A 115,343-nucleotide genomic window follows, 5' to 3' on the forward strand; every position below is an offset into this window, starting at 1 on the left:
GGCATCCTGATCAGCCTGGCCAGATTGACCTGCAGCGCCCTGAAATCATTTTTCTCTCGCTGGAAGAGTGTGAGGCCGAAGGTGCCCGCATGGCCGCCCGGATGACGGAAGCTGCGCGGGGGCAAAGCGATGTGCGCTATGAGCATCGGTGCATGGCGCTTCCGCAAGAAGAAGAATTCGAAACCGCTTTCGAGCAACTCGACCGAAGCGGGCGATGACCCCCGCAGCACGCATTCAGGCGTCGATCGAGGTTCTTGACCGCATCATCGAAGCAGCGCGCCATCAGGGGCCGCCAGCAGACCGGCTTATCGCGCAATGGTTCAAGGATCATCGCTTCGCCGGATCGAAGGACAAGCGCGCCATTCGCGAGCATGTCTACGACGCCATTCGCGCTTGCGGCCCCGTGCCGCAGAGCGGACGGGCTGCCATGCTGGGCCTGGCTGAAGACAATGCGGAGCTGAAGGCGCTTTTCGATGGCTCGAACTATGGCCCCGCCGCGATCCAGCCAGACGAAACCGTGGCGGACGATGGCATTGCGCCCGATTGGCTCGAGGATCGGCTGATCGCATCCGGCGTTTCGCAGGAAGAAGCCGAAAGCCTGCTCACCCGCGCACCGCTCGATACGCGTATTAACAGGCTCAAGGTCGATGGAGCATTAGGCGATTTGCCGGAGGCGGGAGGGCCGATCGAGGGCCTCGATGCGCTGCGCTTTCCCATGGGTACGCGGGTCGAAGACTGGGACGCTTACGCACTGGGCCTTATCGAAGTGCAGGACGCGGGCAGTCAGACTGCGTGCCTTGCCGTCGGCGCTGCTCCGGGCGACACCGTAGTGGATTTGTGTGCCGGGGGAGGTGGCAAGACGCTCGCTCTCGCCGCAGCGATGCAAAATTCCGGGACGCTGATCGCCGCCGATACGGACAAGCGTCGCCTCAGCCAGCTGGCTCCACGTGCAGAGCGGGCGGGGGCTGCGATTGCCGAGACAATCTTGCTCGATCCGGGCAAGGAGGGCGAGGCTCTCAGCGCTTGGAAAGGCAAGGCAGACCACGTGCTGATCGATGCGCCATGCTCGGGCACAGGCACGTGGCGCCGCAATCCCGAAGCGCGCTGGCGGCTGACGCCCGATAGTCTGGATCGCCTAACCCAATTGCAGGCGCGCCTGCTGCGGCTGGGCGCGTCTCTGGTCAAACCGGGCGGACATCTCACCTACGTCACCTGTTCGCTGCTCGATGAAGAAGGCAAGGCGCAGATCGCGCAGTTCCTCGACAGCGAAACAGGCTGGAATGCCGCCACGCCGGAGCTTCCCTTCGGCAGGCCACACGGGCACGGTATCCGGCTCGTGCCGCACCATGACGGGACGGACGGATTTTTCATCGCACGTATAGGTAAAGCGTGTTAGCTCTCTGACAAATGGCAGACACACAACCCGCCACATTCAAGGAGACCATAATGCGTTTCGCACCCGCCGCCGCCGCTCTTTCGCTATTTGTTGCCGTGAGCGCCAGTGTGGGCAGTGCAAGCGTTTATGACCCCGATCCGCGCGCAGAAGCGCTTGTTGCGGAAGGTGAGGCGCTGCTTGCCGCAGGCGATACGCAAGGCGCGATTGACGCCTATGAAGCCGCGCTCGCCGTCGATCCGGGCTACACCGAAGTCTATCTGGAGCTAGCCGAAGCCGCGCGGGCAGAGGGCCTGCAAGGCAAGGCTATCGGCTATTACCGCGAGGCGCAGGAGCGCGATCCGGAAAACCTAGCCGCAATTGCAGGCGAGGGGGAAGCATTGGTTGAAAAGGGCGCAATGTCCGCCGCCGCCGAAAATCTCGCCGAATTGCAGAGCCTGTGCGGCGATGGCTGCACCGAAACAATGCAACTTGCGGCATTCATTGATCGCGGCCCTCCGGTGATGACAGCAGAAGTGGTCGCTCCGGATGATGGTGTGGCGCAGAATTAAGATCACGTCATCCCAGCGAAAGCTGGGATCCGTTCGACCTCTAGGCGAAATTCCACCAGATCCCAGCTTTCGCTGGGATGACGGCGCTAGTCGATATGTGGCTTAAAATCCGCCACCACGGCCTCGTAAACATCGCGTTTAAACGGCACAATCAGCTCCGGTAGCAGGTCGGGATCGACCCATTTCCACTCGCAGAATTCGGGGTGCTTGTGCGCCTCAAGGTCGATGTCTGAATCATCGCCGGTAAAGCGCACCAGGAACCAAGCCTGCCGTTGGCCGACATATTTACCGCCCCACAGCTTGCCGTGTAGTTCGGGGGGCAGATCGTAATAGAGCTCGTCATCCATCTGGTGGACCACTTCGAGATGGCGCGGTTCGACGCCCGTTTCCTCGCCCAATTCGCGCAGCATGGCTTCGCGCAAGTCTTCGCCATCATCGACGCCGCCCTGCGGCATTTGCCACCAGTCGCCTTCCTTGTTGTCGATCCTCTTGCCGACGAAAGCTTCACCTTGTCCGTTGATCATCATCGTGCCGACGCACGGGCGGTATTGGCTGCGGTCTGGTTTGCTCATGCGGGCGATGTAGCGACAGCGGGGGACGGGTAAAAGGTGCCTATTGCGAAGCAGACAGAAAATCTTGATTGTTTCCGGCGCGCGCAGAACCTAGGTGCCAGCCCCAAGAGTTAAGGCGCCAGCATAAGGCGCGGCAGGAAGAATTTATATGGCAAGCCAAGCGACCGAGGTCCGGTCAGATCTATCGCAACAGGATGCAGTCGTCGTGCGCTTCGCTGGAGACAGCGGAGACGGGATGCAGCTGACGGGCGGGCAATTCACGCTCTCCACCGCGCTTGCCGGCAATGACCTTGCGACATTCCCCGATTTCCCCGCCGAAATCCGCGCGCCGCAGGGCACGCTGTTCGGCGTTTCGGCTTTCCAAATCAATTTCGGCGCGCGCGAAGTGAACACGGCGGGCGATGCGCCGGATGTACTGGTCGCGATGAACCCGGCGGCGCTGAAGGTGAACCTGCCTTCGCTGAAGCCCGGCGGTCTTGTGATCATCGACACGGGCGAATTCACCAAGCGCAATCTCGACAAAGCGAAATACGATGTAAATCCGCTGGAGGATGACACGCTCGCCAAGTTCGACACGCTGAAGCTCGACATCTCGGCGATGACGGTGGAGGCGGTCAAGCCGTTCGGCCTTGGCAATAAGGATGCACTGCGCTGCAAGAACATGTGGACGCTGGGCCTTGCGTTGTGGATGTTCGATCGTCCGCGTGAGCCGCTGCAGGAATGGCTCCGCAACAAGTTCAAGAACAAGCCCGACATTGCCGATGCCAACATCGCTGCACTCGATGCAGGCCATGCCTATGGCGAGACGGCTGAGCTGGCAGGGCCGCTGCGCCAGGTCCATCTCGACCCCGTCCCGACCGCGCCCGGCCTTTACCGGACCGTGACTGGCGCAGAAGCGGTTTCGCTTGGCCTTGTCGCTGGCGCTCGGCTGCTGCGCCTGCCGATGTTCTTCGGCGGCTATCCGATCACGCCTGCGTCGGCAATCCTGCATCACCTTGCGAAGCTCAAGGAATTCAACGTCACCACCTTCCAGGCGGAAGACGAGATTGCCGCGATCTGTGCTGCCATCGGGGCGAGCTATGCGGGTTCGCTTGGTGTCACCTCCTCCTCCGGCCCCGGCATCGCGCTAAAGGGTGAGGCGATGGGCCTCGGCATCATGACCGAGCTGCCGCTGGTGATCGTCAATTCACAGCGCGGTGGCCCTTCGACGGGCCTTCCGACCAAGACCGAGCAGAGCGACCTCTACCAGGCCGTCTATGGCCGCAACGGCGATGCGCCGATGCCGGTGATTGCTGCGCGCTCGCCTTCGGACGCGTTCGAATGCGCGATAGAGGCGTGCAAAATCGCGGTCGAATACATGACGCCTGTGATGCTGCTGACCGATGGCTACATCGCCAATGCCAGCGAGCCATGGCTGGTGCCCGATCCCGAAAGCTACGAGCGCACACCAGCCGAATTCCTCACCGAGAAGAACGGCCCGGACGACACGCTGCTTCCCTACAAGCGGGACAGCAAGGGGGCGCGACCGTGGATCAGGCCGGGCACGCCGGGCCTGATGCACCGCATCGGCGGGATCGAGAAGGCGGTCGACACCGGCCACATCGATTACGCTCCCGACAACCACCAGGCGATGACCGATGCGCGCATGAACAAGATCGCCAATATCGCCGTCGCCGATCAGGAGATCGAGCTGGGCGCAAAGGGTGGGAAGCTTGCGGTCGTCGGCTGGGGCTCGACCTACGGGCCGATCCATCAAGCGGTGCGCCGTGCGATTGCGAAGGGCCTCGATGTGAGCCACATCCACGTCCGCAATATCTGGCCGCTGCCCGCCAATCTGGGCGAGCTGCTGCACAGTTACGACCATGTGCTGGTTCCGGAAATGAACACCGGCCAGTTCAAGACAATCCTGCGCGACCAGTTCCTCGTCGATGCGGAATCGCTCAGCAAGACGAGCGGCCAGCCTTTCGCCATTTCCGAACTGGAAAGCGCCATCGCGCGCTGTATCGATGAGAAATGCGGCGGGCAGGTCGAAGTCAATGACGACCAGCTTCCCAGCCCCGTTGGAGACGAAGCATGAATGCTCCCGTAAAAATCGAAACGACGCTGAAGGACTGGGAAACCGACCAGGAAGTGCGCTGGTGCCCAGGTTGCGGGGACTATGCGATCCTGAAGGCTGTGCAGCGCACGCTGCCGCAGCTTGGCGCTGATCCGTCCAACACCTGCTTTATCAGCGGCATCGGCTGCTCGAGCCGTTTCCCCTATTATATCGAGAGCTATGGTTTTCACACCATCCACGGCCGCGCGCCGGCGGTGGCGACGGGTGTGAAACTGGCCAATCCCGATCTCGACGTGTGGCTGATCACCGGTGATGGTGACGGGCTTTCCATCGGCGGCAACCACATGATGCATGTGCTTCGCCGCAACGTGAACATGCAGATCATGCTGTTCAATAACGAGATTTATGGACTGACCAAGGGGCAGTACTCGCCCACCAGCCGCCCCGGCACGACGAGCCCTTCGACTCCCGGTGGTTCGATCGACCAGCCTGCAGAGCCTTGCGCCTTTGCGCTCGGTGCCGGTGCACGCTTTGTTGCGCGCGGTTTCGATGTCTCGAAGAAGCTGCCCGAAGTCCTCAAGGCAGCCCATGCGCATAAGGGCGCGGCCTTTATCGAGATTTTCCAGAACTGCATCGTTTACAACAAGGATGTGTTCAACGAATTCGCCGCTCCCAAGGGGGCGGAAGATAACCAGCTTTGGCTGGAGAATGGCCAGCCCATGTTGTTCGCCAAAGGCGAAAAAGGCCTGACGCTCAATCACGATACGCTGCGGCTCGAAGTGGTCGATGTCGTCGATGGTGATTGGGAAGCCGCGAAGGTGATCCGCCATGACGTCACCAACCGCGCCATCGCCCACATGCTGGTGGAACTGCCTTTCGGCCCGTTCCCCAAGGCGCTGGGCGTCATCTATGATGACCCGGCCCCCGCCTTCGAAGAGCAGGTTGTCGAAGAGAATAAGCGCCTGTCGGAAGGCAAGGAGCCCAATCTCGCAGCTCTGCTCGCCAAAGGACAAACCTGGACTGTCGAGGGATAGTTAACCTAGGGCAATGTCCTAAAAGACACGTCTTTTGAATAAAATGCCGCAAATGCGAAGGAGAGCGTCTTGCTCCTTTCGCATTTGACGCGTAAGTGGCTTGCTTCACTACTACACACTGTGTCGAGGACCGGGAGAGGCAGCGTCTCATGCTTATGGCAGCGCCAAATGAGCTGATCCAAGACGGGCGCAGTATTTTCCGCTCTTTCAGCCTGCAGGTCCTCTGCGCTGTCGGTATTGGCTGCTTACTGCCAGCCCTGCTGTATTATGGGCCCGAATTCCTGTTTTCACGCATGGGGAGCGTTCAGCACAGCGTTATCGCATCGGTGCTGGCCACGATCAGCGGCGTGTTTTTCGCGCGCAGGCTGCACATCTACCCCGGTGTGAAGCAATTCGGTGCTGTCATCCCGCCTTTCATAGCGACCTATGGGCTTGCGGCTATCGCCATCCTCGTCACCCGGCTTGAATATTCGATACCCTTTTTCGGGGTGAATTTCGCCCTATCGCTGACGATCTATCTGGCGATCATGGTCATCGCGACCCGCTTTGACCAAAACGTGTTTTACACCGTGCCGGGTGGGCGCGTGAAACGCCTGCGCAATGTCGGTCTCCATATGCGCGCAATGCCGTCGCCAATCCTGCCCAATCACCGCGGCGCCATTCTGGTTGCAGACCTGCACGCCGATCACGAAGATGCCTGGGTAAGATTGCTGGCAAACGCGGCGCTGGAAGGCATTCCCGTTTTTCACTTCAAGCAGGTGAGAGAAGCAGCGACGGGCAAAGTCCAGGTCGAGCATCTGTCCGAGAATAGCTTTGGCTCGCTCCTGCCGAATATGAGTTTCATGCGGGTAAAGCGGCTTGCCGATCTGCTTTTGTGCTTCATTTTTCTGCCTCTTGCCATCCTGCCTCTGATGCTGGTCGCGCTGCTGATCAAGCTCGATTCCCCGGGCCCTGTATTCTTCCGCCAAAGCCGCGTCGGCTATCGCGGCGTACCGTTCCGTGTGCTGAAATTCCGCACCATGCGCACCGAAAAGCTGGAAGAGGATGAAGCCGCGCGCCGGGCCAAGGCGATGACGGGTGACGATGATCCACGCATCACGAAGCTTGGCCGCTTCCTGCGCAAAACGCGCATTGATGAATTGCCGCAAATGTACAACATTATCTTCGGTCATATGAGCTGGATCGGCCCGCGACCCGAAGCTATCGAGCTGTCGCGCTGGTATCGCGAGGAAATCCCTTTTTACGATTATCGCCACATCGTGCGGCCCGGCATCACCGGTTGGGCGCAGGTCAATCAGGGCCATGTGACCGGTCTCGACGATATCGATGACAAGCTTCAGTATGATTTTTATTACATCAAGAATTTCTCATACTGGCTGGACTTCCTGATCCTTGTGCGCACGGCACTGGTCGTTTTCACCGGCCACGGCGCGAAATAGGATCAGCCGCGCGGCGCGAGTTTCGCCGCCAGAGCTTCCCATTGCGACAACACGGCGCGGCGATTGAAGCCTTGCTCTACCAATGCGCGCGCATTCTTGCCTTGCTGTGCGCGATAAACGGAATCGTCGGCGTATTGGATCAGGCGCTCCGCCAGACTTTCCGCGTCATTCACCGCTATGACTGCCCCCGAATTGCTCTCCGGAACGATGCCACCCAGCTCTCCCTCGGTGCTGCCGATGAATATCACTGGGCGCCCGCTCGCCGCCGCGCCATAGAACTTGCTCGGCACGATCAGTCCTTCAAGCTCCGGCAGCAAGGACACCCAATGCACGTCGGGCACGGTGAGCGAGTGCCCAAGCTGTTCCCGCGGTTGGTACGGCTTGAATGTGAAGTTGGACAGGGTGCGCGCTTCCACTTCGCGTTCCAGATGCTCACGCAGGAAGCCGCCACCAATCACGAGGAAGCGGATGTCGCTGCGGCCCTTTTCCTGTAAGGACTGCGCTGCCGACAGCAGGGTATCGACTTCATGCGCGCGGCCGAGATTGCCGGAATAGCCGACGACCAGATCGGTTTCGGCAAAGCCCCATTCCTTGCGCAGCGGATTGTCGGCCGCATGGATCGGGCGAATGCTCTCATCATCGGTCATATTTGGAATGACCGTGATGCGCTCCGTTTCCACACCGCGCTGTGCCAGCAATTCAGCCATTTTTTCGCCGATGGCTATATTCATGTCCGCTTTGCGCAGCGATCGATCGCGCAGCGCCCTTGTCAGGCGGGCCGGCACGCTGTTTATTCCGATAACCCCAAACGCCTCGGCGACTTCGGGATAGAGGTCCTGCAGCCAGTTCGCTTTGCGCGCGCCTTTCAGACCGGCGGCAATGCCTATGGGCCATGAAAGGACGGGCGGATCGGTCTTCGCCACCACGACATCTTTTGCGCCAGCGAGTGATAGTGTCTTGAAGAACGCGCTGACATAAAAGCCGAGATAATCAATCAGGCGACCGATAATATTGCCCCGGCCGAAACTCGGTGTTGCTACACGGTGGATGCGCACGCCGCGATGGGTCTCATCCGCCGGGTATGGACTCTCATCGCTTTCATAGGACAGCCTACTGGCGATGACTTCCACCGCATAGCCGTTTTCGGCCAAGTGAAAGGCGACATCGCTCAAGATCTGCGAAGTCGCGCTGCGATCCGGCCAAAAATAGCGATTGACGAAAATGATCGATCCGCGCGCGCTATCGCTCATGGCAGTTTTTCCAAGTCATTCATTCGGCTGTGGCGATCGGCGGCGGACCAAATCAGCCAGCGCCCCGCCAAGTGCGCGGCTCTATGCGCCTGCGAAAGGGAAATCAATTAGCCTGTGATGAGCGCCGATCACGCCTTTGGGCTTGTGTCAGGGCAGCGAAATCCGGCAAGGCGAAGTCATGGACAACCTTACCCATTCACTTGTCGGCGCGCTGATCGGGCAGGCGGGGCTCAAGAAGAAGACCGGGCTCGGCATGCCCGCTCTCATCGTTGGGGCCAACTTGCCCGATGTGGATGCGGCGTGTTTCTTTTGGCTCGAAGGGACAGAGCACCTTGGCTTTCGTCGGGGCATCACTCACGGACCGCCAGCGATGTTGCTGTTGCCGCTGATATTGGCAGGGCTGCTATGGGGATGGGACCGCTGGCAGACATCGCGCGGGAAGCGGCCTGAGGGACGGCTTCCTGTACATTTTGGATGGCTTTACGCATTGGCGCTGATCGGGTGTTTGTCGCATCCAGCGCTCGATTGGCTCAACGTTTATGGCATCCGCTTTCTTGAGCCGTTTTCCAGCCAGTGGTTCTATGGCGACACGCTGTTCATCATCGACCTGTTCCTCTGGTTGCTGATGGGTCTCGGTTTGTGGTTCTCCCTGCGCAAAGAGAAGCGCGGCGGGAATTGTCAGGGCTTGGCGCGCAATGTGCTGGGCATTGCCGGGCTGTACATCGTCCTGAATTTCGCGATCAGCCAGTACGACAAGGCGCAGAACACGTCTTACGTGGCGTCCATCAGCTCACCGCCGCCGGTGTTTTTCTGGCAGCGCGAGACCATCGGCATTGGCGGGGCGGGCAATTACTTCATCGACGGGGAACGCATAGGCAATGCCCCGCTTTCCGCCTGCGATCTCCACGCAGCGCGAGCCGCAAGCAGCCAGATCGAAGCGTTCATGTTCTGGAGCCGCGCGCCCGTCCTCGACCTGACAGAAGAAGGCACTTACGTGCTTGGCGATGCGCGCTTTTACGATCCACGCAGCCGTGATCGTTTCAGCATCGAAGTGCCGGCCGAGTTTTGCACGGAACCCGCGCCGCGCTGATGCGCTGATTGCCCGTAACAACGGGGAAATTGCGTGTCCGAACCACAAATCGTCTGGCTGCGGCGTGACCTGCGCCTCTGCGACCATCCTGCATTCACTGCGGCAGCGCAGGCGGGTCCCGTCATCGCAGTCTATATTCTTGATGATGAGACACCCGGCGATCACAAGCTTGGCGGGGCGAGCCGCTGGTGGCTGCATCACGCGCTCGAAGCGCTGGACAAAGATCTGGGCCGCCATCGATCCAAACTGATCTTGAGGCGCGGGAAAGTAACCGATGTGCTCCCCAAGCTCGTCGAAGAGACAGGCGCTGTTTGCGTCCACGCCATCCGCCATTACGAGCCGTGGTGGCGCAAGGCGCAGGGCGAGTTGAAAGACGAGATCCCGCTTGAATTGCACGATGGCAATTACCTGCTGCCGCCCGGTTCCGTGACGACCGGCTCGGGCGATCCCTACAAAATCTACACACCGTTCAAAAAATCGATGTTCCAAGCCATCGACGGGTTCGATATCCTGCCCGAGCCGAGTTTCGACAATCCCGATAGCTGGCCTGATAGCGACAATCTCTCTGATCTCGATTTGCTGCCGACGAAACCCGACTGGTCTGGCGGCATGCAGGATTTCTGGGGTTCGCAGCACGGCACTTCTGCGGCGATGGAAGCCTTTGAGGACTATCTCGACATCGTCTCGGAGTATGATGACAAGCGGAACCTGCCGAGCGAGCACGGCACCAGCCGCATGTCCCCGCATCTGCATCACGGCGAAGTTTCCCCGCGCATGCTGTGGGAAGCGATGAGCCGCTACACCTCCGATGGCGCGACGACCTATCGCGAAGAGCTGATCTGGCGCGACTATGCGCAGAACGTGATTTGCCAGTTTCCGGCCTACGGCAAAGAGCCTTATCGCGATGGCTATGACGAAAATTTCTGGCGCAACCCCAATCGCGGCCATGTGATCCAGGAGGAGCTGGAGAATTGGCAGCGCGGTGAGACGGGCTATCCCATCGTCGATGCAGGCATGCGCGAGCTTTGGGCAACCGGCTGGATGCATAATCGCGTGCGCATGATCACCGCCAGCTTCCTCATCAAGCATCTGCTGATCAACTGGACCCACGGCGAGGAATGGTTCTGGGATACGCTGTGCGATGCCGATTACGCCTCCAACGCCACCAATTGGCAGTGGGTGAGCGGGACCGGAGTCGATTCCAACATGTTCGTGCGCATCATGGCGCCGCTCAGCCAGTCGGAGAAATTCAACGCAGGCGATTACATTCGCCAATGGGTGCCCGAGCTGAGCCATATCGAAGGCGATGCCATCCACGATCCGGAAGAGCATGGCTGCAAGCCGGACGATTACCCCTCCAAGATTATCGGCCATAAGGGAGCTCGCGAGCGGGCGCTGGAAACCTACAGGGCGAATAAAGACTAGGCTGCGCTTGAATGCCGGGCGGGCGCTCGGCATAGGGTTCCCATGGCAAGCCGCAATGCTAGGGGAGGGGTGCTGCTCGAAAGCGGGCGGAGGTATGGCGCGAAGCCCGGCCTCCTCGCGCGACTGGCGGCACCTGCCGTTTCCAAAATTCTCGACCGAATTGATTTGGGGCTTGTTGCTGGCACGCTTTACGGCGTCTTACCCGATGGATCGCGCCGCACGCTTGGCGGACATGCGCCGGGGTTCGAGTGCCAGGTCACCCTGCACGATTGGCGAGGGCTCCTGCGCATTGCGACGGGCGGCTCTGTAGGTCTTTATCAGGCGTGGGAAGCAGGCGAATGGTCGAGCGATGATCCGGTCAGTTTCTTCGCCCTGTTCGTGGCCAATGCCGATACGCTGGGCGATGTCGCGCGGGCCAAGGGGCCGTGGCGCTGGGCGAGCCGGATGCTCCATGCGCTCAATCGCAATACCAAGCGTCAGGCTGAAAAGAACATCCACGCGCATTACGATCTCGGCAATGATTTCTACGCGGCGTGGCTCGATCCAACGATGAGCTATTCTTCGGCCTATCAGCTGGAAGACAATCTCGAGGACGGCCAGCAACACAAATGGCACCGCCTTGCAGAGCGGGTGGGAACGCCCGAAAGTGTGCTCGAAATCGGCTGCGGCTGGGGCGCGCTCTCTGCATATTTCGCCGAGAAGGGTGCGCGCGTCGATGCGATCAGCCTGTCCGAAGAGCAATTGGCGTGGGCGCGAGAGCACCATCCCGGCGTACAATTCCTGAAACAGGACTACCGCGACACCTCCGGCCAGTTCGATGCCATCGTCAGTGTGGAAATGGTCGAGGCGCTGGGCCGTGAATACTGGCCCACTTTCATGGACTGCATCGCTCGCAATCTGAAGCCCGGCGGGCGCGCCGCGATCCAGTATATTGCCATGCGCGATGAGCTGTTCGATGCCTATGCCAAGAGCGCCGATTTCATTCAGGCCTATGTGTTTCCCGGCGGAATGCTGATCCGCGCCAGCGAATTTCGCGCGCTTGCGGAGGAGCGTGGCCTCAGCTGGGAAAAACAGGAAGATTTCGGCCTCGATTACGCCGAGACGCTGCGCATCTGGCGCGAGCAATTTGACGCGGCGGCGAGGGCCGATAAGCTGCCGCCTGATTTCGACAAGCGTTTCCGCGACTTGTGGCGGTTTTACCTGATGTATTGCGAAGGTGGATTTCGCGGCGGAGGAATCACCGTCAGTCAGGTGACGCTAGTCAAATAGTATACTCACTGGGGAGAGAGACATGAAATCGCAGATTTTTACCGGGTGCATCGCGGCAGTCTTACTCTCGGGATGCGCGCACTCCGCCATGCCGGATGCAAGCGCTGAAACTGCCTCTGCTCCCGCGCCCCAGCCAACGACGGCGGTCGCTCAGGCTCCTGTCGCCACCCCCTCGCAACAGATGGCTATTCCGGCAGACCGCAACGTGCTGTTCTGGCCGCAGGATGTGCGCGCTGTTGCGTTTCGCATGATGGACCAGATGCCGCAGGTCGCGCAGTCCCGCGTGATCGACGCCGGCTCGCAAGTGATGCCTTTGCCAGAAGGCGAACCGCTCGATCTGGGCGAGTTCGATTTGGATGCTTTCATGCAGTCGCAAAGCTCGGCAGCAATTGTGGTCGTGCTCGACGGGGAAATCGTGCTGGAGCGGTATGGGCTCGGGATGACAGCGGCCGATCGCTGGACGAGCTTTTCGGTCGCCAAGAGCCTGACTTCCACGCTGGTCGGCGCCGCACTTCAGGATGGGCATATCGAAAGCCTCGATGATCCGGTGACGCGCTATGTCGAGGATCTGCAGGGCTCAGCCTATGACGATGTGTCGATCCGCCAATTGCTCACCATGAGTTCGGGCGTGCAGTGGAGCGAGAATTACGGCGATCCGAATTCGGATGTGGCGCGGTTCGTTGATCATCAGGCCGAAGACGGCCTCGATGTTACCGTCAGCTATATGCGCAACCTTCCGCGCGCGAATGAGCCGGGCACGAACTGGCGGTACAGCACAGGCGAAACCAACCTTGTCGGCGTGCTGGTGAGTGAAGCTGTCGGCATGCCGATCGCCGATTACCTCTCGCTCAAAGTGTGGCAGCCTTTCGGCATGGCTTACGATGCGACCTGGCTGCTGGGTGATACCGGGCATGAAATCGCCGGCTGCTGTGTTCAAGCTACGACGCGGGATATGGCGCGCTTCGGCATGTTCACGCTCACCGATGGGACGATCGAAGGGCAGAGGATCGTGCCCGAAGGCTGGTTTGCCGAGGCGACCGACCCTGCATTTCAGCTAACAGGGCGAGGCGATGGATATGCGTATCAATGGTGGACGCATCCGGGTGATACCTACGCCGCGCAAGGCATTTTCGGACAGGGCATTTTCATCGATCCCTCGCGCGACCTTGTGATCGCGACCAACGCCAACTGGCCCGACGCAACCGGCAACGGCGGCAAGGGGGCAGAGCGATTTGCATTCTACACCGCTGTGATGAATGCCATCGATGCGCGAACCGGAGACTAAGCGAAAATGCCGACCTTTCTCAAATGGTTGATCGGCATAATTGTCCTGCTGCTGGCGGCAGTCGGTATCTATGTCGCCACGCTGACGGACGACCAGCGCGCGGTGCTCGCCAATATGCCGACCGATACGGACGTATTGTTCTGGCCAGAGGAAACGCGCGAGGCCGCGTTCCGGGCGATGGACGCATTTCCGGCTCTGGCAGAGGCACGGGTGATCGAAGCGGGGGAGGCGACCTATCCGCTGCCTGCTGGCGATCCGATCGACCTCGGCACCTTCGACATGGACGTCTTTATGAACAACCAGAATTCCGCCGGGATCGTCGTTGTCCATGATGGCGAAGTCGTGCTGGAGCGCTACGGCCTCGATTTCTCCGCCGTTGGCAAGTGGACAAGTTTCTCGGCTGCCAAGAGCTTCACTTCCACGCTAGTCGGCGCAGCGATTGCCGATGGATATATCGACAGTCTCGATGATCCGCTGGTGCAGTATATTCCTGACATGGCGGGCTCGGCCTATGCCGATGTGACCATCCGCCAGCTCCTCACCATGTCGAGCGGCGTACGCTGGAGCGAGGATTACGCTGATCCCGAAAGCGACGTGGCGCGCTTCAACAATCACGTTTCCGAAGAGGAAGGCGTTGATTCGCTTGTCGATTACATGCGCCAGCTGCCACGCGAGGCGGAACCCGGCACGCGCTGGCTTTACAACACCGGCGAGACCAATCTGATCGGCGTGCTGGTGCGCGAGGCGACGGGCAAGGATCTCGCCGATTATCTTTCCGAGAAAGTCTGGGCGCCCTTCGGCATGGAGCAGGATGCAACCTGGCTCCTCTCCAATTCGGGCAGCGAAATTTCCGGATGCTGCATTCAGGCGAGTACGCGCGACATGGCGCGGTTTGGCCTATTCGCCATGGGTGGCGGCATGGCTGGCGGGGAGCGTGTCGTGCCCGAAGGCTGGTTCGAAGAAGCGACCACTGCAGCCTTCGAGACAGGGCGGTTCGACCGCGGCTATGCCTATCAGTGGTGGACCTATCCGGGTGGCGCGTACGCAGCGAGCGGTCTCTACGGGCAGGGCATTTTCATTGATCCTGCGCGCAATCTCGTCATCGCCACGCATTCCAACTGGCGGCAAGGCACGGGGAATGATGGAGCGGGGACAGAGCGCAATCAATTCTACGCCGCCGTGCAGGCAGCCATTGACGCAGAGCGCGGCGAAGAAGGCGTACGCGTCGGCGAACCCGCCGAGCCGATGGTTCGATAAGCCAATGGTGAACGCCGGGGTAGGACTATTTTTACGCGGGATCGCTAGGGCTTTCGCGTGGTTGACCTTGCACCAGACTCGATTTCCGGCGCGCATAGCGTGACGCCGGTCCTGCTCGTCTTCGGCACACGCCCGGAAGCGATCAAGATGTTGCCCGTGGTGCGCGCGCTGCGGCAGGTGCCCGAAGTCGATTTGAAAGTGATCACAACGGGCCAGCATCGCGAGATGCTCGATCAGGTTTTCGCTGTGTTCGACGAGCAGCCCGATATCGATCTCAATCTAATGACGCCGGGCCAGACGCTGTCGGACATCACCGCCCGCGTGATGCGCGAAATGGATGCGCTGATCGCCGAGCACAAGCCGGGCCTCGTCATGGTGCATGGCGATACAACCAGCGCGATGGCGGCGGGACTTTCAGCCTTCTACAACCGCGTTCCGGTCGGCCATGTCGAGGCGGGACTGCGCAGCCATGATATCCGTCATCCTTGGCCGGAAGAATACAACCGCGTTTCCATCGATGCCGTGGCAGACCTGCTCTGGGCACCGACCAGCACCGCAGCACAGAATCTGAAACGCGAACGCCCGGCTCAGCATGGCAATGCGCGCCATGTTGAAGTGACCGGCAATTCGGGGATCGACGCTTTGCTGCATGTCGCAGGCACTCTGCAGGGCGACGAGCTTGCGGGGCTGGGCCTGACACTCGATCCGGGTAAGAAGCTTGTCCTCGTCACCGGACACCGGCGTGAGAGCTTTGGCGATGGCTTCGGGCGGATTTGCGAGGCGTTGAAGACGTTGGCCGATCGCGGTGATGTCGAGGTGGTTTATCCGGTCCACCTCAATCCGCATGTGAAAGACGTGGTCGAGGCGCGGCTGGGTGATACGGATGCAGTCCACCTCATCCCGCCGGTCGATTACGTGCAGATGGTTGCGCTGATGCAAGCCGCGCATTTTGTGCTGACCGATAGCGGCGGCATTCAGGAAGAGGCGCCTGCGCTCGGCAAACCCGTCCTCGTGATGCGCGAAGTCACCGAACGGCCCGAAGCCGTCGCCACGGGCGTCGCCCAGATCGTCGGCACCAGTGTTGAGGGCATCATGGCCGCAGCCACGCGCCTGCTTGACGAACCCGATCACTACTGGCGCCGCGCGCGCAAGGTATTTCCCTATGGAGACGGCACGGCCGCGCAGAAAATCGCCGCCAGCGTCGCCCAGTTCATCAAGGCAAAAGCGCAATGAAAGTCTGCACCGTAGGGCTTGGCTACATCGGACTGCCGACCGCCGCCATGCTGGCGAGCCGTGGGCATGAGGTCATCGGCCTCGATGTGAATGAAAGCGTTGTGGAGGCGGTCAACGCTGGCCGTGCGCATTTCCAGGAGCCGGACCTGCAGATGCTGCTCTCCGCCGCTGTGGACACCAAGCGCCTGCGTGCGACGACGACGCCCGAACCCGCCGAATTCTACCTGATCGCCGTTCCTACACCGATGGTGGATGAAGGCCCGGACATGACCTTTGTCGAGGCCGCTGCGCGCACGATCGCGCCGGTGCTCGAAAAGGGCAATGTGGTGATCCTCGAATCGACCTCCCCCGTCGGCTCGACCGAGCGGCTGGGCGAAATCCTTGCAGAGGAACGCCCCGACCTCACTTTCCCGCGCTACCGCGACGAAGATAGCGAAGCGGACGTGGCACTGTGCCATTGCCCCGAGCGCATCCTCCCCGGCCAGATGCTGCGCGAACTTGTCTCGAACGATCGCATCATCGGCGGCCTGACGCAGGATTGCGCGAACAAGGCTGCGGCGCTCTACCAGACCTTTGTGATGGGAACGTGCTACATCACGGACAGCCGCGTGGCAGAACTCTGCAAGCTGTCCGAGAATGCTTATCGCGATGTGAATATCGCTTTTGCCAACGAGCTTTCGATCATCTGCGACAAGCTGGGCACCGATATATGGCAGGTGCGCGAGCTCGCCAACCAGCACCCGCGCGTCAATATCCTGATGCCGGGGGCAGGTGTGGGCGGCCACTGCATCGCGGTCGACCCGTGGTTCATCGTCTCCAGCGCTCCGGACGAGGCTCGCCTGATCCGCACCGCACGCGTGGTGAATGACGACAAGCCACATCGCGTCGTCGGCCAGATCCGCAAACTTGCGGACAAGTTCAAAGTGCCGACCATCGCCTGCTATGGCATTACCTATAAGCCCGACGTGGACGACGTGCGCGAAAGCCCCGCGCTCGAAATCGTCGAGGAAGTTGCCGGCATCGAAGGCGCGCAGGTGCTGGTAGTGGAACCAAACCTGTCCGAGCTGCCGAAGTCACTTGCAGGCCGCGACAATGTGAAACTCGTGACTTCGGACGAAGCCCGCGAGGCGGCAGATATCGTGACTTTCCTCGTCGGCCACCGCCAGTTCAAGCGGCTCGAAGGTGACAGCTATCTGCAGAAAGCCGTGGTCGACACGACCGGCATGTTCTCGACCCGCAAAGCGAAAGCGGTGGAGCGGGATTAGGGCCTACCCGACAAAAAAGAAAAGGGCCCCGCAATGCGGAGCCCTTTCCAAGTCAGCCACGCTGGGAGGTTCAGCCCTTGAACGATCCGTCGCCGCGATAGCGGGCGAGGATGTTGTCGTGGACGATCGGGCTGAGCAAATTGGTGAAGGCGCAGCCTGCCACACCATTCTCCCACCAGACGACTTCGGCCTGCAGGCTTTCGAGACCGGGCAGGGTCAGCCAGCAGATCGAACCAGGATGCATCCGGTTGAGAGCGGTTGCGGAAAAGCCGCTGAGAGACAGATCGTTCACCACGGTCTGGAAAGCGCGGCTACCCGATGCGCGCAGCTGGGCAGGGATCATGATGCGCGTGCGGGGTGCACTGCGATCTTCCTGTGCGGCGACCTCGTATCGGCCAATCGTGTTTTGCATACTCATGGTCAGACAATCCATTCAAAGCGTTGACGGTCCCCACCGTGTTGCTTTGCGCAAGATGTCCGGATTTGCTTACCAGGAGCTTACGAAACGTGGTTAAGAGGATATTTCCACTCGTTCGCGGTGCAAATTGGCGAATCCTTTTTCCGCCAGTTCGGCAATACGGTCTGCCACGGCCTCTGGCGGCTTCACCGTTTGCGGGTCTTCACCGGGATAAGCACGTGCGCGCATGGAGGTGCGAGTCGCGCCCGGATCAATGATCGCGACGCGGATTTCGGAGATTCGCTCGACTTCCTTGGCGTGGCTCTCCAGCAGGTTGTCGAACGCGGCTTTGGTCGCGCCATAGGCTCCCCAGAAGGGGCGCGGTTCTGCACCGACGGAGCTTGTAAGGCCGATGATCTTGCCCGCCTCGGCGCGCTTCAGTAGCGGATCGAAGGCGGCGATCAGGGCCTGAGTAGCGAGCACGTTGAGCGTCAGCGCTTCATTGAAAGGCTTCTGCTCGATCTGGGTGACGGGAGTGAGCGTAGGCAGTTGCGCCGCGCTGATGGCCAGCAGGTCCAGTTTCTCGAAGCGTTCGGCAATCGCCTGGGCAAGGCGACCGATAGAATCGGTTTCTGTCAAATCCATCGGCGCGATCGTGGCGGTGCCGCCCGCATCATGGATCGCGTCCTCCACCGCTTCGAGATCTTTCACCCGGCGGCCGGTGATCACGACATGCGCTCCCTTGGCGGCGAGCGCTCTGGCCGTTGCAGCGCCGATCCCGCGGCTGGATCCGGTGACAAGCGCGACCTGGCCGGAAAGCGGCCCTTTTGGAGTTTCGTCAGCCATTAGCTGTCCTTTGTGGTAGTGCCTTTGCCCACGTCGAGCGAAAGCTGTGCATCGCCGGTTTCGCGGCGCGCAAGATCGGTGAGGGGGGTGGGATATTCGCCCGTGAAACAGGCATCGCAATATTGCGGGCGGGCATTGTCGCGGCCCTCAAGCCCCACGGCGCGATAAAGCCCGTCGATCGATACGAAGGCGAGGCTGTCCGCCTGAATGAATTCGCGCATGGCAGCAAGGTCCATCCGGCCTGCCAGCAATTTGGAGCGCTCCGGCGTGTCGACACCGTAATAGCAACCATTGCCGGTGGGCGGGCTTGCAACACGGAAATGCACTTCGGCAGCGCCTGCATCGCGCATGATCTGGACGATCTTCATCGATGTCGTGCCGCGCACGATCGAATCGTCGATCAGGACGATGCGCTTGCCTTCCACGATGGCCCGGTTGGCGTTGTGCTTACGCTTCACGCCAGCGTGGCGCGCGCCGTCCGATGGCTGGATGAATGTACGCCCGACATAGTGCGAACGGATGATACCGAGCTCGAACGGAATGCCGCTTTCCTGCGCGTAGCCGATGGCGGCGGGTACACCGCTGTCGGGGACGGGGACCACGAGGTCCGCCTCGCACGGGCTTTCCTTGGCGAGCTCGATCCCGATGCTCTTGCGGCTGTCATAGACGGAGCGCTTGTTGAAGATTGAATCGGGACGGCTGAAATAGACGTGTTCGAAAATACACGGGCGCGCCGGCACATCGCCGAAGGGGCGGTGCGAGCGGATGGTGCCATCGAAATCGACTTCGATAAACTCGCCCGGCTCGACCTGCCGCTCGAAAGTCGCGCCAACTACGTCCAGCGCCACGGTTTCGCTGGCGAACACTGTCGCATCGCCCAGCTTGCCCATCACCAGCGGACGAATGCCCATCGGATCGCGGCAGGCAGCCATGCCGCGCGGGGTCATGACGATCAGCGCGTATGCGCCTTCGACCAGACGCAGCGCATCGACGAGCTTGTCCAGCATCGTCGGATACCGACTGGTCGCGACCAGATGGATGATGACTTCGGTGTCGGACGTCGACTGGAAGATCGCGCCCTTTTCCACCAATTCCTGACGCAGCGTTGCGGCGTTGGAGATATTGCCATTGTGCGCCACGGCGAAACCGCCGCTCGCAAGATCGGCATAAAGCGGCTGCACATTGCGAAGGCCTGCGCCCCCGGTGGTCGAATAACGCACGTGGCCGGCCGACATATGCCCGGGAAGCTCCGCCAGGGATTCTTCCGTGCCGAAATTTTCAGCCACATGGCCGATGGCGCGCCGCGTGACGATGTCAGACCCATCGAAGCTGGAAATGCCGACAGCTTCCTGCCCGCGATGTTGCAGCGCATGGAGGCCAAGGGCAGTGACGGCAGAAGCTTGATCGACGCCGATAATGCCGAACACGCCGCATTCTTCATGCAGCTTGTCGTCACCGTCTCCGTCGTGATGGGGATGGGCGAGTGTCATCGATTTCCGTTTGTGGCCAGCAGCGCTGCCGCAATGGCGATGTTGCGCTGTGATTGCAAGCATATCGGGGTTGGAAGACTGATGATGAGTTCCGGTGAGCGCGCGGCAGTCATCCTAAAGAACGCTCCTCACGGCGCAGGGGCATTTTTCCTGCTTTTGCGTTGTGCATGGTGAGCGCATGCTGTTAACAGCCGCGTCGATGATGGCACACGCGCCAAGAGCCCCCAGGAGAAGCAACGCTGTGAGCGAATTTCGGTCGAGAGGCCGGAAATGAGCGCTTCAGCGCGCTCACTCACCGGCCAGTTTGCCCTCTCGGGTCTCTCATCCGGCGTCGCATTGATTGCCAATGTGATTATCGGCGTCTTGCTGGCGCGCATCCTTGGGCCTGAGGATCGCGGGGCGTTTGCGCAGGTCGTTTTCTGGGCCACCTTCCTGGCGGGCATGTCCACCTTTTCGCTTGCCGATGCGATGATCGTGCAGCTCAGCAAGGAGCGGCATGCTGCGGCGGACAAAGACGAAAAGCAAAACGAGGCCGATGCGGACGAGGCTGTCGCTGGCCCCGAAGCCTACATCCCCACACTGATGATCTCCGCAATTGTCGTGCTGGTGATCGCGATTGGTGGTGCGGCCCTCGCGATATCGCTCGATCTATTACGTGTGGAGAGGGTGGAGCCGATTCATGTCAGCCTGTTTGTCGGCCTGTTCTTCGTTATCAACCATATAAACCTGGTTCTTGCCGCGGCAGAACGTGCGCAGATGCATTTCACTGTCATCTCCGTGGAGAGGATTATCCTGCCCGCGGCCTATCTGGGTGGGATCGTCATCCTGGCTATCAGCGGGCTCGTCTCGCTAGAGACGCTGATGGTCGTCTTCCTCGTCTCACGCGTGCCCATCCTTGCCCGGCGCCTTTGGCGCTATCGCGCGAGCCTGCTGGGGCATTTCAAGACCGCGATCGCCAAGGAGAACCTGTCGATCGGGCTGGGCCTGCATGGCTCCCATGTCCTGCGCTTCATGAGCGAGAATATCGACCGGCTGTTCGTCAACACGATCTGGGTGCTGGCCGAAATCGGATATTACGCCGTCGCATGGTCTGCGGCCGGTGTCGGTTATGGCTTTATCACGCAGGCGCTCAATCTGATCATGCTGCCCATGTCGGCTGCCAAAGCAAAGGCAGATCGCGCGAAACACTTGGCGGACAGTATGCGTATCACGCTGATCCTCAGCGTCGCATTTGCCGCAGGCATCGTAGTGGCTGCGCCGTTCCTGATCCCGCTGCTTTATGGCGCAGAGTTTGCCGAGGCGATCGTGATGACGCAAATTCTCGGCCTCGCTTTGCTGCCGCTTCCAATCATCACTTTGTTGAACGAATTCCTGCGCGGAATCGGTCATCTGAAGGATGCGGTCTATGGCCAGGGGGTCACTCTCGCCATGGTGGTCGCGGGATGGCTGATTACCGGTTATGACAATGTGATCGAGCTCGGCTGCGGGCTGGCGGCAGCGCGTCTCCCGGCGATTGCCGTGCTTTTGCTGCGCCTTCGCAAATATGGCTACGCATCGCGGTGGAGCGATTACTTCGTCCCGCGCGCAGAAGATTTCAGGATCATCATTCGGGAATTGGGCAGCCTGACGAAAAAGCTACCTCGACCACTTCGTTCGCGAGACTGATTGCTTCCACCGCAGCGCGACGAGCTTCAGCTTCGCGCTGTATCGCCCGACGAGATGCGAGCAGTGTCATTCATAGGCTGCTCAAATACGAAGCTGCCGATCATGCCTTCATAGGTGGCCATCATCAGAGCGTAGGCGAGACCTGCCTTGCCATCGAGAAAACCGCGCCTGACGAAATAGACATAAATGAAGCGGAAAGCCGGACGCAGGGCAGGCGGCAACTTGTTTGCGATCTGCTTCAAACGTCGCCGACCGCCCGTGGCTAAGCCCGCCTCATCCTGACGCTGCGCGTGCGACAATTCTTCCGCTTCATCCCGCGCATAGCGGACATGCTTTTCGAGCCATTTCTGCATGCCGTGTGAGAAGTTGTAGTGGTTGTAGGGCACGTTCAGCGTCCCGACGCGATCAGCGGGAAGATCCTCTCGCTGGCCGTGTCCGACTTGGACGAAACGCAAGCGTTCACGATGTCCAAGGCGCACCTGGTAACTGGGATACATGCCTGCATGCTTTAGCCATTGGCCCAACAGAATAGTCTTGGAAGGCACGTTCCAGGCATCCACCGCGTCTGAAGCGCTCAAGTCTTCGATTTGCTCTCTGAATACGGGGGTAGATTCCTCGTCCGCGTCGAGATGTAGAACATAGTCGTGCTTCCAGTCAGCCTCATCGAGACCGAAATTGCGCTGATTGGCGAAATTATCGAAGGGACGATGAAGGACTTTCACTCCGCCCTGCTTCAGCATTTCGAGCGTTCGGTCCGTGCTGCCGGAATCGATCGCCCAGATATCGTCACACCAATCGAGCGAAGCGAGGCAGCGCTCGATATTGATCTCTTCGTTGTAGGTCAGGAGCAGGACCGATACTTTCACGCTTCACCGTCTTTCAGGATGTAGCGATAGCGGTGCTCCTGCTGCCAATCCCAAGTATGTTTGATCATCGTTTCGATGTCTTCATATTGCGGCTTCCAGCCAAGGGTTTCGCGTGCGTGCGAAGCGTCGGCCACCAGGGTCGGCGGATCGCCGGGGCGCCGATCGCCAATGCGAGTGGGTATGTCTTTTCCGGTGACCCGCGCTGCTGCATCCACGGCTTCGCGCACACTCGTGCCATTGCCATTGCCGAGATTGAAGTGCCCGCTCTGCCCCTCGGCAGTGCGCTCGAGTGCAAGCAGATGCGCCGAACACAGGTCCTCGACATGAATGTAATCGCGAACACACGTGCCGTCGCGCGTATCGTAGTCATCGCCGAATATTGTGATCGCATCGCGTTGGCCGCTCGCCGCATGAAGGATGAGTGGCAAGAGATGCGTTTCAGGATCGTGCTCTTCGCCCAAAATGCCCGCGGGATCGCATCCCGCTGCGTTGAAATAGCGTAGTGCGGTGAAATTGATGCCGTAAGCACTGCGATAATCGCGCAGGATATGTTCGACTGCCAATTTCGACTGGCCGTAGGGATTGACCGGATGCTTGGCAGTATCTTCGCTGATCGGCATCCGGTCCGGCTCGCCGAAAATCGCACACGTGCTGGAAAATACGATATTTCGGACATCAGCGCCGCGCATGGCATCGAGCAGGGTTAGCGTATCAGCCGTGTTCGTTCGGTAATACTGACCCGGATGAGTAACGGACTCACCAACATAAGCCAGCGCCGCAAAATGCATCACCGCATCGGGCTTGTGGCGCGCGAGGACATCATCCAGCCGCTCCCTGTCGCCGATTGCGCCATGCTCGAACGGACCGAATTGCACTGCCCACCGGTGACCCGTGCGCAGATTGTCATAGGCGATCGGCTCATGCCCCGATTGGGCAAGCAATTTGCAGGCGTGAGAACCGATAAAGCCGGCGCCACCTGTCACCAGAATTTTCATGAAAAGACTTCCCTAAATGTCCGTCAGTTAAGGGCTGGGCTCGCATTGCCCGCTGCCGTAGCGGATTCTCTCCATGCCTCAAACATGCAAATTGCCCATAGCGATTGGGTCCAGTCGCGTGCGCCGGACAGGTGCTCTGCCCACCTTCGCCGGATGGGGACGGGGTAGAAGTTTTCGGCAAGCCTTTCCTCAGCAAGCAGGGCCTCCGCCCAATCGCGCAGCGGCCCGCGTAGATAGGTGCCGACCGGAATGCTGAAGCCAGCTTTCGGACGATCGAAATAGTCGCGCGGCACGTATTCATAAAGAATTTCGCGCAGCAGGTCCTTGCTCTGGCCTGCGCCTGCCTTCCATTCGCTAGGGAAGCGCCAAGCCAGTTCGACCAGCCGGTGATCGAGAAGCGGAGCACGTGTTTCCAGGCTTACTGCCATCGCGGCGCGATCGACTTTGACCATAATGTCATCAGGCAGGAACAGCCGCTGGTCGGCAAGCATCATCGACGTGACCGGATCGTCCAGATCGACGCCAGACCAATCGGTTCGCACATCATGCGGCAAGGGTGCAGCTGGTCCTTTTGCAGGCCAAATTCGCATCACTTGCTCGTAAAGATCATCGAGAGTGCGGGCCTCTGAAAGAATGGCGCCCAGCTTTTCCAGCCTGCCCCGTTGGCGCATGTCCATTTTTCCAAGGCCTGGTGCGTGCAATCCCATCGCCAGGACTTTGCCCAACGCTTTGCGCGCTGGCACAGGCAATTTGGTTAGCTTGGGCCAGAGCGCAGCTGCCTGGTCATAACGATCATAACCGCCGAACAGCTCGTCGCCCCCATCGCCGGACAGCGAGACAGTGACATTGCGCCGAGCCATCTTACAGACGAGGAACGTCGGGATTTGGGAACTGTCAGCGAACGGCTCGTCATAGATTGACGGCAAATCCGGGATGACGTCCTGCGCGTCCCGAGCTGTCACCATCATCTCATGATGTCGCGTTCCCAAATGCTGCGCCACGGCCCGAGCATATGGCGACTCGTCCAGTCGGGCTTCGTCAAATCCCAAGGTGAAAGTATCGATCGCGCCGGGCAGGCTTTCCTGGAGCAGGGCGCAGATCAGCGAGCTGTCGCACCCTCCGGAAAGAAATGCCCCGACCGGAACATCGGCCTGCGCCTGCAGCTGGACGGTGTCTCGCAATTGCGCATGCAAGAGCGCTTGAGCCTCCCGCTTGTCGGAGACGCTATTCCCGGCCCCGGCCCGCATCGCATCGCGGACATCCCAATAGCGCTGGATCGCAAAGTCAGGCTCGGACATCGGAGCGGAGGGGACCGCTGCCGGCGCTGCTTTAGTCGCCTCGAGGGAAAGGGTGAGCAGGCATCCGGCTTCAAGCTTATAGAGATCCTGCCAGATACAATTGGGAGCCGGCACAAACCCGTAACGCACGAAATGGCCGAGCCCTGCGCGATCGATCCGTCCATGAAACCCGGGGACAGTCGATATCGCCTTCAATTCGCTGGCAAAGGCAAAACCGCCATCCACCCAGCCGAAGTAAAGCGGCTTTTCGCCCATCCGGTCTCGGGTGAGGCTGAGGGTCTTCTCTTTCCTGTCGAACACCGCGACCGCAAACATCCCGACCAACCGGTCCAGCGCGCCGGAAATGCCGACGGCAGAAAACAGTGCAAGCAGCGTTTCGCTATCGCTCTCTCCGCGCCATTGCGGAGCATCGCCATCCGCCTCCAGTTCCTGCCTCAGGGCGCGATGATTGTAGATCTCGCCATTGAAGACCATCACGTAGCGGCCGCAATGCGATTGCATCGGCTGGTGACCTGCTGGACTCAGATCGAGAATGGCAAGGCGTCGATGCGCGAGGACGATCGCATTTTCGCGATCTGCCCATATTCCGCCGTCGTCCGGCCCGCGATGGACAATCGCTCTCGCCATTGCTTCGCCGATCTTGCCGTCCGCAGACGTGCCGCCGAAGAATCCTGCAAGGCCGCACATCTTACGCGTCGCTTACCGCTTTGGCGTGGCGAAGGGTGTCGGGGCACAGTTCGCTCGAAGAGACATGCCGCGCGGGGTTGCCGACCCAGACTTCGCCTTCGGGTATATCCTTGCTGGTGACGGCACCGGCTCCCAAAACTGCCCCCGCACCAAGCGTGACCCCAGGCCCCACGGTCGCCTTGGCCGCCACCCAGCTAAAAGGTTCCATGACAATCGGCGCGCCCACCAGGGTGAAGTTCTGATCGATTGTATGGGAAGCTGTACACAGATAGCCGTGCTGGCTGACAATCGCGCGCTCTTTCAAGGTGACGGACGCGACATTGTAGCATTCACTGTAGGGCCCAAGGCACGAATCCGCGTGCATCACCAGGTTCCAGGGAGCCCAAATTTTTGCAGTAGGGTAGGGATGGGCTGCAGGACCCACTTTCGCGCCAAAAAGCCGCAAGAGCATCCGCCGCCAAGCATACAGTGCCACCGGGCTCGGCCGATACAGGAAAAGCCACGCGATGCCCCATATCTTGCGCAAAATACGTTGGGACGTATCGGGCACCTTGAGGGGCTTCAATGTGTGCACAAAAATACCTTTGCAGCAGATCGATAGGAACGGTGATGCTGGATATCGCAAAAAATGACCCGGGTTCGCGTGCCACCGCGAAACACGGCTCGATTAACGCTTCACGCGGATGAGCGCAACGGCTCTGATTTGATTGCAATTTGCAAACGAGCCTTTGGAAAGTATGGGGGTTTTGCCCTTCTAGGGGTCATGCGACCGAATCGCTGCAAATACATGCGCCGATTTGTGAGACGGGACGGGCAAACAGGGAATTTCGATGAAGTACGAGAATACGCTGTGGTCCAAGGTGAAACGTCAGATGGGCTCTTTCAGTCGGCTCGGGACTGACCGGAAGCTTCGACAGATGTCGATTGAAGACCGCATCAAATTCGTCGGCCATCGCTATGTTGTCGGTGCCGTGAATACCTCCGCGTGGTTCGAAATCGGCAAATTGCAATTCGATTTCCTGCTCAGCAATGGATTGACGCCCGATAAGCGCTTTCTCGATGTCGCATGCGGCGCCCTGCGCTTGGGCCAGTTCATGATCCCGTATCTGGACAAGGGGCATTATCATGGCCTGGAAGGGGAAAAGGCGCTGGTCGATGGCGGATTGCGGGAAGAAGTACCCCACCCACTCATCGATCTGAAAGCGCCGCAGTTCTATTTCAATTATGAATTCGATGTGCCTGCGGAAGAGCGCTTCGATTTCATGATCGCACAATCGCTTTTCACTCACCTTGTACCGGACGATATCCGCAAATGCTTCGCCAAGCTGCGCAGAAATGCCTCTGATGATTGCAAATTCTTCTTCACCTATGGGCGCGGGGACAGCAACGGAAATCCCAACCAGCCGTCCGACCCCAATGTCGATTGGCGATACGCATTCGATGAAATGGCATCTTTCGCGGCCGACGGTGGGTGGAAAGCTCGTGACATTGGACACTGGTACCATCCGCGCGGCCAGCAAATTGCGGTGGCTGAACCTGTTTGACATGCCTGCCGAAAACGGTTTCGCAAATTTATAACTGAGATCAAATGCCCTATTTTCCCGCTCATGAAGCGCTATTCGTGCACATCCCGAAATGTGCCGGGAAGTCGATCGAGAACGCGTTCCTGCCGGACCACCTCGATGCGACTTCGGGAGCTCGGGGACCGGCCAATAGCGCAGCGCGATGGGCTCTGAAGAAGACCGCTTCTCCTGTACCTGAGACGTACCTGCTCGGAACGCTGGACGTTGCGCTCGCTGCGCAACATCTCACCTATGTCGAAATTGAGATGCTCGGCCTTCTTACGAAAGACCAGCTGGAGCGAGCCACAAAGTTTTGTGTTGTCCGCGATCCATTCACACGCGCAATTTCATCCGTGCTCCATTTCTCGCAGCGCTTTTCGCAGCACTACACCCTCAGCAATCGCCCCGATGCCGCGGAAATCGAGCGCGCGCTGTCGTTCTGGATCGACATTGAGCCGGATGACCATAACGTGAGAGCTCACCGTAGGACCCAATCGTCTTTTGTCCTGGACTCGCGCGGCGAAAACAGGATGGATCACATATTGCGGCTGGAAAACCTCAATGACGATTTTGCTCGACTGCGTGAAGCATTGAATGTCGGCGAAGCAGTCTTGCCATGGACAGGCAAAAGCCATGTGAGCAAGGATTACAGCTCGCTATACAATGCGAGCTCGCGCGATCTGGTGCGAAAAGCTTTCGCCGAAGATTTCGACCGCTTCGGTTATCAGGCAAGCGTCTGATGGCTGATCCCCGGGTCATACTCGTCCAAAGCGGCGCGCGGCGAGACTACGAACTCGCTCATATGCTTGAAAGAACGGGAAGTCTCGCGAGGCTCAACACCACCAGCGCATGGGTAGAAGGCCATGTGTCGCTTCTCGACCGTGTCCTGGCGCGCCTTGGCGGGCGTTTCGCCTCGGCTGCGGGGCGGCGCAGGATAGCCGGGATCCCTGCGAAAAAAATTCGCACTTCCGTTTCCGCCGACATTGCGCGACAGGCAGGCGACCGGTTTTTTCCCGACGTCCAAAGCGCACGTAAATTGCAGAATTACGTGCTTGGTCGATCAGTCACTCGTGACGGGCTCAATGCGGCCAATATCCTATTTTCGGTAGATGGGAATGGTGGCTTTGATCTTCTCCGCAAAGCGCGAGATGCCGGCCTGCTGGTCGTGAGCGATATCATCATCACACCTCTGTCGGAGCGTGTAGTGGCAGAAGAGCAGGCCCGCTGGCCTGATCTCGGCAGCGAGGCCGTGAGCGATCGGCAGGTGGCTTTGTTCGAGGAACACAACCGGCAGCTGATCGCGCTTAGCGATATCCTGATCTGTCCTTCGGCGACTGTGGAGGAGGGGGTCCTTACTCTCGCTCCGGATGCGGCTGATCGCATCGTCAGGATCCCTTACGGTCTTGGGGGATATGAAATTGGCCGTGGAACGCCGAGGCCCGGACGCGTGTTGTTCGCAGGCAGTGGAGCCATTCGCAAGGGCCTACCCTATCTCGGCCAGGCGGCGACTTTGCTGAAATCAATTGACCCGCAAGTGGAAGTGGTGGTCGCCGGAGATTTTGCGGACAGTATTCGCCACAATCCCCTTTTCAGCGATCTGACCTTCCTTGGAAGGTTGCCGCGCGACGCCATGATGAACGAATTTGCGAAGGCCGATCTCTTCTGCCTGCCCAGTCTAGCCGAGGGAAGCGCAGGCGTCTGCCTCGAAGCGCTCGCTACGGGCGTGCCCTTGGTCGTGACAAAGGAAGCAGGGGCACCGATTGAGCATGACAAAGCTGGACTGATCGTTCCGAAACGTGATGCTGACGCGCTTGCGCAAGCTATCGCTCGTATCGTCAATGATCGGCAAATGCGCGACCGAATGAGCGAAACCGCAATTCGTGGCGCTGCTGACCACAAGGTAGAGCGATTGGCGGAGAGACTTCACGTAGTCCTCTCCGAGAAGCTGGAGGCGATCGATATGGTGGATGCGGCCCGGCAAAGCGGCTAAGGCCTTGATCGATCATGTGGACCATTCACTTCTTCACCCTGTTTTGCAGCGCAATCCTGCTGATCTACCTTTTCAAGCGGGGTGGGTACGTCGAATTTCCCTTCCTGGCTGCGATGATGCTGCTCGGATGGTTCGTGCCCCAGCTCTATATTTTTGCATCGAACAGGACTTATGACAGCTTTCTAATCGATCCGCTGGTGATCTTCGCTGCGCTGTCCGTCGGTGCACTGCTTTTGGGATGGCAGTTCGGTCGGTCATGGGGACTGAAAGCCGCGAATAATGCCGAGACGGAGCGTTCTTTTGACTTTCGCACAGATATTTCATCCGACACCATCACGCTTTGGCCTCTGGCTTTGCTGACTGTGTTCGTGATTATCATTCAGGTGCTCGTGCTCAATATTCAGCAGTCGACGCTGGAAAGGGGCGGGCCGACGGGTGTGATCACGATCCTCGCGTTTTTGGCCGATTTGCGTTCAATCGGCCTGGCGTTCTCCCTCATCCTGTTTCTCAGCCGTCCGAGCATGCCGGTTCTGGTTCTCTTGCTAGGCAATTTGGCGTGTTTCTTTCCCTCCATTGTCTTGCAGGTAAAGCGGAATGACATTGTGGAGGTATGCTTTGTCGTCATCGCATCGTACTGGCTTGTGAAGCGCAAACTGGTTCCGCGCCTTCTCATTGCGGCGGGGTCGGCAGGGATCCTGGTGCTGGTGAGCTCAATTTCCCAGCTCCGCCGCATCACCGGCTTTGAAACCACGCAGTTCGGCGAACGGCAGGTCGCAATGCCATCGTTTTCAGACATCGCCGAAATCGACTTCATGCAGGGATTGAAGGACACCTTCACGAGCGCCTCTCTAGAGGTGCAAAACGCCGCTTACTTCATGAATTATATCAACGAAAATTCGATGTGGAGTTATGGCGGCCAATTCTGGAACAGATTGGTGAAGCTCTACGTCCCCGGACAGTTCGTGGGGCAGGACACGAAGGACTCGCTGTATCAGGGACTGTTCCTTTACGGCGAGGAATTCTCGCGCACATTCTACCAGCGTAGCGAGGGCTCGACGATCACCGGCTTCACGCAGGCTTTTGCCGATTTCTCCTATGCTGGCTGCCTAGTATTTCTCGTGACGGGCTTTTTCATTGGCCGCGCTTTTGGGTCTGCCCTTACAGGATCCCTGACGGCTGCTGTTTTCTACATCGGCACCACAGTTGTGGCGCTTCATGCGCTGACACACGATTCCTACTGGTATCTGGCTTTCGCTCCCTTCTACTTGGCCATCGCTTGGTTGCTCATTCGTTTTTCACGCCGAGACACGTATATGCGCACCGTGGTTCAGGCCCCTGCTGCAATCTAACTTGGTGATCTTTCATGCGTTATCTTAGCGCCGCTCGTGGTTTGCGCCGTTGGCTATCACGTCAACCTTCCTTGTTTTTCCCCGTGGCGCGCATGACGGGTAATCGGCAATTGATGCGCGCGAACACGCAATTGGTGGTCGACGGTTACCCGCGCAGCGCCAATTCTTTCGCCGAGGCGGCATTTCTCTACAGCCAGGATTTCGACCTGCGTATGGCCAACCACTCGCATAGTGCAGCACAGATTTTGCGCGCGAGTGAGCGGGGTGTGCCTTGCGTGGTGCTCCTGCGCCAGCCTGAAGACGCGGTCGCATCCATGATGATCATGCTTGCCACTGATGATGATAATCCCGAATTTGTTACGAGCGATCTCGCCCTCGATGCAGCGCAGGCGGATATGCACTTGCGGGATTATGCCGCGTTTTATGAGCCGATTGAGAAACACTCGCAGGCCTTTGTCACGGCAGAATTCTCCCAAGTCTTCAAGCGCTTCGATGAGCTTGTGGAGATTGTCAATCGGAAATACGCGCTCCACCTGTCAGTGCCCGAAAATGATGATGATTTTGCCGAGGGTGTCGCCATCACGCGAGATGAAATCAGCCAGGCGAGGGTAGGGCTGACGCCAAATTATTCCGCTGGTTTGGGCGAGGAGCAGATTGCCGCGCGTAAGGCTCTCAACAGCAAGCTTATTGCCGATATCAAGGAGCGCAATTCTCCGGCCCTCCAGGCAGCTCAAGCGGTTTATCGGCGAATGAAAGCGAAGGCCGAACTGGCTTGAGCGCGATGACCGGGTCGAAGCAACTTTCTGTCGGGATCGTCACGGGTTCGGTCTCTCATCGCGCAGGTGGCCTTTTCACTTCTGTGCGACGCTCAGCGCAAATGCTTGCCGTGCAAGGGTGTGATGTGACCGTCTACGCTATGCGTGATGGGTCCACGGAAGAAGACCTTGCGGCATGGCAACCGCTCGATCCTGTGATTGTCGAGCGCAAAGGTCCCGAACGTTTGGGCTATGGGCCGGATCTGGCGGGCGCGCTTGCTGACCATGATGTCCTGCACCAACACGGCATCTGGCAGCTCTTTTCCACGGCGGTGAATAGCTGGCGGCGGCGGACAGGCGCGCCGGTAATGATCTCGCCGCGGGGAATGCTGGACCCGTGGGCCCTCAAAAACAGCCGACTGAAAAAGCGCATATCTTATGCGGCTTTCGAGCGACAAAACCTGAAGAGTGCAGGATGCATGCACGCGCTGGCATTGTCCGAAGCGCGCGCCATGCGGCAATTCGGCCTCGACAATCCGATCGCTATAATTCCCAATGGCATCGATCTGCCCACTGACATGTCGGCTCCACCGGTCTCGAAATATGGCGAAAATGAGAGCGCGAGAGAGACGCTGCTTTTCCTCGGACGCATCCACCCGAAAAAGGGGTTGCAGGAGCTTCTCCTCGCTTGGAGAGAATTGGCATCCCGCGACCCGGACATCGTCAATCGTTGGCATCTGCAAATCGCGGGCTGGGACGATGGCGGGCATCTGGATGGCCTGCGCAGTCTTGCTAGCGAGCTTCCCAATAGTTGCGAAGTCAGCTTTCCCGGGCCGTTGCATGGAGAGGCCAAGTCACAGGCTCTGCAGTCAGCCGATGCGTTTATCCTGCCTTCCTATTCAGAAGGGCTGCCGATGTCCGTTCTGGAGGCTTGGGCGTTTTGTCTTCCTGTCCTGATGACCGAGGAATGCAATTTGCCCGAAGCATTTGCGCATGACGCTGCAATCCGCATTCACCGCGATCCGCAGGTCCTTGCAGCCGAATTGGCGCAGCATCTAGGCGATCCAAAGCTTGGCGAGACGGGAGAGAGGGGCAGGCAACTGACCGCGGAGCGGTTCACCTGGCAGTCTATAGCGAGCCGTCACATCGAGGCCTATCGATGGATGAAAGGCGAGGGCGCCAAACCAGACTTCGTTCTCGCCCAAGGGGAGCCAGTCCCCGCGTCGCTCTAGGTCGCGTCAAGCAGGCTCGATCGCAATCCGCTCAATCGTGAGTGCGTCGGAGCTCACGGAATTGGAATTGGGCACATCAACCTGCAATTCGAAGGCCGAGCAGCCACCCGGCGCGATCGAAAATGGTGCGGCAAATTGGCGACTTCCCGGTTCGATATTCAACCTGAGGGGCCTGCCGCTGCCGGTCTCGCAGCGAAGGAGGATATCGACGGAAAATGACGCGACATTTTCCGTGTTCGCAACAAGACGATAATCGCCCGGATCGTCTACATAGACCAGACGAGATGCGATGAGACCGCCGCCGCGCACCAGCGGGCTGATCGTCATGCGCGCGGGGTCCTGTGTCATCACGACCTGCACCCCGCCACGCGATCCCGATTCCCAATCGATCGGTGCAAGCGCGCCGCCATTGTCAGGGGTTCGCGATGCCAGGAGGTTACTACCCGGAGCAAAGGGAGCGCCACCGATGCGGCTATAATAAGCGAAAGCATCCTCGAACCGGTCTGCTCGTATCATCCCGGCAAGTACGGTCGCGTCGAACCGCTCCAGCGCTCCGGCGTTGGTGTCTTGCGCCAGACGGACTTCGGTTGCTGGCTCAATCAATTGAGCCACTGGCATCACGCCTCTCCAAAATCTTTCTTCCCACGGCGGATCGCGATTGAGCAGCGCCGCGATTTGCGGTCGCAGCTGGTCGTCGCCGATCAGGGAAATCATCGAGAGGACCAGTTGCCCCTCAAGCGAAGGATGCATTTCGATACTGCGACTGAGCAGGCTGAAGGCCTCTTCACTGCGGCCCTGGCGAGCGATCCGCTCAAGCTGCCAAAGCGAAACCATGGGATCGCGCCGGGAAAGGCTGAAAGCCGCATCGAGCATTTCCTCCATGCGTGCCTCATCGCCTTGCGCTCCGGCAGCGAGTGACAGCCCGATGACCGCATCGGTGGCAAGCGGCTCACGCGCCAATGCTTCCCGCAGCAAGGCAGCTTCATCTTCGTTTGGTGCGGCGGCCACGATGTCGGCATCTGCGGTTTCGCCTTCCAGAGCAGCGCGCGCTGCTGCGGATTTGCGTCCGATTTCAGCTAGCTCGAAACCATTACCGGGCCATTGCAGGGCGGTTTGCGCCTCGCCTGTACTGCGCGCGACCCCGATGCGCGAGCCTTGCGCGAGGAGAACGGCAATAATGACGCAGAACAGCCCGAAGATGGCTTTGCGCAGCATTAGCTCGCGCCCAATGCGCCGCGTTGCGTATCTTCATCCGAACCGGCGCCATAGCCATAGCCATATCCATAGCCATAGGCTTCCCGCGCTTGATCAAGCTTGGTGACCAGCACGCCGAATACCGGAATGTTTGCGCCACCCAGGCGCGCGAGTGCGTTTTGGACCGGGCGGATTTTCGTCGCGTAAGCCTGAACTACCATGATGGCGCCGTCTACATGAGCCCCGATAAGGGCGGCATCCGCCAGTGAGAGCAATGGCGGACCATCGATTACGACATGATCATAGCGCTCGCGCAGCATGGAGATCAGCGCAGGGAAGCTTTCGCTTGCGAGCAAGTCACCCGCATTGGGCGGCTTCGCGCCGGCATTCATCAGGTCGAAATGCAACTCGTCCGAGCCAGGGCTGAGGTCGAGATTGTCGAACGCCGCATTGCCCGTCAGCACTTCGGACAGGCCCGGCCGATTGCCGACAGACATGGTCTTGTTCATCCGGGATGCGCGCATGTCTGCATCGACAAGAATGACCGTGTGACCGGCACGCGCCAGAAGCTCAGCAATCATCACGGATGAGAAGCTTTTGCCTTCGCCAGGCCGTGTACTCGTCATCATGAAAGCACCCGGCGCACCGCGATCTGTCAACAGGTTCAGATTGGTGCGGTAGGTGAGATAGGATTCGTATATCTCGGAGAACGGATCGGTCGCGGCATCGACCAGATCGGCATCGGTTTTCGGGATGCTGCCGAGCAGGGGAAGGCCGAAGACGTCATCCACATCCGTGGGGCTCTGGATCGTATAGTCGAGCTGTTCGCGGATATAGACGAAGCCAGCAGCAGTGAGGCCGCCAAGCAAGAGCGAGAACAGGATGATCGTCGGCCAGCTCGGGACGACCGGAGAATTCGGTACCTGCGCGCGGTCGACAATAGCGATATTGTTGTTGCCGACACCTGCAACGCCGATTTCCTTGAAGCGCTGAAGCGTGCCTTCATAAAGTTCGCGGTTGGTATCAACTTCGCGCTGGAGAATGGCATACTGGATGCCTGCGCGCTGCTGGCCGACATATTCATTGGTCAGCTGGTCGACCTGAGTCTGAAGTTCGGACTCACGCAGGCGCGCACGGCGCAGTGTTGCAGAGTTTTCGGTAGCGATGCGTGAACGCTCGCGCGCAATCGCCGCATCGATCGCAGCGATCTGGGATTCGATCTGCCGGGCCTGCGGATAATCGGGAAGGAACGTTTCGGTCAGGCTGTCATATTGTGCCTGCAATTCCGCGCGGCGGCTTTCCAGCGTGGTGAGCGCACCTGCGCTCGCATTCGCGCTGGGAATGTCGGCGCCGCCTTCCAGCTGGCTTTCTGCGGTGATCCGCTCAGCTCGCGCCCGCGCCAATTCGGCGTTCAGTGCCTGAAGGTTGCTGCCGGCAAGCGTCGTTCCGCCCGAACCTGCGCCTGCTTCGTCTTCCTCGCCCGTGAACGTCACGATGCCTTGATCAGCCGCATAGTTCACGAGCTGGCTTTCGGAATCTTCGAGCCGCTGGCGAAGTTCACCCAGCTGGTCTTCGAGATAATCGCGCGCGGCATTGGTCGACGAAAAGCGCCGATCGAGATTGCCGGCGATAAACTGTTCCGCCCATGCATTCGCTACATCTGCCGCGAGGGTCCTGTCGGGACTGCGATAGGAAATACTCACCAGCGAGGACAAGCCAACCGGGGCAATGCCAATCTGGCCGCGCAACCGTGCACCGGCCCTGCGAAGTTGCGTCTGCGGGTCAACAGCGGCCTGCAATCCCTCTTCGCCTTCTTCCAATGCGCCCATGAAGCGCGGATCGTTGAGCAGGTCCAGCTCCAGCACGACGCGCTCTGCCAGCGTCTGCGACTGTAAAAGCTCGTATTGCGTCTGGTAATACATCGGATCGCGCAGATCGATTTCGCTGGTCACGCCTTCGACTTGCGTAACGTTATCCTGCTGGCGGCTGATTTCGATCTGCGATCGCGCTTCGTAAAGCGGCGTTGTCGTCAGCCCGATGATGATTCCGAGGATCAGTGCAGCAGCGATAATGGCGAGGATCCACCACCGGTTCTTGCGGATGCCCCGCATGACATTTTCGATAATTTCGCGAACGCTGAGCAGAAAACCGCCATCTGCGCCCTGAGCTGTCGTCGTGTTTGTCAGCATCGGGCCGCTTTTCGCATCGGCAGTACTGGCAGTCATCTTTTTGCTACTTCCGTTCCGTATCGCATTAGCTGCGGGCGGGGGGGGCAGGTGTCCTGCATTGGCCTTCGCGGCCACCAGTTCGAAACTGTCCGTCGTCTCGCTACTGTGGCGCCATTGGCGGTCAACACATTTATCTGACGTGCATCAATCCCCGAAGTCCCGTCGCTCCATAAAAAATCCCGGTCTGGCAGCCTTTGGCTTTTTCGCCCAAATCAGCGTGCCTGACTTGGTCCGCGTTTATCGAAAGGCACAGGCTTAAGCAAGGCTAGTGCCAGCATGCTCGCCGCCATAAGTGACGGAACACGCAAGGGGTAATCGACCGCGCTGCCGAGCACAATCAGGATCAGGAAAGATGCTGCCGCTGCCGCCTGAATGACATAAGTGCCGTCGCGCTGCATGACCGCCGAGCGCATCCCGCGAAGCTGCATCGCGCCCCACAAGGCCAATGCGACGAACAGGCCTGCGCTCACAATGCCGCCTTCGATGATGATCTGCAGCCAGTCATTATGCGCATGGTTGAGATAGGTCGGCGCCAGAAGTTCGTCGGGTTCGAAGATCTTGTAGACGTGCTCAAACGAGCCGAACCCACTCCCGGACACGGCGAAGCGTTGGGACATTTCCAGCAAGGTGGGCAGCACCGCTATGCGCAGCTCTGTCAGCTGGTCGACGCCGGAGAATCGCTCCGAAGCGACAGAGAAAAATAGTGCCGAACCGGCAAAAAGCGTAAGCGCAGCGATGCCACCGATGACCACCCAGCGTTTCTGCTTGGCGGTAAGCGTGCCGCGTGATCGTTTTTGATTTGCTTCAGGATTGAGCTTGGTCGCGACAAAATAGAAAAGGGCTGCTGCCACGAGCAACATCATGACCATGGCGAGAACGCCCATCCGTGACGCGCCGAGAAACAGGGGCACGATAAAGGTCAATGTCAGCGCAAGCGCCAATGCCAACTGCCCGTTGAGGCTCTTGCCGCGCAGCCAATTAGACAGGGCGAAATGCGCGGCCAGGACGATGGCTGCGGCGAGGAAGAGCGCGTTGTGATTACGGTTGGAGAACAGCCCTACCGCCTCGGTCGCATTGGTGATGCGATAGAAATAAAGTGGGCCGCCAGCGGGGCCGGCAAGCTGCAAGATACTCAGCACCGCACTGATAAACGCGAATGCGAGGAGGAGCGGGAGCATCCGGCTGCGGCCATATTGCTTTTGCATGGCAAACATCGCCAGGGCAGCTGCGGGCACGATAAGCGATGCCAAGGCGTTCCACGTCTTCGATGGCGAGAGGCTGATGGGCCGGGAAATGTCGCCCAGGCCGGCCAGCTCATCGGTCGCGGCGATCACGTCGCGCGATGGCAGCGATTGCCAGACTGATGGCGGAAGCGGGATCAGCTGCACGGCCATGATGATGGCCAGTCCCAAGAGGAATAGCATCGGAATGCGCACCTCCTTCAGGTCGCCGGGCTGGATGAAAAATGCGGCATAGCCCAGCGCCAGGGCGCAGAAGGGGCGCAATATGACCAGCGACTCGATATCCGCTCGTGACCCGCCTCCCAGGAAGAAGACGACCAGAAGAAAAATCACCAGCGCGGCAAAACGTGATTTCGAAGTTCCTAAACGACTCAGCGGTGTCGAAGCACGCATTCCCATTCCCTAACTCTCCAGGCTGCGCCAATATCTGCAGCCCGCTTTTCGAGCGCCGCGTTGGATAGAGCCTTGCCGGTTGAGCGCAAGTGTAATTGCGGCAAAGAGAGGGCCTGGACGTAGCAAGAATAGATGCGGAGAAACAGCCTCGGTGAGAACGACCTAACGCGCGCTGACGGAGCGGGTTGGCCTTCGCGTGCTTGTTGGTATAGGCGTGCGCATCGAAGTCGCACTTGCGGCGTTTTGATCGAATGCATTCTACGTTGGCTTCGCTTCAGTCTCTGCCAACGATCTGATTTTACGAATTTATCTCGCTCAGGGGAAAAACATTGGCGCGACTTTACGATAGCCGCAAACGCATTCTGGTGACCGGCGGAGCAGGCTTTCTTGGCTCACACCTCATCGATCGCCTGCTCGATCAGGGGCATGAGGTTCTGTGTGCCGATAATCTCTTCACCGGTACGAAGCGGAATATCGATCACCTGCATGATAATCCCCGCTTCGAGTTCATGCGGCACGACATCACCTTCCCGCTCTATGTGGAAGTGGACGAGATCTATAATCTCGCGTGCCCGGCGAGTCCGGTGCATTACCAGCACGATCCGGTCGCCACGACCAAGACGAGCGTCCATGGCGCGATTAACGTCCTGGGGCTGGCCAAGCGGCTGGGTGCGAAGGTGTTCCAGGCATCTACCAGTGAAGTCTACGGCGATCCGCACGTCCACCCGCAGCCCGAAGAGTATTGGGGCAATGTCAATCCGATCGGGACACGCTCATGCTATGACGAGGGCAAGCGCTGCGCCGAAACGCTGTTTTTCGATTATCACCGCCAGCACGATCTGAAGATCAAGGTCGCGCGCATTTTCAACACTTACGGCCCCCGCATGCACCACGCCGATGGACGGGTGGTGTCAAACTTCATCGTGCAGGCGTTGCTAGGTGAGCCGATCACGATTTATGGAGACGGATCGCAGACGCGCTCCTTTTGCTATGTCGATGATCTGGTCGAAGGCTTTATCCGGCTGATGAACACCGGCGACGATGTGACCGGCCCGATCAACCTCGGCAATCCGGGTGAGTTCACGATCAAGGAGCTGGCGGAAAAGGTCATCGCCATGACCGATTCGGGTTCCAAACTCGAATTTCTCGACCTGCCATCGGATGATCCCAAGCAGCGCAAGCCGGTGATCGAAAAGGCCAAGGAAAAGCTCGGCTGGGAACCAAAGGTTCCGCTCGACGAAGGTCTGGAAAAAACGATCGCCTATTTCCGCGAACGCCTGCCTGAGCTGACTGTCTAATCGACTCTTGCCGTCCGAGTCGCGCGCTTTCCTAACTGCTCGATCCTAGCGATAACAGAAATGTAATCGGGCGCCTCTTGCCGTGATGGCAGGGGCGAATTCTCATGCCGTGTCAATCATTTATACTCTCGCGTAGCTTGAGGGTGATCGGCGCGTTAACCAATAAATCATTGTAAAAATGCGACAAATTTTCACTATAACTTGATCGCTGAGCCAATCGGCGTAGGTTATCCACAGGGTCACAATTGCGAGCTTCCATCGCCACCGGAACGCCGGGCGTCTCACCGCACTACGGAGGGGTCAGTGCCTAAGCGGCTGCGCTTTATCGCCTTTGGGCGTATCGAAGTCCTGATGACAGGCGAGGGCGCTTTGCCGGTGCCACAATCGGCCGAGGGATTGATTGCGCTTCTTGCGCTCAATTCGCGAACCGGGCTCAATCGACAGCGGGCCGCAGAGATGTTGTGGCCTGATAGCGATCGCAAAAGTGCGCAGCACAATCTTGCAACCACACTCTGGCGTCTTAAAAAGCACGCGCCGCAATTGCAGGACATCGTTGCGGCGGCGGACAGGACTCGGCTCGATTTGGGAACGGATATCCGTTTCCTCACGGATCTCGAGCAATTCGAGCGCAAGACCCAGCGTTTTCTAGCGGCACGGGATGCTGCGTCCGAGCAAGACATTGCGCGCGCGGAGGCGGCGGTGGAATTGTATAAGGGCGATGCGTTCCCCGGGCTCGATTTCGAATGGGCCGTCCTTGAGCGCGAGCGATTGCGCAACCTGTTCTGCGAACTGCTCTTCGCCTTGGCGCAGGGATTTGCCGAGCGCGGCGATTACGGGCGGACAGTCCGCTATGGCGAGAGACTGGTGATGGCCGACCCGTACCGGGAAGACGTGCACCGGCTGTTGATGCGCGCCCATGTCGAGAACGGCAATCGCGCCAGCGCCATCCGGCAATATCGCATCTGCCAGGGCGAACTTGCAGAGACTTTGGGGGTGGAGCCTATGCCCGAAACTGTGGCGCTATATGAACATCTGGTGGCCCGTTCCGATCGGCAGCTCGCTCCAAGCGAGGCAGAGCGGCGGCAAACATTTATCGGGCTTGCCCGCAGCGACCTGGAAACCATCGTCCGTCGCCATGCGGCACTCCATGACCGGCTGGTACGCGTGCGGCAGCTTGTCCAGCGCGCTGAAAGCACCGGGTAAATTTGAGTGCTCAAGCTCGTGAAGGGGTGGCCGACGGCCACCTTTTTTTTGTCCAAAAACAAAGTGGTGATGCTTTGGTGATGCATCGGTGATGCCGAGGAGACGCGGTCAGTCTCATTCCACACGTTGATGAACCGCACGATTCGCCGGGCGGTGCAAAAACGGAAAAAGATGATGGGCGGAGAGACAACCCATGACCGCGACAGACGAACGAAAGGCCAGCACTTTCGTCGTTCGTCTCTGGTGCGAACCGCGCCCGGCAGGCGAACCGGAAGTCTGGCGCGGCACGGCGACGAATGTGGCGTCTTCCAATCAGGCAGGCTTTACCGACTTCGGCCAATTGCTGGCTTTCCTGGAGCGCGAGGCGGGCCTGCCGCGCCAAGCGGAGTGAACGCCTGATGCGTCCGCATATCGTCATTCGCTTGCGTCCAGATGCAGTGCCGCATGGCAGGGTTCCCTATTGGGAAAACGCAATCGGCGATCGCTCCGTGGGCGACATTTCCCTCGGCGAGAGCCTTTCCCGAACATTTGCTGAGCACGATGTCGACGTGTTGGTGACACGTGAATATCCTTCGTCCGACGGCGGGTGGTCTGCAGCGGAAAAGGCGGCAGCGCTCGATCGCATCTTCCGGCTCGTCCTGCACCGTAGCAACGCCATCCCTAAGGGCCTGCTGCGCGATATCCGTCTGCTGCCCGAAGTCGAAGAGGCCCGTCCGGGCGAAGTGGTGGCGACCGAACTGCCGCAGGCGCGCGCCATGAGCCGTCCGGGTCAGAGTCGGTCTCATGAACGTATTTCCTTGGACCGGGCGCACCAGCTGACCCGAGGCGATCCGGACCTGATCGTCGCCGTGCTCGATACCGGCGTCGATATCGGCCACCCGGAATTCGGCGGTCGCTTCGTGGCGCCGAAGGACTTTGTCGACATTCTGTCAGGCGCTGAGGAATTTTTTGGCGATGTGCTGGGCATCGATGACGATCCGGCAGACGATGTCGGCCATGGGACGCACGTTGCCGGCATTATCGGCGCTCGCGGCAATGGAATGGACCGCGGCGCTGCACCGGCTTGCAAAATCATGCCGGTGCGCGTGCTCGCTGCCATGGAACAGGGCGATCACCGCGTCGGCGCAGGCCTCGTCGACAATATCAATGCGGGCGTCAAATATGCGGTCGATAACGGCGCGCGTGTGATCAATATGAGCCTCGGCGTGCGGCATTCGGGCGGCGGATTACCCCACCGCGAAGTCGTGGAATATGCGCATGCCAAAGGCGCTACCATTGTCGCCGCCGCCGGGAATGACGGGCGTGAGGAGTTGTATTATCCCAGCGCACTGCCAGGCGTTATCGCCGTCGGGGCGGCAGGGCAACGTGAACGGGCCGCGGGTTTTTCGACTTTTGGCAGGCACGTGACGCTCGTGGCGCCCGGAGAGGATATCTATTCGACATTGCCTGACGGGCGATACGGCATGGCTTCAGGCACCTCGCATGCCGCGCCTTTCGTCGCAGCCGTCGCGGCCCTCGTGCAATCGCTCGCCAGCCGAGCAGGCGGCTTTTTCACGCCGCAGAAAGTCCACTCCATTCTTGCCCATACGGCGGACCGTTTCGGTCGCGCAAACCGCGATCGGCGCGCCGGGTACGGCATGCTCAACGCCGCAGATGCGCTGCGGCTCGCCCAGTTGGAAATCGGTGAAGGAACGCTGAGATGAATGAACTGAACGAGAAGATCCGTGTCCTCGCGGACGCTGAAGAGAGGCTCGGAGAAGCTATCGCAGCGCGCGAGGAGAAGCTGAAAGAGCTAAGCGACCAGAAGGAAACGCTCGCCGGCCATCGCGGTGAAGTCGCGCGGCTGGAAGACGAAATGGCGCAGCTGGCCGAGCGGATCGACGCGAAGGAAGGCGATCTCGAGAATCTTCGCAGCGAACGGGAAGAGACAAGGACAGCATTGGAGGAAACCTTCGCCGAGCTTGCGCAGGTGACCAATGCCAACGCCGTCACTGAAATCAATCGGCAGCTTCAGGCGAATGAAAAGGCATTCACCGCGGCCAATGAGGCTTTTGCAAGGTCCGAAACCGAACTCGCCCGGCTGGCCGAATTACGTGATCGCGCAACGACCGAGCACCGGCGGAAAATGGGCGTCGTCGAAAATGGCGAGGGCCGGGTGACGCAGGCGCGCGATGAGAGCCGGACTGCTGCCACCGCCGTCAACCAGGCCGAAGCTGCAGTTGGTGAAGCGATATCCGATCTGGCGGATGCCATCGGTTCGATCGGGAATGGCCACGTTCCGCAAATCGACCCGCAAGTCGTCAAATTGTTGTCGCAGACGGGGAAAGATCGCCGCCGCGATTTCCTCGACATCCGCACACGCTCGACTTCGCTCGACGATCTTGCCCAATCGGCTGTCGACACCCTGGCCGATGAAAGCGAGGAAATGCATCCGCGAGAGCGATTGCGCGATGTGCTTCTTGAACACGGGATCGCGACCGATATCGGCAAGGTTACTGCGCGCATCAATGGCGCGCGTCAAAGCGATATCCGCCGATCCATCACCGCCGCCGTTTTCCCGAGCTTGGTTGCACGCAGGGTGATCGATGACGGGGTCGTCAATGAAGACGCCGCGAAGGACACGATCGGCCTCGCCGATACCATCCTTCTGGATCTTGAAAGCGATCAGGGCCCGCTCGATCGCTACGCCGCGCTGCTGGCTGACAAGGCCATTTCCGACATGCGGCTGGATGCCGGACCCGGCACGCCGCAGCGCCAGCTCATCACCGCGCAATTGCGCGCAAGCCTTTAACCGGAACGCCGAGGAGATAGATCGATGCCCGGTAGCATTAATTTCACTGAAGGCCAGCTGCGCGACAGCATTCGCCATTCTTTCCATGATCTGTCGAAACTGGGGCCGATACCCGGCCGAGTGTTCGATTATCTCGCCAAGGGTGAGGTTGATGCAAGCAAGGCGACCGACGATGTCGTCGGCTTGCAAAAATCGATGTGGTCTTTCTTGCAAAGTCGCGGCGCACAGCTCGGCGATCAGCAGAAATTCGATCAGGGTGACTATGACGAGATCCTGTTCAGCGCTTATGACAATGCGCTGAGGGAACGCTCCGGCGATGGTGCTGATCCGCTCGGCCGGGTGAACAATACCGATCCCTCCAGCATCGGCTCGGGCTGGGATTTCAGCGTCGATACTTTCGACACGATCCAGAGCCAAGGCGTCCTACCTGAATCGATCCGGGCCGCCGGTGCCATCGATTACGTCTACGTCATGGGCGAACGCCTGCGCATCTTCGACATTGCAGAGGAACTGGTGCTTGGCTGGGCCAATGGCTCGATCGACATTGCAGAAGGTGCCGCGGCGGGACGGCTCTACCGCTATTGGAAACAGCTGGATGACCGCATGCCGCCGCAGGATCGCGCGATGCTGTATCGCCGGGTGTTGGACAAGGGCTCTGCCGAAGCAATGAGCGGTGCGGCGGTGAATACGAATTTCCCGGTCGTCTGGAACAAGCTGCTGGCGGAAATCGCCGATTACATCGAGAAGTCCGAGCGGATCGAGAGCGGGCTCACCGATGTCTCACCCATCAGCGCCAAGCCGATCCACCAGGCGATGCGCGAGCTGCAATACAATCTGACCGAGCATTGTACGGGCATGGCCTTCATGCAGGTGCGCGAGATGTATGCGCAATTGCAGGATGCCATCGCCATCCTGAAAGACCCGGACATCATCGCCAGCTTCGGCGGCGTGCGTCGGCGCAATCTGTGGACGGTCATCACCGAAATCTGGCGCGATGCCTATGGCACCACGCCGCCAGTATCTCCGCTGGTGAAAGTGGCAGTGGACGGCAATCGCATGTTCCAGCTGGCCGCCGATTTCGAGGAATCGACTTTTACCCCGGACGATTTGTCCGAGCTGGTCCAGGCGGGTGAGAATTACATCATCAACGCCGCGATGGCCGAGGGGACGGGCGATACCACCGGAGACAGTCCCGGCGAAGACGACTTCGACCCTGGCGGATTCGACGACGAATTCGATGATTTCTGAGTGGGTGCACTGACCCCGATGTCCACCGCTTAGAAAAAAGGCGAACCAAGACCATGAAGGATCAAGAAGCCCTCGCGGAACTCGCAATAGCCCGCACTCGTGCGGCGCTGAGCGGCTCGAAAAGCTTCCAGTCGCTGGATGTGGCCGAACAAAAACAATTGTTCGGCGAAATGTATCGCAGCAATTACGCGCAGCTCGCCGAAGCGACCGGAACGCCCGAACGGCCTGTCCGCCCACGGCGCATGTCCCGCGCACAGGCGGCGAGCGACGATATCGACGATGATCGCCATCTCAATACGCGGATTGACCAGACAGGGGATCTCGCGGGCGACTTCATCGGCCAGGTCGATTTCCCCGGATTTGTGCGCGACCTCTTGAAAGGCGTTTTCGACGCGAACCTGGAAGTCACCCTCGCGCAGATGAACAGCTATCAGGAGCTGCTGCAGACAGCGACGGCCAGCGTTTCCAAATTCGTCAATGCCATCGATGACACGGCCGCATTCGGATATCTGGCGGAGAATAATTCGGACGAATTCTCCATCGATTTCGGCGATGGCTCCGGCACGGGCGGGGAAGGCGAGGCGCAACTCACCGGCCCGACCGGAGAGCCGCTCGATATCGGCGACAATGAAGTCAAGGCACGCATCATGGATGCGAAGATCGCCATGGCCAAGGAACAGCGCGCCTTGCTCCGCGAGACGATCCTTATGGGTATCACTCGCCTGGTCGTCGAGAAAGGAAATGTAAAGGCGAGCGTCCTGTTCGATATCAAGTCGACCGAGGAAGTCGTCAAACGCGACAAGGCTGCCCAGAAGGATACTTACACCTCCGGCAGGTCCGGTCGGATGTCGACCGGGCTGATCGGCAAGCTCGTCGGTGGGGGCGGTGTCGGGCGTTCGAGCAGCCGTCGCAAGTCCAAGATCAGCATTTCGACCGTGGATTCAAAAGCGACGACGGAACTTGCAGCCAAAGTCGCCGGCTCGGTCGATATCACGTTCAAATCAGATTACTTCAAGCTCGACAATTTCGCCACGATGTACGGACCGGAAGCTGGCGGCGCGCAGGCACCGCAGGGGTCCAATGCAGGCGCAGGCGGCCAATCCGGTGGCCAATAGGGAAGGGGATCAGCGATGGCCTTGGCCCATATCCGCCCCGACCCTGCAGGCGGCGCGCCCGGCACGCGTAGCTTCATCGCAGAGCTTGGCGCGAGCCGATATTGGCGTGTCGCCGTCGGTCCGGAAGAGACACGGCGCACCGATGGCGCCCGCCTCATGGCCAAACCGGCTCATGTTAGCCAAGTCAGCGGACCTGTCCCGCCAGAAGCGCGTGGACGTGTGCGCGTCACCATCCCGGAAGAGCATTTCGACCGCGAGAACGGGCATGTGCAGCTCATGACCTATCGTGATGCCAATGGGACCGGACCGGCTTTCTCACCGGTCGTGCGCAGCGCGCCGGGGCTTCCCGATGCCATGCCCGCCCTTGGCTTCAGCGCGCGTGGTGTCCGCTCGCTGCCGCACACGCAGCCCCAGACTGCAGCGCTTAGCTGGAAACAGCCGACCCACGTTTCGTATGCGATGGTGCTTCCGGCATTTCTCGCGCCGCTTCTGTCCGCAGCAGGGCCGTTGCTTGCAGGGGCTTTACCAAAGCTGGCCACCTCGGTTGCGCCTCTCGCAGGCCAATTGCTGCAATCGGTCTTGGCTGGCCGCGAGGCTCCGCAAAACGCAGACCAGACCAGCCAGGATCGGCAGGCGCTCGATGCAGCGATTGCAGCCCTGCGAGCGCTGGCGGGAACGGGCGCACAGGCCCCTGGCGCAAACGGGGCTGCGGCCAATCCTCCCGCTCAGGCACAATCCATGCGCAATATCCGGCGGCGAAAGGCGCGCGGAGCGAGCCGGAGCAGCGCCTTCGCGCGTGAAGGCACGGCGCGTAGTCATCTGGCCAGCATGCAGCGACGCTCCCTTTCCCTGCGTCAGCAATTGCCGGTTGAGCGTTCCCAAGCGATGGTCGCGCCCCTCGCCGCGCTGCTGCCGATGCTGACGCCGCTCTTGGGCAAAGTGCTGACGCCGGAAACCGTGCAGTCCGTCATCAACATGCCGAATGAGCATATGAAGACGATTTTCAATGCGATGAAGGAAGCTGGAAAGCTGGCCATCCAGAGCGAGGAGCAAGAGTTGCAGCATCTGCGCGCGCTCACGCCATCGGTGGACGATCCGGCTCTCGATGCGCTTCTTTCAAGCGCCAATGTCGGCTTCTCCCTGTCGAAATCGGAAAACTGGCAGCGTGCGGAAAGTGTGACCTTGCATATGGAGCCCTGCCGACGGGTGACGCTGAATGGCAGGCCGGTTTGCCTGATGGCTGCGGACACCGCGTGGTCGTTTCCGCTTTCGATCACTCTTCCGACAAATTCGCAGGGCCAGTATCCGACGCTCAAAAACGCAACCTTGCGGATCGTGGTGAAAGAGAAGGATACCCTGCGTGAACTGCTGCACAAGCAGCAACCATTGGGACCAGTCGCCGCATCCGGCCCACTTCCAGCGCTTGCGCAGCTCGACGCAGCGGACGTGCGCAGATTGCCGCAAGGCGTGGACCTGATTGTCGCCTTCGCCGTCATCTGGACCAACAGCGAAGGGAAGAAGCGTGGCGCGCCCCTGCAACATCTGGTGCAGATCGCGGGCGGACCGATGTTCGATCGGTTGCAGCCTTCCGGTGAGCTGCACCGGCTGGATGAAGAAAGCGGATTTGGCGATTACGTCCACGATGTGTGGCAGAACCGCTTTCGCGATGACGCGAAGCGAGTGGTGGGGGAACTGACATATCTCTGCCCATTCGCGACAGGGGCACCGTCACATCGTCGCATGAAGACCGAATACCGTTCGGACGAGGTCGAGCGCACGCGGCAACGCCGGCATTTGCAATTGCGCAGCGGGTTCGAAATTTCGCTCGATACATTGGCAGAACTTGGCCGGATGCTGGGCGCGGAACCTGTGACGGCACAAATGCGCGCAGCCCTCGGCAGCGCGGCTTTCGCCGAAGCGGCCAATCGCAGCGCCCGTGTTGCGTTCGATTTCCGCGGCGCACCTCAAGAGGTTTTCCGCCTGCGCGCCGTTCCGACATATGACCTTGCGCGCTGCTATTTCCGCATCCCCGGTGCGGCCGATGCGAAGGGACAGATCACTTCGATGGAGGAGCGCGAAGCGCGGCTCCCGCTTCCCGCCAGTCTCGAACTCGAAGTCCATAATGACAGCACGGGTGCGCAAATCGGCATGCCTGTCTCATCCAATTTCCTCGCCGCACGGCTGCTGCGCGATAGCGGCGGAGGCGGCGAATGAGCGGCCCTGCATCGCGTTTGGAGGAGGACCTGTTCCCGTCCGCTCGTGATGTGATGGCATCCTGGGGCGATGCCTTGAGCGAAGGCGGCCGGCTGGATGCGATGGCAGTATCGGAAGCGAGCTTCGACCTTCCGGTGGAATTCCAGCTGATTGACCGCGATGGGCACATGGAGTTGCGTGCTTCGTCACCCACCCAAAAAACCCACACGACAATCCTGCCTGTCTGGCATCGTCTCAGATTGACCGTGGTTGCGGAGCGCGAGGAGGTGGGCGATGCCTGAACTTGCCGATCGCTGGCGGCTCGAGAATTTTATCGATGCGCTGATCTTTGAGCTCGACAAGGCGCAGGACACGCTTGCTGTCAAAGGCATCAATCGGCGCCTTACCTACACGGTGCGTGATGTCGCGGTCGATCTGAATGTCTTCCCCGATTACTCGCGCGACGATCTGCGATTTTCTGTCGCGCGTCCGGGGGATGAAGGTGCTTCGCGCATCACATTCCAGCTTGGTTCGATCACCGATCAGCAAATCAAGGAGACAACGCGCGATCCCGTCCGCTCGGAAGATATCGCCATATCAGAAGTCGAGGAGCTGGAACCCGAGCTGCGCGAAAGCCTGCGCCGCGTGGGCGTCAATTCAGCACGCGATCTTGAGCGTATGGAGCGGCGCAATGTCGATCTCGACCAGGTCGTCCGGGAAAAAGTGGGCAAGGAGACCCCCAGGGGCACGGTCAGCTATGACAAGCTGGCAACCATTATCTCCAAGGCGCGGCGCAAGGATTTTTCGCCGACTGTACAGTCCGTCTCACTGGCGATGGGCGGCCCCGGCGAAGCTGTAATCGACATAGCCGGAAAGCATCTCGAGGCGTTCGGCCCCGGCTACCCCATGGCCGTTATCAATGGCGAGGAGGTGGCAGCGGAAAATACGGCAAGCGGCCTACGTCTGCGCGCTCCGATTGCTGCCCTGCGCGGTGGGACCAACCAGCTAGATCTCGCACTCGACAAAGGCAGCGTCCTGCATTTGCAGATGAATAACGGCGATAACCCTGCGGAGACCGCGCAATGATGCCGCTCGGGAATCTTCGCGGCACGCGCAGGGTGAAGCCAACGCAAGGCGGCTGGTCACAGACGAAGGCTTTGCCGCAGCCGGCCTCTCCGCGCCGTGTGCGGAAAGTGCAGCCAGCGAATGAGCCGACCGAGAACCACGATCGTTCCGGTGCGGCCGGCAATTGGTCGCTTCCCGCTGAAGACGATCTGGGCGTGTCTTTCGGCCATCAACGCGCAGCAAAAGAACGATCCCGCGCGATGATAGCGGCACCGGTATTTTCGGGCGACGAATTGCAGGGCGAATTCGAGAGTGAGGGTGAGGGCCGCCGCGCGGACACTCGCATTGCCGAGAAAGAGGGCAGCGGCAGACGCATGATGCAAGGCGGGCAACGCCGATCCTCCGCGGAAGGAGACCGCGCACAGCTCGCGGATGATAACCGGGAGACTGAACCTCGCAGGACCACTTACAAGCGTCCGGCAAATTCCGGGAACACCGGGGATGACGATCGCATGATCGTGAAGCGAGACAACGGGCAAAGCCGCGAGGAGGCTCCAGCGCTCGCAGATGTCCTCGATCCGGAAGATGTGTTCGCTATGTCCGACGCCGGCGAAGGGGCATCGACAAGCGACAGCGCATGGATCGCAGAGGCGCTCACGCGCCAGAACGAGCGCGAACGCGGTGATCAGCCTGAAAACATTTCGAGCGGGCCGGGGCATGAGATTTTCGACCGGATGGGAAGCGCGCGCAGTGAAGTGCTCAGCTTCGATGCCGGACGCTTCGATGTGAATGCGCGCCTTGATGGCTTCGCCAAGGAGCTGCGCCGCGCCGATGACGCGCGCACGCCATCCACGCCACCCGATCTCAACGATCTCGATTTGCTGTCACATGTCGCGAGTCTCGCCAGCGGAGAGACCGAGGAGAGCGAGAGCGACGCGCCGCAGACGGCAGATCACGAACCGTCGGCGGGAAAAGATGACAACATCGCCTCGAAAGAAGAGGCCAAAACTGAGCCGGATAACGAACATTCCGATATGCTTTGCGATGCGCCGAAAGAGACGAGCGCAGACACCGCGCAGGACGAAGAGATTTCAGCAGACGATCGATCCGAGGAGACGGACAATGCCGACAAGCCTGAGTAAATTGCAGCACCGTTCCAACCTGCGGCATGCGCGCAGCCATCTGGTGGGCCGTCACCACCGTCTGTCGCGCCGCAGCCATGCTCAATCGTCCGCGCAGGATCTGGCGCAGAAGCTTATCGCAGCCGGGGCGGATCCGGAAAAGGCGCGAAAGGCAGCCGGCATCATTGCGGCGGCACCTTCATCTCCCATCTCTCAAGCGCAAGGCATGCGTTTGCCGTCGGTCGACATCAGTGCAGATGATGTGAAGGACGCAGTCCTTTTTGCACTCGAATGGTCACCGCTTGGCGTGGCTCTCGACGGTATTTTCTATCTTTGTGACAATTACAATCTGGCCTTCGGCGTCGGACTTGGCGGCGTAATCGGATACGGCGTCGGCGGAGGCGCAGGCGGTGGAATCGTCTTCGGGCCAAATCGCACGATCGCTCTTTACGGCACGGTGGGCGTTGTGGTCGGCCTCATAGTCGACGGGTCGATAGGCGCGCAATTCACCCTCGTGCATGGCGGACTATCTGCCTTCGGCGGCACATCGTTTACGCTGGGCGGAGCAATCGGTGAAGTGGGCGGCGTGAGCGGGCATGTCATTTTGAACACAAGCCTTCGTCCGATTGGTCTGCAAATCGAAGTCGAGATCCGCGGCGGATTACCCGTGCGAGCTATTGGAGGGGTTTGGGAAACCTATATCGGCCCTTCTGTGCAGCTTTCATTAGGCTACTACTCCGAAAGTATGTTCGGGCCCGGCTGCAATAGCGGCAACGAGCCGGTTCCGATCCCGGCTGAAGTGACGGATGAACAGGCGGCGCGAGAAATCCTCGAGTTCTTCTATCCCGATTTTTCTTTCACCGACATCACCGAAAATCACAAAAAGCTCGCTGCCAGAATGTTGCATGAGGCGATCGAAGCGAACGAAGCGCTGGACTGGGTGCCCGAGCCTTCAGGCGGTCGCCCCGGCGTAGGCTGGCTTGCAAAGAATGCGGTGAAAATCGCGTGGCGGAAGATCAAGGAAGAACGCTCCATCCGCGAAAACACGCGGGCGACCGTGGCCCGGAATTGGCGGCCTGTGCTGGATGAAATCCGCAACGGCCTGACTCCGACCGGGCTTTCTGTTTCGAGCACTTTCCAGGCCGGAAAATTCGAAATCGTCAAGCAATTGGCTCAGAACGATATTCCGCTCGATCCTCAAAATGGTGGCGGCATGTCCATCGACTGGCAGTATCTGGAGCCCGGCGACATCATCCTGGTGGCGCGCGAAGGCTTTCCGTCGGACCAGATAAGGGAAGCGACGGGCGAGGATGCCAGCCACGCCATGCTCTATGTCGGTGTCCAGAATGGCCGGTATATGGTGATCGAATCCACCGTCGGCGGCGTGCAGACCAATCCGGTCGAGGTAGCCTTGGATGGGGCGGAAGCAGCCGCCGCGTTCCGCTACCCCGGATTAACGGGCGCACAGCGCAGGAAGATCACATCCTATGCCGCACGCATGGTGGGTGAAGGGCGCGGTTACCATTACTTCGGCCTTATCCAGCAGGCGCGCTTCCGTTACGACGTCGAAAAAGTTTGCTCAGGCCTTCAGGGCCCGGATGCGACGGCATGCCGCGCTGGCCGCGCCAAGGTTCGCCTCGGCAGTCAGGCGCAGAGCGACAATTTCATCTGTTCGCAGCTGGTGGCCGAAAGCTTCAAGCAGGCTGGCGTGCCGCTGACCAATGATCCGTCGCACTGGGTGGCACCGGGCGACATGATTGCTCCCAACGCAAACATGATCGTCGACCTCGAATATATCGGCCACGTCTGGCCGTGACTTGAGGTTAGGGCGTTGATGCGGTGTGCTGATCATCAATTATTAATGGTCGGGGAGAGAGGATTCGAACCTCCGGCCCCTGCCTCCCGAAGACAGTGCTCTACCAGGCTGAGCTACTCCCCGACCGGATGCGTGGCGAGGGCGAACCCCCGCGAGGCAGAGGCGGCCCTATAGGGGGAGTGACGAATGCTGGCAAGCCTGCTCTCAAGTGAAAAGGGGTCGGTGTTTTCACTTGACCGTAACGCCTGTGCTGCCATTGCGCCGCGATGCGTGCGATGCCACTAGCCATCGCGCAATCGATCACAAGCGTAAGGGGCAGCAATGCGGGTTCTCATCACCGGAGCGGCAGGCTTTATCGGGGCGGCTTTGGCCGATGCCCTGCTGGCGCGCGGCGACGCTGTGATCGGTGTCGATGACTGCAATGCCTATTACGATCCGCAATTAAAGGCAGACCGAATTTCCCGCATTGAGGTGCAGGGTGGGGACTTCACTTTCCAAAAGGTCAATTTCGCGGACATGGCAGCGCTCGGCGCGGCGCTTGACGGCGAGAGCTTCGATGCAATCGTTCACTTGGGCGCGCAGGCGGGCGTGCGCTATTCGATCGAGAATCCGGCGGCCTACGTGCAGTCCAATGTCGTGGGCCATGCCAATATGCTGGAGATCGCGCGCCACCGCGAGGTGCGCCATATGGTCTATGCCAGCTCCTCCAGCGTTTATGGCGGCAACGACAAATTGCCCTTTAGCGTGGATGACCGCGCGGATCATCCCGTCAGCCTTTACGCCGCGACCAAGCGGGCAGACGAGATGATGAGCGAAAGTTACGCCCACCTCTACCACATCCCGCTCACCGGCCTGCGCTTCTTCACCGTTTATGGCCCGTGGGGCCGGCCCGACATGGCGATGTGGATCTTTACGAAAAAGATCCTCGCCGGCGAGCCAATTCCCGTCTTCAACAAAGGCGAGATGTGGCGCGATTTTACTTACATTGACGATATCGTTGCGGGCGTCGTCGCCGCGCTCGACAATCCGCCTGCAGATGATGGCAATGTGAAAGCGGGCGGATCGTCAAAGCCGCACGCGCTGTACAATATCGGCAACAATCGTTCCGAAAAGCTCACCCGCGTAATCGAGCTGCTCGGTGAGGCGTGTGGCCGTGAAGTGCAGATCGACTGGCAACCGATGCAAAAGGGCGACGTGCAGCGCACCTATGCCGATATCGAAGCGATCGAGCGCGATCTGGGTTACGCGCCCCGCACCACGATTGACGAAGGCGTGCCGCGCTTTGTCGATTGGTATCGTGGCTATACCGGCGAATGAAAGGACGGTGAGATTGGCAGCGACAGTGGCGCGCTGCATCGCGCTTTGCTAGCCCACCGGCATGAGTGATTCCTCGCGCCATCCGGAATGGCAATATCTCGATCTCATGCGCCATATCTGGGAGCATGGGGACAAGCGGATTGACCGCACGGGCGTGGGCACACGCTCCATCTTTGGCACTATGTTGCGGTTTGACCTTGGCGACGATCGTATCCCGCTGCTCACCACCAAACGCGTCTTCTGGAAGGCCGCCGTGCGCGAGATGCTTTGGTTCCTCACGGGGCACACGAACATCCGGCCGCTGCTACAGCAAGGCGTGCGAATCTGGTCCGACTGGCCGCTCGCCAAATACCGCCAGAAAAGCGGCGAGGATATCTCGCAGGAAGATTTCGAAAAGCGCATTGTCGAGGACGAGGCCTTTGCCGCCAATTGGGGAGATCTGGGGCCGGTCTATGGCAAGCAATGGGTCGACTGGCCGACGTACGAATACGGGGCGGATGGCAAATACACCAAGGGCCCCGGCATCAATCAGGTCGCCGAAGTGGTCGAGAGCCTGAAAGCCAATCCGGGCAGTCGCCGCCATATCATCGAAGGTTGGAACGTCGCGGAGCTCGACCGGATGGCGCTGCCGCCCTGTCACAAGACCTATCAGTTCCACGTCGCGGGTGAGGGCGATGACGCGCGGCTGAATTGCCTGCTGTACCAGCGCAGCTGCGATGTAGCGCTCGGCCTGCCGTTCAACCTTGTGGGCGCAGCCGTGCTCACCCGCATGATGGCAGCGCAGACGGGCCTGCGACCCGGCGAACTGGTGTGGAGCGGGGGGGATACGCACCTTTATCTCAACCATACGGAGCTGGTTGAAGAACAGCTGGTGCGGGAACCGGCGGGGACGCCGCGCCTTAGTCTGTTGAGGACGCCGCCGACGATTTTCGATTACCGCTTCGAAGACTTTGAAGTGCGCGATTATGAGCCACAGGGCATCCTGCGCGCACCAGTGGCGGTCTGACCTGATTGCAGCGGATTGACGGTTTCAGACGAAACTAATATAAATACGCCGCAGTAAAACATTCTAACGCGCGGGCTTTGCAGCACGCGGTGCTTTTTGGGAGAGCAGCATGGCCAAAGCCGGCGATAAAGAGGGCAGTAATCGCCCTGCGCTAGCGCTCCATGTGCCGGAGCCGAAATACCGGCCCGGCGACAAAGTCGATTTCAGCCATATCCAGGTGCCGGAAGCAGGCGCGGCGCCCCGTCCTGATGAGGCGTGCGAGGCGAAAGAAACCTATCCGCTGTGCGATGATCTCATCCGCGTTTTGGGTGATGATGACAAGGCGCATGGGCCCTGGGATCCGCGGCTCGATGCCGATACGCTGCGCCGCATGCTGCGCGAAATGGCGCTGACCCGTGCTTTCGACACGCGGATGTATCGCGCCCAGCGGCAGGGCAAAACCAGCTTCTACATGAAGTGTACGGGCGAAGAGGCGACCAGTGTCTGTGCCACCCATGCGCTTGCCGGCGATGACATGATCTTTCCGAGCTACCGCCAGCAGGGCTGCCTGATCGCGCGCGGTTACGAGCCTGAGGAAATGATCAACCAGATCTACTCCAACAAGGCCGACAAGCTGAAGGGCCGCCAGCTGCCGATCATGTATTGCTCGAAGCGGCTCAGCTTTTTCACGATCAGCGGCAACCTTGCGACCCAGCTTCCGCAGGCGACTGGCTTTGCGATGGCGAGCGCCAGCAAGGGCGACTCGCGTATTGCGGCGACGTGGGTGGGTGAGGGCAGCACGGCGGAAGGCGACTTCCACTCCGCGCTGACTTTTGCGACCGTTTACAACGCCCCGGTCATTTTCAACGTGATCAACAATCAATGGGCAATCTCGTCCTTCTCCGGCTTTGCGGGTGCCGAGCGGGCGACCTTCGCCGCACGCGCCATCGGCTATGGCATGGCGGGATTGCGGGTGGACGGAAACGATCCGCTAGCCGTCTATGCTGCCGAACGCTGGGCAGCAGACCGCGCCCGCGCCAATGGCGGGCCGACGCTGATCGAACACTTCACTTACCGCGCCGAAGGGCACTCGACCTCGGACGACCCAAGCGCCTATCGCTCCGCCGAAGAGCGTGACGAATGGCCGATGGGCGACCCGGTAATGCGCCTGAAGAACCACCTGATTGCGCTTGGCGAATGGTCCGAAGAGCAGCAGGCTAAGCAGGACGCGGAACTCGATACGATGGTGAAGCAGGCGCAGAAGGATGCCGAAAAGAACGGCATTCTTGGGCACGGCCTGCACCACCCGTTTCACACTATGTTTGAAGACGTGTTCGAGGATCTGCCCTGGCACCTGCAGGAGCAGGCCGACCAGGCGATCCGCGAGCGCGAGATCAAGTTTCCGGAGGGCCTCAAAAAATGAGCGAGGCAATTGAGCACGACCTGCAGGCCGATACCGGCATCGGCCCTTCCGAGGATGCGGGCGAAGTAAAACACATGAACATGATCGAGGCGATCAATTCCGCGCTCGACGTGATGCTGGACCGCGATGACAACGTCACGCTGCTGGGCGAAGATATCGGCTATTTCGGCGGCGTGTTCCGCTGCACAGCCGGCCTGCAGGAAAAGTATGGTAAAACTCGCGTGTTCGATACGCCGATTTCGGAATGCGGCATTATCGGTGTCGCGGTGGGCATGGGGGCCTACGGCCTGCGCCCAGTGCCCGAAATCCAGTTCGCTGATTATATCTATCCCGGCCTCGACCAGCTCATCTCCGAAGCAGCGCGCCTGCGCTACCGCTCAGCTGGGGAATTCATCGCCCCGATGACCGTTCGCAGCCCGTTTGGCGGCGGCATTTTCGGTGGGCAGACCCACTCTCAGAGCCCGGAAGCGATTTTCACGCACGTCTCTGGCCTGAAGACGGTGATCCCCGCGACGCCTTATGACGCGAAGGGGCTGCTGATCAGCTGCATTGAAGACAACGATCCCACGATCTTCTTCGAGCCCAAGCGTATCTATAACGGACCGTTTGACGGGTTCTACGACAAGCCGGCGAAAAGCTGGAAGGGCCGCGACGATGCGCAGGTACCTGAAGGCTATTACAAGATTCCGCTTGGCAAGGCCCGACAGGTTACCGAAGGCGACCAGTTGACGATCCTTACCTACGGCACGATGGTCCATGTCGCGCAGGCGGTGTGCGAAGAGAAAGGCGTGGAGGCCGAAATTCTCGACCTGCGGACGCTCGTCCCGCTCGATATCGAAGCGATCGAAGCCTCGGTCGAGCGCACCGGACGCTGCCTGATCGTGCACGAGGCAACGCGCACTTCCGGCTTTGGCGCAGAGCTTTCCGCGCTGGTAACAGAGCGCTGTTTCTATCATCTCGAAGCCGCGGTCGAACGCGTTACCGGCTTCGACACACCCTATCCGCACAGCCTCGAATGGGCGTATTTCCCCGGTCCCGTCCGCATTGGCGAGGCCATCGACAAGATTCTGGCAGAGTAAGCGCTATGGCAAAATACACGCACCCCATGCCCGATATCGGTGAAGGCATCACCGAGGCGGAAATCGTCACCTGGCAAAAGCAGGTCGGCGACCGTGTCGAGGAAGACGAAGAAGTCGTCGATATGATGACCGACAAGGCCACCGTGCCGCTGGAAAGCCCGGTGACCGGCACGATCGTCGAGATCGCTGGCGAGGCTGGCGACATGGTCGCCATCGGTAGCCCGATCTTCGTTATCGAAGTCGAAGGCGAAGTGCCTGACGATGTGGCCGATGAAGCTGAGGCGGCGGAAGCTGCACCTGCGCCCAAGGACAGTGAAGTCGAGGAGCGGATCGAGGTCGAAAATCCCGACCCTTCCGATCAGGAAGATGCGGCGAAGGCGGCTCCCGAACCGACCCCGGAACCTGCTCCCGAACCTGTCGAAGGGCGAAAAGGCGAAACCGCGGAAAATCGCGCTTCGGCAAGCTCAGCACGAACGGACACTGGCGATAGCTCAAAAGTCCTCGCCACCCCCGCAGTGCGCAAGCGTGCACGCGACATGGGCATCGATCTCGCGCAGGTAAAACCTGCTGATGACGGCCGCGTGCGCCATGCCGATCTCGACGCGTTTATTTCGTACTCAGGCGGCTATGCCAGCGCCGGGAAGGCGCGCGCGGATGAGGAAATCAAGGTCATCGGCCTGCGCAAGCGGATTGCCGAGAACATGGCCGCGGCCAAGCGCAATATTCCGCATTTCACCTATGTCGAGGAATGCGATGTCACTGAACTGGAGCGCACCCGCGCCCAGCTGAATGAAAATCGCGGGGACAAGCCCAAGCTCACTATGCTCCCGCTGCTCATCACGGCGATTTGCAAGGTGCTGCCCGATTTCCCAATGATCAACGCGCGCTTTGACGATGAAGCGAAATTGGTCACGCGTCATGGCAGCGTGCATCTGGGCATGGCGACGATGACCGATAACGGCCTGATGGTCCCTGTCATTCGCGATGCACAGGGCAAGAACCTCTACCAGCTCGCCAATGACATCCAGCGCCTCGCCAATGCCGCACGCGATGGCAGCGCCAAGTCGGAAGAGCTATCGGGCTCGACACTCACAATTACTTCGCTCGGCCCACTGGGCGGCGTTGCGACGACGCCGGTCATCAATCGCCCGGAAGTCGCCATTATCGGCCCGAATCGTATCGTTGAACGCCCGATGTTCGTGACCCAGCCTGACGGCAGCGAGCGGGTGGAAAAGCGCAAGCTGATGAACATTTCAATCAGCTGCGATCACCGCGTCGTCGATGGTTATGATGCGGCTGCGTTCGTGCAGGAAGTGAAGAAAATGATCGAGGCCCCGGCACGCATTCTGGCGGGCTGAGGCCTTCGCGAAAAAGAGTTCAAAAAGGCGCGCAACGTGTGTTGACAGCCAATCGGCCCTCAACTAGATGCGCGTCTCCCAAGAGGCGCTAGCCGCTTAAATGCGCGGGTGTAGCTCAGTTGGTTAGAGTATCGGCCTGTCACGCCGAGGGTCGCGGGTTCGAGTCCCGTCACTCGCGCCACTTGGGACATTTCCTCAACCCGGTTTCGATACGCTGTCGCAGTGATATGCGCTGCGTCCGCTCACTTTCGACTTCGTGATTGTCCCGTCACAGCGACGGCAATCTTCCCCTTTGTGGCGGTGGCTCACCAGCCAGCGATAGGGAAGCTGCGAATAATCGGCGTCCTTGTCGCAAACGCCTGCCAGGATCCGGCGCATCGCGGCATGCATTTTCCGAAGCGTTTTTTCGTCCAGATCCGACGCCTTAGTCTCCGGATGCAATTCGGATTGGAACAGGATTTCATCCGACCACAGATTGCCGATCCCGGCCAGCTTCTTCTGCGCCATCAGCGCGCCCTTGATCGCGCCATTGGTACTGCCGATCACTTCGACAAAATCATCCTCTGAAATGTCCATCGCATCGGGGCCGAAACCGCGCTCCGCAATCTCGTCTTCCGGATCATCGAGCACATGCACCCAGCCCAGCTTGCGAGGGCAGCTGAATGCCAGCCGCCGCTCGCCCTCGAAAGCAATCAGGATGCGATTGAAATCGGGCGGAGTGTGATCGCTCGTGTCATAGGCCAGCAGTCGTCCGGTCATTCCCAGATGGACACAAATCCACGGGCCGTCCTTCGAGCCGGCAAAGATCAGTTTGCCGTGGCGATGTGTTTCGGTGAATTGGTGCCCGACAAGCCGCTCCCGCGCGTTTCCGCCGGGCAGTTCGACATGTTCGGTATCATCGCCGAGCTCGACAGACTCGATGGTGCGATTGAGGCACTTCTCCGCAATTGTACGGCGATAATGTTCGGCTTCAGGGAGTTCTGGCATGGTCACTCAACCCGCCGCGAGCGGCGTCTGTTCCATCTTGCTGTTTTTGGCAAGGGGAGGCACACCGCACTGCATGGCCAACAGTTTTACCTTTCATTACGGCCCGCAGGTCGTCAGCGGCATCGGCGCGAGCGGTGATCTCGATCCGTATGTGCCTGAGGGCCCGATCCTTTTCGTAACCGATGCCAATCTGCGCGCGCTCGGCCTGGCGGATCGTGCGCTGGCCGGTCTTCGCGAGCGGCACGAGGTGACTGTATTCGACGATGTGCAGGAAGATCCGCACGAGGCGAGCGTGCTCGCCGCGCTCGATGCGGCGAAAGAAATGGGCGCGACGGGCGTCGTCGGTTTTGGCGGCGGCAGTCCGATGGATGTCGCGAAGGCGGTCGCCTATCTGCTCGGCAGCGGAGACGATATCGCGGACATCTATGGCGTCGGCATGGCCTATGGGAGGGGCGCTCCGCTGGCCCTTATTCCGACGACTGCGGGGACGGGCAGCGAAGCTACGAACATCTCTATTCTTACGGTGGGCGAGACGCAGAAGATGGGCATAGTCAGCAATGCGCTCTACGCGACCTACGCCGTGCTCGATGCGAGCCTCACCACCGGCTTGCCGCGCCATGTGACCGCGGCAACCGGGGTGGATGCAATGGTGCATGCGATCGAGGCTTACACTACCAAGCGGCTCAAAAACCCGATTTCCGATGCGCTGGCTAAAGAGGCGCTGCGGCTGCTGTCGGCTAACTTGATAACGGCATGCGAGAAGCCGGACAATCTGGAGGCGCGGGATGCTATGCTCCGCGGCAGCTATCTGGCGGGCGTGGCCTTTTCCAATGCGCCCTGTGCTGGCGTTCACGCGCTCGCCTATCCACTGGGAGGACACTTTCATGTGCCGCACGGACTTTCCAATGCGCTGATGCTGCCGCAGGTCCTCACGCACACGATGCCTGCTGCGCGCGAGCTTTATGCTGAACTGGCCGAAGTGGTGGACCCGACACTGACGGGCCTCGGCACGCAGGCGAAAGCGCAAGGTTTCGTCGAGGCGATGCGTGACTTGGCGATTGCGGCGGGCCTCTCGCTGCGCCTTGCCGATGTTGGCATTTCGGCGGAGCATCTCGATCTGTTGGCCGACGAAGCGATGCTGCAAACCCGGCTGTTGCAGAACAATATGATCGACATCACCCGCGATGATGCGCGGCGGATGTATGAGGCTGCCCTATGAGCGAGAAACGCCCCGATCCGCGCGGACGCGATGCCTATTCCGTCTGGCGCAAAATCCCCACGCGATGGGCGGACAATGACGTGTACGGGCACGTGAACAATGTCACCTATTACGCCTGGTTCGACACGGCGGTGAATGCAGCGCTGGTGGAGCGCGGCCTGCTCGATATCGAAAACTCCGAAATGATCGGTCTCGTGGTGGAGACGCAGTGCCGCTATTTCGCGCCGCTCGCCTTTCCGCAGACTGTGGAGGCAGGTGTGCGCGTAGCTAAGCTGGGCTCATCAAGCGTGCGGTATGAGGTGGGAATTTTTGCCGAGGGCAGCGATATAACGGCGGCAGAGGGGCACTTCATCCACGTTTATGTCGATCGCGAGACGCGTCGGCCAGTGGCTTTGCCAGAAGATTGGCGCGCATTCCTTCAAACCCTGAGTTAGTCGATCCAACTCCGCCAGATCTCGGGAGCAACGGCCGCGATCGTCACGTGTTTAGGTCCGTCGCCTGCCGCAATTCGAACGATTTCTTCGCCTGACACCAGGGAGACGATCGAGACATCGTCACTGCGGGTATTGGCTAGCACACAGAACTCGCCTGCCGTGTCGATAGCCGACCATGAGGGCGCATTCCCGACAGCTATGGTCCGCTGCAGCGTAAGACCCTCGGTAGAGACGAGTGCGGCATAATCGGAAGCGCGCCCAGCAACGCATAGCAGCGATCCGTCTGGCGTGATGGCCAGCCCGTGATGCGGGGCTTCAAAATCCCAATCGTCCACGGTAACACCATCGGCGATTGGCAAATCGATGCGCGCGCGTTGCATGTCTACCGCAAGGTCGTGCGCCACGATCGCGTGAGTGTTCGACAATTGCGCGAACAGCATAGTCTCATCGGGCGACAGTTGGAAGGGTCTCACCCCGGCTTCGAACCGGTATTCGCGCGGGTCTACTGTTTCATCAGTGAGCGAAGCGACGGTGACCAGGTATGCACGCGGATCGGCATCGCGGGTCGAAAGGTCGGTCTGCATGTCGCCCAGGCTGGCAATGAAAAGGCGCGAGCCGTCGGCAGAAAAAGTGACGTCATGCGGCCATGTGCCTGTCTGCACTTCGCGTATTACCTCGCCATTTGCGGTGTCGATCAATTGGACGACATCGCCGCCCATGATCGTTGCCGCGACCGCCAGCCTACGCCCGTCGGGTGAGATCGCCATGTGATCCGCTCTGATCCCGGCAACGGGCGTGCGCCACAGTGCCTCGCCATTTTCGAGACTGAGCGCGACCACGTCGCCCAGATATCCCCGCGAGACAAACATTACAGTCCCGTCGCGGGAGATATCGGTGTCCTGCGCGAAGTTGAGCCCTGCGCGGCTCTCGACAATGGGTTGGGCCACGCTTTGAAGCAAGTCGCGCAAGGGGCCGACGCGTTTGCCGTCAGGTGCTACGTCAATCGTGGCGACCACGGATTGGGAAGCCAGATCGATCACCGTGACAGAGCCATCAAGTGCATTGGCGACGAAGACCATCTCACGCGCCTCGCCCGAAATTTCGTCATGGCTGGCGCGCGGTCCGCTGCCGTAATCGCTCTCTTGCAATGCTATCCACCCAGCGATTGCTATGCTGATGCCCAGCAGGCCGAGGATTATACTTTTGAGTGACATTACTTCTCGGGTTTAACGCCCCAATTGCCGGTTTCCATCCAGATGAGGAAATTGCGCAAGGGTAAGAGCCAGATCAGGCCGAGAATGATGTAGATCACCGCCTGCACCAGGCCGGGCCAGCTACCGATGATATCGGGCGCATAGCGCGCGATCACGATGCCGTAGATCATCAGCGCGGCGAACAGGCCGAGGATGCCGACAGGGATGCGCCAGGTGGGTTCGGTTCTCATCGCTCAAAAGGTCCGTAAATGCGGGTGGAAGTTACAATCGCGGCAAGCGACATATCATGCGCTTCCCGCGGCAGGCTGTCCACTTTCTGGATGTCCCAGGCAAGGCCGATAGCGATCGTGTCCTGGTGTGCTGCAAGCCAGCGATCGTAGAACCCGCCGCCCATGCCGAGCCGCGTACCACTTTCGGTAAAGCCGACGAGCGGAACGAAAAGAACGTCAGGCGTGATCTCCGGCGCGCTGGCCTCGGGCTGCATCAGGCCGCCCGGACCTTCTTCCAGATCGCTTTCACCATAGGGATCGGTGTGGGTGTGAAAATTCATCTGCCCGTCCATCGCGATGACGCGGGGAAGGGCGATGGTGAGGCCTTCTTCCATGAAGAAGCGCGCATAGCCGGCTGCGGGTGCTTCACCATCAGTCGCGCGGTAGAGGCCGATGCTCGCGCCTTCGGGGACCATTTCCAGCACCGGCGCTGGCGGGCGGCGCATAACCAGCGCGCTTACCGCAGGTGAGAGACCAGCGGCGTGTTCGCGGCGTGCCTCGCGGAGCTCTTTACGTTGCTCTGATTTGAAAGCGGTGATGTCGTTCATAGCCCACCCCATAACCGCTCATGCTGAGCCTGTCGAAGCATCGCTTTTGCTTTCGTGGAGGATGACGAAAAGTAAGAACAACCCTTCGACAAGCTCAGGGTGAGCGGATTGTGTGCTGAAAACAAAAACCCCGCCCTCAAGTAGCAGAGCGGTAGGGCGAATAATTAAGTGGCGGAACCACCATGGGTCGTTTTCCTGGAAATCCTCTGACGCCTCAACGTCAGGTGGGCGCCATATGCACCGATGCCACAGCCGAACTGGTGCACCGGGCAGGGACAGCTCCCTTTTATTTGCTTATAGCCTCAGGGATTTTCACTCCAGATCGTGCCGGGCAGTCCCGCCGAGCCCTACTTAGGAAGCGCTCGCGCCAGTCTCAAGCTGCATAGCGATTGTTTCGAGCCTGTCGGCCATCGCTTCGAGCTTCTCAGCAGTCTCGGCATCTGCGGCAGGCGGAGCCGGGGAGGGCGTTGCAGCCTTGGCCTCATGCAACTCATCCGCCAGCAGCAGCGAGGCGTAAAGCAGGATACGCTCGGGCGATTGACCGACCAGATTGTCGAGTTCCGACAGTTTCTTATCGATCGAGGCACCGAGCATTTCGATATGCGGCTCTTCGCCTTCGGCGCATGCGATGGTGTATTTGCGTCCGGCAATTTCGAGAGTGACGTTGCTCATGATTTCGGGCTCATCGTTCCAGCGTCCCGATCAGCCTGTCGATCTGCTGCAAGGCTTCGCCAGCTTCGCGCTGCAACTCGGCATAGCGGGCTTCCAGTTCGGGGTCCGATCCGGGGCCGGATGCAGGCCGGGGCGCATTCGCCGCTGCCTCAATGCGCTGCGCAGCCGCATCGATGCGGGCCATCGCGTGTCGCACGCGTTCGGAGAGGGAATTTGCCTCCATGACACCGGATTAGCCCTTTATCGCGCTGCGGCAAAGCTTAACGGGGGAAAGCTGTGAATAATCCTCACGGAAAAGTGACGCGTTTTGGCGCTGCGGAGGGCCGTTTGCTTGACCTTGCGAGCGGCCCCCATCACACAGCCTCTAACCGAATCGCCTCCGCAAAATGGGGCGAGCGTGCAGGAGCATTTGATGAGCGACGAGCAGACCCGTTTCACCAATATGGCCAATGCCATTCGCGCCCTTTCGATGGACGCTGTGCAGGCGGCCAATTCGGGGCATCCGGGGATGCCGATGGGCATGGCCGATGTCGCGACTGTTCTCTGGTCCGAGTATCTGAAATTCGATCCTGCCGCGCCCGATTGGGCAGACCGCGATCGCTTTGTGCTGAGCGCCGGGCATGGCTCCATGCTGATTTACGCGCTGCTGCATCTGTCCGGCTATGACAGCCCGACGCTGGAAGACATCAAGAATTTCCGTCAGTTGGGCAGCCCGTGTGCGGGGCACCCGGAAAACTTCCTGATCCCCGGTGTCGAAGCCACCACCGGCCCGCTGGGACAGGGCCTGGCCATGTCAGTGGGCATGGCCATGGCAGAGCGGCATCTCAACGCGGTATTCGGAGACGATCTGGTCGATCACAAGACCTGGGTGATCGCTGGCGATGGCTGCCTGATGGAAGGCGTCAATCATGAGGCGATTGGGCTTGCAGGCCACCTCGGCCTCGGCCGCCTGATTGTGCTTTGGGACGACAACAACATCACCATCGACGGCGCGGTCGATCTGTCATCTTCGGAAGATATCCCCGCGCGCTACGAAGCGACCGGCTGGCACGTGGCGAGCTGCGACGGTCACGATCCTGCCGATATTCGCCGCGCGATTGACGAAGCTGTGGCCGAGACGGGCAAGCCTTCGCTGGTGCGCTGCACCACGGTGATCGGCAAGGGCGCACCGAACAAGGGCGGCACGAGCGGCGTGCATGGCTCCCCGCTTGGCGAGGATGAAGTGGCCGCAGCGCGCAAGGTGCTCGGTTGGGAGCATGATCCTTTCGTGATTCCCGATGACGTGTTGGCCGATTGGCGCGCAACAGGCGAACGCGCGAAGAATGCGCATCGCGACTGGCGGAGCCGCCTCGATGCAAGCGAGCACAAGGCGGAATTTGAACGCCGCATGGCGGGCGAATTGCCCAAGAACTTCAGCCTCGAAAATTACACCAAGCGCCTGATTGAAGAGCCACAGAAGGTCGCGACCCGCAAGGCGAGCGAAATGGCGCTCGACCAGATCAATGGCAAATTGCCCGAAACCATCGGCGGCAGCGCCGACCTGACCGGGTCGAACAATACCAAGGCTGGCGGCATCGGCCCGATGACGGCGCAGGATTACTCCGGACGCTACGTCTATTATGGCATTCGCGAATTCGGCATGTCGGCGGCGATGAACGGCATGGCGCTGCATGGCGGCGTGACGGCTTACGGCGGCACCTTCCTGATCTTCACCGACTATGCACGCGGCGCGATCCGCCTGTCGGCCCTGCAGCAATGCCCTGTCGTCTATGTGATGACGCATGACAGCATCGGCCTTGGCGAAGACGGGCCCACGCACCAGCCGATCGAGCATCTGCAAAGCTTGCGCGCCATGCCCAACATCCTCGTGATGCGCCCGGCCGACGCCGTCGAGACGGCAGAATGCTGGGAAATTGCGCTCCGCCAGACCGATCGTCCGACCGTCCTTGCGCTCAGCCGCCAGGGCCTGCCGCAGGTGCGCAATTCGCCCGATTACCTCGATCAGTGCTCGAAAGGTGCTTATCGCCTCAAGCGCGCGGGCAATAAGCGCCGCGTCATCCTGATCGCGACCGGCTCCGAAGTGCATCTGGCACTCGAATGCGCGGACAGGCTGGAGAAAGAAGGCGTTGGCGCCGATGTCGTCTCCATGGTCTGCACGGAGCTGTTTGACGAGCAGGATGCGGCCTACAAGGAAGACATCCTTCCGAATGTGCAGCCCGATGAGATCCTGCGTGTCAGCATCGAAGCGGGTACCACTTTTGGCTGGGAACGCTACACCATGGCGAACGGCCTCAACATCGGCATCGATCGTTTCGGGGCATCTGCACCGGCGGGCGATCTCTTTGAAAAATTTGGATTGACCGCAGATGCGATCGTTCCGCAGATCATGAACAAAATCAACGGATAAACAGGAGCACTTTACATGACGACCAAAGTTTCGATCAACGGTTTCGGACGTATTGGCCGCCTTGTTGCGCGCGCAATCCTGGAGCGTGACGACCACGATCTCGAACTCGTCGCGATCAACGATCTGGCCGACACCAATGCCAATGCCCTGCTGTTCGGTTTCGACAGCACGCACGGCCGTTTCCCCGGCACGGTGCAAGTTGATGGCGACAACCTCGTCATCAATGGCAAGAAAATCGCCGTCACCAGCGAGCGTGAGCCCGGCAAGCTGCCGCATGGCGATATGGGCGTCGACATCGTGCTCGAATGCACCGGCTTCTTCCAGAGCCACGATGCCGCCAAGCCGCATCTCGATGCAGGCGCCAAGCGGGTCCTGATCTCCGCCCCGGCCAAGGAAGTTTCCGCCACCATCGTCTACGGCGTGAACCATGACAGCCTGACCGCAGACGATGTAATCGTGTCCAACGCCAGTTGCACCACCAATTGCCTTGCCCCGGTGGCCAAGGTGCTGAACGATGCCTTCGGTATCGAGCGCGGCTTCATGACCACGATCCACAGCTACACCAATGATCAGCGCATGCTGGACCAGATGCACAGCGACATGCGCCGTGCCCGCGGCGGTGCGCAGAACATGATCCCGACCACCACAGGCGCTGCCCGTGCGGTTGGCTTGGTCTTGCCCGAACTCGCCGGCAAGCTGGACGGCTCCTCCGTTCGCGTGCCGACGCCTAATGTGTCGCTGGTCGACCTCGTCTTCACGCCGAAGGGCGATGTGACGAAGGAAGCGATCAACGAGGCGCTTATGGCCGCCGCTACCGGCCCGATGAAAGGCGTTCTCGATTACACCGACAAGCCGCTGGTCAGCAGCGATTTCAACCACCACCCGGCCAGCTCTACCGTCGACAGCCTCGAAACCGCCGTTCTCGAAGGCAAGCTTGCCCGCGTGGTCAGCTGGTATGACAATGAATGGGGCTTCTCCAACCGCATGATCGACACTGCGGGCGCAATGGCGAAGTTCTTGTAATCTGATGAAATACCTTCCCCCTGGACGGGGGAAGGATAGGGAAGCTTGCTTCTGAAAGAAGCTAGCGGACCTTGGAAGGGGGTGCTGGCGCAGCGCTCGTCACCCCCACCCAACTCCGGCTAGGCGGGCGAGCCGCCAAGCCTTCGTATCCCTCCCCGTTAAGGGGGAGGAGGGGATGATTTATGACTTTCAAAACCCTCGACGACCTGCCGCAGGATCTGACCGGCCAACGCGCGCTGGTGCGGGTCGATCTCAACCTGCCGATGAAGGACGGGCAGGCGACTGACCTGACCCGCGTCAACGCTGTCGCGCCGACCATCCTCGAACTCGCCGATCGCGGGGCGAAAGTGCTGTTGCTCGCGCATTACGGTCGGCCCAAGGGTGAGCGCAACTCGACAATGAGTCTCAGCTACGTGCTCGGCGATGTCGAGAAAGTCGTCGGCCGGGAAATCATGTTCATTCCGGAAATCACCGGTCCTGTCGTCGAACAGTCGATCGGCATTCTCGGCGATGGCGATATAGGCATTCTCGAAAACACCCGCTTCTGGCCGGGTGAGGAAGCGAATGACGCAGCACTTGCAAAGGGCATCGCGGAAAACGGCGATTTCTACGTGAATGACGCATTCTCCGCCGCCCACCGCGCACATGCGAGCACCGAGGGGCTCGCGCATCTGCTGCCCGCCTATGCCGGCCGCGCGATGGAAAAGGAACTGAAGGCGCTCGATGCCGCGCTTGGAACGCCCAATCCGCCGGTTGCAGCCGTGGTGGGCGGGGCGAAAGTTTCCACCAAGCTCGCCGTGCTCGAAAACCTCAGCCGCAAGGTGCAGCACCTGATCATCGGCGGCGGGATGGCAAACACTTTCCTCGCCGCCAACGGCGTGAATGTCGGCAAGAGCCTGTGCGAGCATGATCTCACCGACACCGCGCGCACAATCATGGATGCTGCCGACGAAGCGGGCTGCACCATTCATCTGCCGTATGACGTCGTGGTGGCAAAGGAATTTGCTGCCAATCCGCCGAGCCTGCGTGTCTGCAATGTTCACGAAGTCGCCGAAGACGAGATGATCCTCGATGTCGGGCCGCAGGCGGTCGAAGCGCTGGGCGATGTGCTCAAGACCTGCGCCACGTTGGTGTGGAACGGCCCCTTGGGTGCCTTCGAAACGCCGCCATTCGATGAAGCAACGGTATCGCTCGCCAAGACCGCTGCCGCGCTGACGCAGGCTGGCGCGCTGGTTTCGGTGGCCGGTGGCGGCGACACCGTGGCTGCGCTCGCCCATGCAGATGTTGCGGATGATGTGACCTATATATCGACCGCAGGCGGCGCATTCCTCGAATGGATGGAAGGTAAGGAATTGCCCGGCGTCGCGGCGCTTTCCGCCTGATTGGCATGACCGACACCAGGCAGCTCTTCGCGACCCCCTTCATCATCGATCGTCTGCAAAGCGAGGCGGGGATCGCCATGCTGCGCGATGCGGTGGATGCGGAGATGATGCGCGACCGGCAGGGTGTCTCGATCAGCAATATTGGCGGCTGGCATTCCAACACCAATATGCTCGAATGGGGCGGGGAGGCGGCGAAAGCGCTGGTCTTCAAGGCGATGACCATGGCGGACGAGGCGAGCGTCGATATCAAGAGCCCCGATGCAAGCCGGTTTGGCTGGCATCCGGAGCTGTGGGCCAATGTCAGCCAAAAGGGTGACGCAAACCAATATCACACCCATCCGGGCAGCTATTGGTCGGCGGTTGCCTATGTCGACGATGGCTATGAAAGCGATGCCGATCCGCAGCTTGGCGGCGAATTGCAATTGCTCGATCCGCGTAGCCCGATGGTCCAGATGGCCGCGCCCGACCTGCGAATGAAAGGCGCCGATGGCGCGCCGCAAAGCCACGAAATCTCGATCCGCCCGCAAACCGGCATGATCGTAATGTTCCCCAGCTGGCTGCAGCACGCCGTGCGCCCGTTCAAAGGCGAGGGCACGCGCATCTCCATCGCAATCAACCTCTCGGCAGGGATGAAAAAGCCGCACTAAGCCCTTATCGATGTTCGGGATTGGGCCAGCCGGGTTTTACGCCGCGGTCCCATTCGGTGCGAACATTTCCGGCAGCCGGATAGCCGCCTGCATCCTTCAGCATGCGCGCGGCGTGAAGCAGGTTGAAGGCCATGAAAGTCGTGTTTCGCTGGGTGAATTCATTCTCGAAACCGGCGCGGCTGCCGTCATCCTGCTCGTCGCCATAGGACGGGCCGGGGCCAGCAGGCCCGATCCAGCCGCAATCGGCCTGTGGCGGGATGGTGAAGCCGACATGCTGCATCGAATAGAGCACGCCCATGCCGACATGCTTGATCCCGTCTTCATTGCCGGTGGCCACGCATCCGCCGACCTTGCCGTAAAAGGCGTATTGCCCCTTTTCATTGGTCTCGCCCGAATGCGCATAGAGCTTCTCGATGAAGGCCTGCGCTATCGAACTTTTCTCGCCCAGCCAGATCGGCGTGCCGAGAATGACGATGTCCGCTTCAAAAACATCGGGGCTGAGCTTCGGCCAGTCATCGCGATCCCAGCCATGCTCGGTCATGTCAGGGTAAACGCCAGGCGCCAGCCGGTATTCCGATAAGCGGTGCCGCTTCACTGCCACGTCCTGCATCGCGAAGATCTCGGCCACGACGTCCATCAGCGTATCGGTATGTGATTTCTCGCCCGCTGGTTTCAGAGTGGCATTGAACATCACCGCTTTCAGGTCGGAAAAATCAATCGCGCAGTTCTCGCTGATTTCGGTCTGCTTGTTGCTGAGTGCCATGCCGTTCTCCTCCATCCATTTGCACAGCGAGCGGGCAGGCAGTGGGTTCCCCTCAGACATGCCTTGCGCTCACCACGCCCTCGCAATAGGAGCCTTGCCGAATACCTATGCACGTGGAGGAAAACCCGATGAACACTGCCGAAATGACTGACCGTATTGCCAATGGGAAAGGCTTTATCGCCGCCCTGGACCAGTCGGGAGGCTCCACCCCCAAGGCGCTGCAAGGCTATGGCGTGGAAGACAGCGAGTGGTCGGGCGATGAGGAAATGTTCGGCAAGATCCACGAAATGCGCTGCCGCATCGTCGATTCGCCCAGCTTCTCCAATGGCAAAGTGATCGGCGCGATCCTGTTCGAAAAGACCATGGAAGGCTGCAATTCGGAAGGCTCGCCCATTCCGGAATTGCTTTCGCGCCGCGGCGTCGTGCCGTTCCTCAAAGTCGACAAGGGTATGCACGACACTGAAAACGGCGTGCAGCTGATGAAGGAAATCCCGACGCTGAATGACATGTGTGCGCGGGCGAAGGAGCTGGGCGTGTTCGGCACCAAGATGCGCTCTGTCATCCATGAGGCGAACCAGGAAGGCATCGCTGCCAACGTGCACCAGCAGATGGACTTCGGCCTGCAGATCCTCGATAATGGCCTGGTCCCGATGCTGGAACCAGAAGTCAGCTTGCAGAGCGAAAGCCGCGCGCAGGCAGAGGCGCTGCTCCTGTCCAGCGCGCTCGACCAGATGGAGCGTGTGCCGGAGGGCAAGCAGGTGATGTGGAAGCTCACCATTCCGGTTGAGCCCAATCTCTACAAGCCGTTGATCGATCACCCGCAGGTGCTGCGCGTAGTGGCACTGTCGGGCGGTTACAGCCGTGACGAGGCATGTAGCGAGCTCGCCAAAAACGATGGCATGATCGCCAGCTTCAGCCGCGCTCTGCTCGAAGTGCTCAACGCCAAGATGGATGACCAGCAGTTCGACCAGGCGCTGGGCAATGCGATCGACGAAATCGCCTGCGCTAGCGTGGGCGAATAAGCGGTCGCCGAAACACCATGTCCGATTGTCAGCTCTATCTCATTTCCCCGCTCGATGTGGGCGGGGATTTCCCTGACCGGCTCGATCGCGCGCTGGCCGCTGGAAAGGGGCTGACGACGGCCTTCCAGTTCCGTGTCAAAGGCGTTGATCAGCATGAAGCGGCACGGCTCGCCGCGCCCTTGCAGGAGATTTGTGCTGCGCATGATGTGGGCTTTATCGTCAATGATGATTTGGCGCTCGCTCGCCGCCTGAAGGCCGATGGCGTGCATCTGGGGCAGAGCGACGGCGATCCCAAGGAAGCGCGCGAAGAGCTGGGCCGCGAGATGCAGATCGGCGTGACCTGCCATGCGAGCCGCCATCTGGCGATGGAAGCGGGCGAGGCGGGCGCGGACTATGTCGCTTTCGGTGCCTTCTACCCCAGCGAGACAAAAGCGAGCGAGCACCGGCCGGAGCCGGAGATCATCGAATGGTGGTCTGGCCTGTTCGAGATACCCTGCGTGGCCATCGGCGGGATTACGCCCGAGAATTGCAAGCCGCTGGTGGAGGCTGGCGCGGACTTTCTAGCCGTTTCCCACGCAATTTGGGCCGAAGATGAGGTTGCCGCGGTCGAAGCCTTTCGCAGCGCCATCGGCTGAAGCTCACCGCGAGCCGGAGCAAATCAATGATAAGTGAGTTGGTTGTGTAGAGGGCGCTGAGCCCCGTGCTGCACAAGGCCAACCGACATGAAACGCTCCTATTTGTCCCTCATTCTCGCACTCCCGCTCGCCGCCTGCGGCCTCAACGGCACGGACAGTGCCGATAGCGGCGGCGAGAACGAAACGGCGCAGACCGAACCCGCCGAGGATTTTGGCTACGAAACCTATGGCGATGACAATTACGCCGACACGATGGCCTCAAATGACGCGGCGTACACCTCGATCCAGCGCAATAGCGCGCCGACCGACGAGGATGGCAGCGAGGGGATGAACGGCTCGGGCATTGAAGGGGCGGATACGCCTTCGGACATTCCCGATAGCCAGGACCGCCCGATCATGCAGGCGCAGGTCGTGCTCGATCGCCGCGGCTTTGGCCCTGGCGTGATCGACGGGCGCATGGGCATGTCGACCGAGAACGCGCTGCGCGGCTTCCAGGAAGCGAATGACCTCGAAATCACCGGTGAGCTTGATCGAGCGACCGAAGAGGCGCTTTCGGAGTCGAGCCGCATTCCGGCCACCCGCGTCGTGACAATTCCGGCTGGCTGGGGCGACATTGAATTCACCGACATCCCGGAAGACACCGCCGCCAAGGCCGAAATGGACAATCTCGGCTACAAATCGCTCGACGAGAAGCTGGCGGAGCGTTTCCATACGACTGTCGAGGTCTTGCGCGAGCTCAACCCGAATGGCCGCCCGGCAGGAGCAGAGGCTCCCGATAGCTCGTCCACCCCATCACCTACGCCAACCGCCAGCGGTGATGCGGGCGAATCCGACAGCTATTTCCGCGTTGGCCAGCAAATCCGCGTGCCCAATATCGGCGCAGATCGCATCGCACCCGGCTCCATCACCGATCGCGGCTGGCAGCAGACACTGGCAGCGCTTGGAGTCGGTTCGGAGCAACCGCAGGTCGATCGCATCGTGGTGAGCAAATCCGCCAGCACGCTGAAGGCCTACCAGGGCGATACGCTTGTCGCGATGTTCACTGTCAGCTCCGGCTCCAGCCAGTTTCCGCTTCCGATCGGAGAATGGGACATTGTGGGTGAAGCCTATAACCCGCCATACTCATACGATCCCGCTGTGCTTAGCGGTGGGGAGGAAGAGGGCGAAACCTACACCCTGCCGCCGGGCCCGAACGGACCGGTCGGCGTCATTTGGATCGACCTCAGCAAGGAGCATTACGGTATCCACGGCACGCCCGATCCCGAAACCATCGGCCGCGCGCAGTCGAGCGGCTGCGTCCGCCTCACCAATTGGGATGCAGCGCGGCTTGCGGGCATGGTGGACCAGGATACGCAGGTGATTTTCGAGGAATAAACGTGGCGTCGCCCTTCGTCGAAAAGCTGAAAGTGGCAGCCGTCACAGCGACGCTCGTGTCGGCGGGCTGGATCGTTGCAGGCGCGGTATTGCTGGGGCGCGAGGACGACGCCCAGCCACAGCCTGAAATCGCTGCGCAGACTGACGATGAAATTGCCTCATCTGGCCAGGTCGAAACTGACGAGGATTCCAGCCCCGACACGTCAGAAACTTCGGATCTGCCCTCTGCTGAGCTCACCGCAGCGGGCCTCGCCATCCCCGTGAGCGGAGTAAGCGCGGATGAGCTGATCGATTCCTATCTGGACGTGCGCGGCGGCGGCGCTCGCCAGCATCAGGGCATCGACATCATGGCAGAGGAAGGCACGGCCGTGATCGCGGCAGCGCCGGGTATGGTCGAGCGGATCTTCCAATCGGATGCCGGCGGCAATACGGTATATGTCCGCTCCACGGACAGGCGCACAATCTATTATTACGCGCACCTTGCTGAATATGATGCGCAGCTGAGCGAAGGCATGGAAGTGCGGCGTGGGCAAAGGCTCGGCACGGTCGGGTCGAGCGGCAATGCCGATCCCACAGCGCCGCACCTGCATTTTGAGATCATGCGCACCAGCCCCGAAGCGGAATGGTACGAAGAGTCAACTTCGGTCAATCCTTACCCGATACTGACTGCGCAACGTTAGATAAAGGAACGATCAGCCGGTCTGGCGAATACAGCGCAGGCGTCCTGGCTCGCCATTTTCGATTTTGCGCAGGAACCCGTTCGATTGGATCGCATAGGAATCGCCATTTCGCGGGCCGCTCGTCATCGTCAGCCGGTTTCCACGGCGAAGATAGGTGCCTTCACCCTGCGGCGAGGAATAGCGCGACGCGCTGAGGATCGTGAAATTCTCATCCGGCTGCGCAATACCGACAGAGCCAGCCGCCGTGCCCGGCAATTCGCAAACATAACGTCCGCGCTCCACGGTGCCGATCTGGCCCTGGGCGATGGCGGGCGCAGCGAGCGAAGCAACGCAGAGGAGCAGAATTGGAGTCGCGAAGCGTTTCATGCCCGCGCCTTTAGCACCAGATGCTGAGCGCGTCATGAACCATATGCTTGCCGCGGCGCGCCACAGCGGCTAGGGCGCGGCCCAATCTTTGACATTCTGAACGACAAGAGCACTCCCATGAAAATCAGCGGTGTGGACATCCGTCCCGGCAACATCATCGAATATGAAGGCGGCATCTGGAAAGTCGCCAAGATCCAGCACACCCAGCCCGGCAAGGGCGGGGCGTATATGCAGGTGGAAATGAAAAACCTGCAGGATGGCCGCAAGACGAACGTCCGCTTCCGCAGCGCCGATACGGTGGAGAAGGTTCGCCTCGACACGCAGGAATACCAGTTCCTGTATGAGGATGGCGACATGCTCGTGTTCATGGACACGAACACCTACGAGCAGATCAACCTGCCGAGCGACCTGCTGGGCGATGCCCGCCCGTTCCTGCAGGATGGCATGTCCGTGCAGCTGGAACTGTGGGAAGAAAAGCCCATCAGCGTGCAGCTGCCAACGCAGATCGAGGCCGAAATCGTCGAAGCCGATGCCGTGGTGAAGGGCCAGACCGCTTCATCCAGTTACAAGCCCGCCGTGCTCGACAATGGCGTGCGCATCATGGTTCCGCCGCATATCGAAAGCGGAACGCGCATCGTCGTCGATGTGTACGAGCAGAGCTATGTCGGGAAGGCTGGATAAGCCCCCGCCTTTCGTCCCATGCCGGGCTGCAAACGGCAGTCCGCTGCGCTTCCGGTGCTCACGTATTTGTAATACGCTCCGCTCCGGTTCTCGCGAACCACCATTTTCGCTCCGGCCTGAAACGAAATCCGGAGACTTAGGAAGCTAATATGGCCGCAGCTCCAGCAATTGTCCGCGTGATGGAAAAGGCTGCCCGCAAGGCGGGTGGCCGTTTGCGTCGTGATTTCGGTGAAGTCGAACATCTTCAGGTCAGCCGCAAGGGGCCTGCCGATTTCGTATCCAAGGCAGACCGCGCAGCAGAGCGCATCCTGTGGGACGAGCTGAAAGTCGCGCGTCCGGGCTGGGGCTTCCTGATGGAGGAAGCTGGCGAGCTGGAGGGCGATGACGACAAGCCGCGTTTCATCATCGATCCGCTCGATGGCACCAGCAATTTTCTCCACGGCATCCCGCATTTCGCAATTTCGATTGCTGTGCAGGAACGCAAGCTGGGCAGCGATGACTGGGGCGATGTGACCGCTGCGGTTATCTACCAGCCGATCACCGATGAAACATTCTGGGCGGAAAAATCGCGCGGTGCGTGGCTGCACGATGGCCGCCTGCGCGTGTCGGGCCGCCGCCAATTGCACGAAGCGCTGATTGCCACCGGTACGCCTTATCAGGGCCATGGCGACTTTGCCGAATGGAGCCGGATTTTTGGTGCCATCGGTCCGGAAGTTGCCGGAATCCGCCGCTTCGGCGCCGCGTCGCTCGATCTCGCATGGCTGGCTGCTGGCCGCTATGACGGTTTCTGGGAAAGCGGCCTCAGCCCGTGGGACACCGCCGCCGGCTGCCTGCTGGTGCGCGAAGCTGGCGGTTTCGTAACCGATTATCGTGGCCGCTCACAGCCGATTTGCGACGAGCAGGTGATCGCGGGTAATGATCCTTTGCATTCCCGTTTGCACAAGCTGGTTGCCAACTCCCTGAAATAGGGAGTAGAGGCAGCCCGCATTCCGGGGCCCCAGTGGCGGAATTGGTAGACGCGCTCGACTCAAAATCGAGTTTCTAACGAAGTGCCGGTTCGAGTCCGGCCTGGGGTACCAGTCATTTTCCTACAATGCTGCAAGTATGCTTGTCGCGCGGAATGATCTGCACCGTGATCCGTCTTGCACGCATTTCGAAAGTCCATGCCCCAAAGGCGGTTTGGCGCGCATTTTCGCCTTGCAGGCAGACGCGGCGCCTTGTCTTACAACTGCAATCTGTGTCGCAGTCTGGCGCGCCCGGCGAAAGATGCTTGCAAAACTGGCGCGGCTTTGGGAGTTGAGTGACGACCGTGATTGAAGCACCATCATTTCACGCCCTTGCGGCGATGCTGCTGACGGTAGCGGTATTCGTGGCATTCGCCCGCGGCAAGCCCAGCATCGAAATCGTATCGCTATTCACGATCGCGCTCATAGGCGTGTTCCTCTACTTCTATCCGATGCCCCACACCCAGCAGACCGATGGTCTTGCGCTGGCCTTTGCGGGTTTTGGGCATCCGGCGCTGATAACGATCTGCGCGCTCATGATCATGGGGCGCGGCCTTGTGGTTACAGGCGCGCTGGAACCGGCCGCACGGGTGTTGGAACAGGTGTGGAAGTTCAACCTGCAACTCGGCCTGCTGGTGTCCATCCTGCTCGCCATGTTCCTCTCGATGATAGTCAACGATACGCCGGTTCTGGTGCTGCTGATGCCGATCTTCATCGCGCTTGCCGCGCGCGGCGCGATGCCTGCATCGAAAACGCTGATGCCACTGAATGCAGCCGTGCTGATCGGCGGTATGGCGACGACCATCGGTACGTCCACCAACCTGCTCGTGGTGGGGATTGCTGTCGATCTGGGCATGCCGCAAATGTCGGTGTTCCATTACACGCCCATCGTGTTGGCCGCCGCGCTGGTCGCCCTGCCTTATCTGTGGCTGGTTATGCCGCGTCTGCTGCCGGACAACTCGCCCGAAGCCGGCCTCGCGCCGCGCCGCTTCTTCGCGCATCTGCGCGTGACGCCGCAAAGCGAATTGGTGGACAAGCATTTCGACGAGATCGTTGAGAAGCTGCCCGGCGACTTCCGCTTCGAAGAGCGGCCGGGCGGCGCGTTCGCGGTCGGCCAGCGTATGCTGATTTCGGGCACGCATGACGGGCTCGAAAACGCCATACGCGTGTTGCGCGGGCAAGTCGCGCCCTCATGGGTGATCGATGAAATTACGTCCGATTCGCAGGAACGCGGAGAGGACATCCAGATCGTCGAAATGGTCGTTACCGCCGATAGCCGCCTCATCGGGCGGACGCTCGCGACTTCGGGGATTGCCGACCATTACGGTGTTGCCGTTCTGGGTGTGCACAAGCCTGAGACAATTGGTCCGCAGCAGGATCATCGCAAGTCGCTGCGTATTGCGGAAGGCGATGTGCTCCTCGCTATGGGCCTGCAAGAGGAGCTTGAAGCCTTCGTTTCGGGGGATAGCCTTCTGCAACTGGAAGGCGCGCGGGAAATGCCGCGTCGGTCAAAGGCTTTGCTGGCGGGCGCAATCATGTTCTTCGCCATTGCGCTCGCTTCCGTCGGCATACCTTGGGTCGGCTCGGAGGGGTTCTACCTGCTGAAAGTGCCAATCGCGATTTCCGCATTGACCGGTTCCATCGCTATGTTCGTGACCGGCTGCGTCAAGTTCGACAGGGTGGGGCGCGCGCTTTCGGCAAAAGTCATTGTGCTGGTGGCAGCGAGTATCGCCATCGGGCGGATCGTGCTCGAAAGCGGAGCGGCGGGATGGCTGGGCGAAGTGCTCGCGATGGGTCTACAGTATCTGCCTGCAGCGGGCGTGTTGGCGGCGATCATGATCTTCGTGACTGTCCTCACCAACTTCGCGTCGAATGCCACTGCTGCGACGGTTGGAACGCCGATTGCCTTTGCCATCGCGACCGAGCTTGGACTGCCGCAGGAGCCGCTGATCCTCGCCGTGCTGTTCGGCTGCAACCTCTGCTACGCAACACCGATTGCCTACCAGACCAACATGTTGATCATGGCGGAAGGCAATTACCAGTTCGGCGACTATGTAAAGACAGGTGTGCCGCTGGTGCTCATCATGGTGGTGACGCTCAGCTTCCTGTTGGTGACGACCTACGGAATGTAGCGATCAGCTGGGAGCATCCGCGCTCGCGCTCCGACGACCGCTGCGCTGGGCTGAGGCACGAATGGCAGCATCCCGAGTGGCCTGCGCGTCGGCGTCCTCTTCCTCGTCAAAGTGGGAGTTCGAATTGCGGCGCTGGTTTTGGCTATCGGGGGTTAGCCAGCCACCGCTACCGCCCTGCGCTGAAACTGTGCCGCCAAAGCTGCCAGTCTCGCTGCCAAAGTTGCCTTGCACCTCTGCCTCCCGCGCATCGATCATACCGGCGACACGCCTGTCGCTCGGCGCAATCTCGGTCTGCTGGACATAGGTGATCGCGCTCTCTGCCTGGGCCGAAGCCGCCGAACGGTGATCGCTATCGGCAAACATGGCAATCGCCGCCGTCATCGACAGCGTCACGACGGCAAAATGCTTGTACATCTTCAGCGGAATAGGGGGCTTGGAGAGCTTCGCCATATGAACGCATTACGCGAGCACCCGTTAACCAATGGCGCGGCTGCAGGGTTAATTTGGCCTTTCAAACAGGCTGCAAAAGCGAGATCCGCCAATAGCGCCAACCACGGCAAAGCCGCAGTTCTCCTAAGCTCGGCGAAGCCTGTGTAAAGTTTACCGACATTTCATCTGTTGCGGTTAACGCGGCGCAAGGTGCGGAAATCCCTCCGCGCTGCGAAACGGCAGAAGACATGATTCGCCTGTTCAAACACTACATCCCTCACGCAGTAATCCTGCTGGGATTGTTGGATTTCATCCTGCTGCTGGTGGCGGGTGATTTTGCGTGGAAGTTTCGCGCCTCGCAGATTGGCATGGATCCGGGCAGCTTCGCCCAGCGCGTGCTGCCACTGATCGGCTTTGCTGCGACGACCCTGACCGCGATGATAGCTGTGGGAGTGTACGGACCCGAAGCGCTGCGCTCCATGCGCTTTGCTGGAGCCCGTTTGCTAGTGGCCATCAGCCTCGCCATTCTCGCTCTCGCCGTCATTGATTTCCTTCTTCCCGGTCAGACCTATTGGCGCAGCACGCTGCTCTTCGCGATGGCGATGGCGGTCGTGTTGCTGACGCTGAACAGGCTGGTGGTCGGAGGGATTTTGGGCACTTCGGCCTTCCGCCGGCGTGTGCTTGTTCTGGGGGCAGGGCTGCGAGCAGATCGTCTGCGAAAGCTGAGCCAGAAGCCCGATAGCGGCTTTACCATCGTCGGCTATATCAACATGGGGAGCGGCCCCACTGCCATTGCCGAGGCGATCGACAGGCCAGCGATCAGCGACCTTTCGGAGCATGTCGCAAAATTGAGCGCGACCGAAGTTGTCCTCGCACTTGAAGAGCGCCGCAATTCCCTGCCGCTGAAGGATCTCGTGCGGGTCAAGACAGCCGGGGTGCATGTCAACGAATTCTCCAGCTTCCTCGAACGCGAAACGGGCCGCGTCGACCTCGATACGCTCAATCCCAGCTGGCTCATCTTCTCCGACGGATTCTCATCCGGCAGGGCTTTCTCCAGCGCTGCGAAGCGCGTGTTCGACATTTTCGCAAGCGGCTTGCTGCTGCTGCTGACGTTTCCCATCATCCTGCTGTTTGCCGGGATCGTGAAAATGGACAGCAAAGGTCCGGCCTTCTTCCGTCAGAAGCGCGTGGGTCTGTATGGCCAGACGTTCGAGCTCGTGAAACTGCGCAGCATGTGCACAGATGCCGAAAAAGACGGATCAAAATGGGCCGAGAAGAACGATCCCCGCGTAACGCGCGTCGGCTCTTTCATTCGCAAGGTGCGGATCGATGAACTGCCGCAAGTCTGGACGGTGCTGTGCGGTCATATGAGTTTTGTCGGGCCGCGTCCCGAAGTGCCGAAATTCGTCGAGGATCTGGACGATAAATTGCCTTATTATGCCGAACGCCACGTAGTGAAGCCTGGCATCACCGGCTGGGCGCAGATCAACTATCCCTACGGCGCGAGTATCGAGGACGCCCGGCATAAACTCGAATACGATCTCTATTACGCGAAGAATTACACGCCTTTCCTCGATCTGCTGATCATGCTGCAAACGCTGCGGGTCATCCTATGGCCGGAGGGGGCGCGCTGATGGGCGTCGCTTGGGACCTTGTTATCTATCTGGCCTATCTCGCTGCCGCGATTTCCGCGGTGGCGCTTGGCCTGTGGCTGGCGACGAACCAGCGAGCCCAAGGGCCCGCCATCGCCGCGACGTCTGCTGCGCTGGGCATCAATGCAGGTTGGGCATTCAGCGTCGCAGGACTTGGAGCCGATGCCGTTTTCTCGCAGATCCTCTTGGCAATGGCTTATCTCGCATGGCTGTGGATGCTCTATCGTCTGTTCAGCCATGATGACCGGGATAAAAGCCTCGCGCCGATCCGCCCTGTCGTGGCTGCACTCGCATTTGTCGAACTGCTGCAATTCGCGCTGATCCCCGCGGCATTGCAATATGCCGATCATCCCGGCGCGCAATTGCTGATCAACCAATTCTCTTTCACCTTCCGTTTGCTGCTATGCATCGGCACGCTCGTGCTATTGCACAATCTTTATGCGGGGGCATCGCAGCAGGCGCGGCTTGCGCTGCGTTGGCCAGCGGCTGCACTTGGTGGCCTGTTTCTCTTTGATCTCAATTTCTATGCCATCGCCTATCTCGGCGAGGGCACGCCGCAACTGCTTCGCGATTTGCGTCCTTTGGCACTCTTGCTGGCAGTGCTGTTGCTTGCCTTCGGCTTGTTCCGCAATAAGGAAGAGCTGCGCTTTCGCCCGTCGCGCAGCTTTGCCTTCCAGTCTTTCTCGCTGCTGCTGATCGGCGCCTATCTGGTCGCGATGATCGTGGTCGCGCAAGGGCTCGCCTATGTGGGAAGTGATTATGGCCGACTGCTGCAAACGGGATTTCTGCTACTCGCCTGCGCCATTGCGCTGACGGTAATCTCTTCCAAAAGGCTGCGTGCCTGGGTGCGGGTAACGCTGTCGAAAAACCTGTTCCAGCATCGCTATGACTACCGTTCCGAATGGCTGCGCTTCACCAACACGATCGGACGCGCCGGGCCGCAGGCTCCGCCCCTGCCGGAACGCGCTGTACAGGCCGTGGCCGATATCACCGACAGCCCATCAGGCTTGCTCCTGACTCCGAGAGAGGAGGGTGGCCTCGCTCTCGCTGCGCGTTGGCAGTGGCCACAGATCGACGTTCCCGGTGATGCGCTGAGCCAGGCAGGTGTGCGGTTCTTTGAAGAAAGCCAGTTCATTCTCGATCTCGACGATTTGCGCCGCGGCGAGGAGCAAAACATTCCCTCCGCCGCTTGTCCTAAGTGGTTGATTGAAGATGCCAATAGCTGGGCGTTGGTCCCGCTGTTGCATTACGAGCGGCTTGTCGGGATCGTACTGCTTGCGCGACCGCCGCATACGCGCCGCCTTGATTGGGAGGATTTTGACCTCCTGCGCGTGGTGGGCCGCCAGCTTGCCAGCTATCTGGCAGAGCAGGGTAGCCAAGACGCGCTGGGCGAGGCGCAGCGCTTCGACGAATTCAACCGCCGCATCGCCTTCGTCATGCACGACATCAAAAATCTGGCAAGCCAGCTTTCACTGCTCGCGCGCAATGCGGAAAAGCACGCGGAGAAGCCTGAATTTCGTGCGGACATGATTCTGACGCTGCGCAACTCGACCGACAAGCTGCAAGCGCTGCTTGCACGTCTTGGACGCTATGGGAACCAAGGCGGGAAGGAGCATGATGAGTTCGCGCTCGAGCACGTGCTAGAGCGCATCGCGCAACAATATCGCGGGCAGCACGAAGTGACGTTGCAGCAAAATGATCAATGCGCTGTAAGAGGCGACCGCGAGGCACTGGAGCAGGCGCTGGTTCATCTGGTGCAAAACGCTGTCGAGGCGAGCGAAAACGGCACGCCCGTCATCCTCGATTTGCGTGCCGAAGCGGGAAATGCGCAGCTTGAAATCATCGATTCCGGGAGCGGCATGTCGCCCGAATTCATTCGCACGCGGCTATTCAAGCCGTTCCATTCTTCCAAGCCAGGCGGATTTGGCATCGGCGCCTTCGAAGCGCGCGAGCTGATCCGCGCGATGGGAGGTCGTCTCGATGTCGAATCGCGCGAAGGGCTGGGCACACGCTTCGTCATACGCCTCCCGCTGAGCGGCACGGCTGACATGATCCAGGCAATGCAATCACACAAGAAAGAGGTCGCGTAATGGCCGAGCACAAACCCAAACTGCTGATTGTCGAAGATGATCAGGGCCTGCAGGCGCAGCTCAAATGGGCCTATGAGGACTTCGACGTGACGATCGTCGGCAATCGGGAAGACGCGATTGCCGCGCTGCGGGCTGAAGAGCCGCCTGTCGTGACTCTCGACCTCGGCCTGCCGCCTGACCCTGATGGCACGACCGAGGGCTTCAAAGTGCTCGACGAGATCATGGCACTTAAGCCTGACACGAAAGTGATTGTCGCCTCAGGCCACGGTGCGCGGGAAAGTGCATTACAGGCTATCAAGCACGGCGCCTATGATTTCTACCAGAAACCGGTCGATATCGAGCAGCTGGGCCTGATCGTGCGCCGCGCGCTCAATCTGCACACGATCGAGAAGGAAAACCGTGCGCTCGCCGCCAAAGCGGGCGAGGGAAACACAGTCCTTGGCGGCATGATTACTTCCGCCCCGGAAATGGTGAAAGTCGCGCGCACGATTGAGCGTGTGGCGAATACCAATGTCTCGGTGATGCTGCTGGGCGCCAGCGGAACGGGGAAGGAACTGCTCGCCCGCGGCCTGCACGATGCAAGCGATCGCAAGAGCGGCAATTTTGTCGCCATCAATTGCGCGGCGATCCCTGAAAACCTGCTCGAAAGCGAGCTGTTCGGTCACGAAAAGGGCGCGTTTACGGGCGCTGTCAAAACGACCGAGGGCAAGATCGAAATGGCCGACGGCGGCACGCTTTTCCTCGACGAAGTGGGCGATATTCCGCTGCCGCTGCAGGTCAAACTGCTGCGCTTCCTGCAGGAGCGCACGATTGAGCGGATCGGTGGGCGCAGCTCCATCGCCGTCGATACGCGCATCGTCTGCGCCACGCATCAGGACCTTGAGGCAATGGTCGCCGATGGGCGCTTCCGTGAAGACCTGTTCTATCGCCTTGCCGAAATCGTCGTAAAAATCCCAGCGCTGGCAGAGCGGCCCGGCGATGCAACCCTGCTCGCCAAGGCGTTTCTGAAGCGGTTTGCCAATGAAATGAACCCGGCAGTCACTGGTTTCGCGCCCGATGCGCTTGCCGCCATCGATGGCTGGAACTGGCCGGGCAATGTGCGCGAGCTCGAAAACCGCGTGAAGCGCGCTGTCATCATGGCTGAAGGCAAGCTGGTCGCTGCCGAAGATCTCGACCTCATCGAGGAGGATGAGAAAGCGGCAAATGTGCTCAATCTGAAGAGCGCGCGCGAGAAATCGGACCGGACGGTTATCCGCCACGCATTGGCGCGGAGCGAAGGGAACATCTCCAATACCGCCAAAATATTGGGGATCAGCCGACCGACGCTTTATGACCTGCTGAAGCAATACGACTTGCAGCACTAGCGCGCAGGCGGCACACCGCGCGCCGATGATGGGGCGCGTCCTAACATTCTTCGATCCGCTGGTGCGGTTGTTGCTCGTGGCGATTTTTGCTGCGAGCGTGCTGCCGGTGAGCGGGCAGGGCGCGGTGATCGCGCGAAGTGTCTCCGACGTGGCGATTTTCCTGCTGTTCCTGCTCAACGGCCTGCGCCTGCCGCGCGCCGAGATTTGGCGGGGGATGCGCAATGCGCGCGTGCTGGTGCCGCTGATCCTATGGGTGTTTGCGGTGATGGGGCTTGCGGGCTGGGGCGTGTCGGAAATCGCGGAGGGTATTCTCCCTGCGAGCATCGCGCTCGGTTTCATCTTTCTCGGTGTGCTGCCATCAACCGTGCAATCCGCCACCGCTTACACCTCGATTGCGGGCGGCAATGTCGCGAACTCCGTCGTCGCGGCGGCGGTGCTTAATATTTTAGGCGTATTCATCACCGCGCCTATCATGGCGTTTGTCGCAAATAGCGGCACGCCGGGCGTCGATCTCAGCGGGTTGCAGCGGATCGGCATGATCCTGCTGCTGCCATTCGTGATCGGGCAAGCGCTTCAGTCGCGGCTTGGTGCGCTGGTGCAAGACAATCGCACAATGATCGGCTGGATGGACCGGATCGCCATCGCGATTGCTGTCTATGCCGCCTTTTCAAGCGCGGTGGTGCAGGGGCTCTGGTCGCTGCTCGATGCGTCAGGGTGGGCGCTGATGCTGGGCCTCGTCATCGCGCTGCTCGCATTCGCTTTCGTGGGCGCATGGATGGTGAGCGGGGTGCTGGGGTTGCCGAGGGAAGACCGCATCTCCTTCCTCTTTGCGGGAGCACAGAAGAGCATCGCCATGGGCGCGCCGCTTGCCGCGGTGTTGTTTCCACCAGCAGTCGCGGGGCTCGTACTGCTACCAGTGCTGATCTATCACTTGCTGCAATTGGTCATATCGGCCCCGCTGGCTAGCCGATTTACTCCGCCGCAGTAGCCTCAGCCGCTTTCTCCGCGCGGTTGTGCCGCACGGACCACCAGAAGCTAAGACCGATCAGCACGACGCCGATAAGCCCCGTGATCGCTTCGGGAATATGCACGATGGCAGACGTCAGCATGATCGCGCCGAGCACGATGATCGCCCAGAACGCGCCATGCTCGAGATAGCGGTATTCAGCCAAAGTACCCTTGCGCACCAAGTGGATCGTCATTGAACGTACGAACATCGCACCGATGGAGAGGCCCAGCGCGATGACGACCATGTTGTTCGACAGCGCAAAGGCCCCGATCACTCCGTCGAAGCTAAAGCTCGCATCGAGTACTTCGAGATAGAGGAACCCGCCGAGCCCGGATCGCACCACGACGCCGCTCGCCTTTTTCGCTTCCTCGCGCATGTTGAGATATTCGCCCAGCGCCGACACGGCGATGAAGGTCACGAGGCCGAGGACGCCTGCGGTGATGAAGGTCAGCGCGTCTGCATCGGAAAGTTGCGATGAAATCACCCAGATCACGACCAGCAGCAACGCGATTTCGATCGCAGGAAGGGCAGCGATTTTGGTCAGTCGCTTTTCCAATACGCCGATCCAATGAACCTCTTTGTCCGCGTCGAAGAAGAATTTGAGGCCGACCATCGCAAGAAACGCACCGCCGAAGCCGGCAATGCCGATATGCGCGCCGGATACGATTTCCTCGTACCGTTCAGGATCGTTGAGTGAGAGCGTCACCGCCTCCACCGGCCCAATATTCGCCGCAATCGCGACGATGGCGAGCGGAAAAACGATGCGCGTGCCAAACACCGCAATCGCAATACCCCAGACAAGGAAGCGCTGCTGCCAGACCGGATCCATCTCCCGCAGAACAGTCGCATTCACCACCGCATTGTCGAAGCTGAGCGACACTTCGAGGATCGACAGGATCGTGATGATCCACATGATCTGCAGCACCGCGCCGAGAGTATCGGAACTGGAAATCGCATACCACAGGCCAAGCCCGAGGCAGGCCGCGGTGAAGAAAAGCGAGAATGTATAATAGCGCAGCAAAGTCGCCATGCGGTCAATCCTGATTATGCGGGTAGATGGAGCGGCTTTGCGCCGTCAATTCTTGGGCTGGTAAAGCTGATCCGGCCCGGGGAAACCGCGGTCGCGCACTTCGGCGGCGTAGGTCTTTGCAGTTTCCTCGATGGTCGTTGCAATGTCGTTATACTTCTTCACGAAGCGCGGCACGCGTTCGAACATACCGAGCATGTCTTCGGTCACCAGCACCTGCCCATCGCATTTGGCCGATGCGCCAATGCCAATGGTGGGGCAGGACACGGCTTTGGTCACCTCGATGGCAATCGGCTCGACCACGCCTTCCACAACGATGGCGAATGCACCAGCCTCGTCCAGAGCCTTGGCATCGCTGACGATCTTTTCGGCTTCAGCATCGCTGCGACCGCGCGCCATATAGCCGCCGAGCACATTGACAGCCTGTGGGGTCAGGCCGACATGGCCCATCACCGGAATGCCGCGCTGGCTGAGGAAAGCTACGGTCTCCGCCATCGCTTCGCCGCCTTCCACCTTCACCGCCGCAGCGCCGCTTTCTTTCAGCAGCCGAGCGGCCGCATCGAAAGCGTCTTGCGGTGAGGCCTCGTAAGAGCCGAATGGCATGTCGACGACCACTACCGAATGGTAACTACCCCGCACCACAGCAGCGGCATGGTTCGCCATCATTTCCATGGTGACAGGGATCGTGGAGGGCAGGCCGTAGATCACCTGACCAAGCGAATCTCCCACCAGCAGCAGGTCGCAATGCGGATCGAGCAGTTGTGCCTGCCGCGCGGTGTACGCCGTCAGCATCACAATCGGTTCTTCCGTTGTGCCGTCTACCTTCCGCGCGCGAATCTTCGGCACGGTGAGCCGCTTCATCGGCGCAGGAGTGGGATTGGCGCGGCTGGTCGATGTATCGAGAGTGTAGGTCGTGGACATACGACCTCTTTAACAGACTGCCCTCTCGACGCGAGAGTTGATTCTATGCAAAAGGGCGCAAACCTTCGGGCGAGAGGAAAAACTTTACTATGGCACTTACCCAGGCGGGGACCACTTCGGGGGACGGTTGGTCTTCACGTACAGCATTCATCCTAGCTGCCGTTGGCGCAGCTGTTGGCCTTGGCAATATCTGGCGTTTCCCGACACTTGCGGGTGAGAATGGCGGCGGTGCCTTCATCCTTGTCTATATCGGTTTTGTGATCCTGCTGGGCCTGCCGCTGGTTTTGTCAGAGATCCTGCTTGGCCGTGCTGGCGGAGAAGATGCGATTGGATCTGTCCGCAATGTGGCGGCGCATTCCAAGCGCTCGGAAGCCTGGAAAGGCATCGGCGCGCTGCAGATCACCGCGGGCTTCCTGATCCTGTCCTTCTACTCCGTAGTGGCCGGCTGGGTGATCAACTACGTTTTCGCATCGGGCGGCGACTTTTTGGGCGCGCTGTTTAGCGGCGAGCCGTTTGCCGGTGCCTTTGCGGGCGAAAGCCAGGAAGAGATTACCGGCCGAATGGGTGAGCTTTTCGCCAATCCCGCTTTGCTCATCGGCCTGCATGCAGTGTTTATGGCGGCTACCGTGTGGATTGTCGCGAGCGGTGTTGGCGATGGGATCGAAAAGGCCGCGAAATGGCTCATGCCGGCATTCTTCGTGCTTCTCGTGATCGTTACGCTCTATGGCGCAATCGTCACTGACGAGTTCGGCGACGCCGTCGCGTTCATGTTCACGCCCGATTTCAGCGCGCTCAATCCGACTGCCCTCAATGAGGCGCTGGGCCAGGCCCTGTTCTCGCTCAGCCTCGCAGCGGGCGGATTGCTGACTTATGGCGCTTACGTGTCGCGCGATGTGAACCTCGCGCCGACAGCCACCATGATTGCTTTTGCCGACACTGGTGTCGCAATGCTTGCGGGCTTGATGATCTTCCCGATCGTGTTTTCGGTTGGGCTCGATCCGGCTGCTGGCCCAGCGCTGATTTTCCAGTCGCTGCCGATCGCTTTCAACCAGATGCCGGCAGGTTCGCTGATCGGGTTCGTGTTCTTCACGCTGATCTTTTTTGCAGCGCTGACGAGCTCGATCTCGCTGCTTGAGGGACCGACGGCTTGGGTAATCGACCGCTTCCGCTTCCGTCGCCCTGTTGCAGCCATCCTGGTTGGCGGCGTTGCCTTTGCCATCGGTGTCGTCTGCGCGCTCGGCTACAACGTGCTGTCGGAAGTGCGCCCCTTGGGCTTCTGGGACATCTTCGCGGATAGCGACATCCTCGACACGCTGGATGGCTTTACCGGCAAGATCATGTTGCCGCTGGGCGCGTTCCTTGTGGCGGTTTTCGTCGGCTGGTTTGCAGATCGTCGCCTTGTGCAGCAGCAGACCGGGCTTTCGGGCGGCATGTTCATGCTGTGGCGTTTCCTCGTCGCGTTCGTTTGCCCGATCGCGGTTGGCCTCGTTCTGCTGTTCGGCCTGTTCCCGGGTTTGATCACTCCGGCAGCGGCAGGCTGAGGCATAGAGCCTAACTTGTAGGAAAGCGAAAAGGGCCGCCGCTCCCATCGGAACGGCGGCCCTTTCTCTTTGCGATGCTCTGTAGCTTAGAGCGTCGTTTCGGTATGCTCTTCCTTGGCGTCCTCGCGGACGTCAAAGCCGAAGAGCATCTTGGCGTTATCGACAAAGCCCAGATCGCCATTCCAGATCTCGGCCTGACCCAGATCCATGCGCAGCATCAGCAGGTTCGGATCATCCTTGCCGCCGGGGAACCATGCTTCGACGACGGTGCTCCACTGCTTTTCGAAGCGTTCTTGACTGGTTTCCTCGCTCAGGACGCCGGAGAAGCGCGCGAACATGTCATGGCCCTTGCCGGCGAAGGTCGCGGTGGCGGGGCCACCCTTGGCAAAGGTGTGATCCTTGGTGGTGAAGAACCAGATCGCGCTGTTCGCATCCTTGTCGAGCTGCGCGGTCATCGGCACGGCGGTGTCGGGATCGGCATCGAGTTGGAGGAAGATGAAGGGGCTATCGTCCAGCGATTTCCAGAAGTCGGTCTTCAGCTGCTTGGTATCGGTCATTTCAATCTCCTTTGCTGTTCCAACGGCTTGCCCCTGCCAGCGGTTCCGCTTCTCCCCAAGTGCTCTCCACACCATCAACACGATTGCTGAGCCAAGCAGTTGCATGGCTGCGTGAATAGGAACATAAGAGGAACAAAGGAGTCGATTCGGAATGGACATGGCTACCCTGCCACGCGCAGCGGAGCTGTCTCGTGCCGGTGCCCGCAATCCGCGTTGGCATCCCGGCAGCGCGCCAGCCCTGCATAGCGAGATCTTTGCCCCCGCCAATGAGGCGAGCGGGGCAGGGGCGGCCTTTGCCCTGGCGATGGATGGCTGGCGCAGCGCCGCACGGCAGGACGACAGCCTTCCCGCAGCGGAAGAGCGCGCAGTGCTGTGGGTGCAGGACCGTGCGGCAATGCGCGCAGGTGGCAGGCCGTATCGCCCGGGCCTTCCCGAGGTCCTGCGCCACCGCCTGATCCACGTCGCCGCCAAGACGCCGGAGGACGCGCTTTTCGCGATGGAGGAGGGGATGCGTTGCCGAGACTTGGCGTGCGTGATCGGCGAAGTGGCGGGCAATCCGCGGGCGATGGACTTCACCGCCTCGCGCCGCCTCACCCTGGCGACGGAGAAGCATGGCGTGCCGCTGCTGCTCATCCGGCTCGACGCCAAAGCGGATTTGAGCTCTGCGCGCATGCGCTGGCGTATCGGCTCGGCCCAATCCGCCCCACCGCTGTGGAACCCGCAGGCCCCCGGCCGCCCGGCCTGGCAGGCAGAACTGTTCCGCAGCCGTACTCACATTCCCGGAGAGTGGATCCTGCGCGATGAACACAGCTTCCTCGCCGCAGAGCGTATCGAACCTGCCAGCAGCCCCGCCGCGCCGGATCATGGCGATCTGGGCGAGCGAGCTGGCACTCGATCGCTGGCGGCACTCTGAGAACTGCAAGGCGGGCGAAGACGCCGATAGCGAGCCGCTCGCGCTGATCACCGAGACCGCGCATGGCCCGCGCATCGATGCGGCCAATGCCGCTGGCCGTGCTGCCGGAGCAGCCAAGGGCATGATGCTGGCCGATGCGCGCACGCTGTGCCCCGCCATCGCCGTGCGGCCGAGCGATCCGGCGGGCGATCTCGCTTTCCTTGAACGGCTCGCCATCTGGGCGCAGCGCTGGGGCCCGTGGAGCGCGATGGACGCGCCCGATGGCCTGCTGGTGGATGTGAGCGCGGTGGCGCATCTGTTCGGCGGAGAGCGCCGCCTGCTCGCCGATGTGGAAGCGCGTTGCAGCGCGCGCGGCCTCTCGGTCAGCGCGGCTATCGCGCCCACGGCAGGCGCGGCCTGGGCGCTGGCGCATTTCGCCGCATCGGGCGCGGTCCTTGGGCCGGAGGAGGACATCGCCGCGCGCCTTGCGGACTTGCCAGTGGCCGCGCTCCGCCTCGACAATGACGTCCTGCTGGTGCTGCGGCGGCTGGGGCTGAAGCGGCTCGGCGATCTGACCAGCGTGGGCGAGGGCCGGGGAGACGAGCAGCGCGGGCGCGATGCGCTGCACCGCCGCTTCCGCAATCGCAAGTCGCCTGCCGCCAATCCGCTCATCCGCATGGACCAGCTGGCCGGCCGCGTGCCCGAACCGCTGCTGCCCGTCGTCCCGCTTACCGCCGCGCTGGTGCAGCGCCGCCTGCTCGAACCGATCCGCCACCGCGACCTGCTCGATACGGTGGTGCGCGACCTTGCCGAAGACATGGCGCGCGAACTGGAAGGGCGGGGCGAGGGTGCGCGCCGCCTCCAGCTGGGCATGTGGCGCGTCGATGGTGAAGTGGTGGTGCGCGAGTTGGAGATGGCTGCTGCCACTCGCGATCCGGCGCATATCCTGCGCCTGTTCACCGCCCGGCTCGACGATGTGGATGCAGGCTTCGGGATCGAGATGGTGCGTCTGCGCGCCAGCTGGGCAGAGCCGCTGGGCCTCGACCAGACCGATCTGGAAGCCGCGGCAGAGGCGCATGGCACATCGCTTGCCGCCTGCATGGACCGGTTGACCGTGCGGCTCGGCAAAGGCGCGGTGCAGCGCCCGGTGCTGAAGGCGAGCCACATTCCCGAACGCGCGCAGGGCTGGCAGCCGCCGCTGGAAGCAGAACCCGCCACGCAGGGCCAGCTCGCTTTCCACACCCGCCCCATCAAGCTGCTCGAACCGGCAGAGGGTATCGCCGTGCTCTATGCCAGCCCCGATGGCTATCCCCAGCGCTTTCGCTGGCGTGGCGAGGTCTTCGAAGTAGCGCGAGTGGAGGGGCCGGAACGCATCGCACCCGAATGGTGGCGCGAGAAAGGCACAGCCCGCCTGCGCGACTACTACCGGATCGAGGATGCGAAAGGCCGCCGATACTGGCTCTACCGCCTCGGCCTGATCGGCGACGGAAGAGGCGGCGCGCCCGAATGGTTCGTGCAGGGCCTGTTTGCGTGAGTTAGTTGAAAGGGGTGTGACAGGTGTGACAGTGTCCAAGCGAAGAAAAACCGGCATACAAACTGCCTGTCCTATCCCTTTGTAAAAATGGCGAAAGGGCGGATCGAATCGCATGCGATTGAACAATCATGCCGATCACTCTGTAGGAAAGAAGCGCTTGACGATTTGCATGCGCTCAAGCAGCCAAGAAGCATGGACTTGAAGAGCTTGGACATAGCGAAATTACTGTTGCCGATTGCGCTTATCGCGGCTCCGGCCAGCGCGCAGCATGACCCTGAGGATTATCGCGCAGACGCCGAGCAGGTGATCCAGTTGATCGAGCAGAACTACGCCTATCGGGACCGCTTTCCCGATGCGCAAATCCCGATAAATGCCACCCTGCGGGCAGAGGCAGATAGCGTGGACGACAGCGCCGACTTGCTCGCCTTTACCGAACGCATGCTGCTCCTGCTGCGAGATCACCACGCCATCACCGGAAGCTCATTCTCGGATAGCTGGGCGCTTGTTCCAAGCTACACCGATCTCTGGATCATTTATCGGGATGGCGTCTATCTGGTCGATGCGGTGCGCGGCGGCTCGCCGGCAGACCGCGCAGGAATCACCGCCGGCATGCGCCTGACACACATCGGAAACATGCCTGTCGATCAGGCGGTAGCTGCATTCTGGGCCGATCTGGGGGAGGGCCCAAATGTTCATCGCGAAAGCCAGGCCTTTGCGGCGCGGGTGCTGGCTGCGGGGCGGCGAGACCGCGAGCGCCGTCTGTCATTTGCCTCCGATGCGGGCGCATTAAGCGTCGACCTTCCCAGCATGTATGACGAACCGCGAGCCGCCAGCGGACCGATCACTGTCTCGCGCGATGACGATACGCTGCTCATCCGCTTCAACGATTCGCTTGGTGACGAGGCAACCATCCAGGCTTTCGACAGCGCCATGGCCGATGCTGACGATGCTCAGCACGTGGTGCTGGACCTGACCGACACGCCAAGCGGCGGGAATACGACAGTCGCGCGCGGGATCATGGGCTGGTTTGTCGATGAGCCTTCTCCATACCAGATCCATGAACATCCTGCAGAGGAACTGCGCACCGGCATTGCACGGCGCTGGACCGAATTTGTGATGCCACGCGACGGCATGTATTTCGCAGGCGATGTAACCGTCCGTGTCGGCCGCTGGACCGGCAGTATGGGAGAAGGCCTTGCCATCGGCATGCAGGCGCAGGGTGCGTCGCTGGAAGGCGGGCCGATGGCGGGCCTGTTGGGCGCGATCTACGATTTGCGCACGGACCGAACCGGCCTGTTGTTCAAGCTGCCTGCAGAGCGGCTCTATGCCGTGGACGGTACGCCGCGTGAGGATGTGTCCGTACCATAGGCCGAAACGGCGCTATGCCGCAGCCTCCGCCGCCAGCTTCGCGCGCTTGTTGCGCTGGACGATGTTAAGGATTTCCACCCCGACAGAGAAACCCATGGCGGCGTAGATATATCCCTTGGGCACGTGGAAGCCGAAGCCATCGGCGATCAACACAAGGCCAATCATCACCAGGAAGGCGAGGGCCAGCATCACCAGTGTCGGGTTCTTCTCGATGAAGCGCGCGAGCGGATCGGCGGCGACCATCATCACGCCAACGGTGATGACGACGGCGGCAACCATGATCGGGATTTCGTCCGTCATGCCCACGGCGGTGAGGATCGAGTCGACCGAGAACACGAGGTCGATCGCCACGATCTGCGCAATCACCGTACCGAATGTCGCCGTGGCGGCGGTTTTCATGTCCGGCGTCTTGTCCATGATGTCACCGGAATTGTCGCTCGGCTCCATCGAATGGTGGATTTCCTTGGTCGCCTTCCACAGCAGGAAGAGGCCGCCCACCAGCAGGATTAGATCGCGGCCGGAAAAGGCGGTTTCAAAACTTGCCTTATTCGTCCCTTCTACGGGCGGACCGGTGATCCCCAGGTCGAAGAGCGGTTCCTGCAAAGTCACGATCCAACCGATCAGCATAAGCATGCCGATCCGCATGATGAGCGCCAGCGAAAGGCCGATGCGCCGCGCGCGCTGCTGCTGGTGCTCTGGCAGCTTGTTGGAAAGGATCGCGATGAAAATAAGGTTGTCGACGCCAAGGACAACTTCGAGTGCGATAAGGGTGAGCAGGGCCAGCCATGCGGCGGGATCGGTAAGGAGCGCCATGATATCCATGCAACCGCAATGTCAGAGCGCGAAGCTTCGTTCCAGCTTCACATGCAGGCCATCAACAAAATAGCTTGGGTTTTGCGCTCTTGTCAGGCGTTCCGCCTTCGATTGCCGAGGACGCGATATTGGGGTCTGCGCTGTGCACCAGTCGCGGTCCGGAGGGTGCCTCTTCGATCGTCTTTTCGAGCATTTTGGGCGGGATGGGCGCTTCGAATTGCACGCCGCACATGCCGGGTTTCGACCAGCTGATGAAACCATACGCCTCGCCATAAGGCCAATCGAGGATCACTGCGCAGCCTTTTCCCGGTGGCTTTTCGGCCGTGATGCGCGCGCCGTGCTCCGAAATGTCAAACAGGCGGCCTGGCACGTTGCCGCTGGGATTAACGAGGACAACCATGCAATCTACACGGGTGCGGGGGCTGGCGCGGCGTTCTGCAATGGGTTTCGATGTCTCGCGCGCAAACAGCTTCATGGCATGTCCCGTTGTTGTGTTTGAGTCATGCGATGCGCCGCTCTGGTTAAGGCGGGCTTAAGAGACAGGGTAAGGGTGAAATTAAGCAAAGTGGTGTGGCGACAAAATACGCAGCGAAAACAAAAAGGCGCGCCTCCGGAGAGACGCGCCTTTCGTGATCGCAGTGGACGCGAACTTTTGTCGGGAATTACTCGGGAGCAACGACCAGGCGATTGCCCTGCGGCTGCACCGAACGCGCGCTCGGCCCGAGTGATGCGTACATCGCTTCGATCTGCTCGGCGCTTGCCGTCATGGTCTGCTCGGCGACATGCCAGTTCACACCTTCGCTGCACGGCGGCGTGGTGAGCGAGCCCATATAGCGGAAGACGCCTAGATCATCGGGCACCATGTCATTGACATCGAAGCTGACATCCATGCCATTGTGAACGTCATTATCGCCCAGATGCGGCATAATGGCGCTGAGAGCCGGGTTTGCATCACCCTCTTCGAACATCACGCCCAGAACGCCAAGGCGACCATCTTCGGTGGCGTGGACAAAGTGCGCGACCAGCGGGTGACGCTCACCATCCATGGCGTGCTCTGCAGGGGTGTGGAAGTGGACCTGGATCAAATTGAACTCGGTACCGCCTGAAGTCATTCCCATGCCCATCGGAAAATCGACCTGCACCTTTTCTTCGCCCAGAGCCATGGTGCCGGTGGTGCTGCCGAAATTAGTGCTCAGGGCGACATCGCCGCGCGCATTGGGCGTGCCAAGATCAATCGGCGACTGGTTGAGGCCAGCATCGCACAGCGCATAATCGTTGCTGATCAGCGACCAGCGCTCATCAGTGACGCCATCGCCGAAATTCCAGTCCTTTTCCTGCGCCATGGCAGGGGTGGCCATCAGGGCGGCTACGGCGGTGTAAGCAAGAAGTTTCATCAAAGTCTCCAACTTTTGTCGCGAGGGCGATTGCCCTCGGTCGATTCGGGCGGCTGCCCTGTTCAGCTGCGTCCGACATCACGAGCATGGCTCGCCAGAGGGGCCCGGTACGCGCGCACCGCCTTCGCGATGGCTTGTCCAAATAATTCGGGTGGCGGGTATTGGTTCCGGTGCCGGTTAGAATGCGAAAAGACTTGGCGAATCCAGCGCAAGAACATATAAGGAACAAATGCCTGCGCTCGACACCATTCAGAAACTTGGAATACTCGCCGATGCGGCGAAGTATGATGCGTCCTGCGCGTCTTCGGGCACGGCGAAACGCAATTCCAAAGGCGGGAAAGGCGTCGGCTCGACAGAGGGGATGGGCATTTGCCACGCTTATGCGCCCGATGGCCGCTGCATCTCGCTTCTGAAGATCTTGCTGACCAATCACTGCATCTTCGATTGCCACTACTGCGTGAACCGCAAGAGCTCGAACGTGCGCCGCGCGCGCTTCACTCCGCGCGAAGTCGCGGACCTGACGATCACTTTCTATCGCCGCAATTATATCGAGGGGCTGTTCCTCTCCTCCGGCATCATCAAGAGCTCCAATCACACGATGGAGGAGATGGTCGAATGCGCGCGCATCCTGCGCGATGAATACGACTTTCGCGGCTACATCCATCTGAAAACTATCCCTGAGGCGGACCCGCAACTGGTGCACCAGGCGGGGCTTTATGCAGACCGTGTCTCGATCAATGTCGAACTGCCCACCGATACCGGTCTCACGCGCCTCGCGCCTGATAAGGACAGCCGCCAGATCGAAGGCGCGATGGGCGGGGTGAAGATGGCGATCCGCCAAGCGAAGGATGAGAAGAAGCGCTTCAAGCATGCGCCGCGCTTTGCTCCGGGTGGCCAGTCGACGCAGATGATCGTCGGCGCCGATACCGCGACCGATAGCGATATCGTGGGCAAGGCGAGCAGGCTGTATGACAGTTTCAAGCTGCGCCGCGTTTATTACAGCGCCTTCTCACCCATTCCCGATGCCAGCGCGGTTCTACCGCTCAAACGCCCGCCGCTGATGCGCGAGCACCGGCTTTACCAGTCGGACTGGCTGATGCGCTTTTATGGCTTTGCACCGAAAGAGGTGATGCAGGCGACCGAGGCGGATGGGAATCTGCCACTCGATATCGATCCGAAACTCGCCTGGGCGCTCAAATTCCGCGACAGTTTCCCGGTCGATGTGAATCGTGCCTCGAAAGAGCAATTGTTGCGTGTGCCGGGGCTGGGAACGCGCGCCGTCGGGCAGATATTGGCGTCACGACGTCACCGCACGCTGCGGCTTGACGATGTGGCTAAGCTCACCGTTTCGATCACCAAGGTGCGGCCCTTCATCTGCACGGTGGACTGGCGCCCGCTCACCCTGACCGACCGCGCTGACTTGCGCAGCCTCCTTGCGCCGAAGCAGGAGCAGTTGGAGCTGTTCGGATGATGGTGCGGCAAAATTCTCCCCTCCCGTTCACGGGAGGGGCCGGGGGTGGGCATGGGCCCGACAGGGCCCACCCCGCTGCGACTAGCTCGCTTCGCTCGGCAAGTCTCACTGCCCCTCCCGCAGGCGGGAGGGGTGGAAAGTGACCGCGCTCCAGCACGTAAAGCTCGGCACCTATTACGTGGTCAACATGCTGAGCCACGATGACTTCGGCTTCTGGCGGGAGCGGGCGCGCAGCCTTGTTCAATGCGATGTGCCGCCAGACCGGGTCGCATGGGTGGAGCCGGGCGGTACCGGATCGCTCTTCTCACATGGCGAGCGGCGGATGCCTGTGCCTGAAGACCCGAACCGCATGGTGCGCGCGAGTAAGCGCTTCGTGAGTCTCGCCAAAACGGCAATCCACCACTCCGATCCGGAGCGTTTTGCGCTTCTCTATCGCCTGCTGTGGCGGCTCCAGTCCAATCCGCGGATGATGGAGGACAAGGCCGATCCCGATATCCGCCGGGTGGAGGAGCTGGACAAGGCGGTGCGGCGCGATGCACATAAGATGCACGCTTTCGTCCGCTTCCGGCTGGTGGAGGAGGGCGATGAGCCCGAAGCGGGAGAGCATTACGTCGCCTGGTTCGAACCCGATCATCACATATTGCGGCGCGAGGCGGGCTTCTTCGTGCGCCGCTTTGCTAATATGCGCTGGTCGATCCTGACCCCGCGTGGGAGCCTGCACTGGGACACCGAAACTTTGTGCGAAGGCCCTCCGGCGCAGAAATCGGACGCGCCGAGCGGCGATCCGGCAGAGGATCTCTGGCGCAAATATTACGCCTCCATCTTCAATCCCGCGCGGCTCAAGATCGGCGCGATGCTGAAGGAAATGCCCAAGAAATACTGGAAGAACATGCCCGAAGCGGAGCTGATCCCCGAGCTGATCGCCGGGGCGCAGGGGCGTGAGGCATCCATGGTGGCGGAAGGCAAATCGGAATTTGCCGCGCGGCCCGATACGCTGGAGGCGATCGGCAAAGCGATTGCCGGATGCCGCAATTGCCCCATTGGCAGTCTCGAAAACCACGCAGTGATGGGCGAAGGGCCGCGCGATGCGCCTCTGATGATCGTCGGCGAGCAGCCGGGCGACAAGGAGGATATGGCCGGGCGTCCCTTCGTCGGGCCTGCAGGGCAAGTGCTGAACGAGCATCTCGCCGCCGCCGGGATTATGCGCGAGAAGGCCTATCTCACCAATGCGGTAAAGCATTTCAAATATGTGCAGCGCGGCAAGCGCCGCATCCACCAGTCCCCCGCTGCAAAGGAAATCGACACCTGCCGCTGGTGGCAGGAGGCCGAGCGGGCCATCGTGAAGCCGAAGCTCGTGCTGGCGTTGGGCGCCTCTGCCGCGCGCAGCCTGCTTGGCAAGACGGTGAGCGTGAACAAAGTGCGCGGCACGCCGATCGCTCTTGAGGATGGTAGCGAGCTATGGGTGACAGTGCACCCGTCCTATCTCCTGCGCCTCGATGGCGATGCGGCGGCCGAGCAGGAACGGCTGTTTGCAGCGGACCTTGCGGCGGTGCGGGAGCGGCTCGACCAAATGGCGGAGGCCCCCTGATCTGCTCACCCTGAGCCTGTCGAAGGGCGTTCTTCACTTCTCGCGTGGTGCCTGAAGAAAAGCAGTCCTTCGACAGGCTCGGACGAGCGGGGTGTTTCCCATGCCTGAAAACGACCTCGTCCAGCCCAAGCGTACGATCGATCTCGATCCCGACACGATCGATGCACCGCCGCGCGCGCCCTTTGTCGAGCTGGGCATTGTCTCATGCTTCAGCTTCCTGCGCGGCGCCTCCGATGCGGTGGACCTCGTGCTGGCCGCGCGGCAGCTCGGCTATGACGCCATCGGGATTGCCGATGCCAACAGCATGGCCGGCGTCGTGCGTGTGCATACGGAAGCGAAAACGCTCAAGCTGCGACCTGTCATCGGCACGCGGATCGAAACGACGGAGGGCCTCGCCTTCCTCGCCTATCCGAAAGATCGCGCCGCCTATGGCCGTCTCTGCCGCCTGATCAGTGCAGGGCGGATGTCGACTCTGGATGGCGAATGGCAGGAGAAAGGCGCGTGCGAAATCAGCCTCATGATGCTGGCCGAGCATAGCGAAGATGTGCAGCTGATCCTGATCCCGCCCGATGATTTGGGTGCGGAGTTTTCCATCAGCGTGGCGAGTAACGTGATCCCCCTCCCGCTTGCGGGAGGGGCTAGGGGTGGGCGCGAACGAAGTGAGCATGGGAAAGAGCCTATCCCCGAACATGAGGGGAGTAATGATGCCCGTCTATTCGCACCGCAGAACATTACCGCCCCATTCCCCGACATTCTCCCTCATCTCGTGCGCACGCTCCCCACCATGCGCCATATCGCGGCGAGCTTCCTCTATCGCGGGAATGACATCGCCCGGATCGACCGGCTCGACATGCTCGCCCGCGCCAATGGCTTGCGGCTGCTGGCGACCAATGATGTGCATTACCATGCGGCAGAACGGCGCCCGCTACAGGATGTGATGACGGCGATCCGCCACAAGACCACCGTGGCCGCCGCCGGGCACCTGCTCCATGCCAATGCCGAACGGCATCTGAAAAGCCCCGAAGAGATGCTGAGCCTGTTCGCCGCGTGGCCGCAGGCGATTCAGGCGACGCGCGAGGTGGCCGATGCCTGCAATTTCAGTCTGGATGAGCTGCGCTATGAATATCCGGACGAAATCTATCCCGGTGACATGGGGCCGCAGGAATATCTCGAATGTGCCACCTTCTGGGGCGCGCAGGAGCGCTATCCGCACGGCATCCCGGACAGCGTCTTCGCCACGCTGGAGAAAGAATTGGCGCTGATCGCCAAGATGGACCTCGCGCGATATTTCCTCACCATCCAGGATATCGTCGATTTCGCCCGCACGCAGGTCGATCCGCCGATCCTGTGCCAGGGGCGGGGAAGCGCGGCCAATTCAGCGGTGTGTTTCTGCCTCGGCATCACCAATGTCGATCCGGCGCATCACCAGCTTTTGTTCGATCGCTTCATATCGGAAGACCGCAAGGAGCCGCCCGATATCGATGTCGATTTCGAGCATGAGCGGCGTGAGGAGGTGATCCAGTATCTCTATCGCAAATATGGTCGCCACCGCGCTGGCCTGACTGCGACGGTGATCCATTACCGCCCGCGCATGGCCATCCGCGAAGTCGGCAAGGCGATGGGATTGTCGGAGGACGTCACCAGCGCCCTCGCGCGCACCGTATGGGGCGGATGGGGCAAGGAAATTGGCGAGGATCACGCTGCTGAAACGGGCATGGATTTGAGCGATCCGCACCTCAGGCGCGTTCTCACGCTCACCAAGCAAATGGTTGGAATGCCGCGACATCTTTCGCAGCATGTCGGCGGGTTCATCCTCACCGAAGGCGCGCTGACCGAGACCGTGCCCATCGGCAATGGTGCCATGCCCGATCGGACGTTTATCGAATGGGACAAGGACGATATCGAGGCGCTCGGCATCCTCAAAGTCGATGTGCTGGCATTGGGCATGCTTACCTGCATCAAGAAATGCCTCGACCTGCTGGAAGATCATCATGATCGCCCGCTGACCCTCGCCAGCGTGCCGCGAGAGGACCCGGAAACCTACGCCATGCTGCGCAAGGGCGATTCGCTGGGCGTGTTCCAGGTGGAAAGCCGCGCGCAGATGAACATGCTGCCGCGCCTGCGCCCGCGCGAGTTTTACGATCTCGTGATCCAGGTCGCCATCGTGCGCCCCGGGCCGATTCAAGGCGATATGGTGCACCCCTATCTCAAGCGGCGGCGCGGGGCGGAGAAAGTGGTGATCCCCGCGCCCAGTCCGCAACACGGCCCGCCCGATGAGCTGTCCAACATCCTCGAACGGACGCTTGGCGTACCAATCTTTCAGGAGCAGGCGATGAAAATCGCGCTCGATGCGGCGAAATTCTCGTCCAAGGAGGCGAACCGTCTGCGCAAGGCCATGGCGACGTTCCGCAGCCGCGGCATGGTGGATGAATTGCAGGACATGATGGTCGAGCGGATGGTGACGCGCGGGTACGACCGTGAATTTGCCGAGCGCTGCTTCAACCAGATCCGCGGCTTTGGCGAATACGGCTTTCCCGAAAGCCACGCCGCGAGCTTCGCGCATCTGGTCTATGTATCGAGCTGGCTGAAATGCCATTTCCCGGCCGCTTTCGCCTGCGGATTGCTCAATTCGCAGCCGATGGGTTTCTATGCCCCGGCGCAGATCGTGCGCGATGCGCGCGAGCATGGTGTGACGGTGTTGCCGGCTGATGTGAATTGCAGCGAGTGGGATTGTACTTTGGAGGAATTGCGGCCGTCGGATGCCCACCCCACTGCGACTAGGCAGCAAGCTGCCAAGTCTCGTAACCCCCTCCCGCATGCGGGAGGGGCCACGGAGGATGGTGGCGAAGTGCGAGGCCGCGCCGATAAACACATCGCCCTGCGACTCGGCCTGCGGCAGGTCGATGGCCTGCCCGAACATGTCGCGGCAAACCTGCTGGCGGCGCGGGCGCAGGATGGGCCTTTTGGCGATGTTGCCGAGCTGCGAGACCGGGCGCGGCTTTCCCCTGCGCATATCGAGCGTCTGGCGAGTGCGGACTGCTTCACTTCAATGGATCTTTCACGCAGGCAGGCCCTGTGGGATGCGCGCAGCCTGATCGGCGGGGAGGATCTGCCGCTATTCCTGCACGCAGATGAGCGGGATGAGGGCGCGGAACGCGGCCGCGCGATCCTGCCGAAAATGCCTTTGTCGGAGGAAGTGGTGGCCGATTACCAGACCACGCGGCTCAGCCTGAAGGCGCATCCGATGGCCTTCCTGCGCGCTAGCCTTGCCCAGCGCGGCTTTGTGCGCGCCTGCGATCTGAGGGATCGCAAGTTCCGCTCCATGGTGCATGTCGCAGGCGTGGTGCTGATTCGCCAGCGGCCGGGCAGTGCGAAGGGTGTGTGCTTCATCACGCTGGAGGATGAGACGGGCGTCATCAATCTCGTCGTGTGGCCCGATCTCAAGGAGAAGCAGCGCCGCGTCGTTATGGGATCGCGATTGATGGAAGTGCGCGGGCGGGTGGAATATGATGACGAAGTGATCCATGTCATTGCCCAGCATATGACTGACGCAACGCCCGAACTTCATCGCCTTTCCGATGACATGCTCAACGCGCCGCTCGCGCGGGCAGATCACGTCACCAGTCCGCTGCCACCTGGCAAAGGCAGGGTGGTCGAGGCAGCCGAAGGCGCAATCAAGCCGCGCGATCTGATCGATCAGCTGAGCGGCAGCAAGGGCGGCCATCCGCGCAATGTGCGAATTATTCCCAAATCGCGGGACTTCCACTGATGGCGAAGGGCAAAGCGAAGTCACGAGTGGCGCGGCGATTGGTTACGCTGCTGGTATTGCTCGCGGCGGGAGCATTCGCGTTAACGTATGGACGCACATGGCTGGAAAAACATCCGCAGCACAATCCGTGGGCACCGCTCGATCTCGACAATCCGCGTGGATGGGCGACTTCGATGAAAATCGGTGCGCTGCGCTCCGATCCTGCGGCCTGCCGCGCTGTGCTGGAGCGCAGCGATATCGCGTTTACGCAGCTTCAGCCCGCGGGCGAGGATGCCTGCCGTCGCGACGATCGCTTGCTGCTCCCAGATTCGCCGCTCGTCCCGGCAAATCCGGAAATGACCTGCCCGGTCGCAGTCGGATTGAGCCAATGGCTGACGAAAGATGTCAGGCCGCTGGCCGAGGAAATGCTGGGATCGCCGATTGCACGCGTGGAGCAGCTTGGCACCTATAATTGTCGGCGCATTGGCGGGGGCAGCGAAGGTCGCTGGAGCGAGCATGCGACCGGCAACGCGATCGACATCTCTGCATTCGTGCTGCAAGATGGCACGAGGATTTCACTGCTCGCCGATTGGGATGATATTGGCGAGGCAGGGCGTTTCCTGCGCGCCGCGCATGATAGCGCCTGCCTGAATTTCGGGATCGTCCTATCGCCCGAATATAATGCCGCCCATGCCGATCATTTTCATCTGGACCAGGGCCGACGGCCGACTGCTGGCATGTGCCGATGACCTGACGCGCATTCAAACTGCGTCGATTCTGCCAGACAAACAGAAACCCCCGCCGAAGCGGGGGTTTTCAAAAGGTATATGAAGGCCGTTAATTACGGGCTGGTCGGCAACGGATCGTTGTCGTCTTCATTGTCTTCGATCAGGATGACCAGACCGACAGCAGCCAGAGCTGCGAGCAAAGCGGCGATGACGCCTGCGCTCATACCAGATTCTTCAGCGTTGAGTACCGGAGCACCTTCACGGTCAATGGTGGGCGCTGCAACGGCGGCGGTGGAGCCGAGCATAAGCCCGGTGGCGACTACACTGGTAATAAGCTTCTTCATATCCATCCTCATTTTTTGGAGGTTTCTCGTAGTTGATGGCCGTATATCGCGATTGCGGTATAATGTGAAGCCACCGTGGCAAATTTTGTTCCTAATTGAGCCATAATCGCGGTGAAGTGACATTCCTACAACAAAAATGGCTTTGAAATTTGGTCAAAAAAATTTTCGCAAACTTTATGCTGCACCTGCGTTATCAAATGCTCAACGCTCAAACTGGTTCCAGCGCGTAACCGGCCGATCGCACAGTACGTATCGGGTCGGGCGCTTTTTCATGAGCGATCGCTTTCCTAAGCCGCCGGATATGAACATCCACTGTCCGCTCCTCGATCTCGCTGCCAGTGCCCCAGACGGCGTCCAGCAATTGCCCGCGCGAAAAGACGCGGCGCGGATGCTCCATGAAAAACTTGATCAGGCGATATTCGGTAGGGCCGAGTTGCAGCTCCTTGCCCCGCCGCTCGAGGCGATGCGCGACAGGATCGAGGCGAAGATCGCCGACCTCAATCGTTTCACCGGCGAGGGCCGGGCGGACGCGCCTGAGTACTGCGGCGACGCGCGCCAGCAGCTCACGCGGTGAAAAGGGCTTGGTGAGATAGTCGTCTGCGCCCGTTTCAAGGCCGCGCACACGGTCATCTTCGGCTTCGCGTGCGGTCAGCATGATAATGGGCACATGCGCCGTGCTTTTCTCGCGGCGCAGGCGGCGGCACACTTCGATGCCGCTGACGCCTTCGATCATCCAATCGAGAATTACGAGATCGGGCGTATCTTCGGAAGCAAGCACCAGGGCTTCATCGCCATCGGGCGTGGCGCGAACGCTGTATCCTTCATTTTCGAACCGGTATTCGAGCAGTTCAGACAGGGCGCTATCGTCTTCCACCAGCAAGAGCTTGGGACTGGACATGCTTGTCTCCGTTCAGCGGCCCGCCAATCGGGTGCCTTCGATGCGGGCTTATGACATTTTCATGGCAGTTTTGTTGCAGGCTCGCCCTCTAAGGGGGAACTTGCAGATCAGCGCTCGATGTCTTTGGGGTAATCACCCGTAGCGGAATAGTGCACCATTTCAGCGACATTAGTCGCGTGGTCACCGATTCGCTCAATGTTGCGCGCGACGAATAGAAGCTGCGCGGCGCTGCTGATAGTCTTCGGGTTTTCGACCATATGGCTCACCACATTGCGGAAAATGCTGTCGTAAAAGGCATCGACCTTCTCATCGCGCTCGATCACTTCGCGCGCCATGATCGGATCGCGCGCGGCGAAGGCGGTGAGCACATCGTGCACCATTTCTGCGGCGAGTTCGCCCATGGCGGGAAGCAGCGTGAGCGGCTCGAAAGTTGAGCGACCTTCGATGCGATCTATGCGTTTCGCGATATTCTTGGCGTAATCGCCGATCCGCTCGACGACACCGCTGATTTTCAGCGCGGCGACAATCTCGCGAAGGTCATCCGCCATAGGCGCGCGCAGGGCGAGGACGCGTACAGCCATCGCATCGACTTCGGCTTCAAGCGTGTCGAGCTTCTTATCGCGTTCGATGACCTGCTTGGCGAGTTCCTCGTCACCCGTCACGAGTGCACTCAACGCTTCGCTGATGGCGAGTTCGGCAAGCCCGCCCATTTCCGCGATCAATCCGCGGATATGGGTGATGTCTTCGTCAAAGGCTTTGACTGTATGGTCCATAATTTAGCCGTACCTACCGGTGATGTAATCCTGGGTGCGCTGCTGCGTCGGATTGGTGAATATGTCCGATGTGTGACCGTATTCTACCAGATTGCCCAGATGGAAAAAGGCCGTTCGTTGGGAAACGCGGGCGGCCTGCTGCATGGAGTGGGTAACAATCACGATCGCGTAATTACCGCGCAAATCGTCGATCAGTTCCTCGATTTTGGCGGTTGCGATGGGGTCTAGCGCCGAACACGGCTCGTCCATGAGGATGACTTCGGGATCGACAGCAATGGCGCGCGCGATGCACAGGCGCTGCTGCTGGCCGCCCGAAAGTGCGGTGCCCGAATCCTGCAGGCGATCCTTCACTTCTTCCCACAGGCCGGCGCGGCGAAGGCTCTTTTCGACAATCGCGTCAAGCTCTGCCTTGCCTTCGGCCAGGCCGTGAATCTTCGGGCCATAGGCGATGTTGTCGTAAATCGATTTGGGGAAGGGGTTGGGCTTCTGGAAAACCATCCCGACACGCGCGCGCAGCTGCACGACATCCATACCGCTGGCGTAAATATCATCGCCATCCAGCTCGATCGTCCCGGTGACGCGCGCTGAAGGGATCGTGTCATTCATGCGGTTAAGGGCGCGCAGAAAAGTCGATTTGCCGCAGCCCGACGGGCCTATGAAGGCGGTCACGAATTCCTGATAGACGTCGATGTCGACATTATCGATCGCCTTCTTGTCACCGTAATAGACGGAAACACCCTTGGCGCGCATTTTGCGCTCGGTCGGCTCAATCGCCTCCGCTGAGGCATTGGACTGCGCCATTTCGGCGATCGGGGTATCGGCTGTGTCTTGCATCACCATTTCTTCTCGAAGCGGTTGCGCAGATAGATGGCGAGGCCATTCATCAGCAGGAGGAATATCAATAGCACAATAATCGCCGCACTGGTGCGTTCGACGAATCCGCGGTCGATTTCATCGGACCACAGGAAGATCTGCATCGGCAGCACGGTGGCATTATCGGTGAGGCCGGAAGGCGGCGTGGCGACAAAGGCGCGCATGCCGATGAGGAGCAGCGGTGCGGTCTCGCCCAGCGCGCGCGCCATGCCGATAATTGTGCCGGTGAGGATGCCGGGAAGGGCAAGCGGCAGGACATGGTGGAACACCACCTGCACCGGGCTCGCCCCGACAGCCAGCGCGCCGTCGCGGATCGATGGCGGGACCGCCTTGATCGCATTGCGCCCTGAAATCACGATGACCGGCATGGTCATCAGTGCGAGCGTCATGCCGCCAATCAAGGGAGCGGAGCGGTAACTCGGGAAAATCGTCAGGAATACGGCCATGCCTAACAAGCCGAAAATGATCGAAGGCACGGCGGCCAGATTGTTGATCGACACTTCGATAATGTCGGTCCAGCGGTTCTTCGGCGCATATTCTTCAAGGTAAAGCGCCGCACAAACGCCGATGGGAAATGCCAACAGCAATGTGACGAACATCGTCAAGATGGAACCCTTCAGTGCGCCCCAGATGCCGACCAGCTGCGGATCGGTGGCATCGGCACGGGTCAGGAAGCCGACATCGAAATTGTCTGCCAGCAGATCGCGCTCGGCCAGATCCTGTGCAAGCGGCTGCAGCGCCAATTGCCCGTCTTCAGCGTAGGCGCTGGCAAGGTCCTCGCTGGTGGGAAGCCAGAAGCTTGCTTCGCCCTGCAGGATGCTGGGATCGGCGTGAATTTCTTCCGCGACCAAGCGCCAAGCCTCGCCATTTACGTGCTCTGCACCCTCTGCACCCAGCGTCTGTTCAGCACTAAATTGCACCACCTCGCGCAGGCCCTGGCCGCTCAGCCGCTGGACCGCGTCATTAAATTCCATTTCGCCCGGCGGCAGTGACAGCCCCATGTCGGGGAAGTCGATATCCACGCGCAGCTCGGCGCGCTGGAACCCGCCAATACCATTAACGGTCATGGTTGCGAGCAGGAAGAGCAGCACGATGATGGAGAAGATGATGGCCGACAGGCCGATCGCCTTGAACCGGCGCTCTGCAGCGTAACGCTTTTTAAGGCGTGCTTCGAAAGCGGCGGTGCGTGTGGGGGCTTGGGCGTTACTCATACGCTTCACGGAACCTCTTCACGACGCGCAAGGCGATAAAGTTGAGCGCCAGCGTGACCATGAACAGCACAAAGCCCAGTGCAAAGGCAGCGAGCGTTGCCGGATGGTCAAAACTGCCTTCACCCGTCAGCAGGGCGACGATCTGCACCGTGACTGTTGTCATGGACTCAAGCGGATTGGCGGAAAGATTGGCAGCGGTGGAGGCAGCCATCACCACGATCATGGTTTCGCCAATGGCGCGGCTGATCGCGAGCATGACGCCGCCAACGATGCCGGGCAGCGCCGCCGGCACGAGCACGCGGCGGATGGTCTCATTGGTCGTAGCGCCCATGGCGAGCGAACCATCGCGCATGGCCTGCGGCACGGCAGCAATGGAATCGTCCGCCATCGAGGACACGAATGGGATAATCATCACGCCCATCACGAGGCCAGCAGCAAGCGCGCTCTCGCTGGATGGATTGGACGCGCCCAATGCCAGCGCAATATCGCGAATGGCCGGCGCGATCGTGAGCGCGGCGAAATACCCGTAAACCACGGTCGGCACACCTGCGAGGATTTCCAGCGCGGGCTTCACCCATGAGCGGACCCTCGCCGGGGCGTATTGCGTGAGATAAATGGCGCTCATCATGCCGAGCGGAATGGCAACGATCATGGCGATGATCGCGCCGATGAACAATGTGCCCCAGAACAGCGGAATGGCACCGTAGCGATCCCCTTCGACCGCGCCAGTGCTCATCGGATCCGGGTTCCACTGGATGCCGAACAGGAAGTCAGCGGGCGAAACTTTGCCGAAGAACAGGATCGTTTCGTAAACCAGCGTTACTAGAATGCCGAATGTCGTCAGGATCGCGACGAGCGAAGCAATAAGCAGACCTGCGAGCACCAAGCGCTCAACCTTGGTGCGCGCTGCGAAATCGGGCTTAAGGCGCAGGAACGCCCAGGCTGCGCCTGCGCCGCCTATGAGCAAGCCGACGACGAGGCCAATCAGGCTGTAGCGCTGCATCGCTTCACGGAAGGGTTCCGCAAGCGCCGCCGCTTCATCATTCATGCCGAGGCCCGCATTGCCTTCTGCAATATTGCGCGCTTCAATCAGGATGGAGTCGCGACGAAGCCCGAATTCGGGAAGCGATTGCGCTTCGGGGCTGGCGAGCACGTAATTGAGGACAAGCTGCCCGGAAATCCCGTTCCAGATAAGGAACCAGAGTATCAGGGGAACGACGATCCACAGCGCGGCATACCACGCGTGATAACTAGGAAGGGCGGCTATCCGCCCGTCGGGCGCGGCGCGTTTGAACGTCCACGCGCGCGCACGGGCCACCAGCCACCCGGCAAGCCCAAGCCCGATGGCGAGGAGAAGCGGTATGGCTGGTGACATAGTGTGCGATTATACCCTTACTGAAGGTCTTCTGCGGTCAGGACCGGGAATTCGGTCGTCGCAGCGGTCATGGCTTCGCGGACTTCGCCACGATTCGTGACCAGGCCGATTTCTGCCAGTGGACCGTCTTCACCCCAGTTTGCAACCCAAGTTGCGAGGAATTCCTCAATACCGGGGATCACGCCGACGTGTTCCTTCTTCAGGTAGATGTAGAGCGGTCGCGCGCCGGGGTAATCGAAGCTGGAGATATTGTCGTAAGTCGGCTCGACACCGTTCATGGGCAAGCCCTGCACACGATCAGAGTTCGCTTCGAGGTAGGAATAGCCAAAAACGCCAACAGCATTCGGATTGGTTTCGATCTTGGAGACGATCAGATTGTCCTGCTCTCCCTGATCGACATAGGCACCGTCCGAACGCACTTCAGTGCAGATGCGGTCCTGCTCGTCTTCTTCCAGACCTTCGGGCAGCGGGCCGGCTTCGCAGCCGACTTCAAGGATCAGCTCAGCCAGCGCATCGCGCGTACCGGACGTGCTGGGAGGGCCGTAAACGAGGATCGGCAGATCAGGCAGCGACGGATCGATATCCGACCAGGTCTCGTTGGTCTGCTCTTCGCCATAGGGATTTGCGGCAATCGCGCGGTACACGATTTCCGGCGTCAGGTTCATATCGATGCCGCCCTGTGCCGAAGCAAAGGCGATGCCATCCATGCCGACCTGAATTTCGACGATTTCGGTCACGCCATTTTCCTGGCAGGTTTCGAACTCACCCGGCTTGATACGGCGCGATGCCTGGGCGAAATCGGGCGTGTCGTAGCCGACGCCCGAACAGAATGCCGAAAAGCCGCCGCCGGTACCAATCGATTCGATGTTCGCGGCAGGAAAATCGGGGTGCTCACGGCTGAAAATTTCCGAAATGCGGGTTGCAAACGGATATACGGTGGAGGAGCCGACAGCGTGGATGGCGTTGCGGCTGTCACCGCTGGCACCATCCTGCGAACCGCAGGCAGTAAGGCCAGTTGCAGCGAGTGCTGCGATGGCGATGGAAAGCTTCTTCATGGTCTGTGACCTCATCTTCTGGAGTTGATTTAGAGGCCCCTTATTGCGGTCATGCGACAGATTTGTGTCGCATTGCGGACTTATTCGCATTCCGGGGCCGATTGGTTTCGCTTGCTTTAAAAATCGAATTCCGCGCGTACACCGACGACATCGACACTGTAATCCTGCTCGCCGGAGGGCAGCGGATTGGGGGCATCGTCATATGCTAGGTGGCCATAATTAATCTGGAGGCGGGTATAATCGGTCATCGTCCAGATCACCGAGCTGAAAAGCCCGTTCTGCGTGCCGCCGATAATGCCCGCATCGCCATCGTTCAATTCGAGGAAGTCGTAGCGCAGGTTGAGCTGCACAGCGCCGATACCGCCTTCGTCGATCGTGCGGGCAGGGCGGGTGCGATTGAAGCGGCCACCGCGATAGGTGCGGCTGTCACCCGGCGTCAGGAACAGGCCGGCTTCTGCGAATGCGCCATGAAATACCGCGTCCTCCATGCTGATCAGGCCGCCGACTTCGCGGCGATAACCTTCTGCATGGAAATGCAGCGGACCGCGAACGGCGGCGAATTCAAGGCCGATGTCGAATTCGCTTTCGGCATCGAAGCGATCGGTGTTGATCAGGCGCTCTGACGTAAAGGATACGAGCGGACGCTGGCGGTAACGGACCTGCCCGTCATCGCCAAGATCGGCATAATGGATCGAGCCGCCGAAGTGCAGCTGCGTATCGCCCAGTTCCGGGAAAAATGCAGCGCGCGCGTCGACGCTCATCCGGTCGCTGCCCGGCAGGTCATCGATATTGTCCGAGAACAAGCCGCCCTGAAGCAAAACATTGCCCGCGCCATATTCGACAGAGATACCGGTGCGGCGGCTGAAACCGAACGCATCCGTGAAGGCTGCACGTTCGATGAAAGAGGTGAAACGGCTGCTCGTCAGCTCTTCCATCGACTGGAAGTTGTTGAACTGTCCGACGGTCAGCGTGACGTCGCCAGTCTCATATTCGAGAAGCGCGTCGGTAATTTCGAGGTCGTTGCCGCCGAATTCGAATTCCATCTTGTAGCCGAAGCCACCCGGAATATCGCCTTGGACGCCAAGGCGAACGCGGCGTGCGCGCACATCGAAGCCGTCTTCGAGGCCTGTCCCCTCGGGAATGGCAGTAAAGCCAGCGTCCAGCATCAGACGACCGAATGGCTTGAAAGAGAAGCCGTCATCATTTTCGATCTCTGCAGCCGCACCCATGCTGATTTCAGTTCCGGTGCTTGCGGTGACGATTGGTGTGTTCGAGTCGGCAAGAGCAGCCGTCTCAGTTTCGATCACGGCGATGTCTGCAGCGGTCTCTGCCTGCTCGCTTTCGATCTCATCAAGGCGCTCGGTCACGGCAGCCAGTTGCGCGGTAAGCGCGGCAACCTGCGCGCGCAGCTCTTCGACTTCCGCATGGTGCTCCTGATGGTTAGCATGCGCATCCTGTGCATATGCGGGCGATGCCACCACGGCGATCGCCAGCAGCGGGAGTGTGGGAAAAATACGCATTTTGCCGTGTCTCATTCTTGTCACATGTCCGAAATGTGACCGCGCCCTAGGCGGGCTTGATGACAGTTATGTGACAGTTTCATTTCAGCTGTGGATAGCTTGATGAGAGCGGCGAGGGGAAAGAGGTGTCAATTCGCCGAGATAGAAGGCAGTCGAACAGTGACTGTCGTCCCTTCGCCAAGCGTACTTTTGATGTCCAAGCGTCCCCGATGGCGTTCGACGATGTGCTTCACGATGGCAAGGCCGAGGCCAGTCCCACCGCCAGCCCGGCTGCGGCCCGGATCGGTGCGGTAAAAGCGGCGAGTGAGGTATGGCAGGTGCTCTGCCGCAATGCCTTCGCCCTTATCGGCGATCGTAAGAACGCACATGTCGGAGTTGCCGGGAGTAAGCTTCACTTTCACCGGCTTGTCCTCGGCTCCATATTTCAGGGCATTGTCGACCAGATTGCGCACAAGTTGCTCAAGCTGTTTGGGATCGCCTCGCACTTGCAGCTTTTCGTCCGGCACTTTCATGGACACACGGTCGACGCGTTCGCTGCCAGCACCATCACGAGCCGCCTGCCGGACAAGCAACCCCAGATCGACCAATTCGCGCGGCTGATCGTGCTTTTCTGCTTCGACGCGGCTGAGGCTCATCAAATCATTGATGAGATTTTGCAAGCGGCGTGCTTCGCGCAAGACCGTGCCATGAAATTTATCGGCTTTTTCCCGCGGCAGATCATCGCCTGCATCCTGCAGCGTTTCCATATAGCCGATGATCGAAGCCAGCGGCGTACGCAACTCATGGCTGGCATTGGCGACGAAATCGGTGTGCGCCCGACTTACATCGGCTTCCGCCGTACGGTTGATGAGCTCCACCAGGCTGTAGCGCGAATCGATGCGTTGGAGCGTGAGCTGCCAATTGCTGCGTGGTCCGGTGAGACCTTGCACATTCGCGCTGCCGCCTTCATCGCGGGTCAGCAGATCGATCGCTGCGGGATGGCGCAGGGCAATGCGGGCATCCTGGCCCAAAACATGGGCGCCAATCGCTTCACGCGCCTGCGCATTCACCACGATTATGCGATTGGAATCGATCAGGAGCATGGGCAGGCCTGAATTCTCGATGAGCTCTCCCATGCCCGATTGAGAGATCGTCAGTCCATCGTTCTGTTCCTGCCGGACTGTAGGCGGGGGCGGGGCGGCGATCCAGAAGGAGGCGACCCAGACGACCATCGTGCCCGCAACCAGCAGCAGGTCGACGCCAGCTGCCAGCAGGACAATTCCGCAAATCGCCGCGAGAACGATACCTGCCACAGGGATATAACGCGCATCCATTGCGCAACGGCATAGGCACAGTTTTGTGACATTTGCCAGCACCGGCGCGTAAATTTCCCGCGCCCGCGCAAACGGGTGAGCCTTGCCCGCCGCTGGCGTCGAACAACTTCATGCTGAAATGTGGGAAGAAGCGGTGAAATCCGCGCCATCGCTGGTGACCCCTACGGGAATCGAACCCGTGTTTCAGCCGTGAAAGGGCCGCGTCCTAACCGCTAGACGAAGGGGCCACATGCGATGGAGCGGCGCAATTAGGTGGGTGAGCCGCGCGCGTCAAGCCTTGTTCTGCACCAATTTGCAAAGAAAGCGATTAATCCGCCCAGGCGGCGTCTTCCAGATGCAATTCCGCGGCTGGCTTGCTGCCCCAATCGTCGATCTTCACGCGCCCGGCCAGCCACAGGCGCCGACCGCGTGAACCGCTCAATATGGCCTGTCCCATATCGGTTTCGGCGGCGCGGAAAGCGATGGCTTTGAACCGCCCGCCATCCTGCCCAGCAGCGATCACGCGCAAATGGTCCGCTCCGACGATATCGGCTTTGACCAATTGGACGGGACCCACAGCGACGCGCGGACCCGGCCAGCCCACGCCATAAGGCCCCGCGCTATCGAGCGTTTCCACAAGTTCCGGCGTCAGCCCACGTGGGGCGAGGGCGAGATCGAGCGTGATATGCTGCTCTGCCGATGCAGCAGCCACAGGCCCGGCCAAGCGTTGATCCATCCACTGTGTAAAGGCATCGAGTTTGTCGGCTCCAATTGTGAGCCCAGCTGCCATGGCATGACCGCCGCCTTTCACCAGCAAGCCTGTATCCGTCGCACCGATGATCGCGGCGCCCAGATCAACGCCTGGGATTGAACGGCCCGATCCTTTGCCTTCACCGGTTTCGCTGTCGAGTGCGATGACGATGGCAGGGCGTCCCGCCTTTTCCTTGATACGCCCGGCGACAATGCCGATCACGCCCGGATGCCAGCCTTTGCCGGCACAGATCACGACCGCGCGATTGTGTTGTGCGGTCAGCTGCTCCTCGGCCGCTTCTTGCACAGCAGCCTCGATCGCGCGGCGTTCTTCATTCAGGCGGGACAATTGCTCGGCAATGGTGCGCGCTTCGTCCGGGTCCGGTGTGGTGAGAAGGCGAACGCCAAGCGTTGCTTCACCCACGCGCCCCCCTGCATTGATGCGCGGACCCAGCGCGAAACCGCAATCGCTCGCCGCGGGCGCGGCTTTTAGGCGGCTCGCGTCGATTAGGGCGGCCATGCCGGTATTCTCGCGCCGCGCCATGACTTTGAGGCCCTGAGCGACGAATGCCCGGTTAAGCCCCCTGATCGCTGCGACATCCGCCACGGTTCCCAGCGCCACCAGATCGAGCAGCGACATCAGGTTTGGCTCTTTCCGGCTCTCGAAATAATTCCGCTCGCGCAAAGTGCGCACCACGGCGACGGCCAGCAGGAAAGCCACACCTACTGCCGCGAGGTGACCATGCTGGGCGGCCTCGTCCCGCTCATCGAGCCGGTTGGGATTGACCAGCGCATAGGTGCGCGGAAGGTCCGCGGAGCATTTGTGATGGTCGACCACGATCACGTCGATACCGGCGTCATACGCCATTCCCAGCGCCTCATGCGCCATGGCACCGCAATCGACCGTAACGATAAGGCTGGAGCCGTCTTCTCCGATTTTGAGCAGCGCTTCGCCGCTTGGACCGTATCCCTCGAGTAGGCGATCGGGGATATAATGCTGCGCGTCGTGGCCCAGCATGCGGATGAGGCGAATTAGCAGCGCCGAGCTGGTGGCGCCGTCGACATCATAATCGCCATAAACAGTCATGCTCTCGCGCGCGATTACCGCTTCGGCAATGCGTTCTGCAGCGCGGTCCATATCGGCGAAGATGGATGGATCGGGCAGGAATGACCGCAAGCTTGGCTGGCGGTGCTTTTCCAGCTCTTCCCGCTCCACCCCGCGCGAAAGCAACAATTGGGTGGCAATGTCCTGCTCGAGCCCATGGATGCCGGATGCCAGTTCCATATTGCCGCCACGCCAGCGCCACGCCTTGCCGGACAGCGATTGTTCGACCCCCAATACGAAAGCTCTGGTATCCATATCGCGACCATACCTCCGCTGATCGAACGAAGAAAGTTGCGTTTTGCTTCCGTCACCAGCTGGGTTCCCCTCACGAATTGGGTCCATTTTGGTAAAGATTCTGCGCTAGGGGCGCCTCAAGGACTCGACGTGGAGTTCTATTGCCGACAATATTCGCGGCGCTGTGAAGAGGGGATGGATCGATCGCAAGCGCGCAACGCCTTGATACCGATAGGTTCGTCGCGACAGTATCCCTCCTGTTCGAAGCAGGAGCGCGCCCTAATGCCGCCGATGTGAGGGCGCTTGCCAAAACCGATGCTTCTTTCTCCATCAGCATCGATCCATCGTTGGATGGCCATGCCGATGAGGGCTGGATGGAATTACTCGTCAACGGCCTCACTTTCGACCTGACAGGGCTTGCACCGTTTCCTTCGGCGGAAATCCAGCACGCCGATCATTATTACGGCTTGTCAGAAAATTTTGCTCAATTGGCTCTGGAGGCAATCACCCTCATGCCCGGCCCGCACCTGACGGCTGGAGGCGTCATGTTCCCGGTCGTACGCGGTCTTGCTGCGCTGGCCGCGGAATTGGTCGATTTGCCGAATGTTCAGGGCGTGGTGTGGCATCCTGCCGGTGCTGCCAGCCATCCCGAATATTTCCAGCGCGGTGTGACCAGCTGGATCGAAGGCGGGCCATTTCCAGGCCTAGGTCTGACTGCGCTTGTCACCAATGCCGATGGAAGCATGCAGAGCGATGGGCTCTCGCTATTCACCGGCCAGGAACTGCATCTGCCTGCCGATCTGGCGGGGGAGGGTGCGGAGAGCGCAAAGCTTGCACTGCGAATCCTCAACTGGCTCGTTGAGCACGGAAAAATCGAGGAGAATGTGAGCTTTACCGGTCCTTCCGGAGAACCGATGGGGGTTGAACCTGTGGAAAAGTCCGGCATGCTGCGCGTGTGGCGCGGAACTCCCTAGCATCGAAGGTCCAAGGCCAGATTGCTGACGGCAATCGGGATATTCGATCATCTTTGCCTTTTCGTCAGGTCAATCATCCTGGCAGCCCCAGTTATCAGCCGGATATGCAGCGCCATCACCTGCTCCCACGGGAAGTAGTTATCTCGCGCTGTTTCAGGCGTATGTCGGAAGTCCTAGGACGCGCCGAGGTGGGTTACAGCGACTTCCGCCGCAACGGACTGCTCCTGCCTGCCACTGTTGCGGCAGCCATGCGCACCACTCTGCCACTGCATCGCGGTCCGCATCGACGCTACAATGAGATGGTTGCCACTCGCGTCGGTCAAATCGAGGCGAGCTGGTCTCGCTATCGTAGGCAGAACGACGCCAGAGCGGGTGGCGAAGCGCTGACGCGGCTGCGCTTGCTCCAACGCGCCTTGCGGCGCGGATTGATGCAGCGTGAGCATTTCTCAATGCGGCTGAACCGCAAGGACCCTTTTCGCGCCGGCGTCGATTTCGCCGAACTTGATGGCATGGCTGAGCAGCTATGGGCGGCGAGCGCCATCGCCACCGAAACCTAATTGCTAAGCCGCTTTTTCGAAATTCGGCCACTCGCGTTTCAAGGCCTCTATCATCTGGTCCGGCCTGTTGGACGTTTTCAGCCATCGCTCCAGCCTGCGCGATGCTTCTCCCAGCTCCGGCTCACCGAAATTCGCCGCGACGCCTGCCAGCTTGTGTAGTTCGTCAGCGAGATGTTCCCAATCCGTTTCGGCAGGGGATTGCGCCATGGTTTGACGCAGTGTGTGGACAATCGTGTCGCGCCTGTTGCGATAACGATCTTCCAACCCGCTCAGGCTGGGCGGGGGTGACGCCACAAGCGTGGCTGCGTTTGCTTCAATCATCGCAGGCGGGGCGATGCCGTCCGCAATCGCACCGCCGTGAGTCAGCCAGCGTGAGAGTTCACGCGCAAGCGCAACGGTGGTGACCGGCTTGCCGAGATGCGATTGCATTCCCGCTTTCTGACATGCTGCGACGTCATCCGGATAGCAATTGGCGGTAAGGGCGATGATCGGCAGTACTTTCGCATCGAAGCCCAACGCGCGAAGGCGCCGTGTCGCTTCCAAGCCGTCCACATCGGGCATTTGCATATCCATGAGCACGGCGGCGAAGGGCTTTCCGGCAGCTTCCGCAGCGAGCACCGCCTCAATTGCTTCCTCGCCATTCTCGACCAGCTTAACATCGAGTTCGAGCGAAGTGGCCATGGCCAACACCAGTTGCTGGTTGATCGCATGATCTTCGGCTATGAGGATCCGCGTTCCGGCAAGCCGCGAACTGCCATCTGGCATGTCATCGCTTGCGTCGCGATCATGAGCGCGGCGTTCAGCAGCTTTTTTCATCGGCAAGCGAACGGTGAACTGGGTGCCGACATTACGCTTCGAATGCACAGTGATGTGTCCATCCATCATTTCGACAAGCTGGCTGCAGATAGCGAGGCCCAGGCCCGTGCCGCCATATCGGCGCGCGACTGAACCATCTTCCTGCGTGAAAGGCGTGAAGATATCTTCGAGCCGATCATCCTCGATCCCGATACCGGTGTCGATCACGGCGATAAGAAGGGACCGGCCTTCGCTCGAATTTTCCACTCGCGCTTCGATATCGATCCCGCCGGTCTGTGTGAATTTGACGGCATTACCGACCAGATTGAGCACGACCTGACGCACACGCAACGGATCAAGCTCAAGCAGCTGAGGCACTGCATCATCGAGCCAGAGCCCGACCGAGAGGCCTTTTGCCCTCGCCATCGGCTCGATCAATTTGGCGCAATGCTGCAACTTGTGTCGTAAGTCCGTGGCTTCGGTAGAGATCTCGAGTTGGCCTGCCTCAATCCGCGAATGATCGAGAATATCGTTCAGCAATTGCATCATTGCGCGACCGGATTCGGCGATGAGATTGACCTGCGACATCTGTTGTTCGGTCAGGTCGCTTTCGAGCAGAAGCTCGGTGAAACCGATCACCCCGTTCATTGGGGTGCGGATTTCGTGGCTCATATTGGCGAGAA

102 protein-coding genes, 4 tRNA genes and 1 other RNA gene (2 of these 107 running past the window's edge) are annotated in these 115,343 nt (G+C 60.3%); 66 read left to right on the forward strand and 41 right to left on the reverse strand.

Annotated elements, in window-relative coordinates:
• The 3 genes in view from I5L03_RS07440 to I5L03_RS07450 are tightly spaced (at most 50 nt apart) and all read left to right on the forward strand, a layout consistent with a single transcriptional unit that may run on beyond the window.
• Window positions 1–218, forward strand: the 3' portion of a protein-coding gene (locus I5L03_RS07440) for a hypothetical protein (RefSeq protein WP_197921115.1). 40 nt of this gene lie to the left of the window's left edge; the window shows 218 of its 258 coding nt (coding positions 41–258); the start codon falls outside the window, past its left edge; it ends in the stop codon at window positions 216–218.
• Window positions 215–1,396 carry an RsmB/NOP family class I SAM-dependent RNA methyltransferase gene (locus I5L03_RS07445; RefSeq protein ID WP_197921116.1) on the forward strand — a complete coding sequence of 394 codons (1,182 nt, stop codon included), beginning with the start codon at window positions 215–217 and terminating at the stop codon, window positions 1,394–1,396. The genes I5L03_RS07440 and I5L03_RS07445 overlap by 4 nt, the downstream gene beginning before the upstream one ends.
• A 50-nt stretch (window positions 1,397–1,446) precedes the next feature.
• On the forward strand, window positions 1,447–1,944 hold the full coding sequence (locus I5L03_RS07450; RefSeq protein WP_197921117.1) for a tetratricopeptide repeat protein: 498 nt from the start codon (window positions 1,447–1,449) through the stop codon (window positions 1,942–1,944).
• Window positions 1,945–2,030: 86 nt separating this feature from the next.
• On the opposite strand, the gene I5L03_RS07455 is transcribed toward I5L03_RS07450, so the two are convergent.
• Window positions 2,031–2,516 (reverse strand): RNA pyrophosphohydrolase, encoded by a 486-nt coding sequence (locus tag I5L03_RS07455; protein ID WP_197921118.1) that lies wholly within the window; start codon window positions 2,514–2,516, stop codon window positions 2,031–2,033.
• Between the two features lie 148 nt (window positions 2,517–2,664).
• Between I5L03_RS07455 and I5L03_RS07460 the strand changes: the two genes are divergently transcribed.
• From I5L03_RS07460 to I5L03_RS07470, 3 genes are all read left to right on the forward strand, one after another.
• A complete protein-coding gene (locus I5L03_RS07460) occupies window positions 2,665–4,593 on the forward strand; it encodes a 2-oxoacid:acceptor oxidoreductase subunit alpha (RefSeq protein ID WP_197921119.1) in 1,929 nt (642 codons plus the stop codon).
• Entirely contained in the window at window positions 4,590–5,606 is a 1,017-nt protein-coding gene (locus tag I5L03_RS07465) for a 2-oxoacid:ferredoxin oxidoreductase subunit beta (protein ID WP_197921120.1), read from the forward strand. Before I5L03_RS07460 ends, I5L03_RS07465 begins: the two co-directional genes overlap by 4 nt.
• Before the next feature lie 155 nt (window positions 5,607–5,761).
• Window positions 5,762–7,045, forward strand: a complete 1,284-nt coding sequence (locus tag I5L03_RS07470) for a sugar transferase (RefSeq protein WP_197921121.1) — start codon at window positions 5,762–5,764, stop codon at window positions 7,043–7,045.
• 2 nt (window positions 7,046–7,047) lie between these two features.
• Here I5L03_RS07470 and I5L03_RS07475 read toward each other — a convergent pair whose 3' ends face one another.
• Window positions 7,048–8,295: a glycosyltransferase family 4 protein gene (locus tag I5L03_RS07475; RefSeq protein ID WP_197921122.1), complete on the reverse strand. Its 1,248-nt coding sequence runs from the start codon at window positions 8,293–8,295 to the stop codon at window positions 7,048–7,050.
• A gap of 178 nt (window positions 8,296–8,473) precedes the next feature.
• Between I5L03_RS07475 and I5L03_RS07480 the strand changes: the two genes are divergently transcribed.
• The 7 genes from I5L03_RS07480 to wecC are packed head-to-tail and all read left to right on the forward strand — an operon-like array spanning window position 8,474 to window position 17,119.
• Window positions 8,474–9,385, forward strand: a complete 912-nt coding sequence (locus I5L03_RS07480) for a metal-dependent hydrolase (RefSeq protein WP_197921123.1) — start codon at window positions 8,474–8,476, stop codon at window positions 9,383–9,385.
• Between the two features lie 33 nt (window positions 9,386–9,418).
• Complete coding sequence (locus tag I5L03_RS07485) at window positions 9,419–10,810, forward strand: cryptochrome/photolyase family protein (protein ID WP_197921124.1); 1,392 nt, start codon at window positions 9,419–9,421, stop codon at window positions 10,808–10,810.
• 42 nt (window positions 10,811–10,852) lie between these two features.
• Entirely contained in the window at window positions 10,853–12,079 is a 1,227-nt protein-coding gene (locus tag I5L03_RS07490; RefSeq protein ID WP_197921125.1) for an SAM-dependent methyltransferase, read from the forward strand.
• A gap of 22 nt (window positions 12,080–12,101) precedes the next feature.
• Window positions 12,102–13,364, forward strand: a complete 1,263-nt coding sequence (locus I5L03_RS07495) for a serine hydrolase domain-containing protein (RefSeq protein WP_234035136.1) — start codon at window positions 12,102–12,104, stop codon at window positions 13,362–13,364.
• A 6-nt stretch (window positions 13,365–13,370) separates the two neighbouring features.
• A complete protein-coding gene (locus tag I5L03_RS07500) occupies window positions 13,371–14,621 on the forward strand; it encodes a serine hydrolase domain-containing protein (RefSeq protein WP_197921126.1) in 1,251 nt (416 codons plus the stop codon).
• Window positions 14,622–14,678: 57 nt separating this feature from the next.
• Window positions 14,679–15,854: a non-hydrolyzing UDP-N-acetylglucosamine 2-epimerase gene (wecB, locus tag I5L03_RS07505; RefSeq protein WP_325100125.1), complete on the forward strand. Its 1,176-nt coding sequence runs from the start codon at window positions 14,679–14,681 to the stop codon at window positions 15,852–15,854.
• Window positions 15,851–17,119, forward strand: coding sequence for a UDP-N-acetyl-D-mannosamine dehydrogenase (wecC, locus tag I5L03_RS07510; protein WP_197921127.1), 1,269 nt, complete (start codon window positions 15,851–15,853; stop codon window positions 17,117–17,119). The genes wecB and wecC overlap by 4 nt, the downstream gene beginning before the upstream one ends.
• A gap of 70 nt (window positions 17,120–17,189) precedes the next feature.
• On the opposite strand, the gene I5L03_RS07515 is transcribed toward wecC, so the two are convergent.
• From I5L03_RS07515 to purF, 3 genes are all read right to left on the reverse strand, one after another.
• Entirely contained in the window at window positions 17,190–17,537 is a 348-nt protein-coding gene (locus tag I5L03_RS07515) for a PilZ domain-containing protein (protein WP_197921128.1), read from the reverse strand.
• A gap of 93 nt (window positions 17,538–17,630) precedes the next feature.
• Complete coding sequence (locus I5L03_RS07520) at window positions 17,631–18,362, reverse strand: SDR family NAD(P)-dependent oxidoreductase (RefSeq protein ID WP_197921129.1); 732 nt, start codon at window positions 18,360–18,362, stop codon at window positions 17,631–17,633.
• Window positions 18,362–19,852: an amidophosphoribosyltransferase gene (gene purF / locus I5L03_RS07525; protein WP_197921130.1), complete on the reverse strand. Its 1,491-nt coding sequence runs from the start codon at window positions 19,850–19,852 to the stop codon at window positions 18,362–18,364. Before purF ends, I5L03_RS07520 begins: the two co-directional genes overlap by 1 nt.
• A gap of 270 nt (window positions 19,853–20,122) precedes the next feature.
• Between purF and I5L03_RS07530 the strand changes: the two genes are divergently transcribed.
• Complete coding sequence (locus I5L03_RS07530; RefSeq protein WP_197921131.1) at window positions 20,123–21,517, forward strand: lipopolysaccharide biosynthesis protein; 1,395 nt, start codon at window positions 20,123–20,125, stop codon at window positions 21,515–21,517.
• A gap of 26 nt (window positions 21,518–21,543) precedes the next feature.
• Here the strand turns inward: I5L03_RS07530 and I5L03_RS07535 are convergent, their stop codons facing one another.
• Genes I5L03_RS07535 through I5L03_RS07550 form a run of 4 tightly spaced genes read right to left on the reverse strand, consistent with a single transcriptional unit; the run spans window position 21,544 to window position 25,928 of the window.
• On the reverse strand, window positions 21,544–22,383 hold the full coding sequence (locus I5L03_RS07535) for a glycosyltransferase family 2 protein (RefSeq protein WP_197921132.1): 840 nt from the start codon (window positions 22,381–22,383) through the stop codon (window positions 21,544–21,546).
• Window positions 22,380–23,378 carry a UDP-glucose 4-epimerase GalE gene (gene galE, locus I5L03_RS07540; protein WP_197921133.1) on the reverse strand — a complete coding sequence of 333 codons (999 nt, stop codon included), beginning with the start codon at window positions 23,376–23,378 and terminating at the stop codon, window positions 22,380–22,382. Before galE ends, I5L03_RS07535 begins: the two co-directional genes overlap by 4 nt.
• Before the next feature lie 23 nt (window positions 23,379–23,401).
• Entirely contained in the window at window positions 23,402–25,363 is a 1,962-nt protein-coding gene (asnB, locus tag I5L03_RS07545) for an asparagine synthase (glutamine-hydrolyzing) (RefSeq protein WP_197921134.1), read from the reverse strand.
• Window position 25,364: 1 nt separating this feature from the next.
• Window positions 25,365–25,928 (reverse strand): LbetaH domain-containing protein, encoded by a 564-nt coding sequence (locus I5L03_RS07550; RefSeq protein WP_234035137.1) that lies wholly within the window; start codon window positions 25,926–25,928, stop codon window positions 25,365–25,367.
• A 265-nt stretch (window positions 25,929–26,193) separates the two neighbouring features.
• Between I5L03_RS07550 and I5L03_RS07555 the strand changes: the two genes are divergently transcribed.
• From I5L03_RS07555 to I5L03_RS07580, 6 genes are all read left to right on the forward strand, one after another.
• Window positions 26,194–26,907: a class I SAM-dependent methyltransferase gene (locus I5L03_RS07555; protein WP_197921136.1), complete on the forward strand. Its 714-nt coding sequence runs from the start codon at window positions 26,194–26,196 to the stop codon at window positions 26,905–26,907.
• 44 nt (window positions 26,908–26,951) lie between these two features.
• On the forward strand, window positions 26,952–27,665 hold the full coding sequence (locus tag I5L03_RS07560; RefSeq protein WP_197921137.1) for a sulfotransferase family 2 domain-containing protein: 714 nt from the start codon (window positions 26,952–26,954) through the stop codon (window positions 27,663–27,665).
• Window positions 27,665–28,915 (forward strand): glycosyltransferase family 4 protein, encoded by a 1,251-nt coding sequence (locus tag I5L03_RS07565; RefSeq protein WP_197921138.1) that lies wholly within the window; start codon window positions 27,665–27,667, stop codon window positions 28,913–28,915. Before I5L03_RS07560 ends, I5L03_RS07565 begins: the two co-directional genes overlap by 1 nt.
• A gap of 14 nt (window positions 28,916–28,929) precedes the next feature.
• A complete protein-coding gene (locus I5L03_RS07570; RefSeq protein ID WP_197921139.1) occupies window positions 28,930–30,264 on the forward strand; it encodes a hypothetical protein in 1,335 nt (444 codons plus the stop codon).
• A gap of 92 nt (window positions 30,265–30,356) precedes the next feature.
• A complete protein-coding gene (locus tag I5L03_RS07575) occupies window positions 30,357–31,040 on the forward strand; it encodes a hypothetical protein (protein ID WP_234035138.1) in 684 nt (227 codons plus the stop codon).
• A gap of 5 nt (window positions 31,041–31,045) precedes the next feature.
• On the forward strand, window positions 31,046–32,251 hold the full coding sequence (locus I5L03_RS07580; protein WP_197921141.1) for a glycosyltransferase: 1,206 nt from the start codon (window positions 31,046–31,048) through the stop codon (window positions 32,249–32,251).
• A gap of 6 nt (window positions 32,252–32,257) precedes the next feature.
• Here the strand turns inward: I5L03_RS07580 and I5L03_RS07585 are convergent, their stop codons facing one another.
• The 3 genes from I5L03_RS07585 to I5L03_RS13445 form a co-directional block, all read right to left on the reverse strand.
• Window positions 32,258–33,466: a tetratricopeptide repeat protein gene (locus I5L03_RS07585; RefSeq protein WP_197921142.1), complete on the reverse strand. Its 1,209-nt coding sequence runs from the start codon at window positions 33,464–33,466 to the stop codon at window positions 32,258–32,260.
• Complete coding sequence (locus tag I5L03_RS07590; RefSeq protein ID WP_197921143.1) at window positions 33,466–35,670, reverse strand: GumC family protein; 2,205 nt, start codon at window positions 35,668–35,670, stop codon at window positions 33,466–33,468. The genes I5L03_RS07585 and I5L03_RS07590 overlap by 1 nt, the downstream gene beginning before the upstream one ends.
• Before the next feature lie 215 nt (window positions 35,671–35,885).
• Entirely contained in the window at window positions 35,886–37,247 is a 1,362-nt protein-coding gene (locus I5L03_RS13445) for an O-antigen ligase family protein (protein WP_197921144.1), read from the reverse strand.
• 389 nt (window positions 37,248–37,636) lie between these two features.
• Between I5L03_RS13445 and I5L03_RS07600 the strand changes: the two genes are divergently transcribed.
• From I5L03_RS07600 to I5L03_RS07655, 12 genes are all read left to right on the forward strand, one after another.
• A complete protein-coding gene (locus I5L03_RS07600) occupies window positions 37,637–38,605 on the forward strand; it encodes a UDP-glucuronic acid decarboxylase family protein (protein ID WP_197921145.1) in 969 nt (322 codons plus the stop codon).
• 303 nt (window positions 38,606–38,908) lie between these two features.
• Complete coding sequence (locus I5L03_RS07605; RefSeq protein ID WP_197921146.1) at window positions 38,909–39,808, forward strand: AfsR/SARP family transcriptional regulator; 900 nt, start codon at window positions 38,909–38,911, stop codon at window positions 39,806–39,808.
• A gap of 193 nt (window positions 39,809–40,001) precedes the next feature.
• Window positions 40,002–40,199, forward strand: a complete 198-nt coding sequence (locus tag I5L03_RS07610; RefSeq protein ID WP_197921147.1) for a hypothetical protein — start codon at window positions 40,002–40,004, stop codon at window positions 40,197–40,199.
• 7 nt (window positions 40,200–40,206) lie between these two features.
• Window positions 40,207–41,511, forward strand: a complete 1,305-nt coding sequence (locus I5L03_RS07615) for a S8 family serine peptidase (protein ID WP_197921148.1) — start codon at window positions 40,207–40,209, stop codon at window positions 41,509–41,511.
• Window positions 41,508–42,599, forward strand: coding sequence for a hypothetical protein (locus I5L03_RS07620; RefSeq protein ID WP_197921149.1), 1,092 nt, complete (start codon window positions 41,508–41,510; stop codon window positions 42,597–42,599). The genes I5L03_RS07615 and I5L03_RS07620 overlap by 4 nt, the downstream gene beginning before the upstream one ends.
• A gap of 24 nt (window positions 42,600–42,623) precedes the next feature.
• Window positions 42,624–43,847, forward strand: a complete 1,224-nt coding sequence (locus tag I5L03_RS07625; protein WP_197921150.1) for a hypothetical protein — start codon at window positions 42,624–42,626, stop codon at window positions 43,845–43,847.
• Between the two features lie 53 nt (window positions 43,848–43,900).
• Entirely contained in the window at window positions 43,901–44,962 is a 1,062-nt protein-coding gene (locus tag I5L03_RS07630; protein ID WP_197921151.1) for a hypothetical protein, read from the forward strand.
• A gap of 15 nt (window positions 44,963–44,977) precedes the next feature.
• The gene (locus tag I5L03_RS07635) at window positions 44,978–47,176 is read left to right on the forward strand and encodes a hypothetical protein (RefSeq protein ID WP_197921152.1); all 2,199 of its coding nucleotides are present in this window, start codon (window positions 44,978–44,980) and stop codon (window positions 47,174–47,176) included.
• A complete protein-coding gene (locus I5L03_RS07640) occupies window positions 47,173–47,457 on the forward strand; it encodes a hypothetical protein (RefSeq protein WP_197921153.1) in 285 nt (94 codons plus the stop codon). Before I5L03_RS07635 ends, I5L03_RS07640 begins: the two co-directional genes overlap by 4 nt.
• A complete protein-coding gene (locus I5L03_RS07645) occupies window positions 47,450–48,241 on the forward strand; it encodes a hypothetical protein (RefSeq protein ID WP_197921154.1) in 792 nt (263 codons plus the stop codon). The genes I5L03_RS07640 and I5L03_RS07645 overlap by 8 nt, the downstream gene beginning before the upstream one ends.
• Before the next feature lie 107 nt (window positions 48,242–48,348).
• Window positions 48,349–49,362, forward strand: a complete 1,014-nt coding sequence (locus I5L03_RS07650; RefSeq protein WP_234035139.1) for a hypothetical protein — start codon at window positions 48,349–48,351, stop codon at window positions 49,360–49,362.
• A complete protein-coding gene (locus tag I5L03_RS07655; protein ID WP_197921156.1) occupies window positions 49,343–51,157 on the forward strand; it encodes a YiiX/YebB-like N1pC/P60 family cysteine hydrolase in 1,815 nt (604 codons plus the stop codon). Before I5L03_RS07650 ends, I5L03_RS07655 begins: the two co-directional genes overlap by 20 nt.
• Before the next feature lie 46 nt (window positions 51,158–51,203).
• On the opposite strand, the gene I5L03_RS07660 is transcribed toward I5L03_RS07655, so the two are convergent.
• A tRNA-Pro gene (locus I5L03_RS07660) sits at window positions 51,204–51,280 on the reverse strand.
• A 198-nt stretch (window positions 51,281–51,478) separates the two neighbouring features.
• Between I5L03_RS07660 and I5L03_RS07665 the strand changes: the two genes are divergently transcribed.
• The 6 genes from I5L03_RS07665 to I5L03_RS07690 all read left to right on the forward strand — a co-directional run bounded on the left by I5L03_RS07665 (window position 51,479) and on the right by I5L03_RS07690 (window position 57,500).
• Window positions 51,479–52,474 (forward strand): NAD-dependent epimerase/dehydratase family protein, encoded by a 996-nt coding sequence (locus I5L03_RS07665; RefSeq protein WP_197921157.1) that lies wholly within the window; start codon window positions 51,479–51,481, stop codon window positions 52,472–52,474.
• 61 nt (window positions 52,475–52,535) lie between these two features.
• Complete coding sequence (gene thyA, locus I5L03_RS07670; protein ID WP_234035140.1) at window positions 52,536–53,480, forward strand: thymidylate synthase; 945 nt, start codon at window positions 52,536–52,538, stop codon at window positions 53,478–53,480.
• Between the two features lie 109 nt (window positions 53,481–53,589).
• Window positions 53,590–54,882 (forward strand): 3-methyl-2-oxobutanoate dehydrogenase (2-methylpropanoyl-transferring) subunit alpha, encoded by a 1,293-nt coding sequence (locus I5L03_RS07675; RefSeq protein ID WP_197921158.1) that lies wholly within the window; start codon window positions 53,590–53,592, stop codon window positions 54,880–54,882.
• A 74-nt stretch (window positions 54,883–54,956) separates the two neighbouring features.
• Window positions 54,957–55,961: an alpha-ketoacid dehydrogenase subunit beta gene (locus tag I5L03_RS07680; RefSeq protein ID WP_234035177.1), complete on the forward strand. Its 1,005-nt coding sequence runs from the start codon at window positions 54,957–54,959 to the stop codon at window positions 55,959–55,961.
• Between the two features lie 5 nt (window positions 55,962–55,966).
• Window positions 55,967–57,319, forward strand: a complete 1,353-nt coding sequence (locus I5L03_RS07685) for a dihydrolipoamide acetyltransferase family protein (RefSeq protein ID WP_197921160.1) — start codon at window positions 55,967–55,969, stop codon at window positions 57,317–57,319.
• 104 nt (window positions 57,320–57,423) lie between these two features.
• Window positions 57,424–57,500 (forward strand) — tRNA-Asp (locus I5L03_RS07690).
• A gap of 14 nt (window positions 57,501–57,514) precedes the next feature.
• Here I5L03_RS07690 and I5L03_RS07695 read toward each other — a convergent pair.
• The gene (locus I5L03_RS07695) at window positions 57,515–58,306 is read right to left on the reverse strand and encodes an Fpg/Nei family DNA glycosylase (RefSeq protein ID WP_197921161.1); all 792 of its coding nucleotides are present in this window, start codon (window positions 58,304–58,306) and stop codon (window positions 57,515–57,517) included.
• Window positions 58,307–58,379: 73 nt separating this feature from the next.
• On the opposite strand from I5L03_RS07695, the gene I5L03_RS07700 reads away from it, so the two are divergent.
• Together I5L03_RS07700 and I5L03_RS07705 are read left to right on the forward strand one after the other, a co-directional pair.
• Complete coding sequence (locus tag I5L03_RS07700) at window positions 58,380–59,525, forward strand: iron-containing alcohol dehydrogenase (protein WP_197921162.1); 1,146 nt, start codon at window positions 58,380–58,382, stop codon at window positions 59,523–59,525.
• Complete coding sequence (locus I5L03_RS07705; protein WP_197921163.1) at window positions 59,522–59,959, forward strand: acyl-CoA thioesterase; 438 nt, start codon at window positions 59,522–59,524, stop codon at window positions 59,957–59,959. The genes I5L03_RS07700 and I5L03_RS07705 overlap by 4 nt, the downstream gene beginning before the upstream one ends.
• On the opposite strand, the gene I5L03_RS07710 is transcribed toward I5L03_RS07705, so the two are convergent.
• The 6 genes from I5L03_RS07710 to I5L03_RS07730 form a co-directional block, all read right to left on the reverse strand.
• A complete protein-coding gene (locus I5L03_RS07710; protein WP_197921164.1) occupies window positions 59,956–61,173 on the reverse strand; it encodes a beta-propeller fold lactonase family protein in 1,218 nt (405 codons plus the stop codon). The two genes, I5L03_RS07705 and I5L03_RS07710, sit on opposite strands and share 4 nt — an antisense overlap.
• The gene (locus I5L03_RS07715) at window positions 61,173–61,403 is read right to left on the reverse strand and encodes a DUF2842 domain-containing protein (RefSeq protein ID WP_197921165.1); all 231 of its coding nucleotides are present in this window, start codon (window positions 61,401–61,403) and stop codon (window positions 61,173–61,175) included. Before I5L03_RS07715 ends, I5L03_RS07710 begins: the two co-directional genes overlap by 1 nt.
• Window positions 61,400–61,990: a 5-formyltetrahydrofolate cyclo-ligase gene (locus tag I5L03_RS07720; protein WP_197921166.1), complete on the reverse strand. Its 591-nt coding sequence runs from the start codon at window positions 61,988–61,990 to the stop codon at window positions 61,400–61,402. Before I5L03_RS07720 ends, I5L03_RS07715 begins: the two co-directional genes overlap by 4 nt.
• 170 nt (window positions 61,991–62,160) lie before the next feature.
• A non-coding RNA gene (gene ssrS / locus I5L03_RS13645) (6S RNA) lies at window positions 62,161–62,331 on the reverse strand.
• A gap of 10 nt (window positions 62,332–62,341) precedes the next feature.
• A complete protein-coding gene (locus tag I5L03_RS07725) occupies window positions 62,342–62,662 on the reverse strand; it encodes a cell division protein ZapA (RefSeq protein WP_197921167.1) in 321 nt (106 codons plus the stop codon).
• Window positions 62,663–62,672: 10 nt separating this feature from the next.
• Window positions 62,673–62,885, reverse strand: a complete 213-nt coding sequence (locus I5L03_RS07730) for a hypothetical protein (protein ID WP_197921168.1) — start codon at window positions 62,883–62,885, stop codon at window positions 62,673–62,675.
• A gap of 189 nt (window positions 62,886–63,074) precedes the next feature.
• On the opposite strand from I5L03_RS07730, the gene tkt reads away from it, so the two are divergent.
• From tkt to I5L03_RS07750, 4 genes are all read left to right on the forward strand, one after another.
• Window positions 63,075–65,069, forward strand: coding sequence for a transketolase (gene tkt, locus I5L03_RS07735; protein WP_197921169.1), 1,995 nt, complete (start codon window positions 63,075–63,077; stop codon window positions 65,067–65,069).
• Between the two features lie 15 nt (window positions 65,070–65,084).
• The gene (gene gap / locus I5L03_RS07740) at window positions 65,085–66,092 is read left to right on the forward strand and encodes a type I glyceraldehyde-3-phosphate dehydrogenase (protein WP_197921170.1); all 1,008 of its coding nucleotides are present in this window, start codon (window positions 65,085–65,087) and stop codon (window positions 66,090–66,092) included.
• A gap of 182 nt (window positions 66,093–66,274) precedes the next feature.
• Window positions 66,275–67,474: a phosphoglycerate kinase gene (locus I5L03_RS07745; RefSeq protein WP_197921171.1), complete on the forward strand. Its 1,200-nt coding sequence runs from the start codon at window positions 66,275–66,277 to the stop codon at window positions 67,472–67,474.
• A gap of 5 nt (window positions 67,475–67,479) precedes the next feature.
• A complete protein-coding gene (locus I5L03_RS07750) occupies window positions 67,480–68,121 on the forward strand; it encodes a 2OG-Fe(II) oxygenase family protein (protein WP_197921172.1) in 642 nt (213 codons plus the stop codon).
• Window positions 68,122–68,125: 4 nt separating this feature from the next.
• Here I5L03_RS07750 and I5L03_RS07755 read toward each other — a convergent pair whose 3' ends face one another.
• A complete protein-coding gene (locus I5L03_RS07755; RefSeq protein WP_234035141.1) occupies window positions 68,126–68,944 on the reverse strand; it encodes a flavodoxin family protein in 819 nt (272 codons plus the stop codon).
• A gap of 68 nt (window positions 68,945–69,012) precedes the next feature.
• On the opposite strand from I5L03_RS07755, the gene I5L03_RS07760 reads away from it, so the two are divergent.
• The 4 genes from I5L03_RS07760 to I5L03_RS07775 all read left to right on the forward strand — a co-directional run bounded on the left by I5L03_RS07760 (window position 69,013) and on the right by I5L03_RS07775 (window position 72,595).
• Window positions 69,013–69,906: a fructose bisphosphate aldolase gene (locus tag I5L03_RS07760; protein WP_197921173.1), complete on the forward strand. Its 894-nt coding sequence runs from the start codon at window positions 69,013–69,015 to the stop codon at window positions 69,904–69,906.
• Between the two features lie 17 nt (window positions 69,907–69,923).
• Entirely contained in the window at window positions 69,924–70,541 is a 618-nt protein-coding gene (gene thiE / locus I5L03_RS07765) for a thiamine phosphate synthase (RefSeq protein ID WP_197921174.1), read from the forward strand.
• Window positions 70,542–70,628: 87 nt separating this feature from the next.
• Complete coding sequence (locus I5L03_RS07770; RefSeq protein ID WP_197921175.1) at window positions 70,629–71,915, forward strand: L,D-transpeptidase family protein; 1,287 nt, start codon at window positions 70,629–70,631, stop codon at window positions 71,913–71,915.
• Between the two features lie 2 nt (window positions 71,916–71,917).
• Complete coding sequence (locus I5L03_RS07775; protein ID WP_197921176.1) at window positions 71,918–72,595, forward strand: M23 family metallopeptidase; 678 nt, start codon at window positions 71,918–71,920, stop codon at window positions 72,593–72,595.
• A gap of 12 nt (window positions 72,596–72,607) precedes the next feature.
• Here I5L03_RS07775 and I5L03_RS07780 read toward each other — a convergent pair whose 3' ends face one another.
• Entirely contained in the window at window positions 72,608–72,961 is a 354-nt protein-coding gene (locus I5L03_RS07780) for an elongation factor P (RefSeq protein WP_197921177.1), read from the reverse strand.
• A 117-nt stretch (window positions 72,962–73,078) separates the two neighbouring features.
• Here I5L03_RS07780 and efp point away from each other — a divergent pair, with 117 nt between their 5' ends.
• From efp to I5L03_RS07800, 4 genes are all read left to right on the forward strand, one after another.
• Window positions 73,079–73,642 (forward strand): elongation factor P, encoded by a 564-nt coding sequence (gene efp / locus I5L03_RS07785; protein WP_197921178.1) that lies wholly within the window; start codon window positions 73,079–73,081, stop codon window positions 73,640–73,642.
• Between the two features lie 149 nt (window positions 73,643–73,791).
• Entirely contained in the window at window positions 73,792–74,610 is an 819-nt protein-coding gene (locus I5L03_RS07790) for an inositol monophosphatase family protein (RefSeq protein ID WP_197921179.1), read from the forward strand.
• Window positions 74,611–74,636: 26 nt separating this feature from the next.
• Window positions 74,637–74,721, forward strand: a tRNA-Leu gene (locus I5L03_RS07795).
• A 230-nt stretch (window positions 74,722–74,951) separates the two neighbouring features.
• Window positions 74,952–76,778, forward strand: a complete 1,827-nt coding sequence (locus I5L03_RS07800; protein ID WP_197921507.1) for an SLC13 family permease — start codon at window positions 74,952–74,954, stop codon at window positions 76,776–76,778.
• Between the two features lie 3 nt (window positions 76,779–76,781).
• Here I5L03_RS07800 and I5L03_RS07805 read toward each other — a convergent pair whose 3' ends face one another.
• Window positions 76,782–77,228 (reverse strand): hypothetical protein, encoded by a 447-nt coding sequence (locus tag I5L03_RS07805; protein ID WP_197921180.1) that lies wholly within the window; start codon window positions 77,226–77,228, stop codon window positions 76,782–76,784.
• Between the two features lie 227 nt (window positions 77,229–77,455).
• Between I5L03_RS07805 and I5L03_RS07810 the strand changes: the two genes are divergently transcribed.
• Genes I5L03_RS07810 through I5L03_RS07825 form a run of 4 tightly spaced genes read left to right on the forward strand, consistent with a single transcriptional unit; the run spans window position 77,456 to window position 83,301 of the window.
• Complete coding sequence (locus I5L03_RS07810; RefSeq protein ID WP_197921181.1) at window positions 77,456–78,841, forward strand: TIGR03013 family XrtA/PEP-CTERM system glycosyltransferase; 1,386 nt, start codon at window positions 77,456–77,458, stop codon at window positions 78,839–78,841.
• Window positions 78,841–80,949, forward strand: a complete 2,109-nt coding sequence (gene prsK / locus I5L03_RS07815) for an XrtA/PEP-CTERM system histidine kinase PrsK (protein WP_197921182.1) — start codon at window positions 78,841–78,843, stop codon at window positions 80,947–80,949. The genes I5L03_RS07810 and prsK overlap by 1 nt, the downstream gene beginning before the upstream one ends.
• Complete coding sequence (gene prsR / locus I5L03_RS07820; RefSeq protein ID WP_197921183.1) at window positions 80,949–82,313, forward strand: PEP-CTERM-box response regulator transcription factor; 1,365 nt, start codon at window positions 80,949–80,951, stop codon at window positions 82,311–82,313. Before prsK ends, prsR begins: the two co-directional genes overlap by 1 nt.
• A 25-nt stretch (window positions 82,314–82,338) precedes the next feature.
• Window positions 82,339–83,301: a bile acid:sodium symporter gene (locus tag I5L03_RS07825; protein ID WP_234035142.1), complete on the forward strand. Its 963-nt coding sequence runs from the start codon at window positions 82,339–82,341 to the stop codon at window positions 83,299–83,301.
• Here I5L03_RS07825 and I5L03_RS07830 read toward each other — a convergent pair.
• Both I5L03_RS07830 and panB read right to left on the reverse strand, forming a co-directional pair.
• A complete protein-coding gene (locus tag I5L03_RS07830; RefSeq protein WP_197921184.1) occupies window positions 83,285–84,352 on the reverse strand; it encodes a DUF475 domain-containing protein in 1,068 nt (355 codons plus the stop codon). The two genes, I5L03_RS07825 and I5L03_RS07830, sit on opposite strands and share 17 nt — an antisense overlap.
• 45 nt (window positions 84,353–84,397) lie before the next feature.
• Window positions 84,398–85,270, reverse strand: coding sequence for a 3-methyl-2-oxobutanoate hydroxymethyltransferase (gene panB / locus I5L03_RS07835; protein WP_197921185.1), 873 nt, complete (start codon window positions 85,268–85,270; stop codon window positions 84,398–84,400).
• A gap of 89 nt (window positions 85,271–85,359) precedes the next feature.
• On the opposite strand from panB, the gene I5L03_RS07840 reads away from it, so the two are divergent.
• Window positions 85,360–86,811, forward strand: a complete 1,452-nt coding sequence (locus I5L03_RS07840) for a sodium-dependent transporter (protein WP_197921186.1) — start codon at window positions 85,360–85,362, stop codon at window positions 86,809–86,811.
• Window positions 86,812–86,897: 86 nt separating this feature from the next.
• Here the strand turns inward: I5L03_RS07840 and I5L03_RS07845 are convergent, their stop codons facing one another.
• On the reverse strand, window positions 86,898–87,368 hold the full coding sequence (locus I5L03_RS07845) for a pyridoxamine 5'-phosphate oxidase family protein (RefSeq protein ID WP_197921187.1): 471 nt from the start codon (window positions 87,366–87,368) through the stop codon (window positions 86,898–86,900).
• Window positions 87,369–87,519: 151 nt separating this feature from the next.
• Here I5L03_RS07845 and I5L03_RS07850 point away from each other — a divergent pair, with 151 nt between their 5' ends.
• From I5L03_RS07850 to I5L03_RS07860, 3 genes are all read left to right on the forward strand, one after another.
• Window positions 87,520–88,281, forward strand: a complete 762-nt coding sequence (locus I5L03_RS07850) for a hypothetical protein (protein WP_197921188.1) — start codon at window positions 87,520–87,522, stop codon at window positions 88,279–88,281.
• The gene (locus I5L03_RS07855) at window positions 88,169–89,794 is read left to right on the forward strand and encodes a DNA polymerase Y family protein (RefSeq protein ID WP_234035143.1); all 1,626 of its coding nucleotides are present in this window, start codon (window positions 88,169–88,171) and stop codon (window positions 89,792–89,794) included. Before I5L03_RS07850 ends, I5L03_RS07855 begins: the two co-directional genes overlap by 113 nt.
• Window positions 89,795–89,986: 192 nt before the next feature.
• Window positions 89,987–91,162: a S41 family peptidase gene (locus tag I5L03_RS07860; protein WP_197921189.1), complete on the forward strand. Its 1,176-nt coding sequence runs from the start codon at window positions 89,987–89,989 to the stop codon at window positions 91,160–91,162.
• Window positions 91,163–91,174: 12 nt separating this feature from the next.
• Here I5L03_RS07860 and I5L03_RS07865 read toward each other — a convergent pair whose 3' ends face one another.
• The 3 genes from I5L03_RS07865 to I5L03_RS07875 form a co-directional block, all read right to left on the reverse strand.
• Window positions 91,175–91,984 (reverse strand): TerC family protein, encoded by an 810-nt coding sequence (locus tag I5L03_RS07865; RefSeq protein WP_197921190.1) that lies wholly within the window; start codon window positions 91,982–91,984, stop codon window positions 91,175–91,177.
• A gap of 52 nt (window positions 91,985–92,036) precedes the next feature.
• The gene (locus tag I5L03_RS07870) at window positions 92,037–92,450 is read right to left on the reverse strand and encodes a PilZ domain-containing protein (RefSeq protein WP_197921191.1); all 414 of its coding nucleotides are present in this window, start codon (window positions 92,448–92,450) and stop codon (window positions 92,037–92,039) included.
• 187 nt (window positions 92,451–92,637) lie between these two features.
• A complete protein-coding gene (locus I5L03_RS07875) occupies window positions 92,638–93,369 on the reverse strand; it encodes a carbonic anhydrase (RefSeq protein WP_197921192.1) in 732 nt (243 codons plus the stop codon).
• A 229-nt stretch (window positions 93,370–93,598) separates the two neighbouring features.
• On the opposite strand from I5L03_RS07875, the gene I5L03_RS07880 reads away from it, so the two are divergent.
• The 4 genes from I5L03_RS07880 to I5L03_RS07895 all read left to right on the forward strand — a co-directional run bounded on the left by I5L03_RS07880 (window position 93,599) and on the right by I5L03_RS07895 (window position 100,925).
• On the forward strand, window positions 93,599–94,840 hold the full coding sequence (locus I5L03_RS07880; RefSeq protein WP_197921193.1) for a putative DNA modification/repair radical SAM protein: 1,242 nt from the start codon (window positions 93,599–93,601) through the stop codon (window positions 94,838–94,840).
• Window positions 94,841–94,979: 139 nt separating this feature from the next.
• Window positions 94,980–96,428: a UdgX family uracil-DNA binding protein gene (locus I5L03_RS07885; protein ID WP_197921194.1), complete on the forward strand. Its 1,449-nt coding sequence runs from the start codon at window positions 94,980–94,982 to the stop codon at window positions 96,426–96,428.
• A 100-nt stretch (window positions 96,429–96,528) separates the two neighbouring features.
• Window positions 96,529–100,197, forward strand: coding sequence for an error-prone DNA polymerase (locus I5L03_RS07890; protein WP_197921195.1), 3,669 nt, complete (start codon window positions 96,529–96,531; stop codon window positions 100,195–100,197).
• Window positions 100,197–100,925 carry an extensin-like domain-containing protein gene (locus I5L03_RS07895; protein WP_197921196.1) on the forward strand — a complete coding sequence of 243 codons (729 nt, stop codon included), beginning with the start codon at window positions 100,197–100,199 and terminating at the stop codon, window positions 100,923–100,925. The genes I5L03_RS07890 and I5L03_RS07895 overlap by 1 nt, the downstream gene beginning before the upstream one ends.
• Window positions 100,926–101,017: 92 nt before the next feature.
• Here I5L03_RS07895 and I5L03_RS07900 read toward each other — a convergent pair whose 3' ends face one another.
• The 11 genes from I5L03_RS07900 to recJ all read right to left on the reverse strand — a co-directional run bounded on the left by I5L03_RS07900 (window position 101,018) and on the right by recJ (window position 112,355).
• Window positions 101,018–101,248 (reverse strand): hypothetical protein, encoded by a 231-nt coding sequence (locus I5L03_RS07900; RefSeq protein WP_197921197.1) that lies wholly within the window; start codon window positions 101,246–101,248, stop codon window positions 101,018–101,020.
• Window positions 101,249–101,456: 208 nt separating this feature from the next.
• Window positions 101,457–102,146, reverse strand: a complete 690-nt coding sequence (gene phoB / locus I5L03_RS07905) for a phosphate regulon transcriptional regulator PhoB (protein WP_197921198.1) — start codon at window positions 102,144–102,146, stop codon at window positions 101,457–101,459.
• 107 nt (window positions 102,147–102,253) lie between these two features.
• Window positions 102,254–102,919, reverse strand: coding sequence for a phosphate signaling complex protein PhoU (gene phoU, locus I5L03_RS07910; protein ID WP_197921199.1), 666 nt, complete (start codon window positions 102,917–102,919; stop codon window positions 102,254–102,256).
• 3 nt (window positions 102,920–102,922) lie between these two features.
• A complete protein-coding gene (gene pstB, locus I5L03_RS07915) occupies window positions 102,923–103,720 on the reverse strand; it encodes a phosphate ABC transporter ATP-binding protein PstB (RefSeq protein WP_197921510.1) in 798 nt (265 codons plus the stop codon).
• A 32-nt stretch (window positions 103,721–103,752) separates the two neighbouring features.
• Window positions 103,753–105,003 carry a phosphate ABC transporter permease PstA gene (gene pstA / locus I5L03_RS07920; protein ID WP_197921511.1) on the reverse strand — a complete coding sequence of 417 codons (1,251 nt, stop codon included), beginning with the start codon at window positions 105,001–105,003 and terminating at the stop codon, window positions 103,753–103,755.
• Window positions 104,996–106,378, reverse strand: a complete 1,383-nt coding sequence (gene pstC, locus I5L03_RS07925) for a phosphate ABC transporter permease subunit PstC (RefSeq protein WP_197921200.1) — start codon at window positions 106,376–106,378, stop codon at window positions 104,996–104,998. The genes pstA and pstC overlap by 8 nt, the downstream gene beginning before the upstream one ends.
• A 17-nt stretch (window positions 106,379–106,395) precedes the next feature.
• The gene (locus I5L03_RS07930; protein ID WP_234035144.1) at window positions 106,396–107,448 is read right to left on the reverse strand and encodes a substrate-binding domain-containing protein; all 1,053 of its coding nucleotides are present in this window, start codon (window positions 107,446–107,448) and stop codon (window positions 106,396–106,398) included.
• 101 nt (window positions 107,449–107,549) lie between these two features.
• Complete coding sequence (locus I5L03_RS07935; RefSeq protein WP_197921202.1) at window positions 107,550–108,953, reverse strand: porin; 1,404 nt, start codon at window positions 108,951–108,953, stop codon at window positions 107,550–107,552.
• A gap of 128 nt (window positions 108,954–109,081) precedes the next feature.
• Window positions 109,082–110,068: a sensor histidine kinase gene (locus I5L03_RS07940; protein WP_407647608.1), complete on the reverse strand. Its 987-nt coding sequence runs from the start codon at window positions 110,066–110,068 to the stop codon at window positions 109,082–109,084.
• A 350-nt stretch (window positions 110,069–110,418) separates the two neighbouring features.
• Window positions 110,419–110,493: transfer RNA gene (locus I5L03_RS07945), tRNA-Glu, on the reverse strand.
• 80 nt (window positions 110,494–110,573) lie between these two features.
• A complete protein-coding gene (recJ, locus tag I5L03_RS07950; RefSeq protein ID WP_197921204.1) occupies window positions 110,574–112,355 on the reverse strand; it encodes a single-stranded-DNA-specific exonuclease RecJ in 1,782 nt (593 codons plus the stop codon).
• A 272-nt stretch (window positions 112,356–112,627) separates the two neighbouring features.
• Here recJ and I5L03_RS07955 point away from each other — a divergent pair, with 272 nt between their 5' ends.
• A complete protein-coding gene (locus I5L03_RS07955; RefSeq protein WP_197921205.1) occupies window positions 112,628–113,308 on the forward strand; it encodes a hypothetical protein in 681 nt (226 codons plus the stop codon).
• Window positions 113,290–113,865 (forward strand): AHH domain-containing protein, encoded by a 576-nt coding sequence (locus tag I5L03_RS07960; RefSeq protein WP_325100132.1) that lies wholly within the window; start codon window positions 113,290–113,292, stop codon window positions 113,863–113,865. The genes I5L03_RS07955 and I5L03_RS07960 overlap by 19 nt, the downstream gene beginning before the upstream one ends.
• A 3-nt stretch (window positions 113,866–113,868) precedes the next feature.
• Here the strand turns inward: I5L03_RS07960 and I5L03_RS07965 are convergent, their stop codons facing one another.
• Window positions 113,869–115,343 carry the 3' portion of a PAS domain-containing hybrid sensor histidine kinase/response regulator gene (locus tag I5L03_RS07965; protein ID WP_197921207.1) on the reverse strand. The gene runs 547 nt beyond the window's last position, so only the last 1,475 of its 2,022 coding nucleotides appear in the window; the start codon falls outside the window, past its right edge; the stop codon is at window positions 113,869–113,871.

It is taken from the genome of Aurantiacibacter sediminis, assembly GCF_016019885.1.
GTDB lineage: Bacteria > Pseudomonadota > Alphaproteobacteria > Sphingomonadales > Sphingomonadaceae > Alteraurantiacibacter > Alteraurantiacibacter sediminis.

Bases quoted from the DNA above. Each gene is read 5' to 3' on its own strand.
- I5L03_RS07445 (WP_197921116.1), top strand. From the start codon at position 215: ATGACCCCCGCAGCACGCATTCAGGCGTCGATCGAGGTTCTTGACCGC.
- I5L03_RS07450 (WP_197921117.1), top strand. From the start codon at position 1,447: ATGCGTTTCGCACCCGCCGCCGCCGCTCTTTCGCTATTTGTTGCCGTG.
- I5L03_RS07455 (WP_197921118.1), bottom strand. From the start codon at position 2,516: ATGAGCAAACCAGACCGCAGCCAATACCGCCCGTGCGTCGGCACGATG.
- I5L03_RS07460 (WP_197921119.1), top strand. From the start codon at position 2,665: ATGGCAAGCCAAGCGACCGAGGTCCGGTCAGATCTATCGCAACAGGAT.
- I5L03_RS07465 (WP_197921120.1), top strand. From the start codon at position 4,590: ATGAATGCTCCCGTAAAAATCGAAACGACGCTGAAGGACTGGGAAACC.
- I5L03_RS07470 (WP_197921121.1), top strand. From the start codon at position 5,762: ATGGCAGCGCCAAATGAGCTGATCCAAGACGGGCGCAGTATTTTCCGC.
- I5L03_RS07475 (WP_197921122.1), bottom strand. From the start codon at position 8,295: ATGAGCGATAGCGCGCGCGGATCGATCATTTTCGTCAATCGCTATTTT.
- I5L03_RS07480 (WP_197921123.1), top strand. From the start codon at position 8,474: ATGGACAACCTTACCCATTCACTTGTCGGCGCGCTGATCGGGCAGGCG.
- I5L03_RS07490 (WP_197921125.1), top strand. From the start codon at position 10,853: ATGGCAAGCCGCAATGCTAGGGGAGGGGTGCTGCTCGAAAGCGGGCGG.
- I5L03_RS07495 (WP_234035136.1), top strand. From the start codon at position 12,102: ATGAAATCGCAGATTTTTACCGGGTGCATCGCGGCAGTCTTACTCTCG.
- I5L03_RS07500 (WP_197921126.1), top strand. From the start codon at position 13,371: ATGCCGACCTTTCTCAAATGGTTGATCGGCATAATTGTCCTGCTGCTG.
- wecC (WP_197921127.1), top strand. From the start codon at position 15,851: ATGAAAGTCTGCACCGTAGGGCTTGGCTACATCGGACTGCCGACCGCC.
- I5L03_RS07515 (WP_197921128.1), bottom strand. From the start codon at position 17,537: ATGAGTATGCAAAACACGATTGGCCGATACGAGGTCGCCGCACAGGAA.
- I5L03_RS07520 (WP_197921129.1), bottom strand. From the start codon at position 18,362: ATGGCTGACGAAACTCCAAAAGGGCCGCTTTCCGGCCAGGTCGCGCTT.
- purF (WP_197921130.1), bottom strand. From the start codon at position 19,852: ATGACACTCGCCCATCCCCATCACGACGGAGACGGTGACGACAAGCTG.
- I5L03_RS07530 (WP_197921131.1), top strand. From the start codon at position 20,123: ATGAGCGCTTCAGCGCGCTCACTCACCGGCCAGTTTGCCCTCTCGGGT.
- galE (WP_197921133.1), bottom strand. From the start codon at position 23,378: ATGAAAATTCTGGTGACAGGTGGCGCCGGCTTTATCGGTTCTCACGCC.
- asnB (WP_197921134.1), bottom strand. From the start codon at position 25,363: ATGTGCGGCCTTGCAGGATTCTTCGGCGGCACGTCTGCGGACGGCAAG.
- I5L03_RS07555 (WP_197921136.1), top strand. From the start codon at position 26,194: ATGAAGTACGAGAATACGCTGTGGTCCAAGGTGAAACGTCAGATGGGC.
- I5L03_RS07560 (WP_197921137.1), top strand. From the start codon at position 26,952: ATGCCCTATTTTCCCGCTCATGAAGCGCTATTCGTGCACATCCCGAAA.
- I5L03_RS07565 (WP_197921138.1), top strand. From the start codon at position 27,665: ATGGCTGATCCCCGGGTCATACTCGTCCAAAGCGGCGCGCGGCGAGAC.
- I5L03_RS07570 (WP_197921139.1), top strand. From the start codon at position 28,930: ATGTGGACCATTCACTTCTTCACCCTGTTTTGCAGCGCAATCCTGCTG.
- I5L03_RS07575 (WP_234035138.1), top strand. From the start codon at position 30,357: ATGACGGGTAATCGGCAATTGATGCGCGCGAACACGCAATTGGTGGTC.
- I5L03_RS07580 (WP_197921141.1), top strand. From the start codon at position 31,046: ATGACCGGGTCGAAGCAACTTTCTGTCGGGATCGTCACGGGTTCGGTC.
- I5L03_RS07585 (WP_197921142.1), bottom strand. From the start codon at position 33,466: ATGCTGCGCAAAGCCATCTTCGGGCTGTTCTGCGTCATTATTGCCGTT.
- I5L03_RS07590 (WP_197921143.1), bottom strand. From the start codon at position 35,670: ATGACTGCCAGTACTGCCGATGCGAAAAGCGGCCCGATGCTGACAAAC.
- I5L03_RS07610 (WP_197921147.1), top strand. From the start codon at position 40,002: ATGACCGCGACAGACGAACGAAAGGCCAGCACTTTCGTCGTTCGTCTC.
- I5L03_RS07615 (WP_197921148.1), top strand. From the start codon at position 40,207: ATGCGTCCGCATATCGTCATTCGCTTGCGTCCAGATGCAGTGCCGCAT.
- I5L03_RS07620 (WP_197921149.1), top strand. From the start codon at position 41,508: ATGAATGAACTGAACGAGAAGATCCGTGTCCTCGCGGACGCTGAAGAG.
- I5L03_RS07625 (WP_197921150.1), top strand. From the start codon at position 42,624: ATGCCCGGTAGCATTAATTTCACTGAAGGCCAGCTGCGCGACAGCATT.
- I5L03_RS07630 (WP_197921151.1), top strand. From the start codon at position 43,901: ATGAAGGATCAAGAAGCCCTCGCGGAACTCGCAATAGCCCGCACTCGT.
- I5L03_RS07635 (WP_197921152.1), top strand. From the start codon at position 44,978: ATGGCCTTGGCCCATATCCGCCCCGACCCTGCAGGCGGCGCGCCCGGC.
- I5L03_RS07640 (WP_197921153.1), top strand. From the start codon at position 47,173: ATGAGCGGCCCTGCATCGCGTTTGGAGGAGGACCTGTTCCCGTCCGCT.
- I5L03_RS07645 (WP_197921154.1), top strand. From the start codon at position 47,450: ATGCCTGAACTTGCCGATCGCTGGCGGCTCGAGAATTTTATCGATGCG.
- I5L03_RS07655 (WP_197921156.1), top strand. From the start codon at position 49,343: ATGCCGACAAGCCTGAGTAAATTGCAGCACCGTTCCAACCTGCGGCAT.
- I5L03_RS07665 (WP_197921157.1), top strand. From the start codon at position 51,479: ATGCGGGTTCTCATCACCGGAGCGGCAGGCTTTATCGGGGCGGCTTTG.
- thyA (WP_234035140.1), top strand. From the start codon at position 52,536: ATGAGTGATTCCTCGCGCCATCCGGAATGGCAATATCTCGATCTCATG.
- I5L03_RS07675 (WP_197921158.1), top strand. From the start codon at position 53,590: ATGGCCAAAGCCGGCGATAAAGAGGGCAGTAATCGCCCTGCGCTAGCG.
- I5L03_RS07680 (WP_234035177.1), top strand. From the start codon at position 54,957: ATGAACATGATCGAGGCGATCAATTCCGCGCTCGACGTGATGCTGGAC.
- I5L03_RS07685 (WP_197921160.1), top strand. From the start codon at position 55,967: ATGGCAAAATACACGCACCCCATGCCCGATATCGGTGAAGGCATCACC.
- I5L03_RS07695 (WP_197921161.1), bottom strand. From the start codon at position 58,306: ATGCCAGAACTCCCTGAAGCCGAACATTATCGCCGTACAATTGCGGAG.
- I5L03_RS07700 (WP_197921162.1), top strand. From the start codon at position 58,380: ATGGCCAACAGTTTTACCTTTCATTACGGCCCGCAGGTCGTCAGCGGC.
- I5L03_RS07705 (WP_197921163.1), top strand. From the start codon at position 59,522: ATGAGCGAGAAACGCCCCGATCCGCGCGGACGCGATGCCTATTCCGTC.
- I5L03_RS07710 (WP_197921164.1), bottom strand. From the start codon at position 61,173: ATGTCACTCAAAAGTATAATCCTCGGCCTGCTGGGCATCAGCATAGCA.
- I5L03_RS07715 (WP_197921165.1), bottom strand. From the start codon at position 61,403: ATGAGAACCGAACCCACCTGGCGCATCCCTGTCGGCATCCTCGGCCTG.
- I5L03_RS07720 (WP_197921166.1), bottom strand. From the start codon at position 61,990: ATGAACGACATCACCGCTTTCAAATCAGAGCAACGTAAAGAGCTCCGC.
- I5L03_RS07725 (WP_197921167.1), bottom strand. From the start codon at position 62,662: ATGAGCAACGTCACTCTCGAAATTGCCGGACGCAAATACACCATCGCA.
- I5L03_RS07730 (WP_197921168.1), bottom strand. From the start codon at position 62,885: ATGGAGGCAAATTCCCTCTCCGAACGCGTGCGACACGCGATGGCCCGC.
- tkt (WP_197921169.1), top strand. From the start codon at position 63,075: ATGAGCGACGAGCAGACCCGTTTCACCAATATGGCCAATGCCATTCGC.
- gap (WP_197921170.1), top strand. From the start codon at position 65,085: ATGACGACCAAAGTTTCGATCAACGGTTTCGGACGTATTGGCCGCCTT.
- I5L03_RS07745 (WP_197921171.1), top strand. From the start codon at position 66,275: ATGACTTTCAAAACCCTCGACGACCTGCCGCAGGATCTGACCGGCCAA.
- I5L03_RS07750 (WP_197921172.1), top strand. From the start codon at position 67,480: ATGACCGACACCAGGCAGCTCTTCGCGACCCCCTTCATCATCGATCGT.
- I5L03_RS07755 (WP_234035141.1), bottom strand. From the start codon at position 68,944: ATGTCTGAGGGGAACCCACTGCCTGCCCGCTCGCTGTGCAAATGGATG.
- I5L03_RS07760 (WP_197921173.1), top strand. From the start codon at position 69,013: ATGAACACTGCCGAAATGACTGACCGTATTGCCAATGGGAAAGGCTTT.
- thiE (WP_197921174.1), top strand. From the start codon at position 69,924: ATGTCCGATTGTCAGCTCTATCTCATTTCCCCGCTCGATGTGGGCGGG.
- I5L03_RS07770 (WP_197921175.1), top strand. From the start codon at position 70,629: ATGAAACGCTCCTATTTGTCCCTCATTCTCGCACTCCCGCTCGCCGCC.
- I5L03_RS07780 (WP_197921177.1), bottom strand. From the start codon at position 72,961: ATGAAACGCTTCGCGACTCCAATTCTGCTCCTCTGCGTTGCTTCGCTC.
- efp (WP_197921178.1), top strand. From the start codon at position 73,079: ATGAAAATCAGCGGTGTGGACATCCGTCCCGGCAACATCATCGAATAT.
- I5L03_RS07790 (WP_197921179.1), top strand. From the start codon at position 73,792: ATGGCCGCAGCTCCAGCAATTGTCCGCGTGATGGAAAAGGCTGCCCGC.
- I5L03_RS07805 (WP_197921180.1), bottom strand. From the start codon at position 77,228: ATGGCGAAGCTCTCCAAGCCCCCTATTCCGCTGAAGATGTACAAGCAT.
- I5L03_RS07810 (WP_197921181.1), top strand. From the start codon at position 77,456: ATGATTCGCCTGTTCAAACACTACATCCCTCACGCAGTAATCCTGCTG.
- prsK (WP_197921182.1), top strand. From the start codon at position 78,841: ATGGGCGTCGCTTGGGACCTTGTTATCTATCTGGCCTATCTCGCTGCC.
- prsR (WP_197921183.1), top strand. From the start codon at position 80,949: ATGGCCGAGCACAAACCCAAACTGCTGATTGTCGAAGATGATCAGGGC.
- I5L03_RS07825 (WP_234035142.1), top strand. From the start codon at position 82,339: ATGATGGGGCGCGTCCTAACATTCTTCGATCCGCTGGTGCGGTTGTTG.
- I5L03_RS07830 (WP_197921184.1), bottom strand. From the start codon at position 84,352: ATGGCGACTTTGCTGCGCTATTATACATTCTCGCTTTTCTTCACCGCG.
- panB (WP_197921185.1), bottom strand. From the start codon at position 85,270: ATGTCCACGACCTACACTCTCGATACATCGACCAGCCGCGCCAATCCC.
- I5L03_RS07840 (WP_197921186.1), top strand. From the start codon at position 85,360: ATGGCACTTACCCAGGCGGGGACCACTTCGGGGGACGGTTGGTCTTCA.
- I5L03_RS07845 (WP_197921187.1), bottom strand. From the start codon at position 87,368: ATGACCGATACCAAGCAGCTGAAGACCGACTTCTGGAAATCGCTGGAC.
- I5L03_RS07850 (WP_197921188.1), top strand. From the start codon at position 87,520: ATGGACATGGCTACCCTGCCACGCGCAGCGGAGCTGTCTCGTGCCGGT.
- I5L03_RS07855 (WP_234035143.1), top strand. From the start codon at position 88,169: ATGAACACAGCTTCCTCGCCGCAGAGCGTATCGAACCTGCCAGCAGCC.
- I5L03_RS07860 (WP_197921189.1), top strand. From the start codon at position 89,987: ATGGACTTGAAGAGCTTGGACATAGCGAAATTACTGTTGCCGATTGCG.
- I5L03_RS07865 (WP_197921190.1), bottom strand. From the start codon at position 91,984: ATGGATATCATGGCGCTCCTTACCGATCCCGCCGCATGGCTGGCCCTG.
- I5L03_RS07870 (WP_197921191.1), bottom strand. From the start codon at position 92,450: ATGAAGCTGTTTGCGCGCGAGACATCGAAACCCATTGCAGAACGCCGC.
- I5L03_RS07875 (WP_197921192.1), bottom strand. From the start codon at position 93,369: ATGAAACTTCTTGCTTACACCGCCGTAGCCGCCCTGATGGCCACCCCT.
- I5L03_RS07880 (WP_197921193.1), top strand. From the start codon at position 93,599: ATGCCTGCGCTCGACACCATTCAGAAACTTGGAATACTCGCCGATGCG.
- I5L03_RS07890 (WP_197921195.1), top strand. From the start codon at position 96,529: ATGCCTGAAAACGACCTCGTCCAGCCCAAGCGTACGATCGATCTCGAT.
- I5L03_RS07895 (WP_197921196.1), top strand. From the start codon at position 100,197: ATGGCGAAGGGCAAAGCGAAGTCACGAGTGGCGCGGCGATTGGTTACG.
- I5L03_RS07900 (WP_197921197.1), bottom strand. From the start codon at position 101,248: ATGAAGAAGCTTATTACCAGTGTAGTCGCCACCGGGCTTATGCTCGGC.
- phoB (WP_197921198.1), bottom strand. From the start codon at position 102,146: ATGTCCAGTCCCAAGCTCTTGCTGGTGGAAGACGATAGCGCCCTGTCT.
- phoU (WP_197921199.1), bottom strand. From the start codon at position 102,919: ATGGACCATACAGTCAAAGCCTTTGACGAAGACATCACCCATATCCGC.
- pstB (WP_197921510.1), bottom strand. From the start codon at position 103,720: ATGGCGCAGTCCAATGCCTCAGCGGAGGCGATTGAGCCGACCGAGCGC.
- pstA (WP_197921511.1), bottom strand. From the start codon at position 105,003: ATGAGTAACGCCCAAGCCCCCACACGCACCGCCGCTTTCGAAGCACGC.
- pstC (WP_197921200.1), bottom strand. From the start codon at position 106,378: ATGTCACCAGCCATACCGCTTCTCCTCGCCATCGGGCTTGGGCTTGCC.
- I5L03_RS07930 (WP_234035144.1), bottom strand. From the start codon at position 107,448: ATGAGGTCACAGACCATGAAGAAGCTTTCCATCGCCATCGCAGCACTC.
- I5L03_RS07935 (WP_197921202.1), bottom strand. From the start codon at position 108,953: ATGCGTATTTTTCCCACACTCCCGCTGCTGGCGATCGCCGTGGTGGCA.
- I5L03_RS07940 (WP_407647608.1), bottom strand. From the start codon at position 110,068: ATGGGAGAGCTCATCGAGAATTCAGGCCTGCCCATGCTCCTGATCGAT.
- recJ (WP_197921204.1), bottom strand. From the start codon at position 112,355: ATGGATACCAGAGCTTTCGTATTGGGGGTCGAACAATCGCTGTCCGGC.